General features: G+C 41.0%; 105 protein-coding genes and 1 pseudogene (2 of these 106 only partly in view). 24 read left to right on the top strand and 82 right to left on the bottom strand.

Annotated features, from left to right (window positions below; all coding sequences use genetic code 11):
- The 8 genes from R8495_RS10290 to R8495_RS10325 form a co-directional block, all read right to left on the bottom strand.
- Positions 1–818, bottom strand: partial view of a mucin-binding protein gene (locus R8495_RS10290; RefSeq protein ID WP_317635367.1) — the 5' portion only. The gene continues 760 nt to the left of window position 1, outside the view; the window shows 818 of its 1578 coding nt (coding positions 1–818); the start codon lies at positions 816–818; its stop codon lies beyond the left edge, outside the window.
- 124 nt (positions 819–942) lie between these two features.
- On the bottom strand, positions 943–2103 hold the full coding sequence (locus R8495_RS10295) for a WxLIP family cell surface protein (protein WP_317635368.1): 1161 nt from the start codon (positions 2101–2103) through the stop codon (positions 943–945).
- A complete protein-coding gene (locus R8495_RS10300; RefSeq protein ID WP_317635369.1) occupies positions 2100–3236 on the bottom strand; it encodes a WxLIP family cell surface protein in 1137 nt (378 codons plus the stop codon). The genes R8495_RS10295 and R8495_RS10300 overlap by 4 nt, the downstream gene beginning before the upstream one ends.
- Before the next feature lie 140 nt (positions 3237–3376).
- Entirely contained in the window at positions 3377–4525 is a 1149-nt protein-coding gene (locus R8495_RS10305; RefSeq protein WP_317635370.1) for a hypothetical protein, read from the bottom strand.
- 116 nt (positions 4526–4641) lie between these two features.
- Positions 4642–5133, bottom strand: a complete 492-nt coding sequence (locus R8495_RS10310) for an S-ribosylhomocysteine lyase (protein WP_317635371.1) — start codon at positions 5131–5133, stop codon at positions 4642–4644.
- A gap of 72 nt (positions 5134–5205) precedes the next feature.
- Positions 5206–7017, bottom strand: coding sequence for a glutamine--fructose-6-phosphate transaminase (isomerizing) (gene glmS / locus R8495_RS10315; RefSeq protein WP_317635372.1), 1812 nt, complete (start codon positions 7015–7017; stop codon positions 5206–5208).
- A 191-nt stretch (positions 7018–7208) separates the two neighbouring features.
- Positions 7209–7802: an ATP-dependent Clp endopeptidase proteolytic subunit ClpP gene (clpP, locus tag R8495_RS10320; RefSeq protein WP_317635373.1), complete on the bottom strand. Its 594-nt coding sequence runs from the start codon at positions 7800–7802 to the stop codon at positions 7209–7211.
- Between the two features lie 387 nt (positions 7803–8189).
- Positions 8190–9104 carry an Rpn family recombination-promoting nuclease/putative transposase gene (locus R8495_RS10325; RefSeq protein WP_317635374.1) on the bottom strand — a complete coding sequence of 305 codons (915 nt, stop codon included), beginning with the start codon at positions 9102–9104 and terminating at the stop codon, positions 8190–8192.
- 215 nt (positions 9105–9319) lie between these two features.
- Here R8495_RS10325 and R8495_RS10330 point away from each other — a divergent pair, with 215 nt between their 5' ends.
- Together R8495_RS10330 and R8495_RS10335 are read left to right on the top strand one after the other, a co-directional pair.
- Entirely contained in the window at positions 9320–10240 is a 921-nt protein-coding gene (locus tag R8495_RS10330; RefSeq protein WP_317635375.1) for a lactate/malate family dehydrogenase, read from the top strand.
- A 15-nt stretch (positions 10241–10255) separates the two neighbouring features.
- Entirely contained in the window at positions 10256–11164 is a 909-nt protein-coding gene (locus tag R8495_RS10335; protein ID WP_317635376.1) for a lactate/malate family dehydrogenase, read from the top strand.
- 95 nt (positions 11165–11259) lie between these two features.
- On the opposite strand, the gene R8495_RS10340 is transcribed toward R8495_RS10335, so the two are convergent.
- From R8495_RS10340 to groES, 3 genes are all read right to left on the bottom strand, one after another.
- Positions 11260–12711 carry an ATP-binding protein gene (locus tag R8495_RS10340; RefSeq protein ID WP_317635377.1) on the bottom strand — a complete coding sequence of 484 codons (1452 nt, stop codon included), beginning with the start codon at positions 12709–12711 and terminating at the stop codon, positions 11260–11262.
- Positions 12712–13050: 339 nt separating this feature from the next.
- Entirely contained in the window at positions 13051–14676 is a 1626-nt protein-coding gene (groL, locus tag R8495_RS10345) for a chaperonin GroEL (RefSeq protein ID WP_317635378.1), read from the bottom strand.
- A gap of 22 nt (positions 14677–14698) precedes the next feature.
- Positions 14699–14980, bottom strand: coding sequence for a co-chaperone GroES (gene groES, locus R8495_RS10350; RefSeq protein ID WP_317635379.1), 282 nt, complete (start codon positions 14978–14980; stop codon positions 14699–14701).
- A gap of 195 nt (positions 14981–15175) precedes the next feature.
- On the opposite strand from groES, the pseudogene R8495_RS10355 reads away from it, so the two are divergent.
- The 5 genes and pseudogenes from R8495_RS10355 to lepB form a co-directional block, all read left to right on the top strand.
- Positions 15176–15424 (top strand): annotated as a pseudogene (locus R8495_RS10355) (GNAT family N-acetyltransferase); the annotation flags it as partial.
- A gap of 36 nt (positions 15425–15460) precedes the next feature.
- The gene (gene rpiA / locus R8495_RS10360; RefSeq protein ID WP_317636630.1) at positions 15461–16144 is read left to right on the top strand and encodes a ribose-5-phosphate isomerase RpiA; all 684 of its coding nucleotides are present in this window, start codon (positions 15461–15463) and stop codon (positions 16142–16144) included.
- A 39-nt stretch (positions 16145–16183) separates the two neighbouring features.
- Complete coding sequence (locus R8495_RS10365; RefSeq protein ID WP_317635380.1) at positions 16184–17524, top strand: C1 family peptidase; 1341 nt, start codon at positions 16184–16186, stop codon at positions 17522–17524.
- A gap of 105 nt (positions 17525–17629) precedes the next feature.
- Complete coding sequence (locus R8495_RS10370) at positions 17630–19723, top strand: KUP/HAK/KT family potassium transporter (protein ID WP_317635381.1); 2094 nt, start codon at positions 17630–17632, stop codon at positions 19721–19723.
- Between the two features lie 110 nt (positions 19724–19833).
- The gene (gene lepB / locus R8495_RS10375) at positions 19834–20382 is read left to right on the top strand and encodes a signal peptidase I (RefSeq protein ID WP_317635382.1); all 549 of its coding nucleotides are present in this window, start codon (positions 19834–19836) and stop codon (positions 20380–20382) included.
- A 33-nt stretch (positions 20383–20415) separates the two neighbouring features.
- On the opposite strand, the gene R8495_RS10380 is transcribed toward lepB, so the two are convergent.
- From R8495_RS10380 to R8495_RS10390, 3 genes are read right to left on the bottom strand one after another with little or no spacing between them, the layout of a single operon-like run.
- Positions 20416–20691 carry a hypothetical protein gene (locus R8495_RS10380; RefSeq protein WP_317635383.1) on the bottom strand — a complete coding sequence of 92 codons (276 nt, stop codon included), beginning with the start codon at positions 20689–20691 and terminating at the stop codon, positions 20416–20418.
- 8 nt (positions 20692–20699) lie between these two features.
- Positions 20700–21212 (bottom strand): hypothetical protein, encoded by a 513-nt coding sequence (locus R8495_RS10385; RefSeq protein WP_317635384.1) that lies wholly within the window; start codon positions 21210–21212, stop codon positions 20700–20702.
- Positions 21205–22389 carry a pyridoxal phosphate-dependent aminotransferase gene (locus R8495_RS10390; protein ID WP_317635385.1) on the bottom strand — a complete coding sequence of 395 codons (1185 nt, stop codon included), beginning with the start codon at positions 22387–22389 and terminating at the stop codon, positions 21205–21207. Before R8495_RS10390 ends, R8495_RS10385 begins: the two co-directional genes overlap by 8 nt.
- Before the next feature lie 290 nt (positions 22390–22679).
- Here R8495_RS10390 and R8495_RS10395 point away from each other — a divergent pair, with 290 nt between their 5' ends.
- The gene (locus R8495_RS10395; RefSeq protein ID WP_317635386.1) at positions 22680–23648 is read left to right on the top strand and encodes a zinc metalloprotease; all 969 of its coding nucleotides are present in this window, start codon (positions 22680–22682) and stop codon (positions 23646–23648) included.
- Between the two features lie 22 nt (positions 23649–23670).
- Here R8495_RS10395 and R8495_RS10400 read toward each other — a convergent pair whose 3' ends face one another.
- From R8495_RS10400 to R8495_RS10480, 17 genes are all read right to left on the bottom strand, one after another.
- Positions 23671–24855, bottom strand: a complete 1185-nt coding sequence (locus R8495_RS10400) for a GH25 family lysozyme (RefSeq protein WP_317635387.1) — start codon at positions 24853–24855, stop codon at positions 23671–23673.
- Positions 24856–24969: 114 nt separating this feature from the next.
- Entirely contained in the window at positions 24970–25842 is an 873-nt protein-coding gene (locus tag R8495_RS10405) for a cation diffusion facilitator family transporter (RefSeq protein ID WP_317635388.1), read from the bottom strand.
- A 793-nt stretch (positions 25843–26635) separates the two neighbouring features.
- Complete coding sequence (gene rpsI / locus R8495_RS10410) at positions 26636–27028, bottom strand: 30S ribosomal protein S9 (RefSeq protein WP_317635389.1); 393 nt, start codon at positions 27026–27028, stop codon at positions 26636–26638.
- A 10-nt stretch (positions 27029–27038) separates the two neighbouring features.
- On the bottom strand, positions 27039–27485 hold the full coding sequence (gene rplM / locus R8495_RS10415) for a 50S ribosomal protein L13 (protein ID WP_317635390.1): 447 nt from the start codon (positions 27483–27485) through the stop codon (positions 27039–27041).
- A gap of 106 nt (positions 27486–27591) precedes the next feature.
- On the bottom strand, positions 27592–28278 hold the full coding sequence (locus R8495_RS10420) for a metal-dependent hydrolase (RefSeq protein WP_317635391.1): 687 nt from the start codon (positions 28276–28278) through the stop codon (positions 27592–27594).
- Positions 28279–28322: 44 nt separating this feature from the next.
- The gene (locus R8495_RS10425; RefSeq protein ID WP_317635392.1) at positions 28323–29555 is read right to left on the bottom strand and encodes a C40 family peptidase; all 1233 of its coding nucleotides are present in this window, start codon (positions 29553–29555) and stop codon (positions 28323–28325) included.
- A 144-nt stretch (positions 29556–29699) separates the two neighbouring features.
- A complete protein-coding gene (locus R8495_RS10430; protein ID WP_317635393.1) occupies positions 29700–29984 on the bottom strand; it encodes a hypothetical protein in 285 nt (94 codons plus the stop codon).
- Between the two features lie 51 nt (positions 29985–30035).
- On the bottom strand, positions 30036–30929 hold the full coding sequence (locus tag R8495_RS10435) for an Rpn family recombination-promoting nuclease/putative transposase (protein ID WP_317635394.1): 894 nt from the start codon (positions 30927–30929) through the stop codon (positions 30036–30038).
- A gap of 125 nt (positions 30930–31054) precedes the next feature.
- Positions 31055–32464, bottom strand: a complete 1410-nt coding sequence (locus R8495_RS10440) for a hypothetical protein (RefSeq protein ID WP_317635395.1) — start codon at positions 32462–32464, stop codon at positions 31055–31057.
- A 38-nt stretch (positions 32465–32502) separates the two neighbouring features.
- Positions 32503–34263, bottom strand: coding sequence for a hypothetical protein (locus R8495_RS10445; RefSeq protein WP_317635396.1), 1761 nt, complete (start codon positions 34261–34263; stop codon positions 32503–32505).
- Positions 34264–34329: 66 nt separating this feature from the next.
- A complete protein-coding gene (locus R8495_RS10450; protein WP_317636631.1) occupies positions 34330–34917 on the bottom strand; it encodes a DUF3324 domain-containing protein in 588 nt (195 codons plus the stop codon).
- The gene (locus R8495_RS10455) at positions 34893–35486 is read right to left on the bottom strand and encodes a WxL protein peptidoglycan domain-containing protein (RefSeq protein WP_317635397.1); all 594 of its coding nucleotides are present in this window, start codon (positions 35484–35486) and stop codon (positions 34893–34895) included. Before R8495_RS10455 ends, R8495_RS10450 begins: the two co-directional genes overlap by 25 nt.
- A 165-nt stretch (positions 35487–35651) precedes the next feature.
- Positions 35652–37772 (bottom strand): BspA family leucine-rich repeat surface protein, encoded by a 2121-nt coding sequence (locus R8495_RS10460; RefSeq protein ID WP_317635398.1) that lies wholly within the window; start codon positions 37770–37772, stop codon positions 35652–35654.
- A 32-nt stretch (positions 37773–37804) separates the two neighbouring features.
- Positions 37805–39931, bottom strand: a complete 2127-nt coding sequence (locus tag R8495_RS10465) for a BspA family leucine-rich repeat surface protein (RefSeq protein WP_317635399.1) — start codon at positions 39929–39931, stop codon at positions 37805–37807.
- A gap of 200 nt (positions 39932–40131) precedes the next feature.
- Complete coding sequence (locus R8495_RS10470) at positions 40132–40971, bottom strand: WxL domain-containing protein (protein ID WP_317635400.1); 840 nt, start codon at positions 40969–40971, stop codon at positions 40132–40134.
- Positions 40972–41110: 139 nt separating this feature from the next.
- Positions 41111–41512, bottom strand: coding sequence for an LPXTG cell wall anchor domain-containing protein (locus R8495_RS10475; RefSeq protein ID WP_317635401.1), 402 nt, complete (start codon positions 41510–41512; stop codon positions 41111–41113).
- 100 nt (positions 41513–41612) lie between these two features.
- A complete protein-coding gene (locus tag R8495_RS10480) occupies positions 41613–43736 on the bottom strand; it encodes a glycosyl hydrolase family 65 domain-containing protein (protein ID WP_317635402.1) in 2124 nt (707 codons plus the stop codon).
- 157 nt (positions 43737–43893) lie between these two features.
- On the opposite strand from R8495_RS10480, the gene R8495_RS10485 reads away from it, so the two are divergent.
- On the top strand, positions 43894–44328 hold the full coding sequence (locus tag R8495_RS10485) for a hypothetical protein (protein ID WP_317635403.1): 435 nt from the start codon (positions 43894–43896) through the stop codon (positions 44326–44328).
- An 85-nt stretch (positions 44329–44413) separates the two neighbouring features.
- A complete protein-coding gene (locus tag R8495_RS10490) occupies positions 44414–45100 on the top strand; it encodes a class A sortase (RefSeq protein WP_317635404.1) in 687 nt (228 codons plus the stop codon).
- A 133-nt stretch (positions 45101–45233) separates the two neighbouring features.
- Here the strand turns inward: R8495_RS10490 and R8495_RS10495 are convergent, their stop codons facing one another.
- The 3 genes from R8495_RS10495 to R8495_RS10505 all read right to left on the bottom strand — a co-directional run bounded on the left by R8495_RS10495 (position 45234) and on the right by R8495_RS10505 (position 49624).
- Positions 45234–47192, bottom strand: coding sequence for a BspA family leucine-rich repeat surface protein (locus R8495_RS10495; protein ID WP_317635405.1), 1959 nt, complete (start codon positions 47190–47192; stop codon positions 45234–45236).
- A 171-nt stretch (positions 47193–47363) separates the two neighbouring features.
- Positions 47364–49010 carry a BspA family leucine-rich repeat surface protein gene (locus tag R8495_RS10500; protein ID WP_317635406.1) on the bottom strand — a complete coding sequence of 549 codons (1647 nt, stop codon included), beginning with the start codon at positions 49008–49010 and terminating at the stop codon, positions 47364–47366.
- Between the two features lie 152 nt (positions 49011–49162).
- Positions 49163–49624, bottom strand: a complete 462-nt coding sequence (locus R8495_RS10505; protein WP_317635407.1) for a cyclophilin-like fold protein — start codon at positions 49622–49624, stop codon at positions 49163–49165.
- A gap of 225 nt (positions 49625–49849) precedes the next feature.
- Here R8495_RS10505 and R8495_RS10510 point away from each other — a divergent pair, with 225 nt between their 5' ends.
- Positions 49850–50035, top strand: a complete 186-nt coding sequence (locus R8495_RS10510) for a CsbD family protein (RefSeq protein WP_317635408.1) — start codon at positions 49850–49852, stop codon at positions 50033–50035.
- Positions 50036–50492: 457 nt separating this feature from the next.
- Here the strand turns inward: R8495_RS10510 and R8495_RS10515 are convergent, their stop codons facing one another.
- The 5 genes from R8495_RS10515 to R8495_RS10535 all read right to left on the bottom strand — a co-directional run bounded on the left by R8495_RS10515 (position 50493) and on the right by R8495_RS10535 (position 56482).
- Positions 50493–50618 carry a hypothetical protein gene (locus tag R8495_RS10515; RefSeq protein ID WP_317635409.1) on the bottom strand — a complete coding sequence of 42 codons (126 nt, stop codon included), beginning with the start codon at positions 50616–50618 and terminating at the stop codon, positions 50493–50495.
- A 196-nt stretch (positions 50619–50814) separates the two neighbouring features.
- On the bottom strand, positions 50815–50940 hold the full coding sequence (locus tag R8495_RS10520) for a hypothetical protein (protein ID WP_317635410.1): 126 nt from the start codon (positions 50938–50940) through the stop codon (positions 50815–50817).
- 133 nt (positions 50941–51073) lie between these two features.
- Complete coding sequence (locus tag R8495_RS10525; RefSeq protein WP_317635411.1) at positions 51074–55606, bottom strand: MucBP domain-containing protein; 4533 nt, start codon at positions 55604–55606, stop codon at positions 51074–51076.
- 116 nt (positions 55607–55722) lie between these two features.
- A complete protein-coding gene (locus tag R8495_RS10530; RefSeq protein WP_317635412.1) occupies positions 55723–56109 on the bottom strand; it encodes a Fic family protein in 387 nt (128 codons plus the stop codon).
- Positions 56093–56482, bottom strand: a complete 390-nt coding sequence (locus R8495_RS10535) for a Fic family protein (protein WP_317635413.1) — start codon at positions 56480–56482, stop codon at positions 56093–56095. Before R8495_RS10535 ends, R8495_RS10530 begins: the two co-directional genes overlap by 17 nt.
- Positions 56483–56595: 113 nt before the next feature.
- Here R8495_RS10535 and R8495_RS10540 point away from each other — a divergent pair, with 113 nt between their 5' ends.
- Positions 56596–58017 (top strand): DHA2 family efflux MFS transporter permease subunit, encoded by a 1422-nt coding sequence (locus tag R8495_RS10540; RefSeq protein ID WP_317635414.1) that lies wholly within the window; start codon positions 56596–56598, stop codon positions 58015–58017.
- Between the two features lie 239 nt (positions 58018–58256).
- On the opposite strand, the gene R8495_RS10545 is transcribed toward R8495_RS10540, so the two are convergent.
- The 5 genes from R8495_RS10545 to R8495_RS10565 all read right to left on the bottom strand — a co-directional run bounded on the left by R8495_RS10545 (position 58257) and on the right by R8495_RS10565 (position 61536).
- Positions 58257–58613, bottom strand: coding sequence for a type II toxin-antitoxin system PemK/MazF family toxin (locus R8495_RS10545; protein ID WP_317635415.1), 357 nt, complete (start codon positions 58611–58613; stop codon positions 58257–58259).
- On the bottom strand, positions 58600–58830 hold the full coding sequence (gene mazE, locus R8495_RS10550; RefSeq protein WP_317635416.1) for a type II toxin-antitoxin system PemI/MazE family antitoxin: 231 nt from the start codon (positions 58828–58830) through the stop codon (positions 58600–58602). Before mazE ends, R8495_RS10545 begins: the two co-directional genes overlap by 14 nt.
- Before the next feature lie 202 nt (positions 58831–59032).
- The gene (locus R8495_RS10555) at positions 59033–59965 is read right to left on the bottom strand and encodes a metal ABC transporter substrate-binding lipoprotein (protein ID WP_317635417.1); all 933 of its coding nucleotides are present in this window, start codon (positions 59963–59965) and stop codon (positions 59033–59035) included.
- Between the two features lie 5 nt (positions 59966–59970).
- Positions 59971–60816, bottom strand: a complete 846-nt coding sequence (locus R8495_RS10560; protein WP_317635418.1) for a metal ABC transporter permease — start codon at positions 60814–60816, stop codon at positions 59971–59973.
- A 12-nt stretch (positions 60817–60828) separates the two neighbouring features.
- Positions 60829–61536, bottom strand: coding sequence for a metal ABC transporter ATP-binding protein (locus tag R8495_RS10565; RefSeq protein ID WP_317635419.1), 708 nt, complete (start codon positions 61534–61536; stop codon positions 60829–60831).
- 396 nt (positions 61537–61932) lie between these two features.
- Here R8495_RS10565 and R8495_RS10570 point away from each other — a divergent pair, with 396 nt between their 5' ends.
- Positions 61933–62586, top strand: a complete 654-nt coding sequence (locus tag R8495_RS10570) for a hypothetical protein (RefSeq protein WP_317635420.1) — start codon at positions 61933–61935, stop codon at positions 62584–62586.
- 164 nt (positions 62587–62750) lie between these two features.
- Here the strand turns inward: R8495_RS10570 and R8495_RS10575 are convergent, their stop codons facing one another.
- The 17 genes from R8495_RS10575 to R8495_RS10655 all read right to left on the bottom strand — a co-directional run bounded on the left by R8495_RS10575 (position 62751) and on the right by R8495_RS10655 (position 78110).
- Positions 62751–63092 (bottom strand): type III toxin-antitoxin system ToxN/AbiQ family toxin, encoded by a 342-nt coding sequence (locus R8495_RS10575; protein ID WP_317635421.1) that lies wholly within the window; start codon positions 63090–63092, stop codon positions 62751–62753.
- 120 nt (positions 63093–63212) lie between these two features.
- Complete coding sequence (locus R8495_RS10580) at positions 63213–64451, bottom strand: ABC transporter permease (RefSeq protein WP_317635422.1); 1239 nt, start codon at positions 64449–64451, stop codon at positions 63213–63215.
- Entirely contained in the window at positions 64438–65127 is a 690-nt protein-coding gene (locus tag R8495_RS10585; RefSeq protein ID WP_317635423.1) for an ABC transporter ATP-binding protein, read from the bottom strand. Before R8495_RS10585 ends, R8495_RS10580 begins: the two co-directional genes overlap by 14 nt.
- Positions 65120–66160 carry an efflux RND transporter periplasmic adaptor subunit gene (locus R8495_RS10590; RefSeq protein ID WP_317635424.1) on the bottom strand — a complete coding sequence of 347 codons (1041 nt, stop codon included), beginning with the start codon at positions 66158–66160 and terminating at the stop codon, positions 65120–65122. The genes R8495_RS10585 and R8495_RS10590 overlap by 8 nt, the downstream gene beginning before the upstream one ends.
- Positions 66161–66167: 7 nt before the next feature.
- On the bottom strand, positions 66168–66656 hold the full coding sequence (locus tag R8495_RS10595; RefSeq protein ID WP_317635425.1) for a cupin domain-containing protein: 489 nt from the start codon (positions 66654–66656) through the stop codon (positions 66168–66170).
- A gap of 78 nt (positions 66657–66734) precedes the next feature.
- The gene (locus R8495_RS10600; RefSeq protein WP_317635426.1) at positions 66735–67676 is read right to left on the bottom strand and encodes an anti sigma factor C-terminal domain-containing protein; all 942 of its coding nucleotides are present in this window, start codon (positions 67674–67676) and stop codon (positions 66735–66737) included.
- Positions 67669–68157, bottom strand: a complete 489-nt coding sequence (locus tag R8495_RS10605) for an RNA polymerase sigma factor (RefSeq protein ID WP_317635427.1) — start codon at positions 68155–68157, stop codon at positions 67669–67671. The genes R8495_RS10600 and R8495_RS10605 overlap by 8 nt, the downstream gene beginning before the upstream one ends.
- 84 nt (positions 68158–68241) lie before the next feature.
- Positions 68242–70605 carry a phosphoketolase family protein gene (locus tag R8495_RS10610; protein WP_317635428.1) on the bottom strand — a complete coding sequence of 788 codons (2364 nt, stop codon included), beginning with the start codon at positions 70603–70605 and terminating at the stop codon, positions 68242–68244.
- Between the two features lie 90 nt (positions 70606–70695).
- Positions 70696–71421 (bottom strand): GntR family transcriptional regulator, encoded by a 726-nt coding sequence (locus tag R8495_RS10615; RefSeq protein ID WP_317635429.1) that lies wholly within the window; start codon positions 71419–71421, stop codon positions 70696–70698.
- An 89-nt stretch (positions 71422–71510) separates the two neighbouring features.
- Positions 71511–72329: a MetQ/NlpA family ABC transporter substrate-binding protein gene (locus tag R8495_RS10620; RefSeq protein ID WP_317635430.1), complete on the bottom strand. Its 819-nt coding sequence runs from the start codon at positions 72327–72329 to the stop codon at positions 71511–71513.
- A gap of 14 nt (positions 72330–72343) precedes the next feature.
- Positions 72344–72997 (bottom strand): methionine ABC transporter permease, encoded by a 654-nt coding sequence (locus tag R8495_RS10625; protein WP_317635431.1) that lies wholly within the window; start codon positions 72995–72997, stop codon positions 72344–72346.
- Position 72998: 1 nt separating this feature from the next.
- Positions 72999–73904: a methionine ABC transporter ATP-binding protein gene (locus tag R8495_RS10630; protein ID WP_317635432.1), complete on the bottom strand. Its 906-nt coding sequence runs from the start codon at positions 73902–73904 to the stop codon at positions 72999–73001.
- Positions 73905–73962: 58 nt separating this feature from the next.
- Positions 73963–74796, bottom strand: coding sequence for a MetQ/NlpA family ABC transporter substrate-binding protein (locus R8495_RS10635; protein ID WP_317635433.1), 834 nt, complete (start codon positions 74794–74796; stop codon positions 73963–73965).
- 11 nt (positions 74797–74807) lie between these two features.
- Positions 74808–75029: a sulfurtransferase TusA family protein gene (locus tag R8495_RS10640; RefSeq protein ID WP_317635434.1), complete on the bottom strand. Its 222-nt coding sequence runs from the start codon at positions 75027–75029 to the stop codon at positions 74808–74810.
- 12 nt (positions 75030–75041) lie between these two features.
- A complete protein-coding gene (locus R8495_RS10645; protein ID WP_317635435.1) occupies positions 75042–76112 on the bottom strand; it encodes a sulfurtransferase in 1071 nt (356 codons plus the stop codon).
- On the bottom strand, positions 76109–77149 hold the full coding sequence (locus R8495_RS10650) for a YeeE/YedE family protein (protein WP_317635436.1): 1041 nt from the start codon (positions 77147–77149) through the stop codon (positions 76109–76111). Before R8495_RS10650 ends, R8495_RS10645 begins: the two co-directional genes overlap by 4 nt.
- A 214-nt stretch (positions 77150–77363) precedes the next feature.
- The gene (locus R8495_RS10655) at positions 77364–78110 is read right to left on the bottom strand and encodes a tyrosine-protein phosphatase (protein WP_317635437.1); all 747 of its coding nucleotides are present in this window, start codon (positions 78108–78110) and stop codon (positions 77364–77366) included.
- Between the two features lie 147 nt (positions 78111–78257).
- On the opposite strand from R8495_RS10655, the gene R8495_RS10660 reads away from it, so the two are divergent.
- Positions 78258–79595 (top strand): PTS sugar transporter subunit IIC, encoded by a 1338-nt coding sequence (locus tag R8495_RS10660; RefSeq protein WP_317635438.1) that lies wholly within the window; start codon positions 78258–78260, stop codon positions 79593–79595.
- 17 nt (positions 79596–79612) lie between these two features.
- A complete protein-coding gene (locus R8495_RS10665) occupies positions 79613–80542 on the top strand; it encodes a DUF7916 family protein (protein ID WP_317635439.1) in 930 nt (309 codons plus the stop codon).
- Positions 80543–80569: 27 nt separating this feature from the next.
- On the opposite strand, the gene R8495_RS10670 is transcribed toward R8495_RS10665, so the two are convergent.
- Positions 80570–81238: an MgtC/SapB family protein gene (locus R8495_RS10670; protein ID WP_317635440.1), complete on the bottom strand. Its 669-nt coding sequence runs from the start codon at positions 81236–81238 to the stop codon at positions 80570–80572.
- 419 nt (positions 81239–81657) lie between these two features.
- Positions 81658–82512 carry a LysR family transcriptional regulator gene (locus R8495_RS10675; RefSeq protein WP_317635441.1) on the bottom strand — a complete coding sequence of 285 codons (855 nt, stop codon included), beginning with the start codon at positions 82510–82512 and terminating at the stop codon, positions 81658–81660.
- A 99-nt stretch (positions 82513–82611) separates the two neighbouring features.
- Here R8495_RS10675 and R8495_RS10680 point away from each other — a divergent pair, with 99 nt between their 5' ends.
- From R8495_RS10680 to R8495_RS10690, 3 genes are read left to right on the top strand one after another with little or no spacing between them, the layout of a single operon-like run.
- Complete coding sequence (locus R8495_RS10680) at positions 82612–83481, top strand: aldo/keto reductase (RefSeq protein WP_317635442.1); 870 nt, start codon at positions 82612–82614, stop codon at positions 83479–83481.
- On the top strand, positions 83481–84335 hold the full coding sequence (locus R8495_RS10685; protein WP_317635443.1) for an aldo/keto reductase: 855 nt from the start codon (positions 83481–83483) through the stop codon (positions 84333–84335). The genes R8495_RS10680 and R8495_RS10685 overlap by 1 nt, the downstream gene beginning before the upstream one ends.
- 18 nt (positions 84336–84353) lie before the next feature.
- Entirely contained in the window at positions 84354–84782 is a 429-nt protein-coding gene (locus tag R8495_RS10690; protein WP_317635444.1) for a MerR family transcriptional regulator, read from the top strand.
- 140 nt (positions 84783–84922) lie between these two features.
- On the opposite strand, the gene asnA is transcribed toward R8495_RS10690, so the two are convergent.
- The 8 genes from asnA to treR all read right to left on the bottom strand — a co-directional run bounded on the left by asnA (position 84923) and on the right by treR (position 94423).
- On the bottom strand, positions 84923–85930 hold the full coding sequence (asnA, locus tag R8495_RS10695; protein WP_317635445.1) for an aspartate--ammonia ligase: 1008 nt from the start codon (positions 85928–85930) through the stop codon (positions 84923–84925).
- Positions 85931–86520: 590 nt separating this feature from the next.
- Positions 86521–87345 (bottom strand): carbohydrate ABC transporter permease, encoded by an 825-nt coding sequence (locus tag R8495_RS10700; RefSeq protein ID WP_317635446.1) that lies wholly within the window; start codon positions 87343–87345, stop codon positions 86521–86523.
- Between the two features lie 8 nt (positions 87346–87353).
- Complete coding sequence (locus R8495_RS10705; protein WP_317635447.1) at positions 87354–88247, bottom strand: carbohydrate ABC transporter permease; 894 nt, start codon at positions 88245–88247, stop codon at positions 87354–87356.
- Positions 88240–89286, bottom strand: coding sequence for an ABC transporter ATP-binding protein (locus R8495_RS10710; RefSeq protein ID WP_317636632.1), 1047 nt, complete (start codon positions 89284–89286; stop codon positions 88240–88242). The genes R8495_RS10705 and R8495_RS10710 overlap by 8 nt, the downstream gene beginning before the upstream one ends.
- Positions 89287–89392: 106 nt before the next feature.
- The gene (locus tag R8495_RS10715) at positions 89393–89887 is read right to left on the bottom strand and encodes a PTS sugar transporter subunit IIA (RefSeq protein ID WP_317636633.1); all 495 of its coding nucleotides are present in this window, start codon (positions 89885–89887) and stop codon (positions 89393–89395) included.
- A 38-nt stretch (positions 89888–89925) separates the two neighbouring features.
- Positions 89926–92205 (bottom strand): glycosyl hydrolase family 65 domain-containing protein, encoded by a 2280-nt coding sequence (locus R8495_RS10720; protein ID WP_317635448.1) that lies wholly within the window; start codon positions 92203–92205, stop codon positions 89926–89928.
- 12 nt (positions 92206–92217) lie between these two features.
- Positions 92218–93729, bottom strand: a complete 1512-nt coding sequence (locus R8495_RS10725; RefSeq protein ID WP_317635449.1) for a PTS transporter subunit EIIC — start codon at positions 93727–93729, stop codon at positions 92218–92220.
- Positions 93719–94423 carry a trehalose operon repressor gene (treR, locus tag R8495_RS10730; RefSeq protein ID WP_317635450.1) on the bottom strand — a complete coding sequence of 235 codons (705 nt, stop codon included), beginning with the start codon at positions 94421–94423 and terminating at the stop codon, positions 93719–93721. The genes R8495_RS10725 and treR overlap by 11 nt, the downstream gene beginning before the upstream one ends.
- Positions 94424–94842: 419 nt before the next feature.
- Between treR and R8495_RS10735 the strand changes: the two genes are divergently transcribed.
- Positions 94843–96990 carry an ABC transporter substrate-binding protein/permease gene (locus tag R8495_RS10735; RefSeq protein ID WP_317635451.1) on the top strand — a complete coding sequence of 716 codons (2148 nt, stop codon included), beginning with the start codon at positions 94843–94845 and terminating at the stop codon, positions 96988–96990.
- 2 nt (positions 96991–96992) lie between these two features.
- The gene (locus R8495_RS10740) at positions 96993–97739 is read left to right on the top strand and encodes an amino acid ABC transporter ATP-binding protein (protein ID WP_317635452.1); all 747 of its coding nucleotides are present in this window, start codon (positions 96993–96995) and stop codon (positions 97737–97739) included.
- Positions 97740–97768: 29 nt separating this feature from the next.
- On the opposite strand, the gene R8495_RS10745 is transcribed toward R8495_RS10740, so the two are convergent.
- Entirely contained in the window at positions 97769–98644 is an 876-nt protein-coding gene (locus tag R8495_RS10745) for an outer membrane protein assembly factor BamD (RefSeq protein ID WP_317635453.1), read from the bottom strand.
- Between the two features lie 74 nt (positions 98645–98718).
- Entirely contained in the window at positions 98719–100005 is a 1287-nt protein-coding gene (locus tag R8495_RS10750) for an extracellular solute-binding protein (protein WP_317635454.1), read from the bottom strand.
- A 123-nt stretch (positions 100006–100128) separates the two neighbouring features.
- On the opposite strand from R8495_RS10750, the gene R8495_RS10755 reads away from it, so the two are divergent.
- A complete protein-coding gene (locus R8495_RS10755; protein WP_317635455.1) occupies positions 100129–100707 on the top strand; it encodes an LOG family protein in 579 nt (192 codons plus the stop codon).
- Positions 100708–100727: 20 nt separating this feature from the next.
- Here the strand turns inward: R8495_RS10755 and R8495_RS10760 are convergent, their stop codons facing one another.
- The 5 genes from R8495_RS10760 to R8495_RS10780 all read right to left on the bottom strand — a co-directional run bounded on the left by R8495_RS10760 (position 100728) and on the right by R8495_RS10780 (position 106326).
- Positions 100728–101627, bottom strand: coding sequence for an Rpn family recombination-promoting nuclease/putative transposase (locus R8495_RS10760; protein ID WP_317635456.1), 900 nt, complete (start codon positions 101625–101627; stop codon positions 100728–100730).
- A 140-nt stretch (positions 101628–101767) separates the two neighbouring features.
- Entirely contained in the window at positions 101768–102448 is a 681-nt protein-coding gene (locus R8495_RS10765; RefSeq protein WP_317635457.1) for an HAD family hydrolase, read from the bottom strand.
- The gene (locus R8495_RS10770; RefSeq protein WP_317635458.1) at positions 102448–103596 is read right to left on the bottom strand and encodes a mannitol dehydrogenase family protein; all 1149 of its coding nucleotides are present in this window, start codon (positions 103594–103596) and stop codon (positions 102448–102450) included. The genes R8495_RS10765 and R8495_RS10770 overlap by 1 nt, the downstream gene beginning before the upstream one ends.
- A 24-nt stretch (positions 103597–103620) precedes the next feature.
- Positions 103621–105510, bottom strand: a complete 1890-nt coding sequence (locus R8495_RS10775) for a PTS mannitol transporter subunit IICBA (protein ID WP_317635459.1) — start codon at positions 105508–105510, stop codon at positions 103621–103623.
- Positions 105511–105522: 12 nt separating this feature from the next.
- Positions 105523–106326: a sorbitol-6-phosphate dehydrogenase subunit gene (locus tag R8495_RS10780; protein ID WP_317635460.1), complete on the bottom strand. Its 804-nt coding sequence runs from the start codon at positions 106324–106326 to the stop codon at positions 105523–105525.
- Between the two features lie 205 nt (positions 106327–106531).
- Between R8495_RS10780 and R8495_RS10785 the strand changes: the two genes are divergently transcribed.
- Positions 106532–107284, top strand: coding sequence for a DeoR/GlpR family DNA-binding transcription regulator (locus tag R8495_RS10785; RefSeq protein ID WP_317635461.1), 753 nt, complete (start codon positions 106532–106534; stop codon positions 107282–107284).
- A 441-nt stretch (positions 107285–107725) separates the two neighbouring features.
- Here R8495_RS10785 and R8495_RS10790 read toward each other — a convergent pair whose 3' ends face one another.
- From R8495_RS10790 to R8495_RS10800, 3 genes are all read right to left on the bottom strand, one after another.
- Positions 107726–108787, bottom strand: coding sequence for a DNA cytosine methyltransferase (locus tag R8495_RS10790; RefSeq protein ID WP_317635462.1), 1062 nt, complete (start codon positions 108785–108787; stop codon positions 107726–107728).
- Positions 108788–108969: 182 nt separating this feature from the next.
- Entirely contained in the window at positions 108970–111816 is a 2847-nt protein-coding gene (locus tag R8495_RS10795; protein WP_317635463.1) for a MucBP domain-containing protein, read from the bottom strand.
- Between the two features lie 166 nt (positions 111817–111982).
- Positions 111983–112204 (bottom strand): hypothetical protein, encoded by a 222-nt coding sequence (locus R8495_RS10800; protein ID WP_317635464.1) that lies wholly within the window; start codon positions 112202–112204, stop codon positions 111983–111985.
- Positions 112205–112259: 55 nt separating this feature from the next.
- Between R8495_RS10800 and R8495_RS10805 the strand changes: the two genes are divergently transcribed.
- On the top strand, positions 112260–112706 hold the full coding sequence (locus R8495_RS10805; protein WP_317635465.1) for a hypothetical protein: 447 nt from the start codon (positions 112260–112262) through the stop codon (positions 112704–112706).
- A gap of 472 nt (positions 112707–113178) precedes the next feature.
- Here R8495_RS10805 and pbp4b read toward each other — a convergent pair whose 3' ends face one another.
- Entirely contained in the window at positions 113179–115107 is a 1929-nt protein-coding gene (pbp4b, locus tag R8495_RS10810; protein ID WP_317635466.1) for a penicillin binding protein PBP4B, read from the bottom strand.
- A 210-nt stretch (positions 115108–115317) separates the two neighbouring features.
- On the opposite strand from pbp4b, the gene R8495_RS10815 reads away from it, so the two are divergent.
- A protein-coding gene (locus R8495_RS10815; RefSeq protein ID WP_317635467.1) for a helix-turn-helix domain-containing protein crosses the window boundary here: on the top strand, positions 115318–115343 show its start. 289 nt of this gene lie beyond the right edge of the window; the window shows 26 of its 315 coding nt (coding positions 1–26); it begins with the start codon at positions 115318–115320; its stop codon lies off the right edge, out of view.

The following is a 115343-nucleotide window of genomic DNA, read 5'->3' on the forward strand; positions in this document are numbered from 1 at the left end:
ATATCATATAAACTCCGAATATCCCAATCATATGTTGTTATTTGATCACGATCAGTGATTCTTAAAAGTTGCGATGGAGAGTATTTGCTTCCTTTCTGATAACCGCTGGTTGCAACCCAGTTAGGTGAATCAACGATTTTTCTGTCTGGTAATACTGTTCCTTTTGCTGGGATATCTGGCAAAATATAATTAAATACTGCCTTGGGTGATAAAACTAAATGTTTAAGATTTGTTGTATTATAAAAAATTCGATCCTGATATGAAACTTTTTTTGTATCAAAATTACTTAAGTCTAAACTAGCTAAACTTTGGCACATAGAAAACATCAAACCCATGTATTTAACGTTGGAAGTATCGAAATTACTTAAATCTAAACTCTGCAATGAACAACATAATTGGAACATTCCGGACATATTAGTGACATTTGAAGTATCGAAATTTGTCAATCCCTCAATTTGTTGCAAATTCGTCAAATAAGAAAACAATATTGATGAATCAGGATTCGGAACTACTCCCTGATCAAACTGAACTCTAGTAATCCCCGTATAGTCAGGGGTACCTATACTAAAAATCCCACCGGTACCCAATGTTCCAGCATGAAACTGGAGGATCTTCTCATTACCATTTTCTATATAATCCCAATTACTGGTGCCCCAGGTTCCGCTCTTGACGATTGTACCCTCGCCACGTGTCAATTTAGAACTGCTTTGCGCAGAAACTTCGTTCGGACTGCTATCAGCCAAAACTGGCTGAGCTGTTATAGCGATACCCATCGCCATTCCTAAAACAGCAATCGCTGTTTTTAATTTATTTTTCAAATTTTTACTCCTTTTTAATTTAATAACAAAAGCGTAACATTCTTTGTGCAAAATAGCGAATTAAATTTTTGAAAGAGGTTATATTTTAAAACAAAAAAGAACTCGTGTTAACGAGTTCGTCCATTTATTTCTTGCGCTTCTGAGCTTTTTGTTGAGCTTTAAATTGTTTCTTTTGTTCACGCATCATTTCTTTAAATTGTTTCTTCTGCATACCATCCATATTCTGCGGGAATCCTGCATTACTCTCTTGGCGTCCACGACCACGACCCATGAAGAAGAATAGTGCAAATCCAAGAATAATTAGCAATATCACGATGACGATGATAAGGATAATCAGCCAGAGATAACTTTTCTTGATCTGTGGATTAGCTTTATCAATTGCTGCTGCCTGACTTGGCGTAATTGTATAGTCACGAGAAAATTTGAAATTACGTTCCGACGTCTTAACGGTCATATCGAGATGATATTTACCTGGAGTTATCCGTTTGTTTGCTGTCCAGAGAATAGGAAAAGTAAAGATTGTATTGGGAGCAATCTTCCCATTATTTGCAACATTTGTAGCACGTATTTTGGGATCTTTTTTAAGATACGTAGTTGCTTTAACCGAAACATCGGAACCCATACCCATTGCAGTATTTCTAAGAACTACACCTGTTGACGGATATGAATGATAAGAGATAGCGTGAATATTAGATATCTTTAATTCCGGTTTAATAATCGTTTGCTGATCTTCCGTCATCCGAATTGCAATTACATAATTGAGATAATTTTTCAGCTGCATTTTGGATTTTCCATCTTGAGTTTTTGAATTACTCTGTGGAGAATAATCTCTCACCAAGATTCCACCCAAAATAATTCCTTTAAAAGGAGTGTTAGGTACAGTAAAGTCTAAAGGGACTGTTAATTGAGATTTTGGTTTTAACTGAACTGTTTTCGGGGTAAAACCAAATTTTGCAAAATCATATTTTAATGATTTATCATTACTAAATCCTCCTCCATCATAGTTAGTATCTATCTGCGAGGTTGTCTTAGCACTAACTGCTAAGATTCGATACTTCCTAGTTGCATTTGTATTATTGCTAATATCAATGGAGATTTGTTGCTTTTGCCCTGGAGTTACCAATAAATCAAAATATCCATTATTATATTTGGAAATTTGGTTTGTCGGAAAATTCGGTTTTACTGTGTAAGTGCCCCCTTGATCATCAGCCAATGCTGGGGTGGATGCCATTAAAATAACTAAAATAGAAATAAAAATCCAACCTATTTTTTTAATAATTCTCATTTTCTTCTCCGACGTGGAGCTCCTCTCTTACGATTATTATCAGTATTTGAATCTTCTGACGTTCCAGAAGATTTATTCATCGTTCTTAGATTTGTCTCCAAACGTTGTCGTGCCTTATTTTGACCACGGAAATAGAAAAATATAACTACGCCGACAAAAAGCACAAGTACAACTACTGCAATTAAAATATAAAGCCACAAATAACTTTTTGGCAACAGCAAATTGTTGTTGTTTAAATCCTTAGCTTGACTACGTGTAACTTCAAAATCCTTTGAGAAGTGCCACTTTTTTCCTGCTCCTCGGGCATCTAAATTCAAATGATAAACGCCTGGGGAAACCGAGAATTTTCCTAGTTGCATATAATAAGTAAAACTGGAATTGGGTGCCATCGCAACGCCCGATTGCTTACGACTCGTCACAATTTTCTGTGACCCCTTCTTAGTAACCTGAGCATCCACAGTCACATCAGAGATGTAATTTGCTTTTTCATTTTGAATGCGGGCACCAAAGGCGGCATATCCTCCCTGGAAACCTGGAGCAATTGAACTTAATTTCAAATTAGGAGCTGGCATTTTACCAATTTTCATTACTGCAGCTATCGTATAATTATAATAACTCCTTAATTGAACTTTCTGCTTTTGAGTTTTACTAATTGTTTGTTTCTCAGAATTATTTCCAATCTGATTAACAAAAAAACCTCCCATAATCATTTGATTCTTGGCTCCTTTAGGGACGTCGACTGTAAAAGTCACTAATTTTGAATCCTGAGCCGGAATAGTAATTTTCTTTGATTTTTGAGTTAACTTTGGAAACCGATATTTAAGGCTGGGATCAACTTGCCCGCTGAACGGTATATAGGCTCTTTCTCCTGAATTTGCAGTAGTTGCGTCCGTTGGAACAACTTCGACTCGAATTTTCTGATTAGAACGATTATTAACGTTTAATTGAAAAATCTGCCTATCACCAGGTTTAACCTTAACATTAAACCACCCATTTATGCCATCAACTTGATTTTCCGGAGTGATAACTGAAACATCGAATGGTACACCATCAGCTCTTACAAACTTTTCATTCAAAAATATTGCAAGAAAAAAAATATTAATAGCAAAAATGATTCTAAACTTTTTTTTCATTAGCTTCCTCTAAATAAACTTTTCTTAATTTTAACAATATTTCGTTCGAGTCGTTACCCAAAAGTCAAAAAAAAATACCATTTTTCCTAAAAAAAAACATTAGCTCATCACTAATGTTCATTTATAATCATCTAGATTGTTTAAGGAGCAGCTACTAAAGTCCACTGCAAACTTGCAGTATAAGTACCTAAACCTTCAATTGGACTGGTAAACATCGCACTATTCTTTTTACCAAAGTCCATTATCCAACCACCAGCACCATTTCCGGGGTCAGTACTTTGAGTTGCACTGAAAATAGTTACTGGATCACCATATTTATAACCCGTCGAATTAGGGTCATTAGGAGTTGGTTTCGTCCCGACAACAGAATTTCGATCTTTACCAGCGTATACAATTGCTGCATCCCCTGTCGGACCTTTTGGAGCTTTAGCACCAGTTAGTAAATTATCCATTGTCTTGCTAGTCTTAATTCCATCGGTTCCAGTATTAATCATAATTGCTGCACCTTCTAATTTAGACCTCGCACCAAGTGGAGAATTACCATTAGTTGTTCCATCATTGTTAGCAGCAGTTCCATCATAACTACCATCACGGTCAAAAGAACCAACAGCCAACTGAACTTTCCAACCTGCAACTCCAGCTCGTCCATCTCTCACTGCCAAAAAACGGTGAGCGCTAGCTCCAGAAGCTGCCTGATCTTTTTTTGCAGTAGCAATCTGAGCTGCATTTGAACCCGCAGCTGATGCAGTTTTTGCTGCTTGGAAACCATCAACGTCTTCCTTTGCTCTATTTGTTGCAGTATCAACATCAACAGCTGTCTTATCAGCAAACAAAGGTGCAAAATTGGCAGTTCCTGTAATCCCTCCGTGATCGTAAGAACCCGTCTTTGCAGCTGTTGCTTGACCTGGATACCAAACTGTATTTGAAGCACCATCTCCATCAGCTCCAGCAGTATACTTCCAAGCACCAAAGTCTAAGTTAGGTACTGCTAATAGTGAAAGAATAGCGCTAGCAGCATCAGTATGCCAAGAGATTCCGGCGATGGATGTTCCCGTCGCAGGAGTTGCAGTTGTAGCATCTTGACCAACCACAACCGAGCCGTTAGCTCCGCCACCCTTCCATTGGATTGCAGGGTTAGTTGCCGGAGTAGTTGTTGAAGCATTGGCATCACCACCGGCTGCAGCACCGGCACTGTCAGCAAATACTGTCAATGGAGTAGTGATTACACCACCCATGCCGAGCATTGTTGCAGCGACCATTACTGCGCTTTTGTTAAATTTCTTACTCATTAATTTTCCTCCCAAAAGAAATATAAGTATCAACTTACAAGTACCATTTTAACACGTAAAAAGTTCTCGCTCATTCAATTAACCATAAAATATTTGTAAAATTTGACAAAAAGACCTTAGATTACGTGCCGTTTAAATGGGTCGTCGCTAATTCCCTGTGCCAAAATATCTTGACACCACTCTTTTGCCGAGAATAGCGAATGATCACGATAATTGCCGCAGCTGTACTTGTCGGTGCCTGGCACATCGCTCCATTCAATCTCGTTTGCAATAGCTTCAAGTGAACTTTTGAGCGCCTGAGCAACTTCTGTGGTGCTCGGTTCGCCCCAAGTGATGAGATGAAAGCCCGTCCGACAGCCAAACGGCGAACAATCGATCACGCCTGACATGCGATCTCGCAAGAGACCCGCCAACAAATGTTCGATCGTGTGCAAGCCTGCCGTTGGAATCGCTGTTTGATTCGGTTGACAGAGCCGCAAATCAAAATTAGAGATCACGTCTCCTTTTTGCCCCTTCTCTCGGGCGATCAAGCGGACGTATGGTGCCTTGACCAGCGTATGATCCAAGGTAAAGCTTTCAACTTCGGTTTTTATTTTACTCACAATCATCCCTCTTTGATCTTATTCGCCTCTATTTTCGCACAATTTCCCACAAAAAAACAGGCTCACGCCTGCAATTTGTTATTCAACCGTCACACTTTTCGCCAGATTTCTCGGTTGATCAACGTTATAGCCCCGCTGAATCGTTGCGTAATATGCTAAGAGTTGCGCTGGGATTACCGTTAGAAGCGGCGAGAGCACCGAAGCGATGGCTGGCAGCACCAATTGATCCGCTGATTCTGCCAAGTTCTCGCTCACGATTTTCAAAGTTTTCGCTCCCCGAGCCTCGACTTCTTTAATGTTGCCTCGTGTCAGTCCTGCTGTTGCCTGATCGGTGATAAGCGCAATGACGGGCGTCCCATTTTCAATGAGCGAGATCGTGCCATGCTTCAATTCACCTGCGGCGAAACCCTCAGCTTGGATGTAGGAGATCTCTTTTAGCTTCAACGCTGCTTCCAAGCTCGCAAAGTAGTCCTGACCACGTCCGATGTAGAACGCTTTTGGCGTCGTTTCGAAGAATTCTTTGGCGTATCCTTCGATTGCTTCCTTGTTATCCACAATTGTCTGCATCGCATTTGCTGCTAGACTGAGTTCGCTGCGCAGATCAATTTTGCCATCGTCGGTGCCGAGCTTTTGCCCTAAGGCTTTAGCCAACAGCGCCATGACGGTAATCTGAGCTGTATAAGCTTTCGTCGAAGCCACCGCAATTTCGGGACCAGCGTTTAGCAAAACAGTGAAATCAGCCTCACGAGAAAGCGTTGAGCGGTCAACGTTTGTGATCGTCAAGCTCGGGTAGCCCAGCTCTTTCATCTTGACCAGCACTTGGCGGCTGTCTGCGGTCTCGCCGCTTTGGGACAAGAAGACGAAGAACGGGCGCTTGGAAAGGATTGGCAGGTGGTAGCCAAACTCGCTAGCCAGCTCAACGGCGACCGGCATTTTAGCGACTTCCTCGACGATTTGTTTCGCCGCAAGACCTGCATGATAACTTGTACCTGCTGCGACGATATAAATTTGATCAGCCTCAGCCATTTTGGCAATTAGCTGCGGATCAAAGCGATAGTCATCACGTTCGCCTAAGTAAGTGCTCACTAAGCGGCGGATTACTGCTGGCTGTTCGTCGATTTCTTTTAACATAAAGAAAGGATAAGTTCCCTTGTCGACTGCATCGGCGTCCAAGGAAACTTTGTAAGGCTTCCGTTCGACCACCTGATAGTTGGGGTCGAAGATTTCAACGTGGTCGCTAGTGACGATCGCTGTTTCGCCGTCATGGAGTTCGTCGAATTCGTGAGTCAGGCTCAGCATCGCCAGACTGTCGGAGCAGACTACGTTAAAGCCGTCTGCCAAGCCGATCAAGAGCGGGCTTTTGTTCTTGGCAACGTAAAGCTGATCTGGCTGAGTTTGGTCGATCATCAAGAAAGCGTAAGAGCCTTTCATCATGCTGACCATTTTGCGAAAAGCTGCCAGCACGTCTAAGCCCTCTTGGTCGACAAGATATTCCACGAGCTGGACTGCCACTTCGGTGTCAGTTTCACTAGTAAAAGTAACGTTTGACAAGTATTTTGCTTTTAATTCTTCGTAGTTTTCAAGCACGCCGTTGTGCACAAGGTAGAAACGACCGTTAGCCGAAACCTGCGGGTGCGCGTTGTGGTCGCTGGGGATTCCGTGCGTTGCCCATCTGGTATGCCCAATTCCGAGCGTTCCCTGAACCTCAGAGCCGACGGCTGCCCGCAAATCTGCGATTTTGCCCTTTTCTTTCACCAGATGACCCTCTCCGTGCTCTGAAGTCACGAAGATGCCAGCTGAGTCGTAGCCACGATATTCTAATTTTTCTAATCCGTTCAATAAGATTTCTGTCGTATCTTCACGTCCGATGACGCCGACAATTCCACACATATTTTTATCCTCTTTTCAAATTGGTCTATATCTTTTTTTGGATTTAATATTCGTTCAAACCTCGAACATTATGCCATTTATGAGATATGTTGTCAAACGAATTTCCAAATTGGTCTAGTCGGATTTTGAGAGATGGATATGAATTCTGAGGATAAAAAAACACCCACTTTTGAAATGGGTGTTAGTCCGAACTATTTCTTAGCTGTTGGTGTATTAGTCATGATATCATCAATCAAGCCGTAATCTTTTGCCTCTTGAGCGGTCATATAGTTATCACGCTCCGTGTCAGTCTGAATTTTCTTTAAAGTTTGACCAGTTGCTTTTGCGAGAATCTGGTTCAATTTTTTCCGTGTTTCTAACATATGGTTAGCCTGGATTTCGACGTCGGTCTGCTGACCCTGAGCACCGCCAAGTGGCTGGTGGATTAGGACTTCCGCATTTGGCAGCGCAAAGCGTTTGCCCTTGGTGCCGCTTGTGAGAAGGACGCTTGCCATCGAAGCTGCCATCCCCATTGCGATCGTCTGCACGTCAGACTTGATGAAGTTCATCGTGTCCAAAATTGCGAGACCTGACGTGATCACGCCGCCAGGGGAATTGATATAGAGGTAGATATCTTTGTTAGAATCCTGCGCATCCAAAAATAATAGCTGCGCAATGATTGTATTAGCCATATTGTCTTCAACTTCGCCGGACAGCATGATAATCCGGTCTTTTAAAAGCCGCGAATAAATGTCATAGGCTCTTTCGCCGCGTGATGTGTTCTCAATTACTGTAGGTACTAACATTTATTACTCCATTCTTGTTTTATTCAACTCCTGAATAATACTATAAAAGTCAGGGAAGGTCAAAATCTTTTTGACAAATTTGAAGCTTTGCCAAATTCATTTCGCTGGGTTTGTGTAACGGTTACTGAGGCGAGCGAAGACTCTGTTGAAGTTTGTTTAGTTCGGCAATACTCAAGTCCGTGATCTCGCTGATGTCCTCCAGGTCGTAGCCTTTTGCCAGCATTTTGCGGGCTTTCTCTCGCATTTGTTCCTTAAACTTCTTGCGAGCCTCTGCTCAAGTTGCGTGCAATCAACGTGTCAGAGTCCCGCACGCCTCTTCTCTATGTCGCTTAATACTGCTCGCTCCTCCTATTCCAAAAACGAGCAGCTTATCGCTGCCCGCAATTCTTATCTCAACTTTTCGATCTCCGAAACACTCAAGTCCGTGATCTCGCTGATATCCTCCAGGTCATAGCCTTTTGCCAGCATTTTGCGGGCTTTCTCTCGCGTTTGCTCCTCAAACTTTCTGCGTTCCTCCTCCAACTCAACCTCGAACTTCTTGCGGTCCTCCGCTTGAGTCTCTGCTCGAGTATTCAACTTAACGCGTGCTATAAAAGTATCAGAATCTGCACGCCTCTTCTCTATGTCAATTAACACTGCTCGCTCCTCCTTCTTTAAGTTCACATACTCGGAAACTTTCTGCGCATCCACAATGTACTTCGGCGCTTCCTTACTCAATTCCCTCGCTAGAAAATACAAAAACCAATCCCTTAACAACTCACTTAATTTGTCCAGTGGCTTGTGTAATTCTAAAAATATGATCATCGAGTCTTCTTGTCCCCGAGAGTCCAACAACTTCTCTCCCGTCTCATCACACCGATACCTAAAAGTATGAATCGGCAGATCATCGTCAAAATAATTCTCATACAAAATTATGATCTGATACACTGGTCTCAAAGAACTATACTTGTCCTTTTCAATCGTGATGTTTTTCTTCGACGAGTAGTTGTCGGCATATTTCTTGGCAAAATAATACAAATTTCTCTCCGCTAATTGTAACTCTTTTGCCACCTGTAATTCAATAATTACTCCCGTGCCATCTTGTAATTTGGCGTAAATATCAACAGCTGTGTATTCTAGGCGCTCGTTTGTCTTGAATTCCTCCAAGTTATTGAAGTTGTAGGGATGGTCGATATGAATATCCGTAACGACGAGTCCTGTAAAATCTTCAATTAAATGAATCAAAATGTGAGTATTTTCGGCATCAGTGAACGTCTTCTTAAACACCAAATCGTTCGACGGCGTAATAAATCTTCTTGTCATAAGTGCTCCTTCAATTTTATTCCGGCGAAATCAAGTTCTCTTGTGAGCATTCCTCCTTCCTCACTTAAATCCCGCCTATCTATAAATTACGCATAAATTTTATTTTTATTGAATTTTCAGTAAATATTCATATTATTTCATTTTTTTGTATAAAACTGTTGTGATTCGGCAAAACGTTGTTATAATGGAAACAATACAAAAAAAGGAGTACAGAAATGGCAAGAACAGTTGGAATTATGGGAATGGGAAACGTTGGCTCGACCGTGGCACACATCATTGTGGCTCAAGGACTTGCGGATACATTGATTTTGTACGATCGAAATCAAGACAAAGTGAATGCTGATACCCTTGATTTTCAGGACGCAGCAAGCTTATTATCAACTCATACCACCGTTATTAATGGTCAAATCTCTGACATGAAAGACTGCGATATTATTATTTCGGCAATCGGGCGAATCGATTTGATCAAGGTAGGCAACGTTGACCGTTTTGTTGAATTGCGATCAAACGCACCGGGAGTGAGCGATCTTTCTAAAGAGTTAAAGGATTCAGGATTTCACGGAATTTTGCTTGTAATTACAAATCCTAATGACGTCATTACTGGTCTCTATCATAAACATACTGGATTTGCAACCAACAAAGTCCTCGGAACTGGTACTTACCTCGACACTTCTCGGCTAAAGCGTCATGTTGGTGAAGCTTTGGGCGTTGATCCTCGTTCGGTGAGCGGTTATATTTTGGGCGAACATGGCGACTCACAATTTGCAGCTTGGTCTACAGTCCGAGTTGAAGGTCGACCATTTACCGAAATCGCTAAAGAAAAAGGCATCGACTTAGACCAATTAGAAAAGGACACGCGGTTTGGCGGCGGCGAGGTTCATGCAGGCAAAGGTTATACCAACTACGCCGTGGCAACAGCTGCAACCAGTCTTGTCCAGATTATTTTCTCCGATGCCAAATCAGAAGCAATTTGCTCTCATTATAATGAAGATTTTAAAGGCTACATTTCTAGTCCCGCAATTATCGGCAAAAATGGCGTTGAGCGCGTCCTTGAGTTGCCTTTGACTGATGAAGAAAACAAGAATTTGCTCAAATCAGCTCAAACAATTAAAGAAAAAAGCGAACAATTTAGTTAAGTCGAGGAATTTTAGATGGCAAGAACCGTTGGAATCATTGGCATGGGGCATGTTGGAGCAACAATTGCTCACTTGATGGTAGCCAAAGGTCTCACCGACACTTTGATTTTGACTGACAGCAACACCGACAAAGTGAACGCGGATACCCTAGATTTAAAAGATGCCGCCAGCTTGTTGTCCACTCACACAGAAATTATTAATGGCTCAATCTCCCAAATGAAAGATTGCGATCTAGTCATTGCTGCTGTCGCACGGACGGATCTTATCAAGCCAGGCGAGACTGACCGTTTTTTCGAATTAAAAATTAACGTTCCGTTGGTTAAAGATTCTGCGCAGCAGTTGAAAGTTTCTGGTTTTCATGGAATTCTACTGGTTATCACGAATCCCAATGATGTCATCACCGGCCTTTATCAAGAATATACTGGATTTCCTTTCAACAAAGTTTTTGGCACCGGCACTTATCTCGATACAGCGCGCTTAAAACGCAATTTAGGCACAACGCTTGCCGTCGACCCGCGCTCGATCACGGGATATATGCTGGGTGAACACGGGGATTCGCAATTTGCAGCTTGGTCAACCGTCCGGGTCGCTGAGCGACCTTTTAGCGAGTTTGAAGTTGACGGTGCTCAAATTGAAGAAGCAACTCGCTTTGGCGGGCAAGAGGTTTTTGCAGGCAAAGGATACACCAATTACGCCATTGCGAACGCCGCAGTTAGCCTCTCTGAAATTATTCTTTCAGATGCCAAATCCGAGGCGATCTGCTCTCATTATAATAAAGAACTAAACAGTTACATCTCGACTCCAGCTATTGTTGGGCGAAGTGGTGTCGAGCATGACTTGGAGCTTCCGCTCAGTGAAAGCGAAAAGGAAAAGTTGCAACAATCAGCCCAAACAATTAAAGAGAAGAGCGAACAGTTCAGTTAAAGTCCTTGGATATCATCCGGGGGCTTTTTCTTTGGTATAAAAAAAACAGCAACGTTTGTTACCATGCTGTGTTTTGGTTTACTGGATACCCATTTCTATTTAACTAGTTTATAGTACTGCGATGGAGAAGTACGAGACGTTGATATTTTCGTTAAAATATTTAATCCCATCAATTTTTTTAGAGCCTTTCTCGCAGAATAATTACTAACGTCTGCCTCTTTCTCTAATTCAGAAGTTCTTAATTTGCCCTTTTCATACGCTATCTGAAGCGCTTTTTGTTCAACATAATTGAGATCAGTCCATATTTTACCAACTTTCGCCTCTAACGCGTCATTCTTTCTAAAAGAACGCATAACAATATTGTTTTCAAGAATTAAATCTACTGCATTTTGATCTACTTTATAAATAGGGTCATCTAAAAAAAACTTGCCCATATCATTATAAATTCTATCTACACCTTCACCAAATTCTCTAACCCAGCTAAAATCAGTCAAAGCCCGTGCAATGTATGGATTTCTCGAATAATGCATATTTCTTATGTTATCTACTGAGACAATTGGGGGTAATGGTCCAGGGCTATGAATCTTTAAGTGATCGTCAAACATAATAATTCTTATGTCATCACCTGTGTAATTATATGAACGGTGAGTTACTGCATTTACCAAGCCCTCAAGCCATGCTCCTTTTGGATATTCAGGAATTTCCATAAACTTTCCTGTTTTTAAATCCAAACTTACAAATGTCCTTAACTGGGACTCCAATTCTCTTGAGACCATTTCTAACAATTTTGGCAAAGGTCCTTCAAATAAAGCCTGTTTTACTATATTCATTTCTGTCCCAGTTTCTTCTTCTTTACCCTCATATCGAATAAATCTGATTCTTGCACCAGGTACAAAAGTTGTGGGAGTTTTTGCCAACAATAGTATTCCTGCGACAGTTAATCTATATTTTGTTGGTGTGGTATTGTCTCTCTTGGCTAAACCTTTCGGGAAAAGCAAATCCCATAAATTATTTCCTGTAAAGCCATATTTTTGTTTGTATTCTTCGACAACATCCAAATCCAAATCTTCTAAAATGGCTTCTTTTACAATCTGACTCTCATATGCTCTGATACCTTTAGTATACTCAAGGTGTTTCCTTTCCTCAAATGATAGTTTATGGGTTTCATCGCCAACTCTTACATACACTTCATCCTTCATATTAGAATATATTTTATTTGAAGATGGATTTACTTCAAGCAAAAGAACCCTATCTGGATGCCCTTGATTATTTATTACATCTTTAAACTCTGATTCAATTTCTAATTTTGGTTTCACTAATTGCAATCCCATTTGAAGAAAATCATTAATTTTTTTATCAGACAATTTATTTATGCCTTCAAATGTTTTATCTTTAATCCCGACCGCAACTATTCCACCATCTGCATTTGCAAAAGCAATTAAAATATTTACAAGTTTATTTATGTCATAAGCGGAACTTTTTCGATCAAATGTCGTTCCTTCCGCCTTTGTTAATAACTCATCGCCAATCACTTTAGAATTAGTCATATATATATCCTTAAATCTTTTCTATATTATATTTTACTCTAAGAAACTCCGTTTTACTCTGCGAAGCTCAGTTTTACTCTGCGAACCTCTCTTTTACTCTGCGAACCTCTCTTTTACTCTGCGAACCTCTCTTTTACTCTGTGAACCTCTCTTTTACTCTGCGAACCTCTCTTTTACTCTGTGAACCTCTCTTTTACTCTGTGAAGCTCTCTTTTACTCTGCGAAGCTCAGTTTTACTCTGCGAACCTCTCTTTTACTCTGCGAAGCTCAGTTTTACTCTGCGAACCATTTAAAAACAAAAAAGCCGGAAATCTCCGACTTTTCCTTAAAACTATCTAATTACATCATACCCATTTGAGAAGGATCCATGCCACCTTGAGGAGCTGCTGCTTCTGGCTTTGGAATGTCAGCTACAGCTGCTTCAGTTGTTAACAGGGTTGCAGAGATTGATGCTGCGTTTTGCAATGCAGAGCGGCTAACTTTAGTTGGGTCAATAATACCAGCTTTAGCCATATCTTCCCACTTATCAGTTGCTGCATTGTAGCCAACGCCGGTCTTTTCGCTCTTCAACTTGTTCAAAATAACTGAACCTTCCAAACCAGCATTTGCCGCGATTTGGCGAACTGGTTCTTCCAAGGCGCGCATTACAATGTTAATTCCAGTTTGAACGTCGCCTTCTTCTTTGAGCTTAGCGATTTCAGGAATTACGTTAACCAAGGCAGTTCCACCACCTGCAACGTAGCCTTCTTCAACTGCAGCCCGAGTTGCATTTAAAGCATCTTCGATGCGATATTTCTTTTCTTTCAACTCAGTTTCAGTAGCAGCACCAACTTTGATCACTGCAACGCCACCTGCTAATTTAGCAAGTCTTTCTTGCAATTTTTCACGATCAAAATCAGAAGTAGTCTCACCAATCTGAGCTTTAATCTGATTTACGCGTTCTTCGATTGCTGAAGAACTACCAGCACCTTCAACAATTGTCGTGTTGTCTTTAGTAACTGTAACTTTATGAGCTTCGCCCAATTGATCCATCGTTACATCTTTTAATTCAAGTCCAAGGTCACTGCTGATTACAGTTCCGCCAGTCAAGATTGCAATATCTTCAAGTTGAGCTTTGCGACGGTCGCCAAAACCAGGAGCTTTAACAGCAACTACGTTAAATGTACCTCTAATTTTGTTCAAAACTAACGTTGGTAATGCTTCGCCATCTACATCATCAGCAATGATAAGTAATGCTTTGCCTGCTTTAACGATGTCTTGTAACAATGGCAAGATATCTTGAATGTTAGAAATCTTCTTGTCTGTGATCAAAATGTATGGATTATCAAGATCAGCTTCCATTTTGTCATTGTCAGTTACCATGTATTGGCTTAAGTAGCCGCGGTCAAATTGCATTCCTTCAACGACATCAACTTCCGTGTCAATCCCTTTTGATTCTTCAATCGTAATGACACCTTCGTGACCAACTTTCTCCATTGCGTCAGCGATTTCTTTGCCGACTTCTTCGCTGCTTGAAGAAACCGTTGCAACCTGAGCAATTTCATGTTTGTCAGAAACTTCATGCGAAATCTTGTGTAAACCTTCAACTGCAGCATTTGTTGCTAATTCGATTCCACGACGGATGCCAACAGGATTTGCACCTGCTGATACATTCTTCATTCCTTCACGGATGATAGCTTGTGCTAAAACTGTTGCAGTAGTCGTTCCGTCCCCTGCAATATCATTAGTCTTTGAAGCAACTTCGGCAACTAATTTAGCGCCCATGTTTTCGTATGGATTTTCTAATTCGATTTCTTTTGCGATTGTCACACCATCATTAGTAATGGTAGGAGAACCGTATGATTTTTCCAAAACGACGTTACGTCCTTTTGGTCCTAATGTTGTTTTTACTGTATCTGCTAATTTATCAACGCCTGCAAGCAATGAACGGCGTGCTTCTTCACCAAATTTAATATCTTTTGCCATCTATTATTAACCTCTATTTCTATTAGTCTTCAACCGCTAACAAGTCGCCAGCGCGGATTACCAAATATTCGTCATCATTATATTTAATCGAAGTACCTGAATACTTGTCATACCAAACAGTCTCTCCGACTTTAACATCGATTGGCATCCGATTGCCATGGTGATCGATTGCGCCAGGTCCAACTGCAATCACTTCACCAGAAGTCGGTTTCTCTTTCGCATTACCTGCTAATACGATTCCACCAACTTTTTCTTCTTCATTTCTTACCTTTACTAAAACACGATCACCTAATGGTTTAAGCAAATTTGTTTACCTCCAGTCATATTTTTTAGCACTACTTCTCTTCAAGTGCTAACTTCATGTTATATCTTAATCTTTTCTCGCCTCCTTGGCAAGTCTTTTTAACAAAATTGTTTAAATCGCGCAAAAAGCTGTAAATCAGTTGATTTTCAGGCGACATGTTTTACAATGAAGCAAGACGCAGAAAGGATATTAATGATGGATTTTCAAAGTGAGCCGGGAAGATTTTTCTTAAACGATCCCAGCGGAAAAATGTTAGCAGAAATTAAGTATATCGAAAGTGATAACGTACTAGATGTTGTTCACACTTTTGTCGATAGTTCCTTGCGCGGGCAAGGAATCGCAGGCAAGTTGCTTGAACAAGTCGTAATGAAGGCACGTGAATCTGGCGCCATGATTAAGCCGAGCTGTAGTTTTGCCAAAGCGGCTTTTGCGACCAATCCTGAGTATCAAAAATTACAGTACCGTGGAGATGAAGCACTCATCGCCCAAGAAAAAAAGAACGCTGGTAAGCGGGCGGCAGAGTTCGTCGAAGATCAGATGACCGTGGGACTCGGAACAGGCAGCACCGTATTCTACTTAGTTGAGGCTCTTGCCAAGCGAGTCAAAAATGAAACACTAAATATCACCGCTGTCGCAACGTCCAGTCGGACTGCTGAACTTGCCCAAAAGCTTGGGATTACGGTCAAATCATTAGATGAAGTTGATCATCTTGATTTAACCATCGATGGCGCAGATGAGATCGATGCTAATTTTCAAGGAATCAAAGGTGGTGGCGGCGCGCAAACGTTAGAGAAAATCGTTGCTTGTGCGAGCAGCAAAAATATTTGGATTGTCGATGAATTCAAAATGGTCTATAAGCTCGGAAATTTTGGTCTGCCGCTTGAAGTGATTCCTTTTGGCAGTAAAGAACTTTTTGCCCGCCTCAAACGAGAAGGACTTAAGCCTGCTTGGCGTCTAGACGAGAACAAAGAGCACGTATTGACGCATAATCATAATTATTTGATCGACTTGCGCTTAGGCTTAATCGAGCACCCGCATCTTCTTGCCAACTGGCTTGATCATCAAGTTGGAATCGTCGAGCACGGCTTGTTTCTCGATGTTGTTGATACTGTCGTGGTCGGAAAATCAGAAAAAACTGAAGTTATTCCTGCAATTCGTCGCTAAATGGAATACAATAGGTAAAAAAGAAAAAAGAGGTAATCTATGAGTTTTGAAATTTCCAGTCAATTAACTGATTCTTTTGCTTATCAAGTTAAAAATGAACCCCAAAGCAAAAATCTAATGCAAGCCGTTGGTAACAACGGGATCTATCAAGTTGCCGAAAATCCGGATTCAATTCGAGCGATGCGGCCAACTTTTTCAATCGATCTTGAAACCGGTGAAGTCGCTAACCAGCGCCAATCAGGTCGCTGCTGGATGTTTGCCGCACTAAATACAATGCGCCACGACATGCAAAATCGCTACAACCTCGACAAGTTCGAATTATCCCAAAACTACACTTTCTTCTGGGACAAATTCGAAAAGAGTAACTACTTCTATGAAAATGTTATTAACACGGCTAATGAAGATAGCGGCTCACGTCGTTTTGATTTCCTGATGACCACTCCACAGCAAGATGGTGGTCAATGGGACATGTTGTGTGCAATCATTGAGAAATACGGAATTGTACCAGCTGAAATCATGCCAGATAACGCTAATGCAACTAATTCAAGAAGTTTAAATCAGACTTTGAACACTAAATTGCGCCACGACGCAGTAGTTTTGCGTAACGCTATTCATAGTGGCAAAACGGCTGCCGAAGTTGAATCAATGCGCCAATTGATGTTACAAGATATTTATCGCCTTTTGGTGTTTGCTTTAGGTCCCGTCCCAAGCGAATTTGATTGGGAATACCTGGATAAGGACAAGAAATATCATCGGGAAGCTGGACTTACTCCTAAGACTTTCTATGATAAATTTATCGGATGGAATCTTTCTGACTACATTTCGATTATCAACGCGCCAACCGAAGACAAGCCTTACAATCAGCTTTACACCGTCGATCTTCTTGGTAACATTGTCGGCGGCCGCGAAGTAAGACATTTGAATCTGGAAATGGATCGCGTGAAAGAATTAGTTATCGCTCAATTAAAAGACGGCGAAGGAGTTTGGTTCGGTAGTGATGTCGGTAAATCTTCTGATCGCCAAAAAGGAATCATGGATCCAGATCTTTACACTCTCGACACTCTTTTCTCAACGGATTTCTCAATGAGCAAAGCTGAACGCTTAGACTACGACGAATCACTGATGACTCACGCAATGGTCATCACCGGAGTTGATCTCGTCGATGACAAGCCAACCAAATGGAAAGTTGAAAATTCATGGGGTGATAAGCCTGGTGCCAAAGGGTATTTCGTCATGAGTGATGAATGGATGAGTGAATTTGTTTATCAAGCTGTCATCAACAAGAAGTACCTGACAAGCGATGAACAGTACGTTTATGATAGTCAATATAGTAATCCGACGATCTTAAAACCGTGGGATCCAATGGGGGCTCTCGCTTAATTTTTGTCGTAAATTAACCGCAGCGCCCAATCGCACGAGTGCGTGCGGTTTTTTTGCTTAGAGGCCAAGTTATTTTACAAAGAATTTAAAAACCGAGAAAAAAGTATGAAAGATATTTACAATAAGAAACCTGATGCTCATAAATCATTAACCAAAGTTAGTGTTGGGACAATTCTAATTACCCTTGGTGTGGTCTACGGTGATATTGGAACTTCGCCGCTCTATGTTATGAAGGCAATCTTGGCTGACAACGGGGGAATTGGCAAAGTTAGTCCTGATTACGTTATTGGCGCGCTGTCGCTCGTTTTCTGGACTGTGATGATTATGACTACGCTCAAATACGTCTTAATTGCTTTAAAAGCCGATAACAAAGGGGAAGGCGGGATCTTTTCCCTTTATACACTTGTCAGAAAACGCCATCGCTGGTTAATCATTATTGCGATGATTGGGGGCGCCTCTTTACTGGCTGATGGGATGTTGACGCCAGCGGTGACCGTAACTACAGCCGTCGAAGGGCTTAAAGGCGTCAAAATGTTTGGCAACACGCTCGTTACCGATCAAAGAGAAGTCATTATCATGACCGTGATCATCCTGTCAATTTTATTTTTCATTCAAAAATTTGGTACCAATAGCATTGGACGCTTGTTCGGACCAGTGATGGCAGTCTGGTTCACCTTCCTCGGCGCGGCGGGACTATTTTATGTGATGCAGGATTGGACGATCTTAAGAGCGCTCAATCCGATTTACGCAATCAAAATTCTGTTCTCGCCTGAAAATCATTCCGGCATTTTCATTCTGGGAAGCGTCTTTCTTGCCACGACAGGAGCCGAAGCCCTTTATTCTGACATGGGGCACGTCGGCGCCAAAAATATCTACGCCAGCTGGCCATACGTTTGCATCTGCTTAGTCCTGAACTATCTTGGTCAGGGAGTTTGGATTTTAAATAATCGGTCTAACACCGCTCTTGCAGCTGCCAGCGAAATGAATCCATTTTATAGCATGCTTCCTAAAAACATCTTGATCTTTGGGATTATTATCTCGACTTTGGCCGCCATCATTGCCTCACAGGCGCTGATTTCAGGTTCTTATACCTTGGTCTCAGAAGCAATTAAGCTCAAAATTCTGCCACGACTGAAAATTATTTACCCAACTAACATTAAAGGCCAGCTCTACATTCCTTCAGTCAACAATTTGATGTGGGTAATTTGTGTGCTGATTGTCTTCTATTTCAGAACTTCCAGTCACATGGAAGCCGCTTACGGGCTAGCCATTACTCTTACGATGTTGATGACGACGCTTTTGTTATACCAATTTATGCGCTTAAAGAAATTAAAACCAATTTTTGCGGCGGCAATCGTGCTTTTCTTCGGATCGATTGAAACAATTTTCTTCCTATCAAGTTTGGTTAAATTCACTCACGGTGGTTACGTCACGGCCATTATTGCCCTATCGATTCTAGCAGTGATGTCGATCTGGTCCTATGGTGGCACAATCAAAGCGGCCGATTCATACCAAGCCGATGCAGTTTCAATCCTTTCATTCAAAGATCAATTGCACACCCTCAGCAATGATGATTCACTACCAGTTTTTGCTACTAATTTGATTTGCCTCTGCAAGAGTCACGCGCCAACAAAAATCAAGCGCGACATTATGTACTCGATTCTGGATAAACGGCCTAAGCGGGCTAAAGTTTACTGGTTTGTGACCGTTAATGTCACCGACGAGCCTTACACTCAAAAATATACCGTTGAAACTTATGACACAGATTATCTTGTGAATATCCAGCTGTACCTCGGATTTCGCGTTGATCAGAAAATCAACGTTTTCATGCGCCAAGTCGTCAATGACCTCATGCAAGATGGAACAATTCCGCGTCAACCACAGAAGTACACTATTATTCCTGACCGTCAAGTCGGCGATTTCTCATTCTTAATTATTAAAGATGAACTTTCACCGGAAACCGAACTGCCGCCGTTTGAGAAATTTATCGTGCGGGCACGGCTTTCGATTGAAAAAATTACCATCGCACCAGATCGCTGGTACGGCCTGGAGTACGCAGATACCTCAATTGAACATGTTCCATTAATGCTTCATTCGGTCAAAAAACGCTATTCAATCTACAATCACTTAAAACGCGTCCCCGTTGAAGAAACCCAAGACATGAATGTTGATTCAGAAATTGATGATTCGCTCGAGTAAAAGCACCACTTTGCTGTGATGCTTTTTTTGCGAAAAAAAGCCTTTCTATTTTCGAAGTTCAATTTATAATTAAAGGAAATCTATTGTAAACTTCTTAGATGGAGTATTCTGTGAAAAAGAAAACATTTCTCAAAAAATTTTTTGAATACGGACTGTTGATTAGCGTCTTGCTACTCATCTCCAACCTATTGATGGCTTTCATCTTCTCCAGCGAAACGATCGATGGCCAGTCGATGGAACCTAATTTTACCGACGGAGATATGGTTTTGAGCCTTCGGATTTCACCGATCAAGCGCGGAGATGTTATTATCTTTAAAGCGCCAAAGGACCCGGATAAATACTACGTCAAAAGAGTGATTGGTCTTCCTGGCGATCGGGTCGAAGCCAAGCAAGATCGGCTTTATATCAATGGCGAAATCCAAAAGGAAAAGTATCTTAACGATTTCCAATCCGAGAAACATGCAACTGATCTAACGAAGGATTTCACCTTACAAAAGCTACAGCATGTCAACGAAGTGCCAGCGGGGGAGTATTTCGTCCTTGGCGATAATCGAACCATTTCTGAAGATTCACGCTCCTACGGCTTTATCAAACGCTCTAGCATCATTGGCAAGGTGTTCACTCGCTTCTGGCCAATCGGCCGTTTCAAACTTTTTTAGCAACAAAAAATAGCTATCAACGTAGCTATTTTTTTATTTATCTTCAGTTTCAGGATTTTTCTTGGTCGATTTCTTAGCTTTCAATTCTTTGCCATTAGCGTCAATCGCTGTACACAGTGACTGGCGTACTATAACAAAACTATTAGGCAAATTCAGCGTCGTGATGGGACTTGGCTCGCCATTATCATCAACTACAACAAGTGCTGAATTCTCATAAAGCTTTATCACTTCACCTTCAAAAGGAATACTAACGCCCTCTCCCTTACTAACCTTAACTCGATCACCAATTTCAATACTCTTCTTTGCCATCACATTCCTCAATCTTCAAAAATTTCTTCTTCAATCCCTTGATAAATAAAATACCGATGTTCCTTGACTTGTGCCAAATCAGCGGATATTTCAATCTCTTCAATAAAATACGGTTTATCGCTGTGCCCCAACATCTTGGGGAGCACAACTTGTTCTTTATCTGCTGCATTGTAAACTAACTGCAGACTAAATTCAACCGGCAAAATCTGCCACCCTAGATTCGCTTCTTTTGCCTCCACCCCGCTGCCAGCAGGCAGCTCTAGGCTTAGCCACTTATCTGGCCGCACTTTAGGACACTGCGTTAAATCCAGGCCAATCCACTGAATGAATTTCTCAGAGCCAAATTGGATCACTCCCAAAGCGGTAATCGGCAACTTTTGGGCCGTCAGTTTGTTTGCTGTCTCAATAAAATCTGGGCTTTGGAAAAATTCCGTCCAAGCATTCTGAAAACTTCCATTCTCAGCCATCTCAGCTGGAAAATGCGGCAGTCCGCCAAAAATTCTTACATTTTTACTAATCATTTGTTAAATACTCTTTAATTCTGGCAAAAGCTGCCTGTAAAATTTTTTCATCCTTTGCATAACTCAAACGTACGTAGCCTGGCAAGTCAAAACCCTCTCCTGCCGCTAGCGCAACATGTTTCTTATCTAATAAATCGAGCACTAATTCATTAGTACACGTTAATTTTTTGCGAGCAAGAATTGCGGGATCTACTCGCAAAAAACAATAAAATGCTCCCTGTGGTTTCTCAGCCATTGTTAATCCAGGAATATCTTCAAGCGCGTTCAAGGAATAATTGAGTCTTGATTCAAAGATCTCGCGCATTCCTTTTGCTGCCGTATTATCGCTATTAATGGCCGCAAGAGCTGCATACTGTGAAACCGCAGCCGGATTTGATGTCATATGATCGAGCACTTCTCCCATTTTGACAATGATCTGTTCATCAGCAATCGCCCATCCAATGCGCCAGCCGGTCATCGAATAAGTTTTCGAGACGCCATCGACTACGATCAATTGACTATCCTTAACCCCCGAAAGCTCCAAAACACTGGTAAATTTAGCACCATTGTAAACCAGATTACCATAAATTTCGTCAACAATTAAAAAGACATCGTTTACCGCCGCCCAGTCGATCAACTCCTGTAACTCATCTTTGGTATAAAGGGCACCAGTCGGATTCGTCGGGTTATTGATAATCACTGCTTTTGGCATAAAATCAAGTTCCAAAAGCTCAGCAGTTGTCAGTTTCATAGCTGGATTTTGCGGATAAACGGCAAAAACATTACCCTGACAAAGCAATACTTGCTGAGAGTAGCTGACCCAATAAGGCGCAGGAATCACTACTTTCTCACCATCTGAAATCAAAATCTGCATCAAAGCATAAAGCACAAGTTTAGCACCTGTGGCGACCCCAACGTTTTTTCTGCTGAGCGGATCGATAGTTTGATGATTATTAGCAATCGCTCGACGCAGCTCGTCAAGGCCAAGTGTTGGGGTGTAGAAACTTGTCAGGCCTGCATCAATTGCCTGTTTAGCGGCTTTAGTAATGAACCCGGGAGTCGCAAAATCTGGCTCGCCCACTGACAAATCGATAACGTCAGCTCCTTGCTGAGCTAACTCCTTAGCACGGCGCCCCATTTGTAAAGTGGCAGAGGGACCCACGCCTGCCATTCTTTTTGCAAAACGATAATTTTTCATTTCTCCCCACATCTTTTTTAATCAATTATACAACATTATTCGTTTGCCTTCAGGGCATTTTACAGCACCGAGCTGCTATGTTTGACCCCGACAAAGAGCATCGTCGCAAGCATCATAAGAAATAACAGCACCAGAAGGTCTGCCAAACTTCCCGCCCGACCGTTTATAATAAGTTTGATTTTTCATCTTCATCTCAGTTATGATAAACTCATGAATAAAAAAATAAAATTTTGATGTTTTTGTTAGGCTGCGCGCTCGGTGGCTTCCTCGGATGGGAATTTGCCGCAATCATGACCAACAAAAACCAATTTAATTTTCCTATTTTCATCGTCAGTCTTATCGGTGCTTGGTATTGTCACATAGTTTGCCACGAAGCAGGACATGCTGTCTTCGGACTAATCTCAGGCTATCACTTCCTCAGCTTTCGGATCGGCTCATGGGTCGCAACCAAATCTGATGGCAAAATAAAGCTTAATCATTTTAAGGTTCCCGGCATTTTGGGGCAATGCTTGATGATTCCGCCCAAATTTACAACCGCCAAAAATTATCCTTTTCGCCGCTACTTGTTGGGCGGGGTCATCATCAATATTATCATTACTGGTGTTTCCATTCTTTTGTACCCAAGCGCTCCAAGCGTTTGGTCAGCCTTCATTTTTTGCGGACTGATGTTTATTGTGTTAAACGGGATTCCCTACAGTTTTAATGACGCAATGTCTTTTAAAATTGCTCAAAAAAGCGAAACTGGAACTTGGCTCCTTTATGTCCAATTAGCTGTCAATGCTGAGCTTAATCAAGGACTAACTCTTATTGAAATGCCAGCGGAATTCTTCAAAGATCTGGGAAATGATGTCCAAACTAGCTACTTTGGAACGTGGCAAGAAACTTTGCGAGCGCAACAAATGCTTGAAAATCAAGATTACAACTCAGCGATTGATTTGCTTGTCCCGCTTTGGGAGCACAAAAATCAAATAATCCCGCTTATTCAACTGACAATCGCTGGTGACTTGCTCTTTGCTCGTTGTCTAGTGGATCCGCAGAATCCCCAAAATCAGGAACTCTGGAAGTTTTGTAACAAGCAAAAATCCTTTAAACAGAAACTTTTAGGTAATCTGCGCGTCAAAGCTGCATATCTAGCACTAATTGAAAATGATGTCCCAGCTGCTGAGCAGTTGATGAACTCCGCCGATCAATTCATATCGCCCAGCCGCGGTGAGAAAATTTTCGAAGAAAAGCTAATCTCCGCAATAAAAAACGCCTGAAATAAATTCAAGCGAATCTTAGTTAGTTCTCAAGTGTTGGTGCTTGGGTGAATCCATTAGGGTTCGTTGCAAACTTTGCCGGAATCCATTGATTTTTGCCCAATTCATACCAATATTCACCGTTAGATTTAACTTGTGCGATAATCTTCCAGTCGCTGCCGTCCGGCAAATAGCGCCCGGTTGGCTGGCGAGTATCAAGATCGTAACTGTCCCATAGCACCACACCATAGCCTGGTAAGTAATTAATTGTGGCAATTGGGGTCCCATTTGGATCGCTGTTTGGCAAAACTGTCTCAACATTTGAATATCCATTCGGATTGCTCGTGTAACGGGCCGGAATCCACTGATTGTAACCTAAAGCATACCAATATTCGCCGTGAATTTTGGCCTGCAAAACCACCTTCCAAGAACTGCCATGTGGTAAATAGCGACCAGTTGGTTGACGTGTATAAATGTCATAGCCCGTCCAAAGCATGATTCCATAGCCTGGCACAAAATTAATCCGCGTGATCGGCTCCTTGCTGGTGAAAAGTCCGCCGTAATCATAGCTAGCATCCACATGCATGCCATTAAAATGGTTGGTATACTGCCAGGCCGTCGCATCACTCACACCTGAATCACTTGCGTTATAGCGAGCAACCCAGGCTGGATAAGTCCGCGGCAATTTGTTATTCCAAAACCAAGAAGCCATCGAATAGATAACCTGATTGTGATATCCTAGACGCGCCAACTCGGCTTGAAAAGCGATCGTATCGTTGTAAGTATCAGTAATTATCTTATCTTCAACATCGTCTACCATCAAAACGTCTTTACCAAAACCAAGAGCTTGCGCGCGACTTGCAAAAAAGTTAGCTTCTGCACGAGCTTGATCTGCCCCTTGGTATTTAGCATGGTGATACAAGCTCACCTTCATTCCGCGATTTTTGGCAGCTTGAATCTGCTGGCTCGCATTGGGATTATAGTAATTATCTCCTTTTGCACCGCCTTGCGTAATTTTGACCACAACACCGGAGATGCCATTATCGACCAATTGATCCATGAACGCCTGCGTTGCAGGTTGCCATTCGGAAACATCGGCGAACTGACTGGCTGCCTTCGTAGCAGTCAAGTTGGCTTTAAAGCCAAACGTGACTAAAAAGAGCAAAAAGGCAAGGATAAATCTTCTTTTTCTAATAATTTTAGTTACCTCCTGATTATTACTAAACATATTGTACTAAAAACAAAAACAATTGTTTGGCAACCAGCGGACTTTAAGTAAAATTTAAGCACCAGCACAAGGATAAATTCAAAATACGTAAATCTTTTTATCAAAATTGAATCTTTACTCGTCAGGCTCAACATGAACATCAACGTCGTAAATTTGAAATTGATCTTGAAGCATAACTCTAATTTGTTCAGTAATCGCATGACTTTGACGCACCGACATTTCGGGATCGATGGCGATCACCAAATCCAGATAGACGTTGCTGCCCGAACTTCGTCCTTTGATGCTCTTAATCCCGCCAACACCCTCAATATCATTGATCGCAACGATATAGTCATCTAAATTTTTGTCATTAAATCCATCCGAAAGGGAAAATGCGCTCTCGCGAAAAATTCCTAGTGCGGTCTTTAAAATCATGACCCCGACTACAATTGCCGTGACTCCATCAACCCAGCTAAACCCCATTGTTGCGGCAAAAATTGCAATCGCAGTCCCGAGACTAGTTAAAACATCATTGCGATTGTCCTTGGCAGCCGCTTTTAACGCCGAGCTGTGCGCGTCTTCGGCCAGCCTACGATTTACCAAGTAAACAGCGAGCATCACGCCAGCCGAAATAACCCCAACAATTGCCGCCAGCAAGTCTGGCGTCGAGTGATTTCCTTTGATAAAACTGCGAGCTGAAGAGATCAAGACTTCCAAACCCACCAGTAGCATGATTAAAGAAGTCACAAGACTTGCAAGATTTTCAATCTTCCAGTGACCATAACGATGATCACGGTCAGCTGGCTTTTGAGCGAGCACAAGCCCAATTAAAACCAGAAATGACGAAATAATATCAGTAAAATTATTTAACCCATCAGCACTCAAAGCCTCTGACTTTGCAATATTACCAACAATGATCTTAAAAATAGAAATTAACGTGTAAGCGGCGATGCTAATGAGCGCTCCCGCTTTTGCTTTTTTGAAATTCTCAACTGAACTTTGAGTCAACCTTGGCCTCCGTTTCGGACATTAGTTTCCTCCAAAATTAAATTTTTTCAAAAAAATTGCGTATTTATGAGTAGGAGGATAAAAATGAAAAATAAAATAATTGCGCCAACCGACGATTTATGTTTAGCTTCTTATTTGGCAGCAAATCATACATCGATAGCAGTACTCATCTCATCAATGATTGCCTAGGATTGAACTGCCCAGCATCACAAATGAAGATTATTAATCCATTTGATATTGAGCTGGTCACAAATCCGGCTAGCTCCGATGGAGACAGCTGCTGATGTGAGGTATAATGCTTTTAATAGTATTCCAATTACGATGGAAATGCAAAATAAAAAGAACAACGATTTTTTCGCACGTGCTCTGTACTATTAACAAGTGCATATCGGGATAACTATAAAAAATTACAAGGCGCTAAGAATCGCTATGAAAACCTTGGCGCCGCTTGCAGTCGGTTCAGGTTGTCCGCACCTTTTATGTCAAACGTTTATTGAGTTAAACAAAAAGAAATTTATTACTCCGGCCGGGTCCTTACTTCATTAAAAACGGCCTTGAGCGGGAGTCGTCTCCAGATTACATTATAAGTTTAGCCGATATTGTTTCTTAGAGGAAAGAATCAAGACCACAATAAAAGTCAAAAGAAACGATCAATTAAAATTCGCTCAAAAATTATTAGAACGTCGAATGGACCTCTCTGATATTCAAGAACTCACAGGACTCCTGATCGATGAATTTGAAAAATTACGGTAAAAAAAGACTGGTCAACGACCAATCTTTTTTGTTTGAAATCTTAACGTTTACTAAATTGTGATGCTTTCCGAGCTTTCTTCAAACCTGGTTTCTTACGTTCCTTCATTCGAGGGTCACGTTTAAGAAAACCGTTCTTCTTCAAAGAGCTCCGGAAATCAGGATCGACTTTCAACAAAGCCCGTGCAATCCCGTGTCTTGTCGCACCAGCTTGGCCAGAAAAACCACCGCCGCGTACATTAACTCGCGCGTCAAAAGTACCAGCAGTTGCTGTAACATCAAAAGGCTGATTCAAATCCTTCAGCAAACTTGCATATGGAAAATAATCACTTGCCTCTTTACCATTCATCACAACTTTTCCAGTACCAGGAGTTAAAATGACCTGTGCGACAGAATCTTTTCTTCTGCCTGTACCTTGATACATAACCTTATCCATCAATTACCTCCTAGATCCGACTCAAAATATCTAATACTTCAGGTTTTTGTGCTTGATGCTCATGTTCTGCACCAGCATAAACGTGCAACTTCAAAAGCTGCTTATGACCTAAAGAATTCTTATTGGGAAGCATTAAGCGAACTGAGTTCTCAATCAAGCGAACAGGATTTTGTTCCCGTAAGTGTCCAGCACTGATTGACTTCAAACCGCCAGGATAACGTGAATGCTTGTAATAGATCTTCTTTGTAGCTTTGCGGCCGGTCAAAGCCACTTTGCTAGCGTTAATTACTATTACATAATCACCCGTATCAACGTTTGGGGTATAGATTGGTTTATTCTTGCCGCGTAAAATGCTCGCAACAACTGATGAAAGACGTCCCAAAGGAATGTCAGTAGCATCAACTACATACCACTTTTTTTCAACATCAGATTTCTTTGCTAAATATGTGGATCGCATTATTTCTCCTTAATAATTGTCTAACTCTACTCTAAGATTCCGGGGCTTATCGTGGAGGTAAACAAGACCAATGATTATTATACTCTGATTTACGCCAGAGTGAAAGCTAAAAATCAAACTCTTCATCAACATTTGGCAATTCCACCACACCTTGGGGCAACATTTGTTGAAATTCGATTGGATCAGCCTTAATCGGCGGAAAAGTATTGTAATGAATCGGAATAACTTTTTTTGCTTTTAAAAATTCAGCTGCTAGCGCAGCATCAGAGCTGTCCATCGTATAACTGCCGCCAATTGGAAGAAATGCTAAATCAACAGGCTGTTTTCTAGCGACCAATTTCAAATCACTAAAAAGCCCAGTATCACCTGCTATATAAATTAGCTTGTCTTCTGCGCTGAGGGCAAAACCAGCAGCAACTCCCATGGGAAGCGGAATTCCCTGGTAATCCATAGCATCAGTATGCCACGCAGGACAAAGTTTCAATTGAAATTCCGGTCCGTAATAAGTCCCACCAAAATTCAAATAGTCAATTACTGCCACTCCTTCAGTGCGTGCAAGAACATGTGCAAAATCCGTTTGGGCTACAATCGTCGCTTTCGTGCGTTTAGCAATTTCAATAGCATTTCCTAAGTGATCCGCATGGGCATGAGTCAAAACAATAAAATCGGGATTAAGTTTTTCAGGAGTAACTTTTGTAAAAGGATTCTCCGAAATAAAAGGATCAAACAAGATCGTCTTACCTGCATTTAACTTTATTTGAAAAGCTGCGTGACCAAAATAAGTAATTTTCATATTTCTCCTTCTAACAAAAAAAGCCTCAAACGAGACTTCTCAAATTAAATGCGTCGTGCACAAGTTGGTGTGAAGTAAGCCATACTTCCATATGTTACTGATTGTCCTGGTGCTGGAGCATGGATATACTGTCCGCCACCAGCATAAATTGCGACGTGATAGCAATTACTGCCGCTACCCCAGAATAAGAGGTCGCCAGGCTGAATCTGACTCATCGGTACTGCTGTTCCACAGTTAACCTGAGCATAAGTAGTTCTTGGTAAGCTAACGCCTGCTTGTCTAAATACATATTGTACTAGACCTGAACAGTCAAATCCTGCAGGAGTGGTACCACCCCAAACGTAAGGAACGCCAAGATATTGAGCTGCAAGTCCTACAACACCTGTTGCTGCAGGGCGGTTAGAATTGCTCACTCCTCCAACACTTCCGCTTTGAACAGAAACTCCTGCGTAATTGTTAGAAGAACCTTGAGATCCACCATTATAAGAAGCGTTAACAGCAATTGCATCACTAGAATTAGCAGCACTAGCAGTTGCTTGTTCTGCTTCTTTAGCTTTTGCCTCTTGTTCAGCACTAGCTGCAGCAATTGCATTACTCAATTCACTCTGTAACTGACTGATTTCGTCTTTGTGAGCTTCCAATTGAGTTGACAAGCTGTCAGAACTTGACTGTGCTTGTTCCTTCAATGTTACCAACTGGTCTCGATCAGATTCTAACTGATTCTTAGTCGCAACTAATTCTTCTTTTTTGCTTGATTTTTGACTCTTTAAATCATCTAGTTCGCGCGTAGCTTTCTGAACTGAGCGAAGCGTACCTTGGCTTGCTGAGTTTAGCTTGTTAACGGTAAAAGCACGACCGATTAAATCAGATAAATCACTACTGCCTAAGATAAAATCTAGAAAAGTGTTGCCCGTAACCGAGTTATTACTAGCTGCCTGTAACGAACGAACTTGATCTTTTAGATTATCTTTTCTTTTATCGATTTCAACTTTTTTAACGTCAATCTGCTTACCTAAGGAGTCGATCTGACTATTTGTATCTTTGATCTTAGACTGTGCATCATTAATGGCAACGACTTTGTCGGAAACTTGGTTATTAAGTTTCGCAACCTGATTTTGCGCATCGCTGATCTGCTTAAGTAAAGAGTTTGATTCAATTTTCTTGATTTCAATCTGAGAGTTCTTCTCAGAGACAGTATCAGCACTAACAGGACTTACTCCCATTGCTGAAACTGTACCAAATGCTATTACTGAAATAAATATTTTTTTTAGTTGCATGGCTTCCTCGAATTTTTTATCGAAATAAGTATAACAAATCGAGTGTTACATCACTGTTACAAACCGATTAAGTCCGCTGGTCATTCAATCTCACTTTCAAAAAAAGCACCCCCAAAAGGGTGCACAAGCTCAGAGACATGGGAATCATCTCAACTTTTCAATCTCCGAAATACTCAAGTCCGTAATCTCGCTGATGTCCTCCAGGTCGTAGCCTTTCGACAACATCTTGCGGGCCTTCTCTCGCATTCGCTCCTCGAACTTCTTGCGTTCTTCCGCCTGAGTTTCTGCTTGAGTGTCTGATTTCACTTCTTTCAACTCAACCTCGAACTTCTTGCGTTCCTCCGCCTGAGTTTCTGCTCGAGTATTCAACTTAACACGTGCTATAAAAGTATCAGAATCAGCACGCCTCTTCTCTATGTCAATTAACACTGCTCGCTCCTCCTATTCCAAAAACGAGCAGCTTATCGCTGCCCGCAATTCTTATCTCAACTTTTCAATCTCTGAAACACTCAAGTCCGTGATCTCGCTGATATCCTCCAGGTCATAGCCTTTTGCCAGCATTTTGCGGGCTCGTTCTTGATTTTTTCTTTTAGATTCAACCTCGAACTTCTTGCGTTCCTCCGCTTGAGTCTCTGCTCGAGTATTCAACTTAACGCGTGCTATAAAAGTATCAGAATCCGCACGCCTCTTCTCTATGTCAATTAACACTGCTCGCTCCTCCTTCTTTAAGTTCACATACTCGGAAACTTTCTGCGCATCCACAATGTACTTCGGCGCTTCCTTACTCAATTCCCTCGCTAGAAAATACAAAAACCAATCCCTTAACAACTCACTTAATTTGTCCAGTGGCTTGTGTAATTCCAAAAATATGATCATCGAGTCTTCTTGTCCCCGAGAGTCCAACAACTTCTCTCCCGTCTCATCACACCGATACCTAAACGTGTGGATCGGCAGATCATCGTCAAAATAATTCTCATACAAAATTATGATCTGATACACTGGTCTCAAAGAACTGTACTTGTCCTTTTCAATCGTGATGTTTTTCTTCGACGAGTAGTTGTCGGCATATTTCTTGGCAAAATAATATAAATTTCTCTCCGCTAATTGTAACTCTTTTGCCACCTGTAATTCAATAATTACTCCCGTTCCGTCTTGTAATTTGGCATAAATATCTACGGCTGTGTATTCCAGGCGCTCGTTTGTCTTGAATTCCTCCAAGTTATTGAAGTTGTATGGGTGGTCGATATGAATATCTGTAACAACGAGTCCTGTAAAATCTTCAATTAAATGAATCAAAATGTGAGTATTTTCGGCATCAGTGAACGTCTTCTTAAACACCAGATCGTTCGACGGCGTAATAAATCTTCTTGTCATAAGTTCTCCTTCAGTTTTATTCCGGCGAAATCAAGTTCTCTTGTGAGCATTCCTCCTTCCTCACTTAAATCCCGCCTATCTATAAATTACGCAAAAATAACAAAAAAAGCGCAATTAAATTGCACTCATTCGCTAAAATAATTATTCAACATATCGTTTGTAACATCAGAAAAGATGTTGCCCGTAAAATCACTCGGCGAATACTGCGAAATCGACTTATAGGTGATTGCGCCGTCGTTCTTTAAATCGTAGTTCATAACGTCGATGCGATTAATCTGATTATTGGTCGTGTACGTGTAAGTGATCACGCCGGTGTAATTGCCGCCGGTGTTGTTTGAGGTCAGAGTGAAAAGCTTCGTCTGACTCTGATTGAGCGGCGTCGGCCAATGCTTGATCAAAAGCGCCAACACACGGTGCTGAACTTCCGTACTCGCCGTCGACTGCAAAGTGCTCGTTGTCGGCGCTGAACTTGAGGCGGCAGACGACGAACTAGTGCTCGCAGCTGAATCCGGCTGCTTGACCGTCGTGGTCGGCGGAGCTGGATCGGGAATCTCGCGCGCCTTAGCAAAAGTCTCAAAATTGCCAGTCTTCGCCTCTTTCAAAGCTGCCTTTTGCATCTTGCCCGTGTCGTCTTGATAAATCAGCGAATACTTCTGATCCTTAAACTCGATCTCCCAGGTGAACCGCAGCTTCTTTGGAATCGGCTCACCGTCAACGTAACGCTTAAGCTCGGTCACGACTTGCGACTTCTTCGTCGACGTCGTGTAAAAAGTCGTCTGAATCACCTCGTCAGGCGTCAACTTGTAGCGAATCGAAGTGTTCTTGATCGTCGTCTCAATGCCGCCATTCGAAACGTTCAGCACATTTTGATTCTGCTTCGACTTTTCATCGACTTGATCCCACAAAGCGTTGTCCTCGTAACGATTGTTGTTCTTCAGATAAATCCCGACCTCTATCTTCGGCTGATCCGCAGACTTCTGTATCGCACCTTGTAAATAGAGATTCTTAATCTCTAAAGGAAAAGTCACCGGCTGAAAAGGCGTCTGCTTAAGAAGCTTTTGCTGGTCAGAGAAAACTTGAACCGCAATGTGATCGGTCGGCAGCTTCACTCCGTACACAAGACCTGAAATCGTGTCCTTGCCCGTGCTCAGATCAACGTACTTGTCGTTCGTTTTAAAATTTAGCACCCCGTGATTGCTGATAATCATCAAATTATCTTTCACCGAGATGGGTTCTTTGGCTTGCGCACCGGAAAAAGCAATTTTGACCTTGCGCGCACCAGATTTGGCAGGCTCGCTGCCATCAGCCACAACAGTAACCTTTAAATGATTAAAGTCTGCTAATTTTGCCTCTTTGCCACCAAGCGTTAACGCAGGCGCACTGAAAGGATTCCAAAACGCATAAATCACTACCAAAATCCCGAAAATCAGCAACGGAACATAAACTTTGGGGCTAAGTGGATTCTGCGCTAAATCTTTTGAGCGCTTTTTGGATGGCTTGGAATTATTCTCACGGCGATAATGATGCCTGTTCATTTCATTCGAATCCAAATTCAACAACACTTTCTAAAAGATTACTTTTTAAAATCAGGTAACTTTTTATAGTTATCACTCTTGATATCTTTATAAATATTTAACGTGTAAGCCTTGGGCACCTCAAAGCCGGAATTCAACGGATAAACATTCAGTCGACCGTTGCGGTAAAGAATAAATTTCATCAAATTATTATCTTTGCCCTCATTGAAATACGTAATTAAGCCGGTCGTCTGCTCTCCGTTTGGCGAATCATAAAAGATCGTATTAAAGTGCGGCAGATTCTCATCAGTCGGCGTATAGTTAAGCTGGTCAATAAATTTCTGCAAAATCCGGCGCCGAATATCGCTTGCCACCGCAGGGTTTGAAGTTAATCCCGCTTGCTTGATCTGCGGCTTGTCATTAATCTTGGAGAAAGCCTCTACGTCGCGCGGCCTAATCTCTTCAAAAAGGAAAACCTGAGTCTTGAGATTCTCATTTGCTCCTGGCAAAAAGAAGTACAGCCGATCATTCTTCAAACGAATCTCGTGCCGATAGTCGTTCAAATCTTCCGGCACCTGACCCGATTGATACTTGAGACGCGTAATTGGCTCCTTGCCCTTCTTATAGCTAGAAAGGTACTGCGTCTCGACAAACGATTGCGGATTGGTCAAATAACGAATACTGCCGTCGTCCGACGTGCCCTGAACAATCGTGCCCGTAACCGCACCATGCTCCCACTTCTTCACATTATTCGTATCGGCGTACTTAACAGATTCGGTCTCAATCGTCTCCTCATAAGTCCGATCGTTCAAGAAATAAATCGACAAAGTCTTGCCAGGACTCTTGACGTCGCTTCGATACTTTACCTTCCAAGCAGTCCCGGCCAAATCAAATGGAAAAGTCAGCTTAGTAGTCGAGCTTTGATACAAAATATTCTTCTGATCGCTCATAATCCGCACCGAAAAATTATTCTCAAACTTCTCCAAACCCGAAACTTCGCCCGTCAATTTGTATTCGTGCTTGCTGAATTCCACTTGCTTCTCGTCAGTCTTGAACTCGACTGGCTTACCATCAGCAAGAACCACCAGATTCTGCACCGGAATCGATTTCTGATATGAACCGTTAAAAGTCAGCGTCAATTTCTTCGGCGTGTTAAGTGCCGTCTTCTGATCCACGCCCCTAACGAATTTCACCTTGGTGTCCTGCAGCTCACTGACATCCACTTCTTTACCGCCAAGCGATGCTCCTTGGAAAAATCTAAAAGCAAAAATTGCCAGCAAAACCAGCAATAAAGCAAAAATCACAGTAACAATAAAGCGTGCAACCTTGTGCTTCTTCTTAGGAACTTCTTCAAAACTGACATTTGTTATATCATCAACGGGACCTTCATCAGCAGAATAATTCTCAGTTGGCGTACTAAAATTCTGCGCATTTGAATTTCTCTTGCTAGCCGCTGCTTCTTGAATTCGATCAGCTCGAGCAACATGCCCCGTCTGTGAAGGCGTGTTCTGAATTGCCTTTGGCGGAGTCGGACTTTCAATCTTCGGCACCACGGGAGCCTCTTGCGGCGGCTCGGGCTGTGCTACGTGATTCTTTGGACTGTTATTACCTCGACGTGGAAAAGAATGCTCACTAACTGGAGGCTCTTCTATTTCCGGCACCTGAGGCGACTGTTCAGCGTCAGGCACATATTTAGGAATTGCTTCACCTCGATCATTGAACATGATCTTGCCCGACTTCCATTCTTTAAGCGAGAAGAGACAGAAGGGGCAGGCAGAACTTTCCTTGGGAATTATCTTTCCACAATTAGGACATTCCATTATTCATTTCCCTCTCTTTAAGAAAAAACCTGAATTCAGCGTCAGCTAAACTCAGGAAATCCATTGTTAAACAGAATTTTTCTTTTTAGTGCGCCGAGCTAAATACCAAACTGCTAAGATCAAAAGAAGTACTCCAAGAACTCCCAAAGTAATCCAAAGCCAAGTGTAATTTGGTTTAATGCCCATCTGGCGATTTAACTGAGCTGATTGAGCGCTCGTAATGGTAAAATCTTTCTCCATCTTAAAATCATACTTCTTAGACACAGGGGTAGTATCTTTACCTGGTGCACGACCATCAACTTTAATCTTAGCTGTAAGATGATAAGTTCCTGCGTCCATCCTCGAATTCCCCCACTTAACTGGATAATTCCAAATTGAATTGGGCGCCATTTGGTTTCCTTCAGTATCAGAAGTTGCCTCTACTTTATTACTACCCTTCTTTGTAATCACGACATTGGTTCTGAAATTAGAGATCAGCCCCGGCTTGGTGTTGTGAATATTAACATTGACGTTACCTTCTGTATCACGCCCAATAAATTTAACCTTAGGAACTACATTACCAAGTTTCAAAGCTTGTTTAGCGCTGGTTTCATCATAAACTGTTGAATTAATATTAAAGATAACTGGAATTACATAAGCAAATTTATTAATGATTGAGGTTTGCTTCTTTTTTGCTTTTCAGTTGGATCGAAAGCAAAAACATTGAAACCACCCATTACCGTTCCTTTGTAATCACCTTCAGGAATTTTCGCTACTAAAGAAACCGCAACTTGTCCCTGGTTAGTTTCTGCACCTGGCACCTTAACATTAACATCATTGTTTTTAAATAAAGATCTGAAATTAACTTTTTGACTGGAATCCATTTGTGGTTTTACCACATCATAAGCTAATCCGCCAGTTATATTAGTTGACGCCGTATAAGCGGAAATCTTAAAAGTTCGTGGTGTTTTGGACTTATTAGTAATTAAAATTGTTGCCTGCACCTCGGAACCCGGTTTAACATTGTTAAACCATAAATTATCAGGATGAGCGTCCTTATCAGCTCCCGCAGACGCATTCTGTTCAAAATATGGTTCAACAACAAAATCAGCTGATGTTGGATTGGCAGCATTAACCACAGCTTGATTAAACGGTGCGCTCAAAGCAGCACCTGTTGTCACTAGGAGCATTAAGATCGATATGATCATTTTTTTGAATTTATTATTTGCTTGTATTTTTAACAACACAAAGACCTCCGAATTTTTAACTTCCCATATCATAGCACAGGAAAAAATGAAGGAGAATTAATAATGGAAAAAAAAAGTTTGATTCTTTGGAAGATTTTAACTATGAACAAAAAACACTCATCAGTTTAACGAACTAAACAGATGAGCATCGAATAAGCAATCTTAAGAGTTTTTCAATTTGACGTTAATCGTAATGACTTGATTCTCACTTCCATCAACTGTAATTGTTGTTGGCGGTGTCCCAATTATTTCGTACCCACGTGGAACTCGATAACGTGGAGTAATAACGTCATCAAGATATCCCATGTATTTCTGGGTTCCGACCACTTCATTGCCAGAAACGTATTGAACCATAACAGTTTGTTCAACATAATCGTAATATATGTCAACTGTGCTATCTGATATCTCACCATCAACAGTTTGAGCAGGAACACTATCTTGCGTTGCTGCACAACCTAAAACTTTTGGGACATCATATTGGTCCCATTGTGCTTTAGACCATTCACCATATGTCTTTGAGCCATCAGCGTTAGTTGTCACCAACCGCTGAACTTTAGCAGTTTGCTTAATACTCTTTAATGAATCATCAGCATAGTGAAGATTAATCGTGCGAGTTACTTCTTTAGTTTCAATCGAATCATCTGGTTTTGAATCCCATTCATATGTAGTGACCTGATTGCGATATAAAGTCATCATTTCTTTAGCAGAATACTTGGTTCCTTGCTGATAACCACTAGTAGCAACCCAATTGGAAGAAGCAACAACTCGATCGGTTCCTGGAATTTTAGCTCCTGGTTCGGGAACAGAAAGTTGTTTAGAAGGATATTGGGATGGATCATAACCAACGAAAATAAAGCTAGAACCTAAGACCAAATGCTTCAATTTATTTACTTTAAAAAACACCGAATAATTAAACATTTGTGCTCTTCCATTGATGGTAAAATTCCTAATATCAAGTGACTCCAAATTAGTACAATTTCCAAACATTTCACCTGTAGTAACTACTCTTGAGGTATCAAAATTACTCAAATTTAATTCTTTTAGGGAAGAGCACTTGCTAAACATCGAAGCCATATTTCCTGAATTAGATGTATCAAAACTGCTGACGTCAATCTTCGACAAATTAGAGCATCCATTAAACATCGATTCCATGACTCTTACTTCAGAGGTTGAAAAATTTCTCAAATCTAGCTCGGTCAATGAACTACACATTGCAAACATTGAACCCATATTAGTAACTTTAGAGGTGTTTAAGTTTTTCAAGTTTAAATTAACTAAACTACTACATATAGCAAATAACCCAGACATATTTGTTACTTTAGATGTATCAAAACTTGTGATATCTAAATTTCTCAGTCTTGTACAATTATAAAACATGGAAATCATATTAGTAACATTGGAGGTATCAAAACTATTAAGATTTAAATCTGTCAAGTAGGAACAATGTGAAAACATATAACTCATATCTGTGACTTTGGATGTATTGAAATTTTTAAGATCGATAGTTGTTTGATATATATTGCCGCAACCATAAAACATATAACTCATATCGGTTACTTTAGAAGTATCGAAACTGCTAACGTCTAAATTTACTACACCACCGCAGCCGTAAAACATGCCAGACATATTTTGAACATTTGAAGTGTTAAACCTACTAATGTTTAATGAATGCAAGTAATTCATTGCCTTAAACATATTACTCATGTCAACCACTCGTGATGTATCAAAAGATCGCAAGTCTAAGCTCGATAACCAGTAACAACCTATAAACATTGAACTCATGTCAGTAACACGGGACGTGTCAAAAGAACTTAAATCTAAATTATTCAACGAATAACAACGTGCAAACATATTACTCATATTGGTTACTTTAGAAGTGTTCAAATTATTTAAGCCTTCAATTTGCGTTAACTGCCGAAGTTCTGCAAACAACGAAGACGAATCACTTGCAGCAACTACTCCTGGGTCAAATTGAATTTTATTTAGCTTATTATAATCGGTACTAAAGCCTATATTTCTAATTCCGCCAGTTCCTAGCTTTCCAGCATGAAAACGCAAGATGTACTGACCGTTACTTTGGACGTACTCCCACTTACTTGTTCCCCATACTCCGCTATTAATAATGGTCTCACTTCGAGTCCCGAGAGTACTTGCAGATTTTTGAACGCTATTGAGCGAATCTACTGATGAATCAGCCTTTACTTCTTGACTAGCTAATCCTAAGCCACAGCCCAATATTAAGGGTGCACTTAAAATCACTAATCTACTTCTATCTTTTTTCAAATTATATCTCCTGAGTTCAGCTTCCTTTGATTCTAATTTTTTTGCAATTTGACGTTAATCGTAATGACTTGATTCTCACTTCCGTCAACTGTAATAGTTGTTGGCGGTGTTCCAATTATTTCATAACCACGTGGAACCCGATAACGGACATTAATCACATCGCCCAGGTAACCCATATATTTCTGAGTTCCAACGGTTCTGCCATCTGCTGAATATTGAATCTCAACCGTAGTTTGGACGTAATCATAGTAAATATCAATCGTACTATCTGCAGTACTACCATCAACAGTTTGAGTTTGAACACTGTCTTGCGTTGCTGCACAACCTAAAACCTTTGGCACATCATATTGGTCCCATTGTGCTTTAGACCATTCGCTATATGTCTTTGAGCCATCAGCGTTAATTGTAACTGTCCGTTGTATTTTAGCAGTTTGCTTAATACTGTTTACAATGTTATCTACTTGATGGAGATTGATTGTCCGGGTTACTTCCCTAACTTCAACTGAGATATCTGTATCGCTATCCCAATCATAGGTGGTAATTTGATCTCTAACACCCCACACATTGATACATAAATCGTAAGAGGTATATTTCCAGCCTTGTTGATACCCTTTAGTTGCAACCCAGGTTGAAGTATTAACAATTCTATTAGTTCCAGGTATTTTCGTTCCTTTAGCTGGCACTTCTTTCAAAAGATTCTTGTTATTGAAAGAAAATCCAGGACCTAAAACTAAATGATTTAAGTCGGGTGTATTATCAAACATATTGTCCATTCCATATTGGGTAATCACCTTTGTATATAGATTACTTAAATCCAAACTTCTAAGCGATGAACAGTTTTTAAACATCTCCCACGTTTGTTTCAATTTTGGAGTCTTGAAATTGCTTAAATCAAGGCTGGTCAAAGAAGTACAATCGAAAAACATCTGATTCATCTCAAGAACATTCATTGTATTAAATTTCTGTAAATTCAACTGAGATATCGATTTGCATCCAGAAAACATGCGACTCATCGATTTAACATATAGCGTATTAAAGCTGCTTAAATCTATTTGCTTCAATTTACTACAGTCTTTAAACATACTGTCCATACTAGTTACTCGACGGGTATTAAAACTGCTTAAATCGAGTGAAGCTAAATTAGCACACCCATTAAACATGTTTTCCATGTGACCCGCTCGATCTGTATGGAAATTACTTAAATCGATGTCAGATAAATTCGAGCAATTGCCAAACATATTACTCATGTTAGTTGCTTTCGGAGCACTAAATTTACTTAAATCAAGACTAGCTAAACTTGAACATCCAAAAAACATATTACTCAGGTCAGCAGATTTTGTCTCGCCAAACCCACTTAAATTAATATTAGATAAATTTGTACAACCCGAAAACATATCACTCAAATCATCGGCTTGAGGCACACTAAAACTACTTAGGTCTAAACTAGAGAGATTGGGACAGTTATAAAACATCTTAGAAAAATTAGTTACTTGACTCGTATTAAAATTCTTTAAGGATAAATCAGTTAGTAACAAACTGTCTTTGAACATAGATTCCATATTGGTTACTTTTGACGTATCAAAGCTATCAAGATTAAGATCGTAAAGCGAATTACAACCTTCAAACATTCTACTCATATCCGTTACATTGGAAGTATTCATTTCACTAAAATCAAAACTAAATAACGACGCACATCCCATAAACATCTTTGACATATTTGTAGTATTTGAAGTATCTAAATTTTCTAATCCGTCAATCTCTGTTAACCAGTTTAGATTACAAAATAAATTCGATGAGTCTTCTGGCGCAACAACGCCAGGATCGAACTGTATCTTAGTTATACTACTTACAGAAATAGGATAAGCCGCCATGCTAACAATCGGATCTTTTGGTAAAGTACCAGCATGAAATCTCAAAATATAGTCATTTCCGTTTTGGAAATAATCCCATTTGGTAGTTCCCCAAGTCCCACTTTTCAAGAGCACTGTTGAAAAATTACCAATTGATATTCCCTTGGTATCAACTTTGGGAGCCAAATTCTCTTGGCTTTCCCCCACTACTTTATCCGGAACCGTATCAGCTTTAACTTCACGATTCATCAACGCCAACGGGCACATCAAGCCCGCTACGGAAACACTTAAAATTAATCTTTTGTTCATTTATATCTTCCTTTATCTATTTTACTATCAAATAGTACCATACTTCATAAAAAAGGAAAACCGAACTGAATAAAACTACTAATATTATCATTATATTCAGTTTTATAATATAAATTATTTCGCTTATTCAGTAATATCTGGAAATGATCAAAACACAAAAAAAGACCAACTTTCGTTGATCAAATTCTTTTAATTAGCTATTAAACACTAGCAGTTAAAGTCCAAGTAATTGGAGCTGAGTAAGATCCATCAGCTACTCCTGCCGGAATCTTCAAACTTGCAGTTTGAGCAGTGTGATAAAGAGCTTGAGTCGTTCCAGCACCTGTACCAGCAGCTGCAACCCAAACATCAACTGCAGTACCATTACCAGCAGTACCTGATTCAACTGTAATAGGACTTGCTGTAGGTCCTGAACCTGTTGGAGCAGCATTAGAAGCCACAAAACCAGTAGCAGGTACGAAACTCTGTGTGCCAGTATCTACAACTTTTTGTGCAGCTGCGCCACGGTTTAACTTCAAAACCCAAGCAGATCCAGCACCACCATCAGTTCCATTACCATTTTTAAATTCACCTAATGAAACTTGTAACTTCCAACCACCAATAGGAGTTTTAGCAGCGTTAACGCCACCGCCGTTACCACCGCCGTTACCACTACTTTTACGTGAATCCATTACTTCGAGGAATCCATCCGGGTTATTAGTACTACCATCGTAATCCTGACCAGCTGAACCTGGACCACCTTGAGTATTATCATACAAGTTAGTCGTTCCACCTTCAAATGAACTCATGAAGTTAAGGTTAGGTACCCGGTTTAATTGCAAGAATCCTGTCTTGACAACAACAGATGCAACTGACCAAGCCTTAGCAGTACCAGTACTAGCATTTTGACTGTTCGAAGTGAAAACTGGTAAAGTTTGACCACTATCTGCTGATGTTCCAGCAGAATCATATCCACCAGCTGCAAATACTGATGAAACAGGTGCCATTACGCCAGCTAATACGCCAGCAGTAGCTAATAAAGATTTTTTATTAAAATTCATTGTATTCTCCTCCCAAATGAGAAATATAATATTCGTAAGTACTTACTTACGTTAAACAACTTACATTAAGAATCATATCACTAATCTCAATGTTTAGACTTCAAAAACAAATAATTTTTTTGTTTTTTTTGCCTTTTTACTAAAGAAGATCGTATTTCTTCTTAGTGACTAACAAACCAAAAGATCCGACAATCAATGTTGCTCCAATAATTGGTAGTGCTGTGTTAATACCATCAGAGGTCTGAGGTAAAGTACCAGTGCTAGTATTCTGCACTTGAACTCCTCCCTCGCCTGTTGGCATCTTTGGCACTTCATCTGTCTTGGGCTGGTCATAGTGCTTCGAGTTATCGACTTTAACTAATATCGTAGAGTCATCATTTTTCGTACTATAACTGCCTGTTACATTCTGAGCATCTTTATCATTAAGAAGAGATTTCGCGAAACTACTCTTCGTAACAGTAAAGGCGGTTAAACCAAAAACCAGGGTTCCAGCAACAATGATCTTACGCATTCTAATGGATGCTTTCTTAGTGAAAATCATCGAGTGCCTCCCCTCATTGATTTATTGTCACAAGTAAATTATAACAACCAAAGTTCATTTATTAAACCAGAATTTAATAAACAATTTTTGTTTTTTGAATTTATTTGAGTGGAAATTCAGCTAAAGCCCCGTCAGACAAGGATTCTTCTTTTCCATTAAATAAAATTGTCAAATTTGCGCCCTCTTTAATAGAAATCGTGCAAGAATTCGATTCTACTCTGATTTCTAACGTTCGCCCTTGAAATACCACTGGGACTTGATAACTAAGCAGCTCCTCTGGCAGTTGCGGTTCCAGTGCGAGCATGCCATCCTTAACCGCTAGACCTAAGAGTCCGTGCGTGATCGCAAGGCGTGTCGACGCTGCTTTACTCATCGTAATTGCCTCGAAGTGCTCATTATTGGCTTGTAGCAATTCGATTGACTGCCCAAGTTCTCCTGCCAAAGCAGCAGTCATTGCTGTTAAATTTCGTGAAATTTCAGTTGCGTGCACGAGATATTTCTGATAGAAATTATAATTTTCTTTAATTTCTGCCGTTTTAAATCCCTGTGGTGCATAATAGAACGCCCAGAAAACATCCGGCTGCTCAGCAATTGGCGCACGTCCCAAGCGATCGAGCGTCCACTTCTCTTCAACTGGCTGATCAAAGATCGTAAGCTTCTCGGCTGTCAGATTCAAATCTTTTTGGCTGAATCCGTCGTCCTGCAATTTGATTTTGTCTGATTCAGGCAATTCAATCTTGGCTGCCAAATCCTGCAGCTCAGCGGTCAATTCTTCATCGAACTCCTCAGGAATCGTCGCCAGGATATAATTCAAATCCCACTGGAGCATGTAATTGGTCAGCCAATTATTGTTGACATTGAATTCATATTCGTCTGGTCCAGTGACACTTAAGATCACGTACTTCTGGCGATTCTCGGCGTACTGCGCACGATAATGCCAGAAATTAGCGATCGCAACCAACAATTCTTTTCCCGTGCTTTGAAGCCACGCTTGATCATCTGTAAAGTTCACATATTGTGCGATCGCAAATACCAGTGCTGCGCTGCGATGAACGCTAAATAGCGCCTGTTCACTCGAATTTTCGTGCCCATCAAAGGTCACCTCAGGCAAGAAAGCACCCACTGAGCCAGTCAACTTGGCGTTCTCCATCATAAGCGGCAGCTGCTTAGCTCGCAAGTTTAATAGCTCAAGCGCTGCATCTGATTGACCGGTCTCTAACAAGGCTGGCACAACAAAAGCATCATTTAGCCAACTTTGCGGAGTGAGAACCGCCAAATTCGCCAAAAACCGATAATTATCTGCCCGCACAATTTGTTGGAGCTGATCATTGCCGGTGATCACCAGATCGGTTTTCTCATATTTTTTCGCCCAAGCATCGGCATTGATTGCCAGCAGATCTTCAAAAGCGAAGTTGTCCATCTCATTGCTGCGTGCTGCCAATTGTGCGCTGATTTCGTGATCGGACGAATACTTAAGCGACGTGGCAACAACAACTCGCTTCTCAAAGAAAGTCGACTCAGCTGGCTGGAGCGTGCCTCGAAACCAATTTTCTGCCCGATAATTTGAATATTCAGGATTGACAACTGCCCGCAAGCTCGTCAAATGATGTGCCTCCGCGCCCGCCATAAAGCGTGGCGTGCCAAACTGATTAGCTCGCATGATCATGAGCATCGATCCCATTGACCGCTCAGTTGTCGTCGATAAGATCTCCCACTCTGGGTCGACGGTCGCTTCATTCTGATAAGAATCCAGGCTCGCATGAATCTCAACTTCGCTTGGTCTCGAACCCAAATTTTCCAATTTGACACGTTCAGTCAATAAATCTGGCATCGCAACGCTTAAGAAGCGCTCAAACTGCAGCCGAACTTTTAAATTACTGCGAGTTACTACGAATGAGCGAGTCAAGAGCCCTTGATGCAGATCAAGATCAATTATAAAATCGCTAATCTCGTCTTCCTGCCAATTGATCGGCTGGTCGTTCAAATAAATTTCAATTTTCTTAAGATCGAGAAATCCTGGCTGATAACCTTCATAGCCGCAAGCTGTATCAGCTGCTCGACTGTTCCAAATATTTTGTAATTTCACAAATGTGGGCTGCTCTTCAAAGCTCCCATCAAGCTCCATCACTGAATTAGTAAGCGTTAAAGCTTTTTGATAATCGCCAGTTTCGTCCCATTTATTCGTTATTAAATGCCACGGATCGACTTCAAACAAATTACTCATTTTTACCCTCTCTTGGTCATAATTCTGTCTTTTATTTTACCATGCCTAGATTTTCAACACCGAAAATTTAAATGATCGTACTTTTTCGTTCATTATTTCTTAGAAATTATTGGCTATGATGATTAAGTCAACAAAATTAATAGCGAGGAATTAGAAAATGAACTCATTAAAGAGAATCTTAACCATTACTAGTGCAATTATTACTTTCACTGGCGCAACAACTTTTAGCGCCATTAACGTGTCCGCCGTGAGCAAAATGCCCGTCGTCATTCGCGTTCAGGGTCAAACTTTCTTCATTGATCGACCGCAAGAAGTGAAACGATCCGACGTGGCGACTGGGATTCGGCTGCCTGCCAACTTGAAACCTGGCACGCTCGTTAAAGTGCTCGATGAACAGGAAAGGGAAGTTGCGGTGTTTCAAATAAATGACGACGATGCCCGAGAGCGCATTCTGATTTCCCCGAGATTTGAAGCGGGACAGAGTTATGGCATTCAACTTGCTGGCAATCGGCGCCACTTCAAGGCTGAAAGAATCAAACTGCCCGCTGCCGCCAATTTTCTAAAGGAAGATGAACAAAGCAAACAACGTTAAAATGCAGCGATTAGAAAAAACTTTTTGAATTCTTGCTCGGCGATTAATAATCTCTATGTTAAAATAAGCGCATAGGAGAAACAAATTGATAAAAAAAAGACGTCGCTTAAATTGGGTTATTAATATCCTAATTTTTATAATGCTTATTTTGGGCTTGGTCTTAATCTTTAATGAGCAACTTAAAGTGTACTCAATTGAACAGATGACCAACAATACAATGAAGAAAATAAATCGTGAGCAAATTCAAAAAGCCAAGAATGCGAAGGCTACCTATGATTTTAAGCAGGTGAAAGCTCTCAGCGCCAGCACCGTCACGATGACGATGATCAAAGGTCAAGAAGCGCCGACAATCGGAAAGATGTCGATTCCTTCTGTCGGCTTGAAGCTGCCCGTTCTAAAGGGGCTTGACAATTATAACTTGTCGCTTGGCGCTGGCACGATGAAAGCTGATCAAGAAATGGGCAAGGGCAATTACGCACTGGCGGGTCACTACATGACCAACCAAGGCGTACTATTCTCTCCTCTTAAGAATGTTTCCAACGGTGATTATATCTACCTCACTAACATGAAGCGTGTTTATAAGTACAAGGTGTACTACAAGAAGATTATTAATAAGACAGATGTAAATTGGATTTACGATAGTAAAGGAGAAGTCACCCTGACGCTGATCACTTGTGCCTCCCCAACCGAGGGCGAGGTTGACCGAATTATGGTACGGGCCACCTTCCAAGGCGATGGTCCTTACGATGAACAAAGCGCAAAGCTGTTTTAGAAGTTGTTGACAGATTTTGAAAGTTATTCTAGGATTAATCCATAACAGAAAGTTATTCATATGAGTAAAGATAGACGCTGGCACGTCTATTTTTTTGCTCAAAAAAAAACGCTGAGGTTCAGCGTTTTCGATTTTATTCAGCGTGTGGCTTAACATTTACTTTAATTACTTGATTGTTAGTGCCATCAATGGTAATAGTTGCTGGCGGCGTGCCGATAATATCGTAGCCGCGCGGCGCATGATAACGAGGAATGATTACGTCATCGATAAAGCCCATATATTTCTGTTCTTCAATCATTTGGTCGCCATTGAAGTACTGAACGGCGACGAATCTTTGAACTACATCATAGTAGATGTCAACCGCAATGTCGCTGGTCGATTCGTCGATTGCTTGAGCAGGAATGCTGGTTTGAGTCGCCTCATAACCTGGAAGCACTGGAACATTGTACTGATCCCACTGACTCGTTGACCAAGGACCGTACGTTGTCGTGCCGTCAGCGTTATTGGTAACGATTCTTTGAATCTTAACCGCTTGCTTATCAGCTTTCACCGTGTAATCGGGTTGATGAAGATTGATCGTTCTTGTGATTGTTTTGTACTCAATATTGTTAGTAATCTCGCTATTATCAATTTCAGTATCCCAATCATAAGTAGTCACCTGATCACGACCCGTTAAATTAGCTAACTGAACAGAAGAATATTTGCTGCCCTGGCTGTAGCCACTGGTTGCTACCCAATTTTGCGAAGTCACAACTTTGTTGGTTCCCGGAATTTTAGTTCCTTTTGGTGGGGTTGGTAAAGAACCTGGGTAACCCAAATCAGTTCTAGGACCTAAAACTAAATGATTGAGTTTCCATGTACCAGAAAAAGTTCCCTTCTTTACGGCGTTAGAGGTGTCGAAGTTTCTTAAATCTAAGCTAGTCAAAGATGTACACGAGGAAAACATATAATCCATGTCCCTAACCTTAAAAGTCTTGAAAGAACTAAGATCTAAGCTGCTTAGTGAATTGCATCCATAAAACATTTGATTCATATTTATTACATTCACTGTGTTAAAGTTACTTAAATTAAGTTTAGTCAATGATGAACACCTAGAAAACATACCATTCATACTTGTCACGTTTATAGTATTAAAACTGCTTAAATCCAAATCGCTTAAATACACACACCCTGAAAACATTTCACTAAGTTCAGTCACTCTGGAAGTCTTAAAATTCTTTAAAGACAAATTTTCTAAAGTTGAACATCCAGAAAACATTGCATACATACTTGATACTTTAGCAGTATTAAAACTACTTACATCGATGCTTGACAACAAAGCACATCTGTAAAACATTTTGCTCATACCTCTAACCCTAGCAGTATTAAAGCCAGTAACATCGATACTTGACAACGAAGCACATCCAGAAAACATTCCATACATATCGCGAACTTTACTAGTATTAAAATTACTTACATCAATAATGGACGCATTACCACAATTTTCAAACATGCTAACCATTGATGTAACGTTACTAGTGTCAAAATTACTAACATCAATGTCTACTAACGAACCACAACCATAGAACATCTTTGACATATCAGTGACATTTGTAGTATTAAAATCGCTTAAATCCATATCTGTTAATGAATAACAGCCATTAAACATGCCTGACATATTGTCAACGTTAGTGGTATCAAGGTTATCTAGGCCCACAATCTCCCTTAATCCACTTAACCCACTAAACAGATTTGAAGAATTTTCAGCCGCAACAACGTCTGTATCGAATTCAATTCTGGAAAGTCCGGCCATATAGATACTGCTGTCAATATCCTTAATTGACCCTTCAGGAAGTGTCCCCGCATGAATTTTCAAGACATAATCATTGCCATCTTGAACATACTCCCAATTACTGGTTCCCCAAGTGCCACTTTTGAGCGTGGTTACTTTAAAGTTGCCAATCGAAATTCTATTTAGATCCTGAGGTTTTGCCTCACTGCTAATTGCCTCTGTAGCTGGTGCTACATTGTCTGCTTTAACCTGCTGACTCATCAAAACAAGTGGGCACGTTAATCCCAACAATCCGATTCCAAACGTATTTTTTAAACTCAAGGTAGTATCTCCTTTAATCATTATTATTTGTGCAGTTCATAATAATTTTTAATACATTATTACTCTGACTCTATAGTTTAACATATATTGGATTTCGATCTACATAAAAAATAAACCTACCGAAAAAATTAAATTCGGCAGGTTTAACGTACAAGAGTTCATTTATCTATTTTAATTTGTGTGTGGCTTAACATTTACTTTAATTACTTGATTGTTAGTGCCATCAACCGTTATTAACGCTTGTGGGTTACTGATAATATCGTAACCGCGCGGTGCACGATAACGAGGAATGATTACGTCATCGATATATCCAACGTACCTTTGCTCGCCAACTTGCTGATCCCCATTAAAATATTTAATCAAAACCAATCGTTCTATTAAATCGTAGTAAACATCCACTGAACTGTCGTTGGTTGATTCATTAATTGTTTGAACAGGAACGCTAGTTTGTGTCGCTTCATAACCTGGAATCACTGGAACATTGTATTGCTCCCACTGACTCGTTGACCACGGGCCATGTTCTAAAGAACCATCCGGATTAACCGAAACTGTTCTTTGAATCTTAGCCTCTTGTTTGTCGGTCTTAACCGAATAATCAGGTTGGTGAAGATTAATAGTTCTTGTGATTGTTTTGTACTCATACAAATAGTCTGGTTCGATATCATTTGATCCAGAATCCCAGTCGTAAGTGGTCACTTGATCACGACCCGTTAAAGAAACCAATTGTTGAGGAGTGTATTTACTACCTTTGCTATACCCTTTAGTTGCCACCCAAGTTTGAGAAGCTACTACCTTATCGGTCCCCGGAATTTCAGTCCCTACTTCAGGAACAGGCAAATATACATTGCTTCCCCAACGTGTTCTTGGGCCTAAAACAATATGATTCAAATTAATTGCACCCGCAAATATGTTGTCAAAAGAATTAAGTGCTTTATCAAAGTTTCGAATATCCAAACTAGTTAAATTATCGCATCCACGAAACATGTAACTCATATTGTTTAACTTAGTAAGCTTAAAACTCTTTAAATCTAGACTAGTTAAAGTATTGCAGTCAAAAAACATCGATTCCATATTCGTAACATTTGATGTGTTAAAGCTGCTTAGGTCTAATTCAGTTAAATAATTACATCTATGAAACATATATGCCATATCAACCACTTTTGTTGTATTGAAATTCTTTAAAGACAAATTCTCTAAAAAATAGCAAAAAGCAAACATTCCATGCATATTTGAAACTCTAGCAGTGTTAAAACTACTTAGGTCCAAACTCATCAAGCTTTGGCAACCACTAAACATATCTGACATTCTTCTAACATTAGATGTTTTAAAATTACTTAGATCCAATGTAGTTAGTGAGGCACAACCCGCAAACATGCTTGCCATACTAGTTACGTTAGTGGTGTCAAGATTATTTAAACCATCAATCTTCTTTAATCTACTTAACCCATTAAATAATTTTGAAGAATCTTCGGCCGCCACAACGTCTTTATCAAATTCAATTCGGGTCAACTTACTCCTGTCATCGTTATAGTTAATATTACAAATTGATCCTTCGGCCAAAGTTCCAGCATGAAATTTCAAGACGTAATCATTGCCATCTTGAACATAATCCCATTTACTAGTTCCCCAAGTACCACTTTTGATTAAACTTGCTCCAAAATTTCCAATCGAAATTCTATTTAGATCCTGAGGTTTTGCCTCACTGCTAATTGCCTCTGTAGCTGGTGCTACATTGTCTGCTTTAACCTGCTGGCTCATCAAAACAAGTGGGCACGTTAATCCCAACAATCCGATTCCAAACGTATTTTTTAAACTCAAGGTAGTATCTCCTTTAATCATTATTATTTGTGCAGTTCATAATATTTTTTAATACATTATTACTCTGACTCTACAGTTTAACATATATCAGATTTCGATCCACATAAAAAATAAACCTACCGAAAAAATTAAATTCGGCAGGTTTAAATTTCTTAACCTTTAGCAATTCGCACCGTGAGATCACCTTTTTGTTGCCGCAAAGCTTTAATGGCTTTAGCCCGATCTGACTTCTTAAACTTGCCCAACAAATGGATCCCGTCAAAGTAAGACACATCGCCCCAATAAAGGACCAACCGTGAATCTGGCGACCAATAAGCAATGTCCCCTGGATTGGGATCAGCTCCAACCGGAGTTCCTTTGGTGCTGAGTGGCTTCTTTAAATCGGCAATTTTCTCATCAATGCCTGGCGCTGGCGCTTGAAATTTCAGCTTCAAAGGGAGGCGCTTCAATAACTGCTTAGCGGGAACGCTCTGATTGAGCTCTGCGCGATACCGATGGCCTTTGATCGTCAGCACGATCGGCGTCTCTTGCTTCTGCTTTTTCGCTGCTTGCACCGAGCTAACTGGCAAACACAAAATAGCGAACGTCAATAATAGTAGAAATATTTTTTTCATTTTTTACCTCACAACCAAATTATCTGTCCTCAGTAAGTTAGCTGCAAATATTTCTTTTTTATTGCTGGATATAACTTAAAAGCATTATTAATTAGGGCTCTCTTATAATTCATATCATTTTCAATCAAAGCCTCGATCTACTACAAAAAAAAGTAAATGAAATAATTTGCTTTTTTTTTACTTCTAGCGCATAATGTAGGCAAGAAAACGAAAGGAGTTTTTGAAATGAGTTTAGATGATAAGTTTGATGCAGCTAAGGATAAGGTTCAAGGCAAGTCTAAAGAAGCTGAGGGCAAAGCTGAAGGCTTGATGGGTAAAGCTAAAGATAAATTATCCGAAGCAAAAGATAAAGTTGAAGATGTGGTTGATGACGTTAAAGATAAGTTTGAAAAGAAATCTGACGACAAATAACCAAGTCTGAACGAAAACGCCATTGGGCGTTTTTTTGTTGCCATTCGCAAGATTGCAATCACACGTCTTAAATGTTATGCTTGTTCTAAGGTTGAAAAGAAGCCATCGGGAGGGTGACCCCAATGACTTCGATTGTAGTTTGGAAGAACGCTATTTCAAAATTGTCATGTTCAATCACCTCCGTTTTTGGTTGTTTTATTCATTGAGGGGTAATGAAATGTGGGAACTTCCATTCCAATGATTTCAATCGTAGTTTGGAAGAACGAAACCTAGCTAACCTTTGCGGTTAGCTTTTTTGATTGTTGCGTAGGCTTTGGTAACTCTTCTACAGCTACGCTACAAATGTTCGACTTGCAATCGCTCATATTAAATGTTAGAATTATCTTGAAATTGAAAAGAAGCCATCGGGACGGTACTCCCCATGACTTCAATCGTAGTTTGGAAGAACGATACTCAGCTAACCTTTGCGGTTAGCTTTTTTGATTATTGCGTAGGCTTTGGCAACTCTTAAGATCAAGATGCCTACAGCCACGATAATCGCTGCTGTTTCCAGCGAGCCGTTCCTCCGTTTCAAGATTGTCATGTTCAATCACCTCCGTTTGTTTGATTAATTGAGAGGTGATGAACTTCCAAAATCTACGATACTTTATATTCTACCGTACAAACGTTCTGCTTGCAATCGCACGTCTTAAATGTTAGAATTATCTTGAAATTGAAAAGAAGCCATCGGGAGGGCGATCCCAATGACTTCAATCGTAGTTTGGAAGAACGGTGTTGAGCTAACCTTTGCGGTTAGCTTTTTTGATTATCGCATATGCTTTAGCAACTCTTAAGATCAAGATGCCTACAGCCACGATAATCGACGCTGTTTCCAGCGCGCCGTTCCTCCGTTTCAAAATTGTCATGTTCAATCACCTCCGTTTTTGGGTTTCATTGAGGGGTGATGAACTTCCAAAATCTACGACACTTTATATTCTATCGTACAAATGTTTACATAGCAATTTAAATAATCCCCCTGAATTTTCAGGAGGATTATTTTTATTTACTTCCGACAGATCTCTTGGAAGCTAAATTTTTCTTGTTTGCTCTTTTCTTAGATGAGAGCCACACTGCCGATGCTCCTGCACTGGCGACGCTCATTAATCCAAGTGGAACTGTGTTTACTTTGCTGGAGCCAAGCTGTGGCAAAGTGCCATATTTGGTTGCAGTCCCGACCTTAGAATAAGGCTTCGCTACCCGCGTGACCGTCACAGGATCAGTGACAATTTTCTTAAGTTCTACTTGATGTGTCACCTGATCGAGACCCATAATAATTGTTCCCGCAGGATCGGCGAGCGTATAACCTGTCGGAATTAACGCTGCTAGATCAACGGTCGTTCCCGTTTCGCCTTCAACTGCAACTGGATCACCCAAACTCACTCCATCTGCAATGAACTGAATATAATTGGTGACCGTTGAAGCTACAGGTTCTGGGGTTGCCGCCTTCACAATCGCCACTTCATGAATTGTTCCATCGGCTGCAAAACTAATCTTAGTTCCCTTCACCGCCAGCTCGTAGCCCGCTGGGATCCAAGGAGTAATATCAATCGGATCGCCAATTGCGCCGGTCCGTTTGATTACTACGCTATAATTTTTCCCGTCAATTGTAAACTGGACATAATTATCAACTGAGGCAGCAGCAACTTTCTTCAAAGCTACGCTGTGAGTAGTCTGATCCAAGCCAAATTTAAGCATTGCAGCAGGGTCAACAAGCTCGTAGCCCGCCGGAATCATTGACTTGAAATCAAGTGAGCTGCCAAGTGCCCCGCTAAAAGTTTTCGCCTCGCCCAGATTTAAGCCATCGACTGTGAACTGGACGAAGTTAGTAACCTGCGCTGGTGCGATTTTCTTCAGCGCTACTTTATGAACGGTTCCATCTGCAGCAATTGTGATCTCCTGCTTAGAGTCGACCAGCTCGTAACCTGTTGGAATCAAGGACGCAATGTCAACCGTGCTTCCTAAACTGCCAGCGATCTTATTTTGCGTTCCCAAATTAGTGCCATCAACCGTAAACTGGACATAGTTCACGATGGCAGGCGCTACTTTCTTCTTAATTGGAACGTATTTAATGCTCCCGTCAAGACCGACTGTCACAAACGGATCAGCACCGTCTTCTAATTCATAGCCATCCGGCAAAATCGAGCGCAGATCAATCCGACCACCCGCTTGAGCACTCACTCGAATCTTCTCGCCGATGTTAATTCCGTTATAAGTGAACTGGATATAATTAACAATTTGAACCGGGCTTGGACTAGGAGTTGGGCTTGGCGACGGACTTGGACTTGGACTTGGCACTGGAGCTGGCGCCTTCCTCTTAATGTTAATGAAGTGGTTTGCCCCATTTAACCCAAAAGTAACAATTGGATTAACTCCCGCTTCCAACTCGTAACCGCTCGGCAAATATGAACGCAAGTCAATGCTATCACCAGTCCGACCGTTAATCGTTATTTTGTTACCATAATAAAGTCCGTTCACTACAAACTGAATATAATTGCGATCGCGCGGCGGATTTGGCTGTGGCGCATTGTCAGCAACCACCGGTACTTTAATATCAAAATTCTCAACACCGTAAGTGAGAGTGCTCTGGATGTTTGCATTTTGTAAATGATACCCGCTCGGCGACTGGATCGTCTGCGTTACGCTCTCTTTATAACGGCCTGTTACTGGTGTTGAAGAACCAACCTTTCTATTAGTCGCGGCATCAATATAACTAATTGTGTTGTTATATGTTCTGCCCTGCACGTGCACCGTAATCGTTGTGCCATCGGCTCCCAATAAGGCATCACCTTGGTTGCTTGCCAATTCATAATGTGAATCAGGGATATACCTAGCTAAAGTGCTGGCTGGAATAACTGAACCTGATAGCCCGTTGATTGTCGTTGTTGCGCCAACTTGATTACCATTTGGATCAACGTATTTGATGATATTAGAAACGGCTGCAGAAACCGGTGGTTTCTTTTTCAAATCAATTACTTGGTGGACATTATTTGAGCCGACAATTCTTAGCGCCGGAATAGGTCCTCTGATCTCATAGCCATTTGGAATCCAGGCTGGGTCGATCGTAATCGCTGAGTTGACTAAACCTGTGACCGTCTGGCTGCTTGCGATATTTGTCGGATTGCCATAAAGCGTGAAGTCAATGATATTGGTGTAAGTGATCTGATCTTCCACCACGTTAATCTTGTGTTCATAGCCTTCTGCCCCGTATTTCAGCGTACTGGCAATATTTTGATTTTGCAGATGATAGCCTGTCGGAGCCTGAATCGGCTGGGTCACACTTCGCTTGTAACGACCCGAAATCGCAACCGAAGTCCCCACTTGCGTGTTGTCTGCGACGTTAATATAGCTAACAGTGTTGTTATAAGTTTTGCCTTGAAGATTAACGGTGATCGTCGTCCCGTTTGCTCCCATCGAGAGGTTGCCTTGACCATTTGCCAGTTCATAATGCGAATCAGGAATATTGTTGATCAAAGTCATCCCAGGGATCGTCGAGCCAAGTGTCCCTTGAATCGACACATTGCTGCCAATCTGATTGCCATCCTCGTCAACGTATTTAATGTTATTGGTGACCGTCGGAGAATTCGGGGTTTTCAATTTCAAATCAACGGTTTGATGCTGACCATTAGTTCCAATAATGCGCAAATTCGGCGTCCCGTTTAGCTCATAGGTGCCCGGAATCCAGTTTGGATCAATAGTAATTGGATCATTGAGCGCACCTTGGACCGACTGGGAGGAAACAAGTGGCAGTGGCGCCCCATTCAAAGTAAAATCAATAACATTGGTGAAAATAGATTTTTTGATATAAACATCAACGGTGCCATTATCAGCGACAAATTTCGGCGTTGGCTTCCCAGTGTCAAGCTCATACCCAGCAGGCAGGCTAATAGTGCTCACTGGAACGTTCGTCTTGTATTTGCCCTGAACCGTCTTCGACGTATCAAAAGTGTCGCCTGGATTAGCTTGATCGACAAAATGAACATGATTGGTAACGTCATGATCGTACTCAACTCGAACGGTAAGTTCATCATTTACGCTGTCGTAGTTCAGATTCGACGGAAAAGAACCGCCAACGTAGCGGTAACCGTACTCGCTTGGAGTATGACTCAGTTGACTTGCTGGAATCGCAGTCCCATCTATTCCTTGAACTTCCTGCAATGGACCAATTTTGACCGTCGGATCATCATTATCCACAAACTGGATATGATTAGTCGCCTGCGTATTTTCTTGAACGTAGACTTTAATATTTTCCCCATCAGCTAAATATCTCAGGCTATTTTGGATATTTGGCGTCACCAAATGATAACCCGTCGGCGCAGTGATCGTTTGGGTCACTGGCTTGCCAAACTGACCTTGAATGTCAGTCGCTGGCGCCACCGGAGTGTTGGGATTCGCCTGAGTTACAAATTGGATATGATTAGTAATATTGTGATCAAACACCACATTGATTGGAATTTGCGATACACTAGGATCAAAAGTTTTGCCAGTTGGAAAACTTCCATTTTGATAGCGATATCCGTAATGTTCTGGCTGAGTGGACAGCTTATCAGAAGTGATATCTTTACCTTGCGGTCCCGTCACCTGCTGCGAAGCACCAATTGCCCGGTTAGAGTCGTTCACATCAACAAACTGAACTTGATTCGTAATCAATTTGCGGACGTAAACACGTTTTGGATAATCATTAGTGTTAGTAATGGTAACCTTTTTGAAATTGTCATGCGCTATTTCATAACCTGCCGGTACCAAATTAGGGTTGGTCAAATCAATTTGCGGATCAGAGGCAAAGCCCCAAATCGTTACAGGATTGGGCAAATCTAGTCCCGTATACATATCTTGGAATGTGATGATGTTGCTGTATTCCTGCTGCAACTTAATTGTCTGGTCGAGCCCTTTGCCCTTAGCTAAAGCATCATACTTAAAAGTATTAGCAACTTGGTAGCGTGCCTTCAAATGCGCTGGCAAGTCATCTCTTGTTATATAGGTCGATTTTGAAGGAGAGAACTCCAAAATATGATCAAATTTGGTATCAGCGACTGGTATAACATTTCCTTGCCGATCCTTTAAAGGACTTCCATCTGCATTAACGCAAGTAAAGTGGAAGTCCATTTTATACTTTCTAACGAGCGCACTAAAAGGCGTCGTCACACTGTTTGGCAATTGACAAAGCCCGACGTTTCCCATTAAATCTGTCTCAGTCGGAAATGTCCATCTAATATCTCGATAGTCCGTCGATCCTCCTGGTCCCAATGGAGTCGTAGCCGTGCCGTCACCCACATAAGAATTATCGACAAAGTTATAATACTTCACTTGATAAGTGTAGTCCGAACGGGGAGTTATTCCGTGGCCTTTGAGCTGTGGAGCTGCCTCTGTTTTTGGCTGTTGGTTATCGATTGGCTTGGGTGCCTCCTGCGCGTCCGCCAAAACATTAACTGCTGGCGCCGCGTATCCTCCAACTACCGATAATAACGTTGTCGAATACAAGAATACCTTCGGCAATCCGTGCAGTCTTCTTTTTCTCTTTGGAACAAATGTCATTTTTTAAAATTTTCTCCCATGTTTTCTTCGCAAAATACAATATACCTATTTTAATTATAATGGTTAATTTTTAAAAATGAGATCAAATATCAAAAATTAAAAGGCAAAAAATGATTTTACAATTCTATTTTCCCGCATCTTCTAAATGTTTCTGATACAATTGCAAACTTAACAATCGAAGAAATAAAATTTCGAAATTTATCGGGTTTGCCATTTCTAGCCTCTTCCAAAGCATTTAGATACTTTTCTCGTTTGGCGGGAGTGGGACTAACACTAATTACTGGATATCCAGCTTGAGTCAAAGCAAAGTTTAGTAATAGCCGTGCAGTTCGCCCGTTACCATCAATAAAGGGATGAATCGTCACAAACCTTTGATGCAGCTCAGCGACATATTGAACTGGATGCAACTGCAATTGCACTTCTTTGCTCCATTTTATTAGTTCATCCATTTGCTCATCGATCATAAAAGGAGAAATGTATGGATGTTCAGCTAGACCCTTCAATCTGTCGAAAAACGCCTGCTTCGGATTTTTCAGAAGCGCTTTGAAGTGTTACAAGTCGATTTAAATCTCGAATTAACTTTAATGTTAAAGGCTGCTTGCGATCGGCTAAATCCTGCATATAACTATACGCTTCATTTAGATCCAGAATTTCTAACGTTACACGAATTGTTTTTCCATGGATTGTAGCTCCCAAGCCGCTTTCAACAATAGACGCTGTTTCTGATCTACTCAAGGTATTGCCTTCTAGAGCCGCCGAAGACCAAACATGCTCAATTCTAACGTTTTTTTCAAGCTGAATTACCTCTGCTCTAGACAAAGGACGAAATGTATCCAAACGGATCTTGAGTTTGGTTAATTCTTCGGGACAAAACATCTTGACAACCTCCTAAATGATTTAATTATTTTCAGAAAAAACTTACGAAAAATGAAAATTTTTGATAAGGTAACCTACTGTTGAAAAAATTTTAGAAGTAGGTCTTAATTTATATGAATGAAAATCCAGCCGTTAGTGCTGACAAACCAAGAGTTGTTATTAAACATCCGGCGCTCGCCATGGCAAGCATGCTCGTCGGCGTATTCGTCGGCATGTTTAGTGAAACTTCACTTAACATTGCTTTACCCCAATTAATGGAACACCTAAATGTCTCCAACGGAACCGTCCAGTGGCTCGTCACTGGTTATATGTTGATCATTGGTGTTATTTTACCGCTAAATAGCCTTCTGACCAAATGGTTCACCACGCGCCAAATCGTGATTTTTGGCTTGTGCGACTTTATTGTCGGCTCCGTAATTTCCGCTCTATCCCCTAATTTCACCATTTTATTGATCGGCCGAATGGTTCAAGGAATCGCAACTGGCCTTCTGTTGCCTTTAATGTTTACCGTTGCAATGCAAGTATTCCCGCCTTCAAAACTCGGAACTGCGATGGGAATGTGTGCGCTCGTTATCATGTTCGCCCCTGCAATTGGTCCCACTTTAACTGGTCTCATCCTCGCCAAGCTATCTTGGCACTGGATTTTCTGGTCTTTCGTTCCATTTCTTGTGATTGCGCTTATTTTTGCTCTGAGTTCGCTTGAAAATGTTGGCGAATTAACCAAGCAAAAAGTTGATCTTCTTTCAGTCGTAACAAGTGTGATTGGTTTTGCGAGCGTCGTCATGGCAGTCAGCTTCGCAAGTGATCATGGTTGGGCATCGCCGCTAGTTCTCGGACTTTTCGTCGTTGCAATCGCAGCACTTGGGATTTACGGCTACCGCCAAGTTCATTTGAGCGAACCAATTTTGAATCTGAAGATTTTTGCTAATCCCGCTTTTCGCGACGGAGCACTGATGGTGATGCTTGACTTTGGGATCATTCTCTCTGCAATGTACATCTTGCCGATGTATCTGCAAAACGGTCTGGGCATCGCCGTTGCCCTCACGGGAATGATTATGCTGCCTGGCGGATTAATGAACGCTATCGTTTCAGTTGTTGCTGGGCGCTTATTCGATAATTTCGGAGCCAAGTGGCTCACACGCCTTGGCTTCCTGCTCGCCTTGATCGGCGCTTGGATGCTTCTTATTAGTAATGCCCAAACTAACATTGGCATAATAATTGCTGCCCACGTAATCATGATGATCGGTTGTCCTCTTGCGATGACGCCTGCTCAAACGCATGCGCTAAACGCCTTGAAAGGTCCAGAGTCTGGAGATGGAAGCACGATTTTGAACACGATGGAACAGATCGTTGGGGCAATTTGTACTGCCCTAGCAACTAGTTTCCTCGTTATCGGACGCACCAACAGCCACGCTTCAAGTAAGCAAGCAATATTTACCGACGGCGTTCACACGGCACTTCTTTTGCCGATCGTCCTCTTGGTAATCGCACTACTAATTTCGTTATTCACAAAATCATTTCGCAAAGAAAAATAACGCCGACTGTTAAAGGTTAATGTCAAAGAGTTCCCCGCCTTAAACGAATTGGGGCAATGGGTTGTATTGGACTTACGGCTTCTAACGAAACCGCCAAAGCCAGAGTTGGTCAAAACAGCGTTGGCTCGGAGCAATATCTGGTCTTAATGATGTGTACTAAAAAGGCGCCTGTGAAGGCGCCTTTTTTGTTAGTTAAAAAACAAATTTTATCTATAAAATCAAAAAAATACGGGATTTGATCATTCTCCGTGAACAACATCATCTATAACTTCTATTACACTCGATAACAATTTAGAACTCACATGACCCACTAGTTCAATCCCCCGACGTCTAAAATCAAATGTATGAAATTGAAGCGGGTTAACATATCCGTTAATATTTTTGCTTTTAATAGCTACAAATAACCCCGAATTAATTAAACGATTATTCTCAGCATGAGTAATCGGACAAACCAATACTAAACCAGTTAATTTACTATATTTAGCATTACTAATTACTAGAGCTGGACGATATTTTTTTATTTCTTGACCACTACTCGGACTAAAGTTAATTCTAACAATATCACCCTTTTGAGGAGTATATTCAACTCCACTCACTATCTAAAATTTCCTCTCCATCTGTTACATCAATCTGTCTTAAATCTTCATTAAACCAATCGCCTTCAAACGGATTTCGATGAATATGAACAGGTGTATATATTATCGAACCGTTTTTTAATTGTTTTACCGTAAATTCCGTATCCTTTGCCACGTTAAAAGCCTTTGGGATCGTTACAGTTTTTGAATTTCCAACAATTCTTGTTTTGACTTTCATTAAATCCTCCAAACGTATTTTAGTGTATATTAAGTATATACGATGATTAAGATAAATACAAACATAAACCTATAAAATTAAAAGAAGCGCCTTTTTCGGGCACTCCTTCCTATACTGTGCACTATTAAGCAACACAGCGCCATTACTGACAAATATTGTCTTAGATATCATCCTAAATCAATTTACTAATACTTTCAACCCGTTATTTAGCCAAACCCTCAGCAATTTTGTCGAGATTCCATTTCATCATCGAATAATAGCTGTCTCCGTTCTGGCCCTTCTTAGCAACTGAATCGGTGAAAATCGTCGAATAGATCGGAATATTGGTATCCTTAGAAATTGTCTTCATCGGCCGATCGTCGACACTGCTCTCAACGAAAAGTGACGGCACCTTCGTCGTGCGCAATTTGGCAACCAAATCCTTGATCTGATCAGGCGTGCCTTCCTCTTCAGTGTTGATCTCCCAGATGTAAGCAGCCGGAATGCCGTAAGCCTTTGAGAAATATTTGAAACATCCTTCACTTGTAACGATTAATTTCTTCTCCTTCGGGATCGAGGCAAACTTCGACTTCGCCTCCTGATCTAAAGCCTCCAGCTTCTTGACATAGCTCTCCAAGTTTTTGGCATAAAAATCTTTATTCTTCGGATCCTTCTTCGCCAATTGCTTTTCGATGTTTTTGGCGTAAATGACTCCATTTTCTAAATTAAGCCAGGCATGAGGATCTTCCTTGCCTTTTCCTTCTTGGCCTTCCAAGTAAATCACCTTGACACCTTTAGTCGTGGCAAAATAATCCTCGTTTTCCTTCTTGTTAGCGTTTTTGACCAACTTGCTGAACCAAGCATTACCACCGGTTTCGAGATTGATTCCATTATAGAAAATCAAATCAGCCCGCGAAGTTTTCTGCACATCTTCAGGCAACGGCTCATACTCGTGCGGATCCTTGCCGACTGGCACAATGCTGTGAAGTGTAATTTTGTCCTTGGCAATATTTTTGGTAATATCCGCAATGATGGAATTAGTGACAACAACTTTCAATTTTTCATTTTTGGCTGGTTGGCTGTTTTTGTTGTTAGAACAAGCGCCGAGAGTCCACACGCTGAGAAGTAAAGCGAGCCCAAGTATAATTTTTTTCATTTGTTTCATGCTGTTTTCTTACCCTTTCTATTAAAGAAGTTCTGTTTCGGTGAAATGAGAAAACTAATTGCGAAGATGACCGCTGAGGTCAAGACGATGCTAGAGCCGGCTGCAATATTGAAACTGTAGCCAATAAATAAACCTAAGACCGAGGAAAACGCGCCCAAAAGTGACGATATGAAGATCATTGTTTTCAAACTATTGGCGTATAAATAAGCGGTGGCCGCTGGGGTGATCAGCATTGCCACGATTAAGATGGTCCCCACGCTCTGCATCGCAGTTACTGCGACCAAAGTTAACAAGATCATCAGCAAATAATGATAAAAGTTAACTTTCATGCCCATAGATTTTGCCATAATTGGGTCAAATGACGTGATCAGCAATTCCTTAAAAAATAAAATTATGATTAAAATGACAACTGCTGAAACTCCCAGGGTAATCCATTTATCGATGTCTTGCACGGCCAAAATATTCCCAAATAAAATGTGAAACAAATCAGTTGAGCTGTTCGCCACGCCAATTAAAATGACCCCTAAAGCCAGAAATGAGCTGAAGGTAATCCCGATCGCCGTATCTCCTTTAACGATGCTATTATTTTGAATGAACGTGATGAGCACGGAAGCTAGCAGCCCGAATAAAATGGCTCCAATGAAAAAATTTATGCCCATAATGTAAGAAATGGCAACTCCTGGCAAAACCGCGTGAGAAATCGCGTCTCCCATCAAAGACATCCCTCGCAAAATAATAAAACAACCGACGGCGCCTGAAACAACTCCAATAACTACTGCGGTAACGAGTGCATTTTGTAAGAAATGAAATTCTGACAATCCATTAATAAAATTCTGAATCATATTATTGCCCCCTTAAACAAAAATACTGTCGCCATAAGCGGCCTTGAGATTCGTTTCATCAAAGACCGCATCAACTGGACCATTGGCAATTAAGCGCTGATTTAAAATGATCAGTTGATCGAAATACTGTCTGACCTTGCTTAAATCATGATGCACAATCAAAATGGTCTTGCCCTGGGCTTTCAAATCAAGTAAGGCATCCATAATAATCTTTTCACTAACTGAATCGATTCCAACAAATGGTTCATCTAAGAAGATATAATCTGCCTCTTGCGCTAAACACCTCGCTAGCAGCACTCGCTGAAACTGTCCACCTGACAACTCACCAATTTGACGTTCAGCATAATCCGCTAGGTTGACTTTTTCCAAAGCTGCCGTCACTTTTTCCCATTCTTTACGTGTTGTTTTCTGAAAAATTTTCATCTGAGCATAAGTGCCCAACGAAACACATTCGCGTACTTTGATCGGAAAAGTACTGTCAATATCAGTTTTTTGTTCGACGTAGGCAATATCTCTCAAACTTTCTTTACTGTTTTTGCCGTTAATTAAAGCCTCTCCCTGATGCGGGATAATATTCAAAATTGATTTAAGTAAGGTCGACTTACCCGCGCCGTTGGGGCCGATGATGCCAGTGATAGCCTGGTCTGCTACGGAAAGCGAGATATCATCCAACGCCACAACGTCATTGTAATAAACCTTAATATGTTTAATTTCTAACATTCTGTCCTCCTTTTACTTGTCAACGAGCTTTCACCAGCTAATCTTCGTTTGTAAAATTTGGACTCCTTTTACTTCTTCTAGACTATAAAATTCTTGGCTGAAATTTATATTCTAGAGGACGAAAATATTTTAATTTCCTCCTTTCAATCGTTCTATGCTGATAAAAAAAGCTCGTTAACTGACAAAGGCACCCCTAAGCGAAGTGCCTTTGTCAAATAACAAGCTACTAAAGAAGTCTTTGCGTTGTTCTGATTTACGAATATTTTCCCCATCGATTTTGATCCCTTCTTAATCGTGATCTGTTCCTAATAACAGGTTATCGGATTGTCCAACAAATTACAACCCCCAGCTTGAATTTTTCGCATAAGTTATTAAACTAATATTAAGGAGAAAATAATGGCGCGATTGTATTCAAATGACCGAACAGGGACTCATCACACTTATCAATTTTATAAAGATCGCAAAGACGATCCCCACTGGCGCGAATCGTATCTGGCAGTGCGTTCAATTCGAAGGTGGGAAAATATTTTGACCATGTTGATTATTGCAATTATCGCAGTTGTTTGTTATGCCCTTTTTAGTGACCGCCTGAGCCCTATCGTCAATCCATCTAAAGAGGAGCCATCAACACCCGATTTAGTCAAAAAAGCAATCATTGGTCATGGATTTCAAATCAGCGCGAAGCTTTTTGATGGCGAAGACGCTACTCAAGCCATGAACTCAGGGGTTGCGCCGCAAAATCTTTTTCACGACAGAACGAAGATTCTCTACTTCAAAGATGCAAATACTGTCACGGTTAAAGGGGTTCCGCGATATTTTTTCCCACACGACGAGAAATATGAGGTTTCCAATCAAGCGATCACAATCGACTGGGGCGAGAAGACGCCGATTCCTTTTTTGATCAAGAACAACCAGATTGAATTCCAGACTTGGACTTCTAGTTACGATAATCACACGGTCACATGGCAAATTGAGCCAAGAGACGACGTGCAGGAGCTCATCGAGGAAGGACTTAAAGCACAGGAAGAAGCAGACAATAGCCAAAATTAGTTTCTACCTCTTAAAATTTGCTAATTCTCGTTCTAATAATTTAAAATCATTACAAAACAAATCATAATAGTCATCTTTATCAATGGTTTTCTTACGATATACAGTCTCCGCCTTGTTAATAATCCTCTGATTTACTGATGGATCTGACAGAAAAATATACTCGTTTAGCAATAATATTCTTTAGGTGTCCCTTTACTCATAGTTATTTGAACTCGACTTAATTCGCTCAAGGGAACCGGAAGCATGTTATTTAGCAAGACATAACCCAATCGATTATTAAGATTCTCTTTTTCAAAGATTCTTATAATTATTCGATTTCGTTTTTTCATTTTGAGTTCTTTTTTGGCACTGTAGCTTGACAACGGGGCATAGTAATTAAACTTGCCTTGCTTAATAACGATGCCGCAATAATCCCGATCACCTAGGTAATTTTCCTGAAGAGCTACTTTTGGTTCGATCTTATGCGCATACGAAATGTATTCATCAGAAATCGTATATAAATTCAATCCACACCTCTTTTATAAAAAAAAAGAGTGTCACCACTCCTTTTAATCTTTTACAAGCCCAACTGTGGTATGGGGACACCCTTTTTACATACTTATTATATCATTTTTGAGATATTTAATCTAGCGAAGAATCTCAATTAAGTTCTTCCTGCTGGCGGTCTTTGCGGGCAGAATCCCGAAGATCAAGCCAATAATCGTTGAAGTCCCAAATGCCAATAAGAACGTCGAGAGCGTCACGGTCGCTTTAAACGGCAAGAACGACGAGATCGCCTGGGCCAGCCCAATTCCTGCAAGATAGCCGATCACACCCCCTGTCAAAGTTAAAGCAATTGCTTCAATCAAAAACTGCCACAGAATCTGGCGTTGGTTTGCTCCCACCGCCATCCGGATCCCGATTTCCTGAGTCCGCTCACTAACCGAAATATACATCATATTCATAACTCCGATGCCAGCGATGAAAAGAGAGATTCCAGCAATTGCCACAACAAACAAAGTAATCATCTGGATGGTATCACTGATACCTTTGAGCATTTCAGACATATCCATATACTCATAACTGCCACTATTATGCTGTGAACCCTTAGAATTAAGGTGTTCAGCAATCTTCTTCGTTTCCTTAGATACATCTGCCCCTTTAACAAAAGTTATTTTCATGGTGTTCTTCGGCACAATTCCGCTATTATTCATATAAACTTGGCGCGGCACGGCAATTTGATATTGCTGATACTCACCGTGAGTGGCATCATCTCTAATTATCCCAACGATCGTGTAATTAATCCCGTTTAGCTCAATCCCTGCGTTGAGGGCATTATTGATCGTCCGATAAGCTTTCTTAGCTGTGTACTGATCCACCAAGGCCACTGGATTGTTGGCCAAAATATCGGATTTGCTGATTCCACGTCCTGCAACCAGATGATCGTGATTAGCCTTTTTAGTTAAATAAACATGAAAACTTTCACTTTTGCTATTGATGTTGCCTTGGCTATTGATAAACCCGTCATCATCAGATTGGAGCTTCACTTTGGCGACTTTCGGATTTTCTTCAGCCTTACTAACATCGTTGTCATTGAAACCCGATACTTTCGAATTGGAACTCGGAGCAGGGAGCATCATTCCGTCTGAGGTCACTCCGCCGCCCCCGCCGTCTTCATTAGACATGAAGCGGATCTCTGATGACTGCTGACCAGAGCTATCGGCCTGCAAGCTTTTGAGCGTTTCAACTCTAACGCCATCACCCAATGACAAAATCGTGATTACCGCAGCAATTCCGATCACAATTCCAAGCATCGTCAAAATGCTTCGCCGCTTATTTGACCACAAGGAGCGCAGAGCACTAACAAATAATTCACGAATTCGCATGTTCCACCTCCGAATCGCTTTGAATTCGACCATCTAAAATTTTGACCAGTCTATTAGCTTGATTAGCGACTTTCTCGTCGTGAGTTACCATGATTACAGTCGTCCCACTTTGATTTAATTCTTTAAAAAGTTTCATAATTTCTTTGGAAGTTGCTGAATCAAGCGCACCCGTTGGTTCATCTGCCACCAAAAAACTCGGCTTCGAAACGATCGCACGCGCAATTGCTACTCTTTGCTGTTGACCACCGGAAAGATTTTTCGGCATTTTGCGATAACTACCTTCAAGGCCCACTTGGTCTAAGACCTCGTTTACCCGCGCCATAATATCGCGTCTTTTAGCTCCGGAATAAAGCAGCGGCAATCCAACATTTTCGCCCACATTCTGATTATTAATCAGCTTAAAATTCTGGAACACAAATCCCACGGAGCGATTACGCAATTTAGCATGCTCACGCCGGTTTAAATTGCTGACAACTACGTTATCAAAGGTGTATTTGCCTTCGAATTTTTGATCTAAAAAACCGATAATATCAATTAAAGTCGACTTGCCAGAACCCGACGGACCCATAATCGCCACAAATTCACCTTGAGCAATCTTTAGATTGATATCGAAGAGAACTTGATAATTTTCGCTTCCTTGCTTATAGGTTTTATTAACTGACGACAAATTAATCATTCACATTCTCGCCATCTTTTAATTTGTCATCTGGGTTTGCTACAATAACTTCGCCCTTAGCAACACCTGAATTCACCAGAAAAACATCGCCTGATTTGCTCACATCAGCCTTGATTTTGCGTGCTTTGCCATGAACGACTTTAAAGATGGAGCCATTGTGAACTGCACTTTCTGGAATCTTTAAGCCTTTTTGGGCGATCTTCAATTTAACACTTTGTCCGTACAAAAATTCATCGTTCACATCAGCGGAAAATGAATAATATGCGGTTCCTTTTCCTTGGTTACTTGGAACCTGATTGATTTTAGTAATTGTGGTTTTCTGACTTGGTGAGCCGTCAACACCCGTAATTTCAATCGAATCACCAACGTGAACCTTCGGATAATCATACTCAGAAACGCTTGCCTGCAGCACTTTTTGCTTCGAATTCATCGTGATCGCTGGTACTCCGTCTTTGGAATTATTATCAACTGAAACAATTCCGTCAAACGGTGCATTCAAATTAGCATGCAATTTATTCTGGAGCTCCGTTAGCTTACTATTTTCTTCATTCAAATCGGTGTTAGCGTCATTCACGTCTTGCTGCGCCTTGCTCACCGCATCTTTAAGGCTTGGTTTACTCTCTTCGTCAGCTTGGTTATAGCTTTGCTGCGCACTCTTTAAAGCGTTATTGGCACTAGTCACCATCCGGTTAGCTTTAGCTACTACACTTTTTTGATTATTAATATTATCTTGCACCGAAGTATCAGTCACCGTAAGCAACACCGTGCCGTTAGTAACTTCCTGACCGTCTTTAACATTTAACTGGTCTAATTTGCCATTAGGCGACATCAACGCTTGGGTTTTGCCAGCGACAATTTTGCCACTCATCGAAAGATCTGGAACGTTTGTCACTTTGTAGGTCTCATATCCTGACTGCTCCATCATTTTCGCTTCCATCGCCTTACTGCGATTCATGCGGTTAATGCCAACAAACGCAATTACTGCCACCGCAACAACTATAGCACTGATAATTAAAACTTTTTTCTTTTTCATAATTCTCCTAAGATACCGCTAATCGGTCAATAATTTCTGTAAATTTCGGATATTTTTCTAATAGTGAAGATTTGTGCATCAATTCAAAGTCATGGTAATCAAATCCCGGCGAAACAACGCAGCTGACCAGACAAAACGAATCTGGCTGATTGACCTCAGAGGCAAAAATTGTCTCTTTTGGTACTTTAAACTGCATGACCTCTCCTGCAGACAGATTTTTGCCAAGTTTTACTGCGCTATAATCACCGTTTGGCGCGATGCAGTGAATTGTGATCGACGCCCCATCGTGGTAATACCACAGCTCATCATGGTTTAGACGATGGAAATGGGAACAACTTTGGTCGTCCAACAAGAAATAAATCGAAGTGTAATAATATCGATCGGCTTTACTACTCTCATCAAAAAACTTCTCATCACTATCATAAATCTGGCGAAACCAGCCCCCTTCTTGGTGGGGAGTTAGCGCTAAAGAGGAGATGTAATCTTCTTTGTGCATGGTAGAACTCCTTTATTTTATACTGTCTCTATTCTACCGTATTTTCATCCATAAAGAAATTGTCTGTTTTTTTACTGCTCAATATTTCGGCTCAATATAGGGTACGGTTTTGATCGTTGCGCCCACTGAACTTGCATAAATCCAAGATGCTCCAACCAAAGGCGCAAAGTTTTCGCTTTTGCCAGTAATAATTACGCCCGCAAATTTAGCTTTATCGATCGTCGGATATTTCTTGAAATAATTTTTTAAATAATCCGAATAAGAAAATGAATTGAATTCGCCAAGATTTACTTTCGGATTGGACTTGATCATCTCGACGCCATCTCGGTAATCTCCTTTTAAGCGGTTATGCCGATTCACCTGAAATCCTAGATATTGATTGTTGTATGCACACAACTCTTTTGAAGTTCCCATTCCAAACCAATACCAATTACCTTTGATCTTATCAGGGAGCTTACGATTAATCTCTTCGTAAGTTAGTGGCTCCTTAAAAGTCAGGGCGACTTCTGCGACGTAGCCTTTCATTTTTGCCACTTGACCAATCTCGTTAACTTTCTTCACCGGAAATATTCGACCCGGTTTTAATTTTGCATATTTATTGTAGAAAATAGGAATTTTCGTCTGCGTCTGTCGGTCGTACGCCTGATCGCCTGCAAAGTCGATCATATCTCCCATCAGTATTTCTTCACTCCAGAAGGTATATTTGCCTTCCTGTGGACTCCAAGGAATCCGGTAACCATCAATTTCTTTATAGCGGTGACTGATCAGCTTGCCCCCTGCAAAAGCTCCCGCCTCACTAATGTAGCGGTCACTAATTTCAATGTTAGGAGACATCAGCTGATATTCAATTTGCATTCTCCGATCGAGCCGATCATGTTGTCTTCTTGTTAAAGCAGCATCAATTTTATAGGCGAATAAAGCAACCAAAATTATGGTGCAAAAAACCATCACAAAGGTTAACAGCCATTTTTTGATTTTGATATTTCTAGCTAAACGGGCGAATTCTTGGTCTTCACTCATCAATATTATCTCCTGTCATTTTCTTAATTTTCTTACGGATTCGATATAAGCGCATTTTCACTGCAGCCATTGGGATTTTGAGCTCTTTAGCAAGCTCTTCATTCGTCTTTTGATCGAGATATTTCATTTTCAAAAGCTGGCGATTCTCTGCGCTCAATTGATTGAGTGCGTGCTCCAACTTCTCAGAATGATCACTCTCTTGAACCTCTGGGCGCGATAATTCTGGAATCAAATACTGCTCGACCAAGGCGTTTAATCGTTGATCTCGTCGATAAAGATCAATATATTTATTTCTAACCATCCGATAAAGGTAAGGACGCAATTGATCTGGCGGCAAAATAAGCTCCATTTCAAGAACTTTAACGAAAATATCTTGCACCACATCTTCAGCTAAATCAGGCTTCGCGCCTTTACTGATCAGATAGCGGCGTAATTCAATCATCAAATCTTTTAGCAGCTCTTCATACCGGTCTAATTTCAATGCTCCCTCCTACTTACAATCTACGAATGAACAAGCGAAAAGTAACGCAAAAAAATCCTCCATGACTAGAGGATTTTTCTACTATTATTTAAAGCCTTTGAACTTCCAGTTCTCGACTTCTGGCAAATCTTCACCAGTTTCTCGGATGTAATCGTGATGATTTTTAAGCGTCCGATCCATCTTCTGGCTGAAGTCTTGCGCTTTAGCGCCATAAACCAGCTCACTAGCGTGTTTAGCGATATGGAAGCGATCCATCGAATTAAGCACTCGCATATCAAACGGAGTTGTGATGTCGCCATTTTCGCGATATCCATGCGGATACATCTGGTGATTGTGGCGATCGAAGAAGATGTCGCGAATCAAGCCTTCATAGCCGTGGAAGGCAAAAATAATCGGCGTATCAGCGGTGAAAATCTCGTCAAATTCTTGATCACTTAAGCCGCGATCGTTTAGCTTCGGCGATTGAAGTTTCAACAAATCAACGACGTTAACGAAACGGATCTTCAAGTCAGGGAAGTTTTCGTGCAGCAGATCAATTGCTGCTAAAGATTCCATATTCGGTTCAGTTCCTGCTGCTGCCAGAACCAAATCTGGTTTTGCGCCTTGATCGTTACTAGCCCAGTCGATGACCTTCAAGCCGCGATCGACTAATTCTTCAGCTTCGGCCATTGAATAGAACTGCGGCCGTGGTTGTTTTGAAGCCACAATCAAGTTGATCACTTCTTCATCGTTTAAAACTCGATCGGCCAAAGCTAACAACGTATTAGTGTCAGCTGGCAGATATTCACGAATGTACTTCGATTTCTTCTCCGCCAAGTGCGTTAGAATACCTGGGTCTTGGTGAGTGTAGCCGTTATGATCTTGTTGAAAAGATGTTGAAGTTGAAATAACATTTAAAGCGGGATACTTCTTACGCCAAGCCTGCTCGTCAGCTTTCCGCAGCCATTTGAAGTGCTGGGTCAACATCGAATCAACAACTCGCAAGAATGCTTCGTAGCTCGCAAAAATTCCGTGGCGGCCCGTTAAAGTGTAACCTTCAAGCCAGCCCTCAGCTTGATGTTCTGACAACTGAGCATCAAGAATCCGGCCTGCTGGCGCTTCAAACTGATCATTTGGCTTTTTGACTGGCTCCATCCATTGCCGTTCAGTCACTTCAAAAATGTGATTGAGGCGGTTTGACATCGTTTCATCTGGACCAAAAATCCGAAAATCATGCGGATTCTTTTGAATTAAATCGCGCAGGTATTTGCCAAATTCAATCATATCTTGTGCATTGGTAGAACCTGGCTGATCAAATTTCAAAGCGTAATCCTTAAATTTCGGTAAATCGAGCGCTTTCGGATCAATTCCACCATTAGTAATTGGATTCATTGCCATGCGCTTATTACCTTTTGGCGTCAAAGCCTTAATCTCTGGCTTCAAAGCACCATTTTCGTCAAATAATTCTTCTGGATGATATGACTTAAGCCAATCAACCAAAGCGTCGGCATGTTCCATGTGATCGCGCGTGACCGGAATTGGAATCTGGTGCGCTCTAAATGAACCTTCGATTGGCTCGCCGTCCCACTCTTTTGGACCAGTCCAGCCTTTTGGCGCCCGGAAAATGATCATCGGCCAAACTGGCTCTTTAGCATCAGCAGCGGGATGTTGGCGTGCTTCATCTTGAATGGAGCGAATCTTCTCGATCGCTTGGTCCATTGCTTGTGCCATCACGGGATTGAGCTGATCTGGGTCGTCACCTTCAACGAAAATCGGCTCCCAACCGATGCCTTCGAAATATTTCTTTAAATCTTCGTTACTTTTACGCGATAAAATCGTCGGATTGGAGATTTTGAAACCATTCAAATTCAAAATTGGCAGGACTGCGCCATCATTGACTGGGTTAATGAAAGTATTAGAGAACCAAGAAGTCGCGAGCGGTCCGGTTTCAGCCTCACCGTCGCCCACAACTACTGCGCTAATCACGTCGGGATTGTCTAGAATTGCGCCAACACCATGGCTTATTGAATATCCTAACTCGCCGCCTTCGTGAATCGAGCCGGGAGTTTCTGGTGCAGCATGGCTCGCCACACCGCCAGGAAACGAAAACTGCTTGAACAATTTCTTAAGACCTGGAATATCTTCGGAAATTTCTGGATAAATCTCGCTATAGCTGCCGTCAAGGTAAGAATTCGAAACCATGACCTGCCCGCCATGACCTGGTCCCTCAACGTAAAACATATTTAAATCATATTTGTTAATAACGCGGTTGAGGTGCGTATAAATAAAATTCTGCCCCGCAATCGTGCCCCAGTGACCAATTGGATAGTACTTAACGTCACTAGACTGTAATTTATCTCTCAACAGCGGGTTGTCTTTTAAATACAATTGACCCACCGAAATATAATTGGCTGCGTTAAAATATTTTCTCATCAAGCTGAAATACTCTTGGCTACTATAATCTGTCATTAACTGACCTCCATAAATTAACTTCTACCATATTTATAACCTGTTTCGACCCTTCTTGTCAACCATTTTAAAAATTGGAGCGTACCAATTTTATTTATCCAAATCAACAAAAGTCGAAAAGTTGAGATAACGGTAGTGAAGCCGCATGCTTGAGTACTCAAATGGCGTCCCGTCATCCACAAAAAATATCCCTGCCATGATCCCAACGGGTTCAGTTGGTTTTAAATTCAACAATTCTTGATCATTTGGCGTCGAGGGCTCCGTGGTCAGATCCAAATAGGCCCGATTGATAATCATGTTTTTCTCATTTTCCAGATAATTAAACAGCGATTGCTCCAGTAAATTCTGCGACAGTTCGGGAAAAGCGCGCACCGGAATATAGCTCGTCTCAATTAAAATTGGCTTTTGATCGAGGCAGCGCAGCCGTTTAAAACTGTAGACAAAATCATCTTCGGTCAAAAATAGACTTTCTTTAATCTCACTATCGGGCTTGATCACATCTAAATTCAAGACTTTAATCGTTTGTTCTTTTCCGTTAGTCACAATTGAAGTTGTCAGTCCGACGTTGTCGCCAGTGTAATCCAGGGAAGTTTTGTTGCGAAGAAACAGCGGATTAATGAAATTGCCCGAGCCTTGCTTTTTGAAGATAATCCCTTGATCGGCAAGTAGCTGGATCGCCCGCTTAATGGAACTCCGGCTGACCTCAAAGCGCTCGGCTAAAGTCCGCTCATCCGGCAGCTTCATCGAACTGTACTTGTGGGCGCTGATATTGTTTCTAATGATATTTGCAATTGCAACGTAAATTGGCTTTGCCATAAATGATCTCCATCTATCTGGTTTTACTAGAGTCTACCCCCTAAATCTGCTTAAAGTCAAAAAAAGCAGATCATGTAACGATCTGCAAATTATTTTGGCATCACCCATTGGTGATCAGAATTGTGTTTCTTCATATAATCTTCGAACTCTTTAGATTGATAAGCTTTTTTGATTGCTTGAGCCCAGTCGGTATTGACGTTTTTCTTCTTGACTGCTGCGACAATCTGTAAGTCTTTTTGCAAATTTTCCTGCTGGATCAAATGAATTTTGTCCTGAATCTTAGCGCTATAAACGTTGCTGCCCGGAATTACTTCGAAATCTAAATCGGATAAGACCCGGGGAATTGTATCAGAATCCATTTCTTTAATTTCTAAATGACGGGGATTACTGGTAATGTCTTTTTTAGATAACTCGGTGCGTTTTACATCAGACTTGACCTTAATCCAGCCTGCATCAGCCAATATCGCATAAGCGCGGGCAGCGTTGCTGGGGTCTTGGGGAATCCCAACAGTCATCCCGTCTTTTAAATCCGACTTATTTCGATACTTCGAAGAATAAAGCGAGCACGGAACCGAAGGCGTCGTCACCAGCGGCACTAAATCCGTCTTCTTATCGCGATTGAAAATTTTCATGTAAGCCGTGTGTTGAGCAACATTTACGTCAATTGTGCCTTCGGCTAAAGCCGTGTTAGACTGCATAAACTGAGAAAAATTCACTCGTTTGATCTTGTAGCCATCTTTTTTTAAGATTGGTGCCACAGCCTTGTCGAAAAGTTCATTGTACTGATCGCTAGTCACGCCAATGACGATTTCATGCTTCTTTTCACTTGTCGTATTTTTGCTAGCACATCCTACACTTAAAACTGCCAACATCATCACGGCGCCAGCCAAAATTTTCTTTATTTTCATATTTTCTTTCCTTATTAATGTTTGATTTTGGTATAAATTGCATTGCCCACAAACTGCACAATATTGACGATAATTACTAACAGAACTACCGTCACAAAAATCAAGGGGGTGTTAAAGCGCTGATATCCTTGCGTAATCGCTAGATCGCCAATTCCGCCGCCGCCAATCGTTCCTGCCATGGAAGAGGAACTTATCAGGCCAATAATCACGTTGGTAATCGCCAAAACAAGCGCTGGTCGTGCTTCTGGCAAGATGAAGAACACGATGATCTGCAACTTATTAGCCCCCAAAGTTTTCGCGCATTCAACAATGATCGGGTCGACTTCTAAAATTGCTTGTTCAACTAGGCGCGACATAAACGGCACAATGTAGAGCACCAAAGGCACAATTGCTGCCGTTGTGCCAATCGAGTTGCCCACAATTAATCTGGTCAGCGGCAAAATTGCCACCAACAAAATAATAAATGGGATCGAACGCACAATATTAATGATTGTTTGCAAGATCGCGTAAACTGGGCGGTTAGGAATAATGCCGTCTTTTCGCGTCTCAGCTAACAAAACTCCTAGCGGAATCCCCAACAAAATCGCAAAAACCAGAGCAACTCCAATCATATAAAGCGACTCGTAAGATGCTTTAATAATTACTGCTGCTGAAATTCCATCTGTCATCTTAATAGATCCTTTCACGCCGGATACTCTCAACTTCCGACTCGTCATCATTCGTAACTAAATACATAGAAAAATAACGTTTACCTGCTAGTTCTAAGGTTTTACTGTCAAAAATATATCCTTGGTGAGGTGACTTTTGAAGTTTCAGATATTGAGCAAAGTCCATCAAAGCATAATCAAGATGCTCGCCTGCCGTTAGTTCACTTTGAGCTGGCCGCTGTGGATAAATGATGTCTTTTAGAAAATCTTTAACCGTCTGGGATTGGGGAAAAAGGAAAATATTTTCAATCGAATTACATTCCACAATTTTCCCTTTTTCAATAACCGCCACGAAATCACAGATTTCTCTGATTACTTCCATTTCATGGGTCACCAAAACGATCGTTGTCTTGAACTCCGCGTTAATTTTCTTCAAAAGATCTAAGACGACTTTTTTGGAACTAGGATCAAGCGCACTCGTGATTTCATCACACAACAAAATCGTCGGCCTCGTGATTAGTGCACGGGCAATCCCAACTCGCTGCTTCTGCCCGCCAGACAGCTCAGCCGGATAAGCCTGTGCCTTGTCATCAAGTCCGACATATTGCAACATCTCCTGAATTTTACTTCGATACTCTTCTTTAGGAATTGGGGTAAAACGCAAGGCCATTTCAACATTTTTGTAGACTGTTTTGGAACGCAATAACGCGTAGTTTTGAAAAATCATTCCAATCCGTGCATCACCAGGCAGTTCTACTTGTCCACTTGTTGGCTGCTCCAAGCCATTGATCAAGCGAATAAGAGTACTTTTGCCCGCACCACTTTGCCCAATAACGCCAAAAATCCGCTGTTCTGGAATTTCCAGCTCTATTTCATTTAAGACCATGTCATCGTTAAACTTCTTTGAAAGATGATCTAGTTTAATCAACCTGATTCTCCCTATTTTGATTGTGCTGCAAAAAAGATCGCCTTTGCGACCTTCTTGATTATTTCGGCATCACCCATTGATGATCCTCATTGTGTTTCTTCATATAATCCTTAAACTCTTTAGATTGATAAGCTCGTTTGATTGCTTTGGCCCAATCTTTGTTCTCGTTTTCTTTTCTAACAGCTGCCACAATTTCGAGATCCTTAGTCAACTTCTCTTGTTGGATCAGATGAATCTTCTTTTCGATTTTGGCGCTTTGAACCACGCTTCCTGGAATTACTTCAAAGTCTAAATCCGCCAAAACGTGAGGAATCGTATTTGAATCCATCTCTTTGATTACCAACTGGTGCGGATTTTCAGTAACGTCTTTGGCTGCTAATTCCGTTGATTTAACGTTTTTGTTAACCTTAATCCAGCCTGCGTCAGCCAACAGCGCATAAGCACGAGCTGCATTACTTGGATCTTGCGGAATCCCGATCGTCATCCCATTTTTCAAGTCCGACTTATGATAATACTTCGATGAATACAGCGAACAAGGAACCGAAGGCGTCGCCACTAACGGGACCAAATCAGTTTTCTTGTCCCGATTGAAAATCCGCATGTAAGCTGTGTGTTGTGCTACGTTAACGTCAATGTTGCCTTCACCCAAAGCCGTGTTAGACAGCATAAACTGGGAGAAATTAACTCGTTTGATCTTGTAGCCTTCTTTTTCCAAAATTGGCGCCACGGCCTTGTCAAACAAGTCATTGTACTGACCTCCCGTCACCCCCATCACAATCGTATGTTTCTTTTCTGGCTTGGTTGTGTCCTTTTTTTGATTGGCACAGCCGGTAGCTAAAAATAAAACTGACAAAAATGCCGCTATTGTTAGCCAAATTTTTCGATTTTTCATGATTTTTCCTCTTAACCTTTTTTGATTTTAATCAACCATCCATCATTGTGAAGTTGGTCAAAACTAATAATCTGATGTTGATGTTCCACACAATAAGCCGGAAGTGTTTCCACTGCTTCTGGACAAGTAAACTTAAGCTCAATGATTTCGCCTGATTCACTTTCTGATAAAGCATTTTGCAATTGGAGCACCGGAACTGGACAATCTTTACCACTTACATCTATTTTCTTCAATGTTAAACTCCATCAATAACTCATTTGTGGTTTAGTAATAATCTGGAAGGTCTTCTTATTAGCTGGATCTCCCTTTTGAACTGGAAACTCACTCGGATTTTTCTCGTGAGCTCGATCCCATTCGTACCAACCGCCGTCAAAAATCCGCGCCTTCTTATAGCCGTTGTCCTTTGCGATAAAGAACGCTGGGCAAGCGCGCCAACCGGTCCCACAATAAAAAGCAACTTCCTTACTCGGTGTAATTCCATTCTTGTTCCAGTATTTAAGCGTTTTCTCCGGATTTGTCATCGTCAAATCGCTATTCATCAAATAAGAAACATCACTACTTGTTTTACTTACTTTAGCGTATTTTGCACCTTTGACTTCACCGGTGTCTTTGATATAGCTGTAACCACTTATATTCCCGACGAATTCATCCCAACTTCGGGTGCTAGCAATCACTAATTTTGGATGGTCTTTTTCATATTTGACTAAATCGGCTGATGTACTGATCAAATCTTCCGGGTGAGCTGGCTTACTTCTGCCAAAATTTTTTTGAGCTTTTGGCTTTAACGTTCCCTTTTGAAGAGTTAACTTTTCGTTTTTCCAAGCATTTAAGCCGCCATCGACGATTTTCACATCCTTAACGCCCAACCAATAGGCCACAAAAGCAATTCGTGCCGAAGAGAGCGGATCTTCCGAATAAACCAACAAAGGCGTATCTTTGGTGACCCCTTTTTCCAAAAAAGCTTTCTTGCAAGAGTCGAAATCCAAAATATTCCAATCGTTCTCTTCAGTTTCCACTTCTAATGTATCCATTTGAACCGCTCGTGGTAAATGACCTTTAGCATAACTGGTCTTTTTCCCGTAAGATGTTTCCAACACAACTGCCTTCGGATTGTCTTTGATCTCTTTATAAGCATCATGAACGTCAATATAATAATGTGATTTTGTCGTTTTGACTAAACGATTTTTATTTGCCGCTGTGCTACTCGCAGGTTTCTCTGAGTTGCTGCCAGTTTTACAATCGGCTAAAACTTCCTGTCCCGCGCCTAAACTCACAAGCAAAATGGCAAACACTAAAAAGCAATTTCTTTTTTTCACAATTTTTTCTCCTTATTTTGCGGCCGCACATAAATTACATATGAACCGAGCCACAAACCAAATGTAATAAAAACGATATTAAGTAGCGATTCCGCTGAAAGCATCGCGCTTCCAACAATACCATTGGCTAAAATGCAGCCTTTGCCCATGACTGCACCAAACCCCATTAGAGCTCCGCCCGAAAACGATTTCATTAAATCATTGCCGGTATAATCTTTGAACGAAAACTCGCCGTTCAAAACTGTAAAAAGCAATGAACCTAGTACTAGCCCTGCCACAAACATTTCGCCCCAATCAAAGTGATGTGGGAAACTACTGAAGAAAATTTGCCACGACAATAACGGGCCTAACGTTGCAACGCTGCCGTACCTTCCAGTTTGATAACTAAAATAAAATCCAAATCCTGCAACTAGTCCTAAAATTCCCGCGGTCACAAAAGGATTCAACTTTTTTCTTAATAACGGTTTCTGATTACTCGCTGGCACGGGATAAACTGTCTTTTTTCCTTTTTGTTCGTGCCAAATGAAAACGACTAAAATTACTAAAAGCGGCGCAACAATCAACAATGGATTAAAATTTAGGCTTGCTCTAAAGTTATCGGTCACAACGATATTTTGCTGCATGAAATTATTAAGTGGCGACAACGGGCCTTGATTGGTTGCTAACGCAAATAAAACAAAGCCAAAAATCGAAACCAAGCCAGTTACTCTTCCATCGCCTAACTTTATTAGCGAAGTTGTCACGCAACCACTTGCTAGAGCTGCCCCAACTCCAAAGAACAAGCCACCGACGATCTCTGAACTCACCGAAAATACTTGCTGGTCCGGTATAGGAATCAATTTAAAAGTTAGCAAAAAGAAAAATATCGTACTAGTTGTCAAAACAATCAACAAAAACCAATATAATCCACTAATTTTCTTTGCTAAATATATATCACGCAAACTTGCTGACAAACAAAGACGGCTCCGTTTAAGAAAGAAACCAAAGATTAGTCCTAAGATCAGACCCGATATTAACACAAAATCCCCCCAAATCATCCACAAAAAGTAAGCGTTTTTGCATATCTGCCAAAAACGCTCCTATTTACTCATGTACATAAGCGCTCTTAGTATAACATATTTTCAAAATAAAAATCAGCCTATTACTTGCTAATCCTGAGATGATTTAAGATGATCGTGTCAAACGCGAAATTATTTTAATTTTGAAAATGATTAGCAGCAAATAAAAAAACCGGTCAACTTTCCGGTTTAATTAAACAAGATACAGACGCTGCATTTCTGATTTGAAATTCTCTGGCAGCTTAAGGCCTTCGGTGAAGTAATGATCGAAATCGCCGAAATTCTTTTTGACCATTTCAAAGTAACGTTCTAGATAGCCTGACCTAACCTTTAAGGCGACCTCGACTTCTTTTAATTCATCGGGAGTTAATTGGTCTCTTAATGACGCCAACATTTCCTCATTTGCAACTTTTCGCGCAGGATTGGTCTTTAAATAATCTTCAAAGATTTGCTCGTCGCTCACATCCAGTGCCTTAAAAATCAAAGCCGCACCAACACCAGTCCGATCTTTACCAGCGAAGCAGTGAAACGCCATCGGCACTGGATCATCAACAAGCGTCAGCAAAAATTGATGATAACTTTCTGTCGCCGACTTAGTCAAAGCTAACTCCTCGTAAGTCTGCAGCATATTGTCATCGACCTTACTATTTCCCGAAACAACTTCATCGACGCTTGCCTGATTAATTTTAGCGTCAGCTAAAACGTCAAGAATCACATAATCAACATCTTCCCATAGATCATCCGGGAATTCTTCACGTTCCTTTGGTCCGCGGAAATCAAAAACTCGCTTGATCTTTTTTTGTTTTTGTAAAAAATCAATTTGCTCAGCGTTTAAATCGTATAATTGTCCACAACGAAATAATAAATCATCTTTAACTTTTTGGCCGTTGGCGCTGACATAGCCTCCTAGTGAGCGCCAATTTGTAATTTCTGAACTCATGTTTCACCTCAATTTTCTATTTAAATGTAATTCTAGCTGAATTTCTGCTCCCTGCCAAATTTTGAGCAAAAACAAATATGCAACCGGTTGCATATTTAGCTTTGATCAGTTAGAATTCAAGTTAGCAAATGTTTATGGGGGAAGAAAATGCAACAAGATAACAAGAGCACCGAGAGCTTCATGGAACGCTATCTCATGCCAGTTGCCATTAAGTTATCGGGCGTGAAGGCTTTGATCGCGATGCGTGATGGGATTGCGTTGTCAATGCCATTAATTATGGCCGGATCATTTTTCATGATTATCGGCATTATTCCAATTACCAGTTGGACTAATTGGGTTCAGGCTTTCAAAATTAACGGTGTCGCTCTAAGTGACATCTTCAACAAAATCACTAACGGGTCGTTTGGCCTCTTGGGAATGCTAGGGTGTTTTGGAATTGCATCGAGTCTCGCTGAGCAGTATAAAACTGACGGTAAATCGGCGGGAGTCATTGCCATTTCTTCATTTTTCGTTGTCACACCTAGTGTTTTCACTGCTGGTAAAGAGCCGCTTGAAGGGATGCCTTACGGCTTCCTCGGATCAAAAGGTCTCTTCATTGCAATTATTATTGGATTGACGACCGGCTGGATTTTCCAATGGTTTATTAATCACAATATTCAAATCAAAATGCCGGAAACCGTTCCGCCCGCAGTGTCTCGCAGTTTTTCTGCTTTGATTCCCGGCGCTGTCATTATTGCAATTTGGGGAGCTATTTACGCAGGTTTACAATGGACTAATCTTGGTAACGTCCACGAGCTGCTACTTCACTTTTTACAAAAGCCACTTGGACTTTTAGGTGATACCATTGGCGGCACCTTAGCTGTTGTATTTCTAAATAGCGCTTTTTGGTTTGTTGGAATTCACGGCGGCAGTGTTGTTAATAATATCATTTCACCGATTTGGCTAATGAATACTGATGCAAACCGCGTATTGTATAAAGCTCATAACTTAGATCTCAGCCACGGTGGACACATTATCAGCTCGCCTTTCATAGATAACTTTGTCTTTATGGGCGGCGGTGGTGCCACGATTGGTTTAGTTTTGGGCATTGCCATTTTAGTATTCATGAGAAAATCTAGTAAACAATTAGAAGTACTCGCACCACTGACTATTGTACCCGGAATTTTTAACATTAATGAACCAACGATGTTTGGTTTACCAGTCGTTTTAAATGTCACACTTTTAATTCCATATATTCTTGCGCCGATGATTAATGTCGTCACCACTTATTTTGTGATGAAAATCGGCCTAGTGCCATTATGTGATGGCGCCGTAATTCCGTGGTCAACACCACCAATCATTTCCGGCTTTTTGGCAACGAATAGCATCAACGGATCCATTCTACAAATCGTCAACATCATCTTAGATATCCTAGTTTACCTGCCGTTCTTAATGACTTTAAATAAAACGCAACGGCTAGAAGAAGCTGGTAAACTAGAAGTATAAATTTAAAAGGAGCGAATATGGTAAAAAGATTAATTAGTGCGAACACTAGTGAAGTGCTCGCCATGAACGGCAGTGAGTTAAAACAAAGCATCAAGGCTTCGGAAGGTCGGACTGTAGTATCTGAAAACGTGGTAATTCACGAAAGTATCGATGGCTTGACCACCAGTGAAATGGCAGCAGCTTTTGGAGCTGATCTGATTTTGTTGAATGCCTTAGACGTTTTGAATCCTGTGATTTTGGGATTGTATGACGGCGAAGAGACTTTGCTTACCGCCAAAGCACATCACGATGGCAAAAGCATTAAGCGGCTTCAACAGCTCGTCGGTCGCCCAATTGGGGTTAACCTTGAACCAGTTGACCCGAATGCTTCGATGCTTGAAGACCGCCTGACGATTAGTGAGGGGCGAATGGCATCTCTTAAGACGCTTACTGAAGCCGAACGTTTAGGATTTAATTTCATTTGCCTAACTGGTAACCCTGGCACCGGCGTTACTAACGCTCAAATTGCCGCCAACATCAAAGTTGCCAAAGACGTCTTCTCTGGTTTAATTATTGCAGGTAAGATGCACGGAGCTGGAGTTAATGAACCAGTGGTTTCGCTTGAAGCGACGCAAAGTTTCTTAGATGCGGGAGCTGACGTGATTTTGGTTCCAGCAGTCGGCACAGTGCCAGAACTAGACGACCAAGAATTAAGGGAAATCGTCAAACTCGCTCATCAGCAAGGCGCCCTTGTAATGAGCACCATTGGAACTAGTCAAGAAGGATCGGGTGCGCGCTACATAGAAGAAATTGCGGTTCGCAACAAAATCATTGGTGTCGATATTCAGCACGTCGGTGATGCTGCTTGGAGCGTACAATCACCGTTTGAAAACATTTATGCGCTAAGTAAAGCAATTCGCGGAGAAAGGCACGCCATTCAAAGGATGGCTCGCTCAATTAACCGCTAAATCTTACCCCCGTTTGGGGGTATTTTTTTAGTCTTCGCGCTTGACCTCGATAACTTGAGGATTGCGGGAGATCTCCCACAGTACATCGTCAATGTTATAATTTTGATCTAAAACACCATCAATCTCTAAGTTAATGGTTTGATCGGTAATTTTGTGAACTTTAATTTCAGTCTTCTTAAATCCCTCTTGCTCTAATCCGCTACATACTTCATCTGAATCGATTTTTTCATTTTTCAAAATTAATTGGCAATGAAAATGCCGTTTGCGAAAAATATAATTCAATAAGAAATCTTGACGGACAACGTACTGGACCAAGATAATCAAAGCGGAAGACGCAATGCCCACAAAATACAAGCCAGCTCCAATTGCGAGTCCTACTGCTGCCGTTGCCCAAACACCCGCAGCGGTTGTTAATCCGTTGACGCCGCTACCGCGAATTAAAATCGTTCCGGCGCCAATAAAACTAATCCCGCTGATGACTTGAGCGGCAACCCGCGATGGGTCCAAAGCAACACCCGGATGCCCCAAAATATCGGCAAACCCGTATTTTGAAACAATCATCGTTAGTGCCGCCCCAATTGCTACAATAATGTGGGTTCGAATTCCAGCGCTTTTGAGCTTAATGGCACGCTCATAACCAATTAACGCGCCGCAACCAGCGGCTAGAATCACTCTTAATAACCATTCTACATTCATTCTACTAGCCTCCAATCTGGTCATAAGATATAAGAAAGTATTGTAGTCTTTTTGAGATCAAATGTTAAATCGCCAGAAAATATAGCTCGATCCAAATATTTTACCTTTTTCATCAAACTTTATTCACAATTAGCAGGTAATATAATAAGTGTAGAAATTAAAAAAACTCCTCCCTGAGTAACAATCTCTATACATCTTGTAAACATTGATTTTAAACGACCCAATGTCTCCTCTCATTGGGTTTTTTCTTTTGTAATATAATGAACGAAAAAGAAAGCGAGCAAACGCCAATTGAACAATTAATTACCATTAACTAACTATTTATATTATTTAAAGAGGTAGTTGTTGGTGCTTAATTTTGGGCGTTTTTTTGCACCCGAAAACCCTGACATCCGGCTTTTGCGGGAGGTCATCTCAAATCATTTATCTTTCGGCCAGTAATCACTCACTGCTTGAAGCACTGGCAGGACTCGTTTTTTATCTGTAATCAGATAATTGGCATACACTGGCATCTGAGCGCTATCATCACTAATTGGAATCGAATGCCGATTGTCATCCAAGCGATGTTTAGTCAGCGCCGAAAGATTGGTCGTAAAATAAGGGAGACTCGAATATTTGGTCAACTGCGCCAAGGCGACCTGCTCTTCTTGATACATAAAAGTCGCATCCGGGATCTGCTCTTGAATCAACGCACGCCAAGGTCCAATTGCTCGTAAAACGATAAAGCTCTGCCCTTTTAGTTCACTGAACGTGATTGACTGCTGATTGGCGCGATAAGAAAATTGATCTAAATTGACCAGCAGCCGCTCGGTGCCCACATACCGCGATTCAATTTGGTCAGTTAAAAGCTCTTGGTTTGAGAAAATCAGGCTAAACGCTCGCTCATTAAGCAACGTGCTAATTTGTTCATTACTTTGAAGATCAGTTGTCACTTCAACATTTAATTCCAATTTATCTAGTATGTTTTTGGGTCCTGGAATTGTCAGCCCGATTTTTAACATTTTTTCGGCCTGCGCGAAATTTTGCACCTGAGTTTTTAAATCTCTGTTGACCTTTAGCGCCGACTTAGCCAGTTCAACTGCAAATTCTCCCGTTTTAGTCAGCGTCAAACGATTGGGCTGGCGCTCAAATAACTTAACTCCTAATTCAGCTTCTAATCTCTGCATCCCGCGAGTCATCGACGGTTGCGTAATTCGCAATTTTTCGGCTGCTGCCGCCAGCGTCCCACTTTCTTCGAATGTTACAAGTTCTTCTAATAAGTTATTATCAATCATGTTCGTCCTCAATATAATTCAAAAGTATACTAGCATGTTTATTTAGCAATTTTCAAATTTATCGTCCTCCCCTAAAATACACTAAAAAAGGAGGCAAAAATGCAAATTCCAAAAATTAAACTTAATAATGGGCTTGAAATGCCCCAACTCGGATTTGGAGTTTTTCAAATTCCCGATCTAAAGGAAGCTGAACAAGCGGTGAGCTCAGCGCTTGAGGTGGGATACCGTTTAATCGATACCGCCGCAGCTTATCAAAATGAAGCAGGCGTGGGCGCCGCAATCAAAAAAAGCGGCATTGACCGTAAAGAAATTTTCGTAACCTCGAAACTATGGGTCTCAGATTTTTCCTATGAAAAAGCAAAACAAGGAATCGAAACTTCGCTTGAGAAACTCGGCCTAGATTATTTAGATCTTTACTTGCTGCACCAGCCCTACGGCGACACAATGGGTGCTTGGCGCGCGCTTGAAGAAGCGTATCATGAGCATAAAATTAGAGCAATTGGGGTATCGAATTTCTACGCTGATCAGCTGAAAAATCTAGAATTAACCATGAACGTTGCCCCAGCAGTTAACCAAATCGAAATTAATCCGTGGTTTCAACAAACCGATGAAGTCACATTTAATCAACAGGAAAACGTCGCTGTTGAGGCTTGGGCCCCATTTGCTGAAGGCAAACATGAGATCTTTACAAACGAAACGATTGCAAAAATCGGCGCTAAGTACGGCAAATCAAACGGCCAAATCATCATCCGGTGGCTTTTGCAACAAGGCATTGTTGTGATTCCAAAAACGGTCCACAAAAATCGGATGAAAGAAAACCTTGAAGTTTTTGATTTCACACTTAATGATGCTGAAATGTCCGTAATTGCGGGCCTTGATCGCAACGAAAGTCAATTTTTCGATCACCGTGACCCGGCAACGATTGAACAAATTTTTGGTAGCAGTTTAAAGCAAATAAGGAGTAAATAATGAATATCAAACTTAACGACGGCAACGAAATCCCCGCAATCGGTTTTGGCGTTTTCCAAATTCCCAACGATGGCTCAACCAAAAAAGCTGTCCTCGAAGCTTTGAAGCTCGGTTATCGCCACATTGATACGGCAGTTGCTTATTTCAACGAGGAAGAAGTTGGCCAAGCGATCAAAGAGAGCGGAGTTCCCCGCGAAGAAATCTGGATCACCAGCAAGCTTTGGCTACAAGATTATGCTTACGATGACGCCTTAAAAGCCATCGATCTATCTTTAAAAAAATTGGGGCTTCAATACCTCGATCTATATCTACTCCACCAGCCTTATGGCGACGTCCCGGCCGCTTGGCAGGCACTAGAGACGGCTAAGAAAGCTGGCAAAATCCGCTCCATTGGGGTTTCTAACTTTACGCCAAAAAGTTGGAAGAAATTTGTGCCCCAGTTTGAAACGATTCCAGCTATCGATCAAGTCGAATTTAATCCGTATTTCCAGCAAAAAGAATTACGTGAAATTCTTGCACCTGAAGATGTCAAAATTGAGGCCTGGGCCCCGCTTGGTCAAGGAAATCAAGAGTTAATTAACGATCCGTTAATCGATCAACTAGCTAACAAGTATGATAAAGACGCGGGCCAAATTATTTTGCGTTTTGAGCACCAAGAAGGAATAATTATTTTTCCGAAATCTGTCCATCCGGCAAGAATCAAGAGTAACCTCGACATCTTCGATTTCTCGCTAACAGAAGAAGAAATGCAGGCAATTAGAGCGCTTGATCGCGGTCACGGACAGCACGACCCGGATGCACCAGGCGTCGGCGAAATGCTTTTGGCAAATTTTGACGTCCACGCTAACGACTAAAAGTGGTAAAATTGCTATATGCAAACAACCTACTCAATTAGTGAAGTAGCGCAAATGTTCAATATCTCTCCTTCAACCTTGCGCTACTATGACCAAGAAGGGATTATCCCCAATCTTCACAAAAATCATGCTGGCGTGCGCGAATTTAGCCCCGACAATCTAGCGACCCTGAAACTTGTCGGCTGTCTAAAATGCGCTGGCATGTCGATTAAAGATATCAAAATTTTTATTCAGTGGTGCGCCGATGGAGATTCTACCCTCCAAAAGCGCCTCGAGATGTTTCACGAGCTGCGCCGCACGACTAAAGCGCAGATGCAAGAGCTTGAAGCTACGTTAGATACCTTGGAACACAAATGTCGCTACTACACGCAGGCTGTGAAGGACGGCACGGAGAAATTCGTCAAACAAAAAAATAAAGCGTCAGATCCCAAAATCGTAAGGGACTAACGCTTTTTTGTTAACGTAAACCAAATTCTTTCATGACTTCATCATGGGCAAAATGTTTTCCGTCATCTTTAAGCATTGCTTCACGCAATTCTTTTAAATCAGCTTCATCGTTATTCATACCATAAACCTCCTGAAAGCAATTAAAGCAGATGGATCCCATGTTCCTCACATCGATTGACCATCTCATCTGGCCAAATTGAAGCTTGCACCTCACCGACGTGAGCTTTACCCAAAAGGAGCATACAAAGGCGAGATTGGCCAATTCCGCCCCCAATCGTAAATGGTACTTTTTCATTTAAGACCATTTGATGATACGGAAGAGTGAGGCGATCCTCCACATCAGCAATTTTAAGTTGGCGTGAAAGAGCTGCGGAATCGACCCGAATCCCCATACTTGAAACCTCGATTGCCCGTTCAAGCGGCTCGTACCAGAAAATAATATCTCCGTTTAATTCCCAATCATCATAATCTGGTGCCCGACCATCGTGGCGCTGGCCGCTCTTTAATGCTCCCCCAATTTTCATAATGAAAACGGCGCCGAACTCTTTGGCAATTTCACTTTCTCGTTCAGCTGGACTCAGATCTGGATAACGATCCTCCAACTCTTGGGTGGTAATAAAGTGAATCTCGTCTGGCAAATGATAAACGGACTGCGGGTACTTGTACCAAACTTCATGTTCCATGTGTTTGATCACTTTGAAAATTTCTTTGACCGTCGCTTGAAGAGTCTCGATCGTCCGCTCCTCGCGGGTGATGACCTTCTCCCAGTCCCACTGATCAACGTAAGCCGAGTGGTAATTATCTAAATCTTCGTCTTTACGCACTGCATTCATGTTGGTGTAAAGTCCTTCGTGGACCCCAAAGCCATAACGCATCAGCGCAACTCGCTTCCATTTAGCAAGCGAATGCACGATTTCGATGCGCTCACTTCCCATGTCAGCCATTGTAAAACTAACTGGCTGTTCGACTCCGTTTAAATTATCATTTAAACCGGTTTTCTGTTCAACAAACATTGGTGCCGATAGCCGCGACAAATTCATTTCTTTGCCGAACTCGTCTTGGAAAGTTTCCCGGATATAACGAATAGCTTCTTCAGTCTCCCGGACTGATAATTTAGATTGATAATTTTCTGGCAATATTAAATGCATGATCTTCACCTCGCGATATTTTTTGGATAAAAGAAAAAGCCCTTCATCCCCTTAAAAAAAGGGACGAAAAGCTTTCGCGGTACCACCCAAGTTGTTCTAAAAAACAGAACCAGCTCAATAGAGGACTAACATCCTCATCCGATGATAACATTTCGGTTAACGGCAAAGCCTACTCCCAACGGTTTCAGCCCGCAACTAGAAAAGTGTTATTCGGCAATGACGAAACTGATTGGGTTTCCACTCTCCCCAACTCACTGGCAGCAATCATCACTTACTTGTCTTTCCTGCGTCTTTTATCTTGGAGATCATTATAAGCGCTTAAGTTTCAAAAGTAAATATTTTTTGCATAAACTTGACAAGTTTTTTAACATTTTAAAATATTTCTCCAAATAAATGCTTAGGAGTTAAAAATTGGACCATTATCAGAGTGGGGCAATCTTAGCTGTTTGTGTTCAAAACAGCGCAGTAAAAAACGATTGGGTTAACCAACGCGGCTTTAAACGGTGATCAAAAAGCAAAAGAACGGCTGGGAATGTTAGTAACAGCAACCTCAAATTTCAGAAATTTTCAAAAAAAAGACATTGAAATAATCAGCCGACCAAGCCGCCTTTTGTAATTCCTTGAATAATGTATTTTTGTAAAATCAGGTAAAGAATAATCATCGGGATCACGACAAACGTCGCCGCAGCCATCATAAAAGGATAATTGGTCCCAACGTCATTACTAAAACTCGACACTGCCACCGGCAAAGTCCGCATATTTGCATCATTTGTGACAATCATCGGCCACAAAAAATCGTTCCAGCTGGCGATAATTTCCAGAATCGACATCGCAACTATACTAGAGCGGCAAATCGGCACCAAAACCCGCCAAAGGTAGTTCCAGTCGGATGCTCCGTCAATTTTGGCAGCGTAATAGACCTGCGGCGGAACTGAATTGAAGGCCTGGCGCAAAGTAAATACTGTAAAGAAGCTGGCCGACCACGGCAGAATCAGCGCCAAATAGCTGTTAATCAGATGAGCTTTGGTGAGCGTCACATAGTTCGGAATGATTAGCATCTCAATTGGCACCATCATCGTAGAGAGAAAAATCATAAAAATAACGTTTTTGCCCCAAAATTTCAGTTTGCTAAAGGCAAAAGCTGCGAGAATGCTCGTAAACATTTGCGCAGCAGTTGTACAAAAGGTCACCAACAAGCTGTTAAACAAGTAACGGGCAAACGGTGCACTTTTAAACGCGTCAACAAAATTGCCCCAATGCGGGTGCTTTGGCCACAACATCGGCGGCACGGTTGCGGCTTCACTTGGAGTTTTTACTGCTGTGGAAATCATCCAAAAAAATGGGAAGATCATGATGAAAGCTCCCAACAGCAAAATGAAAAAAAATAAAATATTTGCAGCTTTTTTCTTCGACATGCTAACCTCTAATAATGCACATAATGGCGCGAAACATAATTTTGCAGCACCGTGGCGATAATAATAATCACAAAGAGGACCACCCCAGCAGCGCTTGCCACTGGGTAATTATTCTCGGTATAAAATTTCTGATACAAATAATAAACGATTGTCATGCCCGAATTATTCGGTCCCGCCGTGTTGTGATAAAACACGTAAATTTGATCGAAAACTTTAAAGCTCGCAATCATTGCATTAATCGTCACTAGAAAAGTTGTTGGCGAAATTAACGGCAGCGTAATGTTGGTAAATTGCTGCCAAGTACTTGCCCCGTCAAGGCTTGCACTCAAGTAATATTGGCGCGGCACCGAATTTAGCGCCACCAAAAACAAGATAATATTCAGTCCCAGATTTTTCCAAATGCTGAAAATTATTAAAGTTAGAAGCGTGTAATGTGGATCATTGAGCCAGCCGATCGGCTTCGTGTGAAATAATCCCAAAATAAAATTAAGGACGCCGTAATCGCTATGGTAAATCCAAACCCAGACCATCGCGATCGCAACCGTGCTAGTTACGTAAGGTAAGAAGTAGATCGTCTGAAATAGGCTGCGAACCTTCTTGAAGCGATTTAAAAGAAGCGAGATGCCAAGCGAAATAATGACCGACGCTGGCACCACACCCAGCACAAAGACAAAAGTATTAATGACCGCCCGGTGAAACAACGGATCTTTAGAGAGATAAATGAAATTAGTCAGGCTCACTCCCGTGCCGACATTGCGATAAAAATCATAATTTTTGAAGATACTCATTACAAAAGTCGACAAAATCGGGTACAAAAAGAAAATCGTTAGCAAAATCATCATTGGCGCTAGATACAACAATGCGTGCAGCGTCTGTTTCCAAGTCGTCTTTTGATTAATCATTTGTGATATTTCTCCCTGCCTCATCAAAGAGGAAGAAACCGCGCTTTTGAAAGAAGACTTCGACTTCTTCGTCGGTGCTATGAATTTCAGTTAGCCCTGTTGCATCAAGCTCGACTCCTTTAAACGAGTACAAGCGCGTTGAAATCAGACCGTAGCGATGACTTTTTAGCAATTTACATTTAATGCCGTGCGGGAAAGTTTCCTCACTTTTAGTAAGCACCATATTTTCGGCTCGCACGCCCACTTGGCTCGCCTGATCGTAGGCTGGACCCAGATCAGCTCTAAGCGCAGTATCATCTAAAAGCGCGCGATCGAAAGTGTTGAGCGGATTATCGCCGATAAAACTCGCCACAAATTCGTTGGCCGGATGATCGTAAAGCTCGTTTGGCTTGCTGTACTGCTGAATTTGAGCCGCATGCAAAACCATCACCGAATCAGAAATATGCATCGCTTCGCTTTGATCATGCGTTACAAAAATCGTAGTAATCTTCGTCTCTTGTTGAATGCGCCGAATCTCATCACGCATCTCCATGCGTAGACGTGCATCCAAATTGGATAACGGTTCATCTAAAAGTAAGATATTGGGATCTTTTGCCAATGCCCGCGCAATTGCCACGCGCTGCTGCTGACCGCCAGAAAGCTCATTAACACTTTTCTTCAACTGATCATCAACGTGGACGAGCTTTGCCAATTCAGCTGCGCGCGCCAGGCGTTTTTCTTTTGGCCAATGCGCAATTTTGAGCGGAAAAGCAATATTATTTTCAACGTTGAGGTGCGGATAAAGCGAATAATTCTGAAAAACCATGCCAATTTTTCGCTCCAAGGGACTCAGATTGGTGACATCCTGCTCATCAAAGAAGATCTGGCCGTTAGTGGGCACCAATAAACCGCTAATTAGATTTAACGTAGTTGACTTCCCGCCGCCAGAAGGACCCAAGAGGCAGACCAGCTCTCCGTCGTTAATTGTAAAATTGAGGTCATGCAGCGTATCTTTGCCTGGGGTAAACGCTAGTGAAACATGACTGAAACGAACTTGCATCATTTTCTCCTCTAAACAGTTTAAACATCGTTTATCATACTATAAATGCAAGAAAAACTTAAGCTGGACCGCAAAAAAACTCCTTGTTTCCAAAGAGTCCGTTCCATTATTTAGCTGTCGCTGTTCCCACCTTGGCACCGGCCGACACGTTGCCGTATTTAACCTCAAGTTGGGCCAACAAATCGTTAGTGTTTGTGATGATCACCATTACTGAAGAATCAAGATTGGCATCTTTAATCTGCTGCCAATCCACGTCAACCAAGAGATCTCCTGGGTTAACAACGTCTTTAACACCCACATGTTGGGTAAAAGGAGCTCCTTTTAAACTGACTGTATCAATACCAATGTGGAGCAAAAATTCAAGTCCATCAGCGCGCTTGATTCCAAGCGCATGACCTTGTTGGACCGTAATTTCTCCGGCCACTGGCGCAACAACACTACCAGAATTTGGATGAACTAGAAAGCCGTCACCCATCATTTTTTGAGCAAATACTGGGTCCGAAGCTGTCGTAATATCTTGACATTCACCAGTTACTGGTGCATAAACGGCCTGATCTAATTCAGCTTCTTTTTTCTTTTTTTTAAACCAAACATTAACTATTTCTCCTTGTTTAAGATCTTAATCTCTCCTCTTTTATTTTACTCTTGATTGACTAAAATTACTTTTGGCTCATGCGCATTTAATAAATAATTTTGCCCGCAAACTCCAACTTCAACTGACTCAAATGCAGTTACAATAACCTCTTTAGCAGTCACTTCAATTCGATAATTAACATGGCGCAACGTTAAATGCAAAATAATCGTTTGCCAACCTGCTGGAAGTTTAGGTGAAATTTGCAATTTACCGTCCTCAAAGTCAATCCCCGCAAATGAGCGCATAATTACAGCTGTCGTCTCCCCCATTACTCCAACATGAATTCCTTCGGCGGTCGTGCCTCCTTGAATATCGGCAAAATCCGCTTCTAATGATGTCATCAAATACTGAGCTGCTTTAGAACTTTGACCAATGTCAGTCAAGGCCATCGCAAAAACTGGCCGAGACGTCGTTGAGCCGTGAGTCGTGCGCGCAAGGTAATATTCAGTGTTTCTAGCTAACCAGTCTGCTGGCAAATCGTAGCCCAGCCGCTCAATAATCTGCTTTGTTTTTTGAGCGCCGAGATTATAAATACACATCAACGCATCAGCCTGCTTGGCAACTTGATACTCATCAGGCGATTTACCAATTGATTTCAAAACCCGATCAATTCGATGAATGTCGCCATACTCTTTAGCATAAGCAGCTAGATCAATTTCTTTGAGTTCAAAATAGCCCGCAAACTGAGCAATAATTCCATCTCTAATTTCTAAATTTAATTTATGACTAACTTCTTTGGCTTGTTGGAGCAGCACTGCATCAATTTTGAAGTCTTGACTCAACTCAATGATCCAATCCAAAAGCCACGACACCATAATATTAGTGTAAGCATTATTTTTAAATCCGCCGCTTGCTGCATCCGGATATTTCTCATGAAACTCATCCGGCCCCATCACACCGCAAAGATCATAGCGACCTTGACCATCAGTTCTAACTTTATTCAACCAAAACTTAGCGATCCCCAAAATCATGGCTAATGCTTGATCCATAAATTCTTGGTCGTCAGTTACCTGATAATAATCCCAAACATCATAAGCAATCGCTAGGGAAACGTGCCGCTGTAAGCGCGAATTATCTGGTTCCCACTCATTATTTAACGGATTAAGATGAATTGATTGAGCTTGTTCGTCGCCGGTCATCCCTGACTGCCAAGGATACATTGCACCTTTTTCCCCTGCAAGTTCAGCATTGCGGCGTGCTGCTGGCAACCGATTAATCCGATATTTTAACAAATCTTTTGCAACATCCGGCTCCGTACGGGTGTAGTAAGGCAGAATAAATAATTCATCCCAAAAAATATGTCCGCGATATCCTTCACCTGTCAAGCCCCGCGCTGGCACCGAGGCATCAAGAAACTGATTCGCGTGGTGATTGGCAGCTTGCTGCAAGTGAAAAATATTGAGCCGCACCAGACGCTGAAAGTTCGGCTGATCATTTTCAACCACCAGATCGTGATCACGCCAAAAACTCTGCCAATAATCAAAAGAATGCTTAAAAATCTCATTTAAACTGGTCGTCTGAACCGTTTTTGTTAAATCATGCTTCGTTGCAATCCCAATAACTTTGGCAAATTTATAAGTATGATCTTTGTGCCCCGCAAAATTAAAGCGCTCCACCAACTCGGTTGTCGTGTTGGCTGAATAAGATTTAATCCCCTGATCGTTAGTAGTTTGGACGAATAATTTAACTTGCCGCGCGCTTTGACGAGTCGTAATGCTCACTTGCTGCTCACTGATCTCATCAACTTCAAATTCGCGTGAATCAAAGTCGCGATAACGTTGCACATTTTGATTTAAAATCTGGGTATCAACGACTGAGTCAACTTGAATTTCACCCTCAAATTCTGGCGTCAATTCCAGCTCGAAACCCAAAAGATGAAACTCAATTGGATCAACAACCTTAGTGGTTTTCGCCCTTAACAATCCTTTGGTGGTTTTAAAATCATATTCATCTATTTCTTGACCAGTTGCAAAATCTAACCAGCTGTGACGATTAACTTCTTCAATTTTTTGACCATCAACGAAAATTCTAATTAACTGGGGATTTGGTAAATTGACCAAATCCTCGTTAACCACCTCGCGCCCAGCAATCATCGTACTTGTTTGATTATAAAGGCCCGCAAGATAAAGACCTGGATAGTGATTTTGGTCAAATTGGCTAAAAACTGGTGCGCCCCGCCAACCAAGATATCCATTACCCAGCGTAAGAATCGCCTCTTGGCCATATGACTTTTTACCGGTCGTAATTTTTTGATAATCAATATACCAATTACTGTCTGAATTCAAGTCAGATCCTCCTTAAGCTACCGCATCTTTAAAGACATTTTTCTGTTCTGCTATTTTGGCCTTCTCAAGGTCACGATCATTAAAGCCCCAGAAATAAACACAAACGAATGACACGATCGTTGTCACGGCAGCTGTTGCGATAAAAATCCACGTGTTAGACGTTCCGCCTTGAAAATAACTCGGCAAGCCAATCCAAGAACCAGTAAAACCAAACATATCAATATGGAAAAATCCACCAATCGTCGCACCAACTGCGCTACCAATATTACTCAACCAAAATACCTTGCCATACTTCAAGTTCACGCCATACATTGCAGGTTCAGTCACGCCAGCAAAACCCGAAAGTCCGCCTGCCACAGCCAAAGAGCGCAAATTGCGATTCTTAGTTTTCAAAGCTACCGCAAATGAACCGGCAGCTTGTGCGATCATCGTATAACTAATTAGGGCATTAAGAACCGAGTGTCCCGTATTAGCAATGTCGTTAGCCACCAGCGGCACCACCATCCAGTGAAGTCCAAAAATTACCAATCCTTGATAGAATCCACCGATAATTAGACCTGCTACAGCTTCGTTTAAGGTCAACAGCCAGTTGAGCAACGTCGCAAATCCTTGTGAAATCAAGGTCACGATTGGTCCAAAGACGACGAGAATCAAAGTTCCAACAATAAAAATGGTGAAAAGCGGCTGAAAAATCGAACGCAAACTAAGTGGCAAGATTTTTTTGAGCCAATTGCCAATTGGGCGTGCTAACCAAGCTGCAACAATGATTGGGAAAATCGAATATGTATACTGCGGAATTCGTACCGGAAGCCCGAAGAAATCAGCATTAAACTGCACACCCAAGATATTAGTAGTGACAAATTTGGTTGTGCCTGTATAAATGGCCGTAATTGACGGATGGACGAGTAATCCGCCAATCGCAGCGACCGTAATTGGATCAGATTTCAATTGTTTAGCTGCGGTAAAACCCACAAGAATTGGCAGGAAATAAAATACGGCATCGCCCATCGCATTGATAATTACATAAGTTGCGGAATCAGATTTTACCCACTGTAATTCGGTGATTAGCGTCAAAACCCCTTTTAAAATTCCGCTCGCAGCTAAAAGTCCAATCACCGGAATCATTGAGCCGGTAATTGTCCCAATTAGCGTTTGAAAGCTGTGATTAATTTGTCCCCAAAGTCCTTTAGGAGCAGAAGTCGCAGTTTGGGTAGCTGTGCTCGTTTGCGCATCTTCAACTTTATCTCCTAACTGGGTAATCACCTCTTCATACACATCATTTACTGCTGGTCCAATAATAACTTGATACTGTCCCAACGCAGAATTATAAACAGCGCCAGCAACTCCTGGTAAATCAGCAATACTTTGAGTATTGGCAATTGATTCATCCACTAAATAAAAACGCAATCGTGTAATACAATGAATCACTTTCTTAACGTTGTCTGCCCCACCAACACCTTCAATGATATTTGCTGCAAGTTTTCGATAATCTTCGATTATTTCTTTCCTTTTCCTAATAGCCATGTCGCCGTGCAAAAACCACGCTTGAAAACCGATCAGCACGATGGCGTGATTCGGTATAAGAAATAATTGAATTATCAGTCAAGTGCGTACGACTTCTAATCACAACCATTGGCATTTCAGGCGACACTGATAAATGTAGTTGATCAAAAGAATTAGATTTCTCAACGGTTAAAGTCTTCACTGCATAATCGATCTTGAAATTAAGTACTTCTTCTAAGTAACCAAAGAGCGAAATTTTCGCCCACTCACGCGGAATTTCTGCCACTTTGTCTTGCAAAATATAGTCGTGATCAATGATCGAGCGCTCACCATGGATCACACGCATCCGGGAAAGTTTTGTCGCTTTCACCTGATCATTTACTGGCGTAAAAATCTCTGGCACCATAGAATCACAAATTTCCAAAACGATGTTTTCAGAAACCAATCCGCTATCCTTAACCACCTCGGAATAACTTTCGATCTCAGAAATTGGAAACTGAAAATGACGGCGATCGATCACAACTGATCCTTTGCCTCTTAAGCGCTGAATATAGCCATCATTTGCTAATAATTTCATGGCTTTTCGCACCGTCTCTCGTGAAACTTGATATTTCATCGAATACCGCTTATCACTTGGCAATAAATCGCCAGGCATAAATTGCTGCGTGCGCAAAGATTTTAAAACTTCTGTGTAAATTAAAAGATATTTTTCCATCAGCTTATTTGTTTAACCTCTAATTCTTCTAAATTATATTAATTCTGGTTAACGCTTTCAACAGCTTTAAATCAACATTTTATCAGTTTGACTAGTCATGTTCCTTTAAATCACGGCCCCAATTGATTAGGCCGACCAGGCAACTTTTTTTGAAAAAACAAAAAACCGCTGCGACGATTGCAGCGGCTTCTCTAAAAACACAAAAGGGGAGAAATAATAATTATTATCGATAATTCGTAGAAAATCATTAGGGGGTAATAATTCCTACGCTTCTATCATAGAGTTAAGATGTGAAGATCTAGTGAAAATTTTCTAAAGAATTCTTTTAGGAAAACAGATTCTTATGTAAGAAAAGCTTACATAGGATTGCCATTTTTGCCTTTTCTATGATAATCTTTTTTACAAAGGAGTGAGAAGCCATGAAAAAGAAAAAAATATTTTTTATAATCATGTTATTAGCGGTGATCAAAATTGCTTGTGCAGGCGGGACCAGTGTCCAGGCCGCAGAAGACAAGAACCATTATACTATCACCACTGACGAAACATACCCCCCATTTGTATTTCAAAACAAGGACAAGCAATATGAGGGGATCGATATGGACCTCTTAAAAAGCATTTCCAAGATTGAGAATTTTACATATACGATTAAGCCGATGTCGTTTAATATGGCGGCTCAAGCGGTGGCAAATCGCCAGGCTGACGGAATTATTGCTGGAATGACAATCACTCCCGAGCGCGAGAAAATCTATGACGCGAGCAATTCCTATTATAAAACTGGCGTTGTTTTTGCGGTTGGTCAAAATTCTAAAATCACAAGTTTAAGCGACCTCAAAGGTAAAACCATCGCCGCTAAAACTGGGACTGCTTCAGCTAAATATGCGCTAGAAATGAGTAAGAAATATGATTTCAAAATTACCTATTTCAGTGATTCAAATATCCTCTATAACGATGTGATTGCTGGCAATTCTGTTGCTTGTTTCGAAGATGAACCAGTGATCAAATACGCCATCAAAAATGGAGTGAATTTGAAAATTCCTGACCAGACACCAGCCCAAGCTGGCTACTACGCCTTTTTTGTGCAAAAGGGCCAAAACCAAGAACTTCTAAAGAAGTTTAATTCGGGTCTCAAAAAGCTTAAAGCTAATGGCCAATACCAAGAAATCGTCAATAAGTACCTTAGTACTGAAACACCTAAGAAAAATAACAAAAACAAGCCACACTACACAATTGTGTGTGACGTAACTTTTCCGCCGTTTGAAATCCAAGCTAAAAACGGAAAATATGTCGGCATTGATATTGATCTATTAAATCAGATTTCAATTGACCAAGGATTTACTTATACTTTAAAGCCGATGTCGTTTAACTCGGCCACTCAGTCAGTCACAAACGGCCAAGCCGACGGGATAATTTCTGGTTTGTCGGTTACTGATGAACGCAAAAAAGTGTTCGATTTCTCTGACCCTTATTTTGTAAGTGGATTTATTTGGGCAACTAGAGAAGATTCTTCTATTAAGTCGCTTAACGACCTCAAAGGGAAGACTGTTGCTTTAAAGACCGGTACTGGTAGTGCTGATTACGGCAAGTCAATTCAAAGTAAATATGGATTCAAAATTAAGTACTTCAACGATTCAAATACCATGTATAACGATGTCGTCGTTGGAAACGCCGTTGCCTGCTTTGAAGATCAACCTGTAATGCAGTATGCGATCAAAAACGGGATCAAATTAACGATTCCCAAGCAAACTCCAGCCAATCAAGGGAATTACGCTTTTGCAGTTCAAAAGGGCAAAAATTCGGAGCTTTTAAAATCCTTCAATACTGGACTTAAACAACTCCAAACCAATGGAACATTTGACCAAATTAAGGCCAAATACCTTGGTGGTGATCAAAAGAAAATTACCGGTAACACTAAAGAAGACACCAGTTTTTGGGGAATTATTTCTTCAAATAAGAGCATGTTCATCTCAGGACTTACCAACACCCTTACTCTGACGGTCTGCGCAATTTTAATTGCTTCAATCTGGGGCGTAATTCTTGGGGTCATGGGAGTTTCTGAACACGCTTTTGTGCGGGGAATCTACTCAACGGTCATCTACATTTTCCGCGGACTGCCACTTTTGGTTCTAGCATTCTTTGTTTACATTGGACTTCCTAATGTCACGGGAATCAAAATTTCCACCTTTGCCGCAGGCCTTTTCACCCTGGTCTTAAACGAGGGGGCCTACACCGCGGCATTCGTTAAAGGAGGATTTGATGCAGTAGATCCTGGCCAAATGGAGGCTGCCCGGGCGCTTGGAGTGCCTTACAGTAAAGCCATGCGAGGAATCGTCATGCCACAAGGCCTTCGGATCATGATTCCTTCATTTATCAACCAGTTCATCATTACCTTGAAGGACACTTCAATTATTTCAGCCATCGGGTTTGTCGAATTGACTCAAACTGGCCAACTTTTAGTAGCTAGAACGCAGCAAGGGTTCATCGTTTACGGAATTGTGGCGTTAATTTATCTAATTGTCATCACCTTACTCACCTGGCTATCTAAAATTATCGAAAAGAGGTTAAGCTAGCGATGGAAGAAAAAACAGTAAAAATTCATGCAGAGGACGTCCACAAGTCTTTTGGCAAGCACGAAGTCCTAAAAGGAATCTCGCTTGACGTCCATGAAAACGAAGTTGTGGTTATGATCGGCCCATCCGGCTCTGGTAAATCGACATTTCTGCGCTCCATTAACCAACTAGAGGCGATCAACTCCGGCACAATTATCGTCGACGGGGTTAACGTCGCCGATCCGAAAAGCGACATCAATGCAGTGCGCCAGAGAATCGGAATGGTTTTCCAGAATTTCAACCTTTTCAATAATAAGAACGTCATCGAAAATATCACCTATGCTCCTTTGACGCTCAAAACAATGAGTCCCGAAGATGCTTACAAAAAAGGCCTCGAATTACTGGAAACTGTTGGTTTGGCGGAGAAAGAAAAATCGCCTGTCGCCCAACTTTCCGGTGGTCAAAAGCAGCGGCTCGCAATTGCCCGGGCGCTTGAGATGAATCCTGATATCATGCTCTTTGACGAGCCAACTTCCGCGCTCGATCCGGAAATGGTCGGCGATGTATTAAATGTTATGCGCGACCTCGCCCAAAAGGGAATGACCATGATCATCGTGACTCACGAGATGGGATTTGCCCGCCAAGTTGCTGATCGCGTCGTTTTCTTCGATGATGGAGTTATTCTAGAAGATGATGCACCTGAAACGATCTTTAATAATCCGACTAGCGATCGTGCTAAAGAGTTTATCAACAAAATTATTAATGCCTAGCAAAAAAGGTCACTTCAAAAGTGGCCTTTTTATTTACCTTTTGGCTTTAGAAATTCTTCCAAATCGGTTCTTGTAATTTCATTGTGTTGATTTTTGATCGCAATATTAATAATGTTCGTGATATCTTCTCCACTAAAGAAGCTAGATTTCATTCCGTCAACATTAAGTTTATCGATCTGATCACGTGCCTTGGTAATATCTGCTTGCGTAACTTGTTTGCCATTAGCTAACTTCGGCGGCGTTTGAGTGCCACTAGCCTGACTCTGCTGAGTCTCTTGCGTCGCTGGTTGAGTTTCAACTGGGGTCCCTTGAGCCGTAGCAAGATTGGTATTTGCCAAATCAAGCGTTGATTTTAACAAAAGATCGTGAATATTACTAAAGACATCCAGGTACTCTTTACTTTTGATATCTTTGTCTGCCAGTAACTGCTTCAACTGCTCAATTGCCTGCGCATAATTTTTGGCATTATAGCTGGCTAATGCCTGCTGATACCCCTGGGCATATCTTTTAGTGTTCTCAGTGATATTCGTCAAATCATCGATTTTCTTACTCAAAAGCCGGTTAAAACCACGATTGCTGGTAGTCTTAATCTTCTTGTAATTAGTCAAAGCATCCTGGTAATTGCCAGCACTTTCAAGGTCAGCCGCCTTGCCCCACTGGCTTAAAGCGCTCTGAATCGCGCCGCCTTTTTTGCCATTATCTTCGGCCAGTTTATAGTAAACTGAAGCTTTATCGATATCCCCTTTTGACAGATAAGAATCAGCTTTCTTCGCGTAATCCGTTGCTTCTTCTTTTTGATACTTAACAACTGCCTCGCGACCAGCCTTCTCTGAATTGCTGCAGCCCGCAAGAGCCAAAGGCATCACAGCTAAAAAAGTAATAATTATTTTTTTATTTTTTTCCATATCATCAGTATAAACCGAATCGATCCAAAAAAAAATATCCCGCCACCAGGCAGGATACTTGTTTAACTAATTTTTTACTTGTTTTGTTGCAAAATTTGTTGAGTTTCCGTCTGCAGTGAGGTGAAAGCTTTATCGGCTGAAGCATTCGCCGTTAAAGTCGAATCAACTGCACTGAGCAATTTGGTTCTAAAATTATCATAGCCCGCAAATTGATTGGAAGCATATGCATTTTCTATTGAAGTTTCGACGGCTTTGTAGCTTGGATTCTTCGCAAGATAATCCTGATAAGTTTTGTATTTCATTGCTGACTTGGTCATTGGCACATAGCCTGACTTCTCAGCCCAGTAAGCTGCCTGTTTTGGCTTCAACATAAAATTGAAGAATTCCTTGGCACCTTTTTTCTGATCAGCCGAAGCGCTTTTGAAAAGCACTAAATTATTAGCCGAAATTACATCACCGCTTTTTCCTTTGTAAGAAGGAATTGCTGCAGTCGAGAAAGTCTGACCTGACTTGGCACGGTTTTTGAATTCACCAATGTTAGCCGAAGAGCCAATCCCATAAACTGCTTTATTGTTAAGCATTGCAACACTGCCATATTGATCTTCAGCAGCCGTCTTAAGATAACCGTCTTTTTTGAGATCAAGAATCATCTGAGCTGCTGCGATAACTTCTGGCTTGCTCAAGTTAGCCTTGCCGTCTTTAGTGACGTAAGGATAGCCCGCTTGATTTGCCATACTTTCAAGTGGCATATCGTATGACTGATCCAAACTCATCGCATAGATGCCATCTTTTTTGAGCTGTTCGCCAATCGTCTTAACTTGTTCCCAGCTCGTTGGTGTTTCCAAATTGTACTTCTTAGCCAATTGATCATTGATAAAAAGTAACTGTGTTGAGTCTGCAAAAGGAACCGAATACGATTTCCCTTGATACTGAGTGGATGACAAAATTGCAGGATACATATCACTCTTTTGATCAGACGTGAAGCTTACTTCTTCTAACATGCCTTGCTTAATATAATCTGGAATACTGGTGTAAGGAAGCTGGGTGATCGTTGGCAAAGTCTTTGACCGCGCAGCAGCCATTACTTTTTGCTTCAACTGATCAATTGATCCCTGTGTAATTCCTTTAACTTCATACTTATCTTGCGATTTATTGAAGTCACTGATTTCTTGATCCAGCGCGGTTTTCCACGGACCGGTCATCCGGTGCCAGAACACGATTTCCACTTTCTTACCCGAAGTAGTCTCCTTCTTAGTCGAACTTGAACTACTATTACTACTACAACCTACAAAAACAAACAATAAACTAAAGATTGCAGCTGCAGCAAAAATTCTGAGCCAACTCTTCTTTAATCTACGCATAATACTCCTTTTGCCCTCTGGCATTAAATTTTACTTAAACATTGTAGTCGAGTTTGGCGAACTTTTCCAGATACAATCAGATAAATAATTATGATATAATGAAATATTACCAGGAGGTTTACCATGACAAATTTTGCAGTCTATTGCAGTGCATCACCTGAAAGCACCAAATTTAATCCAGCAGGAGAACAAATTGCTGATTTTATTGCTGGGCACCAGGGCAACTTAGTTTACGGCGGTTCTAACGCTGGTCTAATGCACGTCACCGCCCAAAATGTTCATAAGCGCGGCGGCAAAATAATCGGCGTTATTCCTAAATTTATGGCAGATGAAAATTTGGTTTCACCGCTTAACGATCAAACTTACGTTGTTGATACAATGGACGAGCGCAAAGCCAAAATGGCTGAACTTGCTGACGTTTGCGTGGCTTTACCAGGTGGTGTTGGCACCCTCGAAGAAATCACCGAAATTATGAGTTGGGACCGCATTGGCGAAATTCAAATTCCTTATTTCTTCTACAACTACGAGCACTTTTTCGATCCGTTTGAGAAATTCATTGATCAACTGGTGACCGATGATCTACTGAGCGCCAAAGATCGCACGCGGATTCACTTTATTACTGACCTCAATGAGGCTAATCAATATCTTAATGACTATCAGCCCACAAATTTTCATTTGTTTTCAAAAGAAAACGATCAGTAATTTACTGATCGCTTTTTGTCTTATTTCAAACGTTCAATCTCTTCAACACTGAGATTTGTTGCACTACTAATGACTTTAAGGTCGACACCTTGAGCAAGCAAATTTCGTGCGATTTGTTCCTTTGCCCTAACTTCTCCTTTCTCTTCGCCTTTTTCCATTCCTTTAGCTTCGCCGTACCGTTCTGCGTAGCTCAGTTCAGCTTCTCTTTCTTCCATTGCGATTTCGATTGCGTCCACTTCGATTTGCTCCTCTCTTGTCAAATTATAGTAATTAGTCAATTTAGATGCCGCTTGAATATAATCTGGGGCATCAGGTCCGATTTCTTCACCATTGAATAATTTTATCCAGAATTTCAAATGCTTCTTTCGAATCGGATCAGAAACATTAATTAATAGTTTTCTCAACTCTAAAACGAATATCTTTATTAAATAAGGGTTCCCGTTCTCCTCATCCTGCAGCGAAAACTGATGAATCGCCTTATCATCAGGAAACTCATTATAATCCAAGATGCTGACCTGGATTACCGGTTCCAAGGAGCTAAACTTGTTATTGGGGTCCTTCATTTTTTCCTTGTTATTGTAATTATACCCGTAGACGTCTGCAATGTATAGAACAATCCGTTCAAGGAAATATTCAGTCTTTCGAACCTGCATTTCTAAAGTTAACATCGTCTGACCATCTATTTCAGCCAAGATGTCCACGATCCTTGTTCTCAAGGTACTAATTTGAGCATCCGTTAATTTATTTTTTTGACCAGAATGCCGCATTGAAAAAATTTTGGTCGGATCAAGATAGCTGATATCTTTAATTAAAATTCCACATAAATCATAAATAAACGCTTGTAAAATCCAAAAATTTTCCTTGCGGCCAAAAATTTTTTTGAAAATTAAATCATTTTTTAGCAATTGCCTTCTTTTCATTTTGGTAATCTCCTAAATTCTCGTTCATTATATAGATTACGCAAAAATTTTATTTTTCATCAAAAAAACTCCGACTTTTTGTCCGAGTTAATTTGTGTTAAATTTATTTCTTAAGAAAACCTTTGTGGGGATTGGGTCTGCTAACTTGAATCATCCGGCAAAGATTTTCTTTTTTTGTACTTCACCAATTCCGCTGGAACATCTGAAAGCGAGGCCACAATCCGATCAGCTTGAGCCTGGGAGAACGGAAAACGCTCCTCTTTAATGGCAATTGTATACATCCCTGCACCCTTGCCTGCCTTAATCCCGTAGTCTGAATCTTCAATAACCACGCATTCCTCACTTTTAACATTTAACATCGATGCAACGGTGAGATAAATCTCTGGATTCGGTTTTGACTGCTTAAACATGTTACCACTAATTACTGGGTCGAAAAAATCTGTTAACCCACATTGATTTAAAACGGTCGCAATTTTCTCTGGGGCTCCCGAAGAAGCTAGCGCAATTTTTAAATTTTGGCTTTGCAACCATTTTAAAAGTGAAATTGCAGTTGGATTCAATAAGGCCTGATAATCGATGGGACGATTCTCAAAGTAGCGATCATATTTTTGATAATACGATAAATAGTCGTCTTCTTTAGAATAGTATTTGGAAATAATCTCGAAATACATTTTCTTATTTCCTCCGACCATCTTAACAAGTTCCTGATTCGGTACTTTAACGCCTAAATATTCTAAAAATTCCTGTTGGCGTTTTAATTGCAGCGGCTCACTATCAATCAATACTCCGTCCATATCAAAAATTATTGCTTGAAAATCCATTAGTTGACCTTAGATAAATCGTGATAATATTCAGCGATTTGTTGAACCACTGGATCTTCGGCTGGCCGCTCAATATATTTAGCAATAGTTGACACAACTCCTAGATTTTTGAGGTCCTGCTGAATCTGCTGTGCCTTAACATCCTTAGGCTCATCATAAGCAAAAGCACATGCCACTGCTTTTACATGTCCATCATATTTAAGCTTGTATTTTTCACATAAACTGATTACGCCCATCAAACGGTCGTTCTTACCAACTTTTCTAATCGGATCAAAACCCACTCGGTAAATCGAGTCGGACATTTCATCTTTGGCTGCTGGCAGATATTCCAATTCTCGAATTTGATCACGGGTAACCGGATACTCATACAACACCGCCTCAATTGTTTCATCGTGAACTTCTTTAATTAATTGGGCCACTTTGGGGTCGGTTTCCGCCTTAGCAATATCATCGTAGCCCAAAAGATAGCCATAGTATGCCGTCGTTGCATGAGGCCCGTTGATCGTAAAAACCTTAATATCTTTTAACATCTCTACATTATCACGAACATCCAGCCACTTTACATCACTAAAATCAGAAAATACCGGACCTTGAATAATCAACGAAGCGACTGCGGTTGTTACCAAATCAGTGGAATAATTAGAAGTTGCATCAGTTGATCTTCTGACAATCGAATCGCGAATTACCACATTTTGATCAAACCATTTTTTGACTTGCTCATCTTTTAAACTCGCACGAAAAGCAGCAGTAATCTTAGGAATAATGTGGTTTTTATTAGTTAAACAAATTAAAGTCTTTTTCGCACTGGGATCTACTTCAAACTGTTGATCAAAGTAAAAAGCTAAGTCACGAGCAGCCGACAGGAAATCCTGAGGGTATAATGGTAACATCAGCAAATCAGCTTGCAGAAAATAGTCGAGAACTTTTGCATGTTCATTAATCAACAACGCTTGATAATTCTTGACCTCATTGGTGAATACCCGATCGGTCGTGTGCACGGTTACGTTATATGAATGATTACGATTTAACTCATCAATTACTTGAGGATCCTGATCTAAAAATGTGATATTCCATCCAGCGTTATAAAACGTTTCTCCCATGAACCCTTTTCCTAACCGACCTGCTCCAACAATTATGACATTTTTCATGATTCCTTAAATCCTCCATTAAAATTATTTTGTTTCAAATATTGCTAAAATTTCTGCTGCACTCCTGGCAGTCCTAAGCTTTTCAACGTTTGCTTCATCCATCAAAGTTTGCGAAATAGCTTTTAGAATTTCTAAATGATCATCGCCCTTGCCTGCTAAGCCTAAAAAAACATAGGCGACCTCATCTGGAGCAAATTTAACCCCATCAGGCACTTGGATAATAGAAATCCCCGTTTGCTTGATAGCATTTCTTGTGTCTTCCAAACCATGCGGCACTGCGACATGATTGCCGATATAAACGGGTAAATCACGATTTCTTTGTATCATTTGGTCAACATAATCGTTTGTGACGTAGCCGTTGTCTACTAGAATTTGACCAGAAGCAATGATTGCATCTTCTACGCTTTGAAATTTCTGATTGAGCTTAATATTTTTCTCGTTTAAAATGCTTCGATCAATTCGCTTTGGCGTCTCCTCAATAGCAGTACTCTGACTAATTCCATTTCGCTCTTTGACACAATCAATTACTTCTTGATAATTTGTATCCTTTAAAAAATTATTGATTGGAATAAAAACTGTCTGCGCATTGGTACTGCTTGATCTGGCCCGCTCAATTAATGAATCCAACGTTACTACTAGGTCAGCATCGGCATCAATCTGATTTGCCGAGGAATTTTTAACTTCAATTCCCGTCAAATTATTATTTTTAAGCAACAGTTTCAAAACCGACGCACCCATGGCACTTGAGCCCATGCCGGAATCACATGCAACTATAATCTTTTTAATGCGGTCACTAGATTTACTCGATGCTACAAAATCGCTTGTTGTTTTAACTTTGCGGTCACCAACTGCAAAATCTAGCGTTGGATCAACATCTTCTTTAGGTGGAAAAACTTTTAAAAGAAATGTTCCTATTAGCGTGGCCACCACGAACCCCGCAACAATCGAAACAAAATTGGCAAAAATTGCATCTTTTGGCGTCATGATTGCAATATTGATCAAACTTCCTGGCGAAGCAACTCCGATTAAGCCGCCGCCCAGAACAACTTGAAGGAACAGTGAGACCATCAAACCACCCATCGTTGCAAAAATCATAATTGGATTACCAAGCACAAATGGAAAATATACTTCACCAATCCCAGCGATTCCAGCAATAAACATCGCCATCGGAGCAGTATTCTTCGCCTTGCCTTTGCCAAAAAGTGAAATTGAAAGAAGGGTACCCAGAAGAGGACCGCAGTTACTATCAACCAAAAACATAATCGATTTACCAGCTTTGGCCGCTTGAGCAAAGCCAATTGGCGCCAAAATCCCGTGATTAACTACATTGTTTAAAAACAGCACTTGCGCTGGCGCCATAAATATTGAAAGAAGTGGAATCACTTTATTTTTAGTCGCCCAATTTACTCCCGCAGTAATCACTGCAACCAAGGCTCTAATCGCTGGCCCGACCGTCAAAAATGCAAAAATACAATAAAATGCTCCAATAATACCTAAGCTGAAATTATTAACCAGCATTTCAAAACCAGGCTTAATTTTATCTTGAATTGCTTGATCAAATTTCTTCAAAGTCCAAGCAGCCAATGGTCCAATAATCATCGCTCCGCTAATCATGGTAATATTAGAGCCAACAATTACTCCCATACTCGCAAATAATCCAATAACTCCGCCTCTTTGACCATGAATATTGTAACCAGCAGTATAGGCAATCAATAACGGGAAAACATAATTCAAAATCGGGGCAACCAGTTCGTTTAAAGTCTTATTTGGTAGCCAGCCATGGGGAATAAATAATGCTGCCATTAAACCCCAACCAACGAACGCCCCTAGATTTGGCATCACCATCGCACTCATGATGCCGCCAAAACGTCTAATTTTAGTTAGAACAGTTGAATTGTTGATACTTTGATCCACTAGGCTCACCTCCTATCTAGTAGATTTTGCTCCTGTAATGTTGATCGTGGTGCCAGAAATATAAGACGCATGATCAGATGACAAATAAGAAATCAGATCTGCAATTTCCTTAATTTGGCCTGGACGACCTAGGGGAATTACTGCTTTATAATCTGAACTGATATTATTTGGATCTTGACCTCTGGTATAAGCCAAGGCTTTAAAAGCAGCATCATTATTCATCGGCGTCCTCTCATTAATCCCCGGAGCAACCGCAATAACTCTGATGTTAAATTGACCCAATTCCTTGGCCCAAGCCTTGGTATAAATCGCCACCGCCGCTTTATTCCCCGAATAACAACTTTGGCCTTTTGAGCCTTCTAATCCTGCCTCAGATGACATATTGATAATTACCCCTGACTTTTGCTTAATCATCACGCGAGCAACTGCTTGGGCACACAATACCACTCCTTTTTGATTGATATTAGTCATAAAATCAAAATCTGCCTCGCTGAGTTCATATTCCGGATGTGTTCCGTAATAATCCACCAACATCCGGGGCCGACTGACCCCCGCGTTGTTAACAAGGACATCAATTCTGCCATATTGATCGACAATCTGCTGGATGGCAGTTTCAACCTCTTTCTTGTTTGAGACATCGCATTTCATTGATTCGACATTCGCTTGATCCTTATGCGAATCAGTAATGGCCACGTCTAATGAAATAACCTTGGCATTATTACCTACTAAACTATTCACCATCGCTTCCCCTAGTCCCATGCTGCCACCAGTGACTACTGCAACTTTTCCACTTAAATCAATCCATTGTTGATTCATTTGTCTACTCCTTTTCCTAAATAACGCGGCTTTCAAAAGACACCGCTTTCACAGACAACTGTATTGTAGTTTTAATTCAGGCAAAAATCAACCTATTTTTGCCTGTTTATTTATTTTTTCTGCATGTTCAATTAAATAATCGGTTTTTTAAATAAAATCTCGAAATATGTTAGAATCGAAGAATAAAAAAACTTTGGGTCCAAAAATGTTAAAAAAAGAACGACAAAATTTGATTCTTCAAGCAATTAATATAAAAAAGCACGTCACAACCGCTGAATTAGTGGAACAATTTCATTTTTCAGAGGATACTATTAGGCGCGATCTTCGCGAGTTAGATCAAAAAAGCTTAATCAAGAGAGTTTACAACGGGGCATCACGCATTGGTCCTGCTGTGACGGGATTTGAACAACGCTTATCCGTTAAGACTGATGAGAAAAAACTTTTAGCACAAGCGGCTCTAAGTTTTCTGGTTGAAGACACAGTTATTTTGATCGATGGCAGCACTACTAATTATTATTTAGTTCAGGCCATCCCCGAAAATTTCGCCGCGACTTTTATTACTAATTCTCCTTATCTAGCAATCCAACTATCTAGCAAGAAAAATGTTAACGTCATTACTTTAGGAGGAATTTTTGCCAAAAGAGCTGCGGTCAGTTTGGGAATCGAAGCAATTGATGCAATTTCCACTTTTAGAGTGAACACCTATGTGATGGGAATTCATAATTTGGATGCCGAAAACGGCGCAACTTTCCATAGCCAACAAGAAGCTCAGGTCAAACAAAAAATGGTCGCTAGATCTGATAACGTGATTGCTTTATCGACCAGCGACAAATTAGGGATTTACAGTAATTATGTGTGCTGCGCTGCATCTGAAATTAATCAATTAATTACTGACGCCCACGACGAGCAGCTACTTCAAGATTTAAAATCCCAGAAAATTGAAATAACTCAAGTATGAATTCCTATTTCCCAGGAAATAAGAACGAAAAAAAGAACCGATCGAGTTTTGTCCAATCAGTTCGTCAAAATTATTTTTGAAATGGCTAAATATATATGCTATTTTATTTCAAAGAAATTTTCATCCATCAGTTCATTTTCTTTTTTAATTGTAGAGTCTAGAAAACCAAACACAATTTCTGCCGTATGCTTAATATCTGACATTGTATTATCTCTTGCGGTCTCAAAAAAAGAAAAATCTCCGTGAGATAATTGATTTCTTTTGTATCAAAAAGAAATGTAACAGGAATTGGATCGCCCAATATCATAGATTCTATTACCCAGACACCTGCATTTCTTTGGTACATAGGAGTAAATAAGCTTTTTCATTGTATATATTCAACAGATAATCCCAACCTGTTTTTGTAACAATTGGATTTGGCTTAAAGCTTTCTTCTTTAATTCAACTGATATGATCATGTCCTCTTTTTTCGATGTGTTTAATAATATTTTTGCCAGTTGCTTCACCCAATTTTACTGGAACCGCGTTGCCAATCATAATCCCCAACTCTTTAGTTGATAACTGGTGTTCTTCATCAAAAAATTGATAATTCCGAGGAAAAGTCTGCAATAGCGCTCCTTCCCGATACGAAATTGCCCGATCTTGGTCTGGATGACCAAATCTGCCGTTTCCATAACCATAAAATTTGGTCGTAATGGTGGGAGCAGGCTCGTCCCACTTCATTCTTCCATAAATGCTGGTATAAGATTGGCCTGACTTTTTGGTGTACGCTTTAGGGAGTAAGGTTTGATCCCAGTCTTTCCAGGTTCCTCCTGGCTTAGACTGCCTTATTCTTTTCAAATTAATTTCGGTCAATTGAACTGACCGATGCATTGGATCAATTTTTGACCGTGCACCTGATTGAATTGGCGGCAGATCTCCAATTGCCATTCTCACTGTAGGATAATTTTGTTCTTGATAAATTGGAGGAATTAAAGAGATTGACCCAAACTTTGAAGCTAACAAAATTAATCGTTTTCTTTTTTGGGGAACACCATATTTCGGAGCATAAACGATTTGCCAATCCACTTGGTATCCAGCGTTTTTCAAAACTTCAAGAAATTCAGCAAATACTCCCTCCTTAGCTAATTGAGGAACATTCTCCATTGATACAATATCTGGGTGAATTTCTTCAACAATCTTACCAAAATAGTGCAAAAGATCCATTTTATTCTTAGTTTGATCACTGCCTTTATAGCGATAACTATAAGAAGAAAATGGTTGACAAGGTGCACATCCAACTAAAACTTTAATATCGGTATCCGGCGGATATAAAAGATCAATAAAATCTGGTGAAATTTCTTTAAGATCTCCTGGAATAAAAGCTGCATGATTATTTTTAGAGTAGGGAAAACTACATTTCTTCTCGATATCAATCCCAGCAACAACATTGATCCCAGCGGAGGATAATCCGTAAGTTAATCCCCCCAATCCGCAAAACAAATCTACTGCGTTTATTTCCATAATCCCCAACCTTTTTTACTTACTAGTGTTCTGTAGCACAATTATATCTATAAATCTTGATCAAGTATAGAACAAGTCCTAATTAAATTCGATCTTGTCCTACTATACAGATTATGAAAAGATATTATTTTTGTTATTTTTTCTGTCCAACCAAAAAAGCCATGTTTCCATGACTTCTAGATCTAAACTGATTGATATATGAAGGCCAGCCCGTTTGGATGGTTGACAATAATGAAATCATTCGCCTTTTCAGAGTTCCAAACCACCCGCACAGTATCGAGTTGGCTGAATAAATGATAGCCCGCAAAATCGGGAGCATGCACTGAATAGACATGACCAACTTTAACTTGTTCAAGATGAATTGAACTTGGCGTAACCCGTCCTATGATATTACCGTTGGTATCAAGGCAATTGATCAGGTTAACGTCTGCTACATTCAAAACATCCGGCACCAAATCATCATCCACTTGATAGTGGAAAGTGATGAACTGTGGCTCAGCAGTGAAGGTGTAATTGCTACCGCTAGTTAGCACATCACTTAAAACAAAGTAAGGGTTAAGCCTCAGTGATACGAGCTGACTTTGTTCAATCGAAGTACCGATTTGACCCGTGATAACCCGATCTTCGGCAATCTGGCGGCCCAATTGATCTACGTGATGAGCTGTAATTGTACTTGTCGCAATCGTGTACACATAAGTTACCACTTGTTCTTGATCGTCATACATAATCGGATCGTCAACCTTAGCTGGCTTGTTGTTAACCATAATCCGGTTGAGATCAAATCCGGTAATCGCTGGCGCATTTGGAATAATAAATGTATCGCCGTAGTAATGCGTTCCCTGAACTACTTTATCTGTAACATCTGGAATTGGATTATCGTCAGTGGTGACAAACTTCAGCGTGATTGTTGCAGCTTCGCTGGCTTGGAATACAGCCGAGTATTCATGATCGTTGTTATCAAAAATAACTCTAGCAGCTGGTACAATTGTGCCGTTTTCGTTTTCTTCTTTGATTACGGGATTATTTTCATAAACCCCTTCACTCAAGCGATCAACAATAACTTGTGGCAAATTGCTTTCAAAATCGTAGGTTTCGCCGTAACGTCCGCCGCGCACTGTCGTCTGACGCGCAATCTCACGCCCATCTTGATCGACATAATTGAAAACAATTGCACCATCAGCAATAACTCGTTTAAATACGTAATCAACAACTTGCTGATCTGGTGAAACAGTGAATTGATCACCAACACTAACTGGATCGCCATTTAAAAGCGTCTTATCTAATTCATAACCCGTTGGAACCAGCGGCAGCGGAATTGCCACTTGGTCGCCGTTTTGAACATTGTTCTCCATCACTCGTTCACCGATGCCAATCGATTGATTCTTGAGATTGCGATAACGTAACGTTATCCGACCGGGAACCAATTCGCGGAAAATTGCGGTGAAATTCTGATCGTGATCAGAGAAATAAATGAGCGAGGAGTCCGTTGGATCATTATCTGCCAAAATACTTTGCAACTTATAGCATCGTGCGTGAATCTGATCAACTAATTTTTCTGGCAAGTCGCTGAGTAACGGATAAAATTCGCCAATATGTCCGCCTTGGACGATCTTTTGCTCAGCAATCTTCTCACCCTGCTGGTCAACATAATTGACCCGAATATTGCCTTCTGCAATTTTTGCTTCGTAATGAAAAACAACTTTAATCTCATGACCAGTAATTTTGCCTTTAGCTTGATCTGCTTTGACGAAATTGTAATCATGGATCTTCTTTTCGTAGCTCGTAACATCGTAAGATGCCGTTTGGCTCGTCAATTGAATCGAGAGCGTCGGAGCGATTTCGTTTTGATCTTGATCGACGTAACGGATTTCCACATGAGCGGTTGCCTTTTTCCCATACGAAACCTCTTCTATTTCCTCAGAAGTAGTAGCTAACGGCACGACTTCCGCCTCTTCTTCGGTCGCCTGAACATTTGGCGTCTCTTTAATCGGTGTAGTCGAAGTAGAATAAGATTTCTCAGCAGGCTGTTGTTCAATGGGATCGGTTTTTGGTTCAGCGCTTAAAGTTGGCTTAGGACTAGGCGCAGCGGGCTGTTGAACTGGTGCTTCTTTAGCAGGTTCAAATTTAGCAGTTGGGCGCTTCTTCGGCTCACTTTCCATTTGCGAAATAATTCGCTGAACTTCTGGCGAAAAGATTCCGTTGTTCGCTGCATTGTCTGGAGTCGCTGTCGGTTGCTGTGCTTGAGCGGGCTGCATTGTAGCAGGCTGCGCTGTCGGTTGCTGTGCTTGAGCAGGTTGCATTGCCGTAGGCTGTGCTGTCGGTTGCTGTGCTTGGGCTGGCTGCATTGCCGCAGGCTGCGCTGTTGGTTGCTGCCCCTGAGCAGGTTGCATTGCCGCAGGCTGCGCTGTTGGCTGCTGCGCCTGAGCGGGCTGCATTGCCGCAGGCTGTGCTGTTGGTTGCTGTGCCTGAGCGGGCTGCATTGTAGCAGGCTGTGCATCTGCATCAGCATTTTGCCCTGCATTAATAAAGTAGTCATAAAATTTAGGATTACGATTAAAGAAATCCAAATAATCTGAATACACTAATTGATTGGATCGCCCCTCTTTTAAAGCTTGAATCAAACTGGAAGCAGTCTCTTGATCTTTTGGACTCATCTGCTGAAGAATCGCATTCACATCATATTGCACCGGTTTAGGGCGCGCGACTGTCTGCCGTTCGTTTAAAGGAACCACCTTCGCCGAATTTTGGGGCCGCGAAGCAGCTTGAGTAATCTGTCCTTGATTATCCTTGATGGCTTCTAGTCCTTTATCAGTCAAAGAAACGTTTGAAAAGTCGATCATCACAACCGCGTCACTGACTTCATTAAATTTCACCCCAGCAATTAAATCAAGTTTAAGCGCCGAGTGGGTCATTTGCACCAGTTCATCGTCCCGATTTTCGATCTTATAGCCACTATATTTGCCTGATTTGATATCGGACAGAAATTTAGTTATTTTTAAAATTCTTTCATCATTCTGGCCTGAGTTCATCTTGTCTCCTGATTTCTTTTTCTCATATGGTTATCTAAATTACATCCTAGACTTTTTTTGCCAGAAAAAATTTCAATCCAGAATATTTTTTCATTAATTCTTAGAAACGAGGCCCAACGGTACGCGTTTGCGGCGGTTTGATATTTTCGAAAAAAATATAATTTTTCTATTCGCTTTTGGGTGTATTATCATCGAACCATTTTTGCGCTTGATTAAGAAGAATCTCGCGAAAATCTGGATTCAATTGACTCGCATCAACTAAGCGGTTGATCTCGTTGGCCAGGCGAAAAGCCGTCGCCACGTCTAAATCAATGTTCTTGGCTGCCATCGCCGCATACGCCGCTAATTCGCTGCGGTCAAACCTAATTTCCTTCTTATTTTGTGCCATTTGGCGCCTCCTTTGTTGTATCATAGTATTATTCTAACCCAAGTAGGAGAAATTTATGTCCAAAATAATGAATAAAACTTCGCTGATTTTAATGATTATTGTAATGACGTTCGCGGGAATCTTTGAAAAAGATATTCTGAACCAAACAAAAGGAGGATTTCTCGTAATAATCATTGCCCTCATCCTAAGCTATTTTTCGATTTGGGTGATGTATTACCTATCCAAAAAGTGGCTTGAGATCATCAAGCGTTCCCCTGTCAAAAGAACAACTGGCCTCTTAAACATGATCCTCATTATCACAATTATTGGTTTTCTTCTTTTGCTGTCTAATACGGTAATCACGTGGAATGATCAACTGATGGGGATCGTATCTAACCTTGTCACTGCGCTTGGGTACTACTTCTTCGCCGAGAAAATCGAGAAAACTTCCCCCAAAGTGGCGGCAATTTATGCGTTAAGTATCATCGTGATCGAAACTTTACTGGTAGCATTTCTAATGTGAAAGAATCCGTTGAATAATTGACGGTGTACGTCATTGAATATTAAGGAGAAAGCTAAAGAAATTTTAGCTAAGCGCGGTCTGATTTTGTCAGAATTACTTTAACTACCGTTGTCAATCAAGGACCGATTCCATCTCCCGAATTCAAAAATTCCTTGCAAGAAGTTGTTGATGATTTAAACGGGACAAAGGCGCTTCCTAGTGCCAACAACTTTGAGGAATTAGAATTACGATAGTATACTAAAAATTTTAAAAAGCAATTTCGCAAACGTCAAAGGGATTCGAGTTGGAACAAAATTTTTTATGGTAAATTGCCAGAAGACTAAGAAGCAAATAAAACGCCAGTTGAAAGACACTAAACTCAATTTAGTGATATTAAAATCTAATTTGATTATCATGGCATTTAAACGTGACCCATGATTACTATTAATGATAAACAAAAAGGCGACCTCCCGCGAGAGTCGTCTTCATTAGTTTAATTAGACAAATACTTGCTCAAAGTTTGACCTTCTGACGACGCCATAAACTGGCGAATCAATTCGCTTGAGCTTTGGCGCAGTTTCATCGTTTCATAAATTGCCTTTAAGTCATTCTTATCAGCCATCGCTTGATCTGCTTTATTCTTTTGAATCTGGTGATACCGCTCAAGTGTTAAGCTCAACAACTTTTGATTGTTGGATTCTGTAGAATCCCCGTTGATCCCAGAAAAAGCTAAACTTGCTACATCACCGTACTTGGCAATTAAATAATGCCCACCAACGAAATCATTAGGATTTTTCTTCGGATCAATAATCGGCGTGTTTCGCTCATTTGTTAATAGAATTGCCGCCGTATTGGTCTTCGGATCAATTACCGTCAACGTTCCGGTCCAACCAGTATGCCCAATCGTACTGGCATCAGCTTGCGGCGAGAAAGCCCACGCATACGTACCTGATGCCTGACGCCGCCAACCAAGGCCAAAACTGCTATTAGTAGATTTTGGTTTAATAAATTCATCCAATGTATCTTCATCGAAGAGCCGATGATTTGCATATCCGCCCCGATTAATAATCGTCTGGGTCAAAACTGCCAAGTCAGAAGCATTGCTAAACAACCCCGCATGCCCGCTAACACCTTTCATAGTATAAAAAGCTTTCTCGTCATGAACTTGACCTTGAAGAGTGTGGCGCCGGATGTTGTCAAAATCAATCGTATTCCCCCGCGTATTACCATTTAATTCGGTTGCGGCAATCTTGTCTTGACCAAAGCCCTTCATCAGCGGATTATAAATTGTATGCATCAAGCCCAACGGTTTATAAATCTGCTCTTCGGCATATTTATCTTCAGTTTGGCCAGTAACTTTTTCGATGATGAGCCCCAGCAACATATAATCTACATCCGAATAAATTGTTTTGGTTCCTGGTTGGTAATCAAGCGGCGTCGCAATAATCTTCGCCAATACGTCTTCACGCTTTTGAGTATAGACTGGATTTGCATCTTTTTTGTTTACTGATGGATTCTTAGGATCGTAGTTATTATTATGATATTGCGGATCCGCAGGAAACCCAGCTTGATGCATCAAAATATCGCGAACCGTCAAATCAGACTTACCAGTAATTTGATCGCTAGGACCATCTTGGAATTGCGGGAAAATTTCGCTAACTTTCTTATTTAAGTCCAGTCTCTTTTGAGACACTAGTTGCTGCAAAATAAAATTAGTGGCATACATTTTAGTATTAGAAGCAAGATCATAAAGAGTGTCTTTATTGACTCGCGTGCCAGCGTTCAACCGATCTCCCGTTTCACTGTATGAATTTAAAATTCCATAGGAACTTTCTTTGACTATCGCACCGTTATGAACGACCACCAATTGAGCAGAACTGAATCCGTACTTAATCTCTTGATTAATTAAGTCATCCATTAATTTAAAAGTATCATTTGAAAGATTCCTAGTTTCACTAGCTTTATTAACCAAAGTCGGGTATGGCAATTTAACTTTTATGGTGTCTTGCGCCGTCAAAGTCTCCTTAGCCCCGACTTGTAGCGAATTATTTCCATCTTTTGTGAGATCACTGATGCTGATTTTGACCCATTTACCAGCAGCCATTGTTCTTAGGTTAAGCCTTTGACCGTTAATAAAGATATTAAATTTATTGGGGTTGTTGGAATATAGCCAGATTTCACCTTGGCCTTGAAACCCGTAAAACTTTCTTATTGCGTTATCTAAGAGAGCCCACGTATCAAATTCTGGATTATCATCTTTTTCTTCAATTGGAAAAATTTGATCCACTTGAAACTGTCCTTCAGGACCCTCCCCCTCTTGAGCGCTCGCTGCATCTACGGCTTGTGCTCCTTGATAAATGCCGCCCAGCATCATCAACCCCAGCGCACTAATCACAAACGATTTCTTAACCCTTTTTTTCATTTTTATCTCCTTTACAAATGAAAACGATTACAGTAAAAGTATAGTCTTCTGAAACTAAATGTCAAGATAATCACCAAAATCAACAATTTTATGAAACTAAACTTCTGAATAATTAAATTTTTCACCCTATACCCCACTTATTGCACAAAAATTCATTGTGAAACTGTACAAAATTTCATATAATAACTAAAAAAGCCATTGAGGTATATAATGTCGAAAAAATTTAATGCACAAGA

Origin of the sequence: Xylocopilactobacillus apicola (genome assembly GCF_033095985.1) — a bacterium.
Taxonomy (GTDB): Bacteria; Bacillota; Bacilli; order Lactobacillales; family Lactobacillaceae; genus Xylocopilactobacillus; species Xylocopilactobacillus apicola.

Bases quoted from the DNA above. Each gene is read 5' to 3' on its own strand.
- R8495_RS10725 (WP_317635449.1), bottom strand. From the start codon at position 93,729: ATGGCTATTAGGAAAAGGAAAGAAATAATCGAAGATTATCGAAAACTT.
- R8495_RS10805 (WP_317635465.1), top strand. From the start codon at position 112,260: ATGTCCAAAATAATGAATAAAACTTCGCTGATTTTAATGATTATTGTA.
- R8495_RS10335 (WP_317635376.1), top strand. From the start codon at position 10,256: ATGGCAAGAACCGTTGGAATCATTGGCATGGGGCATGTTGGAGCAACA.
- R8495_RS10330 (WP_317635375.1), top strand. From the start codon at position 9,320: ATGGCAAGAACAGTTGGAATTATGGGAATGGGAAACGTTGGCTCGACC.
- R8495_RS10540 (WP_317635414.1), top strand. From the start codon at position 56,596: ATGAATGAAAATCCAGCCGTTAGTGCTGACAAACCAAGAGTTGTTATT.
- R8495_RS10555 (WP_317635417.1), bottom strand. From the start codon at position 59,965: ATGAAAAAAATTATACTTGGGCTCGCTTTACTTCTCAGCGTGTGGACT.
- R8495_RS10565 (WP_317635419.1), bottom strand. From the start codon at position 61,536: ATGTTAGAAATTAAACATATTAAGGTTTATTACAATGACGTTGTGGCG.
- R8495_RS10465 (WP_317635399.1), bottom strand. From the start codon at position 39,931: ATGAACAAAAGATTAATTTTAAGTGTTTCCGTAGCGGGCTTGATGTGC.
- R8495_RS10635 (WP_317635433.1), bottom strand. From the start codon at position 74,796: ATGAAAAATCGAAAAATTTGGCTAACAATAGCGGCATTTTTGTCAGTT.
- R8495_RS10570 (WP_317635420.1), top strand. From the start codon at position 61,933: ATGGCGCGATTGTATTCAAATGACCGAACAGGGACTCATCACACTTAT.
- R8495_RS10525 (WP_317635411.1), bottom strand. From the start codon at position 55,606: ATGACATTTGTTCCAAAGAGAAAAAGAAGACTGCACGGATTGCCGAAG.
- rplM (WP_317635390.1), bottom strand. From the start codon at position 27,485: ATGCGATCCACATATTTAGCAAAGAAATCTGATGTTGAAAAAAAGTGG.
- treR (WP_317635450.1), bottom strand. From the start codon at position 94,423: ATGGAAAAATATCTTTTAATTTACACAGAAGTTTTAAAATCTTTGCGC.
- R8495_RS10620 (WP_317635430.1), bottom strand. From the start codon at position 72,329: ATGAAAATAAAGAAAATTTTGGCTGGCGCCGTGATGATGTTGGCAGTT.
- R8495_RS10665 (WP_317635439.1), top strand. From the start codon at position 79,613: ATGGTAAAAAGATTAATTAGTGCGAACACTAGTGAAGTGCTCGCCATG.
- R8495_RS10515 (WP_317635409.1), bottom strand. From the start codon at position 50,618: ATGACAATCTTGAAACGGAGGAACGGCTCGCTGGAAACAGCAGCGATT.
- R8495_RS10600 (WP_317635426.1), bottom strand. From the start codon at position 67,676: ATGAGTGAAGACCAAGAATTCGCCCGTTTAGCTAGAAATATCAAAATC.
- R8495_RS10305 (WP_317635370.1), bottom strand. From the start codon at position 4,525: ATGAGTAAGAAATTTAACAAAAGCGCAGTAATGGTCGCTGCAACAATG.
- asnA (WP_317635445.1), bottom strand. From the start codon at position 85,930: ATGCATTTAATATTGCCAGAAAATTATCAATCTAAATTATCAGTCCGG.
- R8495_RS10750 (WP_317635454.1), bottom strand. From the start codon at position 100,005: ATGCGTAGATTAAAGAAGAGTTGGCTCAGAATTTTTGCTGCAGCTGCA.
- R8495_RS10535 (WP_317635413.1), bottom strand. From the start codon at position 56,482: ATGTTTTGTCCCGAAGAATTAACCAAACTCAAGATCCGTTTGGATACA.
- R8495_RS10510 (WP_317635408.1), top strand. From the start codon at position 49,850: ATGAGTTTAGATGATAAGTTTGATGCAGCTAAGGATAAGGTTCAAGGC.
- glmS (WP_317635372.1), bottom strand. From the start codon at position 7,017: ATGTGTGGAATTGTCGGCGTCATCGGACGTGAAGATACGACAGAAATC.
- R8495_RS10585 (WP_317635423.1), bottom strand. From the start codon at position 65,127: ATGATTAATTTGTCGTCAGTTAATAAAACCTATAAGCAAGGAAGCGAA.
- R8495_RS10590 (WP_317635424.1), bottom strand. From the start codon at position 66,160: ATGAAAAAGAAAAAAGTTTTAATTATCAGTGCTATAGTTGTTGCGGTG.
- clpP (WP_317635373.1), bottom strand. From the start codon at position 7,802: ATGTTAGTACCTACAGTAATTGAGAACACATCACGCGGCGAAAGAGCC.
- R8495_RS10760 (WP_317635456.1), bottom strand. From the start codon at position 101,627: ATGAAAAGAAGGCAATTGCTAAAAAATGATTTAATTTTCAAAAAAATT.
- R8495_RS10615 (WP_317635429.1), bottom strand. From the start codon at position 71,421: ATGGCAAAGCCAATTTACGTTGCAATTGCAAATATCATTAGAAACAAT.
- R8495_RS10475 (WP_317635401.1), bottom strand. From the start codon at position 41,512: ATGATTTTCACTAAGAAAGCATCCATTAGAATGCGTAAGATCATTGTT.
- R8495_RS10395 (WP_317635386.1), top strand. From the start codon at position 22,680: ATGACCAACAAAAACCAATTTAATTTTCCTATTTTCATCGTCAGTCTT.
- rpsI (WP_317635389.1), bottom strand. From the start codon at position 27,028: ATGGATAAGGTTATGTATCAAGGTACAGGCAGAAGAAAAGATTCTGTC.
- R8495_RS10625 (WP_317635431.1), bottom strand. From the start codon at position 72,997: ATGACAGATGGAATTTCAGCAGCAGTAATTATTAAAGCATCTTACGAG.
- R8495_RS10325 (WP_317635374.1), bottom strand. From the start codon at position 9,104: ATGACAAGAAGATTTATTACGCCGTCGAACGATTTGGTGTTTAAGAAG.
- R8495_RS10310 (WP_317635371.1), bottom strand. From the start codon at position 5,133: ATGATTGTGAGTAAAATAAAAACCGAAGTTGAAAGCTTTACCTTGGAT.
- R8495_RS10770 (WP_317635458.1), bottom strand. From the start codon at position 103,596: ATGAAAAATGTCATAATTGTTGGAGCAGGTCGGTTAGGAAAAGGGTTC.
- R8495_RS10440 (WP_317635395.1), bottom strand. From the start codon at position 32,464: ATGAACAGGCATCATTATCGCCGTGAGAATAATTCCAAGCCATCCAAA.
- R8495_RS10610 (WP_317635428.1), bottom strand. From the start codon at position 70,605: ATGACAGATTATAGTAGCCAAGAGTATTTCAGCTTGATGAGAAAATAT.
- R8495_RS10795 (WP_317635463.1), bottom strand. From the start codon at position 111,816: ATGAACTCAGGCCAGAATGATGAAAGAATTTTAAAAATAACTAAATTT.
- R8495_RS10370 (WP_317635381.1), top strand. From the start codon at position 17,630: ATGAAAGATATTTACAATAAGAAACCTGATGCTCATAAATCATTAACC.
- R8495_RS10365 (WP_317635380.1), top strand. From the start codon at position 16,184: ATGAGTTTTGAAATTTCCAGTCAATTAACTGATTCTTTTGCTTATCAA.
- R8495_RS10780 (WP_317635460.1), bottom strand. From the start codon at position 106,326: ATGAATCAACAATGGATTGATTTAAGTGGAAAAGTTGCAGTAGTCACT.
- R8495_RS10675 (WP_317635441.1), bottom strand. From the start codon at position 82,512: ATGATTGATAATAACTTATTAGAAGAACTTGTAACATTCGAAGAAAGT.
- R8495_RS10470 (WP_317635400.1), bottom strand. From the start codon at position 40,971: ATGAATTTTAATAAAAAATCTTTATTAGCTACTGCTGGCGTATTAGCT.
- R8495_RS10390 (WP_317635385.1), bottom strand. From the start codon at position 22,389: ATGAAAAATTATCGTTTTGCAAAAAGAATGGCAGGCGTGGGTCCCTCT.
- R8495_RS10685 (WP_317635443.1), top strand. From the start codon at position 83,481: ATGAATATCAAACTTAACGACGGCAACGAAATCCCCGCAATCGGTTTT.
- R8495_RS10690 (WP_317635444.1), top strand. From the start codon at position 84,354: ATGCAAACAACCTACTCAATTAGTGAAGTAGCGCAAATGTTCAATATC.
- mazE (WP_317635416.1), bottom strand. From the start codon at position 58,830: ATGAAAGTCAAAACAAGAATTGTTGGAAATTCAAAAACTGTAACGATC.
- R8495_RS10735 (WP_317635451.1), top strand. From the start codon at position 94,843: ATGAAAAAGAAAAAAATATTTTTTATAATCATGTTATTAGCGGTGATC.
- R8495_RS10800 (WP_317635464.1), bottom strand. From the start codon at position 112,204: ATGGCACAAAATAAGAAGGAAATTAGGTTTGACCGCAGCGAATTAGCG.
- groL (WP_317635378.1), bottom strand. From the start codon at position 14,676: ATGGCAAAAGATATTAAATTTGGTGAAGAAGCACGCCGTTCATTGCTT.
- R8495_RS10385 (WP_317635384.1), bottom strand. From the start codon at position 21,212: ATGATTAGTAAAAATGTAAGAATTTTTGGCGGACTGCCGCATTTTCCA.
- R8495_RS10705 (WP_317635447.1), bottom strand. From the start codon at position 88,247: ATGATTAATCAAAAGACGACTTGGAAACAGACGCTGCACGCATTGTTG.
- R8495_RS10435 (WP_317635394.1), bottom strand. From the start codon at position 30,929: ATGACAAGAAGATTTATTACGCCGTCGAACGATCTGGTGTTTAAGAAG.
- R8495_RS10380 (WP_317635383.1), bottom strand. From the start codon at position 20,691: ATGGCAAAGAAGAGTATTGAAATTGGTGATCGAGTTAAGGTTAGTAAG.
- R8495_RS10765 (WP_317635457.1), bottom strand. From the start codon at position 102,448: ATGGATTTTCAAGCAATAATTTTTGATATGGACGGAGTATTGATTGAT.
- R8495_RS10295 (WP_317635368.1), bottom strand. From the start codon at position 2,103: ATGAGAATTATTAAAAAAATAGGTTGGATTTTTATTTCTATTTTAGTT.
- R8495_RS10300 (WP_317635369.1), bottom strand. From the start codon at position 3,236: ATGAAAAAAAAGTTTAGAATCATTTTTGCTATTAATATTTTTTTTCTT.
- R8495_RS10505 (WP_317635407.1), bottom strand. From the start codon at position 49,624: ATGAAAAAAATATTTCTACTATTATTGACGTTCGCTATTTTGTGTTTG.
- R8495_RS10425 (WP_317635392.1), bottom strand. From the start codon at position 29,555: ATGCAACTAAAAAAAATATTTATTTCAGTAATAGCATTTGGTACAGTT.
- pbp4b (WP_317635466.1), bottom strand. From the start codon at position 115,107: ATGAAAAAAAGGGTTAAGAAATCGTTTGTGATTAGTGCGCTGGGGTTG.
- R8495_RS10740 (WP_317635452.1), top strand. From the start codon at position 96,993: ATGGAAGAAAAAACAGTAAAAATTCATGCAGAGGACGTCCACAAGTCT.
- R8495_RS10700 (WP_317635446.1), bottom strand. From the start codon at position 87,345: ATGTCGAAGAAAAAAGCTGCAAATATTTTATTTTTTTTCATTTTGCTG.
- R8495_RS10745 (WP_317635453.1), bottom strand. From the start codon at position 98,644: ATGGAAAAAAATAAAAAAATAATTATTACTTTTTTAGCTGTGATGCCT.
- R8495_RS10480 (WP_317635402.1), bottom strand. From the start codon at position 43,736: ATGAGTAATTTGTTTGAAGTCGATCCGTGGCATTTAATAACGAATAAA.
- R8495_RS10790 (WP_317635462.1), bottom strand. From the start codon at position 108,787: ATGGAAATAAACGCAGTAGATTTGTTTTGCGGATTGGGGGGATTAACT.
- R8495_RS10445 (WP_317635396.1), bottom strand. From the start codon at position 34,263: ATGGAATGTCCTAATTGTGGAAAGATAATTCCCAAGGAAAGTTCTGCC.
- R8495_RS10400 (WP_317635387.1), bottom strand. From the start codon at position 24,855: ATGTTTAGTAATAATCAGGAGGTAACTAAAATTATTAGAAAAAGAAGA.
- R8495_RS10520 (WP_317635410.1), bottom strand. From the start codon at position 50,940: ATGACAATTTTGAAACGGAGGAACGGCGCGCTGGAAACAGCGTCGATT.
- R8495_RS10670 (WP_317635440.1), bottom strand. From the start codon at position 81,238: ATGAATGTAGAATGGTTATTAAGAGTGATTCTAGCCGCTGGTTGCGGC.
- R8495_RS10650 (WP_317635436.1), bottom strand. From the start codon at position 77,149: ATGATTTGGGGGGATTTTGTGTTAATATCGGGTCTGATCTTAGGACTA.
- R8495_RS10580 (WP_317635422.1), bottom strand. From the start codon at position 64,451: ATGCGAATTCGTGAATTATTTGTTAGTGCTCTGCGCTCCTTGTGGTCA.
- R8495_RS10420 (WP_317635391.1), bottom strand. From the start codon at position 28,278: ATGAAAATTACTTATTTTGGTCACGCAGCTTTTCAAATAAAGTTAAAT.
- R8495_RS10655 (WP_317635437.1), bottom strand. From the start codon at position 78,110: ATGAGTTCAGAAATTACAAATTGGCGCTCACTAGGAGGCTATGTCAGC.
- R8495_RS10485 (WP_317635403.1), top strand. From the start codon at position 43,894: ATGAACTCATTAAAGAGAATCTTAACCATTACTAGTGCAATTATTACT.
- R8495_RS10785 (WP_317635461.1), top strand. From the start codon at position 106,532: ATGTTAAAAAAAGAACGACAAAATTTGATTCTTCAAGCAATTAATATA.
- R8495_RS10755 (WP_317635455.1), top strand. From the start codon at position 100,129: ATGACAAATTTTGCAGTCTATTGCAGTGCATCACCTGAAAGCACCAAA.
- R8495_RS10595 (WP_317635425.1), bottom strand. From the start codon at position 66,656: ATGCACAAAGAAGATTACATCTCCTCTTTAGCGCTAACTCCCCACCAA.
- R8495_RS10680 (WP_317635442.1), top strand. From the start codon at position 82,612: ATGCAAATTCCAAAAATTAAACTTAATAATGGGCTTGAAATGCCCCAA.
- R8495_RS10710 (WP_317636632.1), bottom strand. From the start codon at position 89,286: ATGCAAGTTCGTTTCAGTCATGTTTCACTAGCGTTTACCCCAGGCAAA.
- R8495_RS10660 (WP_317635438.1), top strand. From the start codon at position 78,258: ATGCAACAAGATAACAAGAGCACCGAGAGCTTCATGGAACGCTATCTC.
- R8495_RS10340 (WP_317635377.1), bottom strand. From the start codon at position 12,711: ATGACTAATTCTAAAGTGATTGGCGATGAGTTATTAACAAAGGCGGAA.
- R8495_RS10560 (WP_317635418.1), bottom strand. From the start codon at position 60,816: ATGATTCAGAATTTTATTAATGGATTGTCAGAATTTCATTTCTTACAA.